Below are 115343 nucleotides of genomic sequence, written 5' to 3' on the forward strand. Positions count from 1 at the left end.
AAAGAAGACCTGAGTGAACAGGCTATCGATGCGTTCCTCGACGCTTTCCTGAAGGAAGCCATGGAAGCCAACGGTCTGGGCTATGTCGGTGGCGATGACTTCGGTCTGGTCTGCCTGATCAAGCGTGGCTCGGTTTCCGAAGAGCAGCGCGCTGCCGTTGAAGCCTGGCTCAAGGGCCGCAGCGAACTGACCTCGGTCGAAGTCAGCCCGCTGCTGGACGTCTGGTACCCGGAAAAGCCGCTGAATCCGGTAGCCTGATGCCGTTCGGGCATTGGCTCCAGGCATAAAAAAACGGACACGCTGGCGTGTCCGTTTTTTTATGCCTGTCGAAACATGAACCTGGTTCGATCTCTTGGGGGGGCTCCAAGGTCATGAGTCTGGCTTGAAAGCCCATTCGCGGACAGCTTCCGCTCCAAGGCTTGTTGGCACCACAACCATCCCCTGCAGGAGCCGGGCTTGCCCGCGAACCGCCAACGGCGGCCATTCTCCCCGCCAACCCGCCTCAGTCGTAGATCGCCTTCTTCTTCCAGTCCGCCTCGACTTCCTTGAGCCCCTGGGTCAACTCGTTCACATCGTCCTCGGCCGGCTGGGACGTCTCCAGCACCAGCGCATTGGCCCGGGCCAGCAGTTTTTCCATCAGTTGCAGCTGTTCGGCATACATCGCCGGTTCCTGCTGCTTGCGCAGGTACTGCGCGCCCCGCTCGAAGGCCAGGCGTGCCTGCCCTGGTTGTTCCTGTTGCAAGGCCTGCTGCCCGAGGTTGTTGAAGAACTCGATGTGCAGCAGCACCAGGATATGGCGAACCTCGCGAATCCATTGCTTGGCCTCGTTGGCGGGCAGGAAGCCTTCCTGTGCGGCGCGGGTGATCTGGCTGTGCATGGCTTCGAGCAGGAAGCGTACGTCCTTGGCCTTGGCTTCGGTCTGGATCGGCGCGGTTGGATTGTTGATCGGGATCGATTCGCCCTGGGCAACCAGGCCGTTGAGTTCGGCGATGCGGGTCTTGAGGCGCTCGTTGCCCTTTTCCATGTTCAGCAGGCGCTGGGTGACGTTGAGTTCCAGGCGCGTCAGCAGCAGCTTGAGCCCGGGACTCATGAACTGGCCGGGGAAGGTTTCGGTGAGTTCGCCGCAACGACGCAGGCGATCGCCGAGTTCGACCTTGAGACGAGCCTTTTCCAGCTTGCTGTTCTCGGCCATATGGTTGAGGAAGCCGATGCCGATCAGGAGAAAGATCCCGGCTGCGACCAGCAGGGTGATCATGAGTGGTGTCACCGTTAAGACCTCTTCAAGGTGTAGTGCAGAATCAGTGTAGTGGCTTGGCGTTATCGCTGATAGCGTCGAATGACGTGCTGCACGGCGCCAGAGTGCTTCTCCAGAGATATGTGCACATTGCCACTATTTAGGCTGGCGGACTATAGCGTCTTGTCGAGCGCCAGAATACAGGCGTCAAACCCAGGACGCGAGAACGCTTCCAAAAGGGCTGCAAAGCGGGGCGAAGTCATTGATTTAAATAAATTTATCTTTGGGGGTTGACGACCCTGCGAACCATCCATAGAATGCGCGCCACTTGCAGCGTAAAGCACACAGCGAAACGCGGCAGGGAGTGAATGTTGTAGCGTGTCCCCTTCGTCTAGTGGCCTAGGACACCGCCCTTTCACGGCGGTAACAGGGGTTCGAGTCCCCTAGGGGACGCCAATGCGGGAATAGCTCAGTTGGTAGAGCACGACCTTGCCAAGGTCGGGGTCGCGAGTTCGAGTCTCGTTTCCCGCTCCAATTTTAAACGGTCTTGCCTTCGGGCAGGGTCGAGTGAAACCAGGGTCAGGTCTTCGGATGTGATTCTGTGCACCGTAACACACACCATGTGTTCCGGGTAGCGTGTCCCCTTCGTCTAGTGGCCTAGGACACCGCCCTTTCACGGCGGTAACAGGGGTTCGAGTCCCCTAGGGGACGCCATTTGCGGGAATAGCTCAGTTGGTAGAGCACGACCTTGCCAAGGTCGGGGTCGCGAGTTCGAGTCTCGTTTCCCGCTCCAAATTAAATGAAAACGCCGCTCAGCAATGAGCGGCGTTTTTGTTCGTGCGCGTTATTCAGGTCTTCGGCGACGAGTGTCTCGCCTGATGGTGGTCCGAACGGATCGCGATGCCGTCGTCTCCTCGTGTGTCAGTCCCTCCCTTGCCGTTGCGAGCAACTGCTCCTGCAGGCGAAACAGGAAGCCTGTTTCGAACGCGTGTCGGTTGTCACCGGCGGCGCAGTCCTGCCGTGCCTGGGAGAATTGCTCCCAAATCTAGTAGTCGGACCCTGCCTACACAATAGATGTATGTGTCTTGTTAATTCGTAGGCCTTTTCTTTTTGCCAGGTTCGGGAGTGGCTCGTACCCGTTCATCAGGCTGCTGTTGGATGAATGGACGGGGTACAGTGTGCTTGTTACCTTATTCAAAGGTGATACCTATGAATATATGAGAAGACGACATGGCGACCTCGATCAAGATCGATGAGGACTTGAAGCTCCGCATCCAGCAACTGGCGGGAGCCCGACAACGCTCGGCGCACTGGATCATGCGTGAAGCTATCTCTCAGTATGTGGAGCGAGAGGAGGCACGGGAAAGTTTCAAGCAGGAAGCGTTGGCCTCATGGAGGGCCTACCAGGAAACGGGACAGCATTTGACCGGGACCGAGACCCGCGACTGGCTTAAAACCTGGGGGACCGAGGAAGAATCGGAGCTTCCCAAGTGCCACGATTGATTGTGGCGGCGGTTGCCTCTGAAGGATTGGAGCATTGCCGTTGTTTTCTGCTGGATAAGGATCGTCAGGTCTCACGCAGGGCGGCTCAAGTCATTGAGCAGCAATTGATGCGTCTGGAGACGGATCCACTCATAGGTAGACCCTTCGTTGAATTACCTGAGTTGCGCGAGCTGGTCATTGCTTTTGGTGATGGCGGCTATGTTGCACTCTACCGCTTTGTTCCTGCGGAAGAAGCGGTGTATGTCCTGGCCTTCCGGCATCAGCGGGAAGCGGGTTACTGACAGGCACTGGTTGGCTGACATGAGTCGTGTTCACCGACCAGGTCTAGAGTCGCCGGGTCGGTGCTGCAAGGTTGTGTTCCGGACTGCATGAAGAAAGGACCCGCTGTAGCCGCGGGCCCTGAATGCCATCAGAGCTTTGGCAACTGTCCGATGCGTCCCATCATCTCGGTGACGATCTGCAGGTCCAGTTGGAACTGCTCCACCGTCTTGAACTCGTTGTCGGTGTGCCCGGTGTACTTGACCTCCGGCCGGGCCAGGCCGAACTGCACACCATTGGGCAGTTCATGGACCGAAGTCGCACCGGCGGAGGTGCCGAACGTGTGCGGCATGCCGAGGTTCTCGCTGGCGACCGCAAGCAGCGCCTTGACCCACTCACCCTCGGGGTTGCGGTACATCGGTTCGGCGATCTTGTAGTCGAAGGTCACTGCCACATGGGTCTTGCTGCTCCAGGCCTCGAGCTTTTCGGCGATTTCGGACTTGAGCACCTGCGGGCTCCTGCCCTTCGGTACCCGCAGGTTGACCGCCAGCTTGAGAACCTTTTCATCCAGCCCGACATAGGTCAGCGAGGTGGTCAGCGGGCCCATGAAGTCATCGGCAAAACCGACGCCCAGCTTGTTGCCCAGGTAGTCCAGCCCCCAGTTGTCGGCGGCGTAGCGGGCGGCATCGGTGATGTGGTTGTGCTTGAGCGCGACCTTGCCGTCCAGGCTGTGGATGAAGTCCAGCATCCGCGCCACCGGGTTGACGCCCGATTCGGGTTCGGAGGAGTGGGCGGAAACGCCGGTGACGGTCAGCGTGACATCCTTGCCGGCAACCTTGGCAGTCACCTCGAAGTTGTCGCCATGCTGCCTGACGTAATCGGCGCCGGCCTTCTGCAGGCTGGCAGCCAGTTCGGCGGGCCGGTCGGTGACCAGGGTGGCGACCGATGCCGAAGGGATCTGGTTGGTCGCCAGGCCACCGGTCAGCGCGGTGATCTCGGCGCCCTGGCCTTCTGCCGTACGCCGGGCAAAGCGGGCCATAACTGTGCCGTAGCCTTTTTCGGCGATCACCACCGGGTAGCCGCCATCCAGCGCCAGGTTGTAGTCGGGCGTCGGGTTGCGTTCGAAGTAGTAGGGGATGGCGTCACCGCTGGTTTCCTCGGTGGTATCGATCAGCAGCTTGAAGTTTCTTGCCAGCGGCAGCTTCTCTTCCTTGATGATCTTCATCGCGTAGAGCGCCACCACGATACCGTTCTTGTCATCCTCGGTGCCGCGGCCATACATGCGGTCGCCGATCAGGGTGACCTTGAAGGGATCAAGGCGGGTGCCGTCCTTCAGGACCCAATTCTCCGGGGTCACCGGCACTACGTCGGCATGGGCGTGAATACCTACGACTTCCTTGCCGCTGCCGTCGAGGGAGATTTCGTAGACGCGGTTGTCGATGTTGCGAAAGTTCAGGTTGAAGGACTGTGCCAGGCTCTTGATCCTGTCGGCGATCCGGATGAACTCCGGGTTGTCGTGCTGCTCCACGCCGTCGACGCGAAAGGTCGGGATCTCGACCAGTTCGCGCAGGGTTTCGGTGGCGGCCTTGCCATACTTCACCCGTGCATACAGGCCGAGCAGGCGGTGGATCTCGTTCTGCTGTTCGGGGGGCAGGCTCTTGTTGCCCAGGAACGCGCTGATGGCCGGGCCCAGGTTGGCGCTCTTCGCCAGCTCGCTCTTGCCCAGGCTGCCGAGGAACTGCCGGAAATCCGTGACCGAAGTGTCGCTGAAGGACTTGAGAATAGCCTCGTTCTGTTTTGCGCTGAGGTTGGCCGAGGCGGGGATGGCGAGCGCCGAGAGACCGGCCAGCAGCGTGGCGCAGGCCAGTCGTTTGAGTGCGAAGTTCATTGCAGGAGGCATTCCTTTGCAAGCGGATTGTGGGAAATATCTGATCGATCAGACAAAAACCTGTTCAAGCTAACACCTTGAGCGCGTGATAAGGGAGCCCTTGTCCGTCGATTTTTCGCACAACTGTCGTGCAAATCTGCTTGCAGCACGCCTTCCATGTCGGCGCGGTCGGGCTTACAGGGACAGTACCAGCCGCCCGGCAAAGAGGATCAGCACGACGCCCATGCTGCGCTCGAACCAGTGACCCATTCTCAGGAAGGCCTGGCGTACCCGCTCGCTGGAAAACAGCAGGCTGACCAGGATGAACCACAGCGCGTTGACGGCGCACATCCAGAGCCCATAGAGCGCCTGGATCTGCAGCGGTGTCGAGGTGCTGACCACCGTGGTGAAGATCGCCAGGAAGAACAGCGTCGCCTTGGGGTTGGTGGCGTTGGTCAGGAAACCGGTTGAAAAGGCCTTGAACAGGCCCTGGCGCGGCGCTCCATCCGCCGCCTGTGCGGCGATGTCCGCCCGTGCCGCCTGCGGTTTGCTCCTGAGCAGGTTGAGGCCCAGGTAGAGGATGTAGCTGGCCCCGATGACCTTGGCGACATGCAGCAGCCAGGGTGCGCTGTTCATCAATGCGCCGACGCCCAGCAGCGTGTACAGCACATGCACCGAGATGCCGGCGCCAATGCCGATGGCCGTCAGCAGTCCGACCAGCCGACCGAAGCGTACGCTCTGGCGGATGGTCACGGCGAAGTCCGGGCCGGGGGCGACCACGGCGAGAAAATGGATGGTCGCCAGGGCGATGAATTCAGGGAGGTACTGGGAGTGCATGACGGTTTCCACGGGGCAGTCGTTGAGGGGCGGGGCGCTGATCAGCCTTGTCGGTGGCCAGTATAAAAATGGCCTGGACATGTGATAATCCACTCAAATCTCAATGGACCTGTGCGTCATGAGCATGAATCCACCCCTGGCACTGCTGGGCGAAATGGCGATTTTCGTCAAGGTGGTCGAAACCGGCAGTTTCTCCGAGGCGGCCCGTCAGCTCGGCTCGTCACCTTCGGCCGTCAGCCGCTCGATCGCCCGCCTGGAAAAGGCCCTGGCAACCCGACTGCTGCAGCGCACCACGCGCAAGCTGCGCCTCAGTGAAAGCGGCGAGGAGACTTTCAAGCGATGCCGGGAGATGGTCAATGCGGCCCGCTCGGTCATGGAGATCAGCGGTCAGTACACCGACGAGGCGCAAGGCCTGGTGCGCGTCAGCGTGCCGAAGGCGGTGGGGCGCTTCGTGGTGCACCCGCACATGCCGGCGTTTCTGCGACGTTATCCACAGGTCGACGTGCAGATGATTCTTGAAGACCGTCCCGTCGACCTGATCGAGGACAATGTCGACCTGATCCTGCGCATCACCGATCACCCACCGGTGGGGCTGGTGGGGCGCCAGTTGATGCCCATCGAGCACCTGCTGTGCGCGACCCCGCACTACCTGGCCGAGCACGGGACGCCGCGGCATCCCCATGACCTGCTGGAGCACAGTTGCATCTATCTGGGGGATACGCCCAACGATTCGCGCTGGAAATTCAGGCGGGGTGGCAAGACGGTGACGGTTGGCGTGCGCGGGCGCTATGCGGCCAATCATACGGGGGTGCGGCTGGACGCGGTGCGGCAGCATATCGGCATTGGCAGCCTGCCGTATTTCACGGCCAAACATGCCCTGGAGCGGGGCGAGATCGTGCAGGTATTGCCGCAGTGGACTTTCCTCGCGTCCTACCATGGCGGGCTGTGGCTGCTGTATCCGCCGACGCCCTACCTGTCGCCGAAGTTGCGGGTGTTCATCGATTATCTGGTGGAGTGCCTGGCGCGGGAGCCGACCCTTAAATCCGCCCAGGCCTCGGTATCACCTTGACCCGGGAGGCGCAACGGGCCTTGCAGGAGCCGGGCTTGCCCGCGAAGCTTTTAGTGTCCTCAAGGACCTCTTCGCGGGCAAGCCCGGCTCCTACAGGGCGGCGTCAAGCCACGGGGCGCAATTGACCCTCGGAGAGGGGAGGCGGGAAATCAGTGCTTGCTGTCCTGATCCGACAGCGCCAGCAACTGCTTTTCCTGGTTCCAGTCGAACGGCTCGTCGTTCTGTTCGGCTTCGTAGCGGCGCTCTTCCAGGGCCTGGTACAGGTCCAGTTCCTCGTCGGGCATGTAGTGCAGGCAATCGCCGCCGAAGAACCACAGCAGGTCGCGCGGGACCAGATGGGCGATCTGCGGGTAGCGCTGGATCACCTGGCACAGCAGGTCCTGGCCCAGGTACTGGCTTTCGATCGGATCGACCGGCAGTTGCGCGCGCAGTTCATCGAAGCGCTCCAGGAACAACGCGTGGCTTTCCTCGGGCACCTGTTCGGCTTCGCCGACGGCGACCAGGATGCTGCGCAGGTGGTCGAGCAGGACCAGATGATCGGCAAGTACGTTGGACATGGCAGGGGCCTCAAGAATAAAACAGGCGCGGGAGTATAAAGCTCCGCACGCCTGTTGTCCCGTCGAGCGCGGTGGGGCGACAAACGGGGCGTCGCCGGTCGCCCCGGCGTCAGCGCACCTTGCCCGCGCTCGGGCTCAGTTCCTCCTTGCTGAAGTCGTCCACGTCGATCACCCTGCGCCGTGCCGCTTCGGCCTCGCGCAGGCTCTGCGCCTCGCGCGGCTGCAGCACGCCGGCCTCCAGGCCGGCATCGATCGCCGATTCCCCGGGGGCCGGCGCGAGCTGGCCGCTCCTGAGTGCCGTGTGCAGTTTCTTCTGCGCTTCATGGCTGGCGGCCAACAGGTCGTGGGCTTGCTGCAGGGCACCCACCGGATCGTCCGCCGCTTGCGGGCGATAGCAGCCGGCGAGGATCGCTTCCAGGGCCGGATCGCCCTTGGCTCGGCCCAGCACCGCGGCGACTTCGGCATCGAGGGCGTCCGACGGCCCGGTATGCCGACGGCCGAACGGGAACACGATGACCCGCAACAGGCAACCGAGCAGCCGGCTGGGGAAGTTGCGCAGCAGTTCGTCCAGGGCCCGTTCGGCGTGGCCGAGGCTTTCTTCCAGGGCCCAGCTCAGCAGCGGGTCGAGCGCTTGCGGCGAGTCCAGGTCGTGATAACGCTTGAGCGCCGCCGAGCCGAGATACAGGTGGCTGAGCACATCGCCCAGGCGGGCTGACAACCGCTCGCGGCGTTTCAGCTCGCCACCGAGCAGCATCATGCTCAGGTCGGCCAGCAGGGCGAAGGCCGCCGCCTGGCGATTCAGGGCCCGGAAATATTTCTGGCTCAGGCGGTTGCCCGGTGCCGCTTCGAAGTGTCCGAGCCCGAGGTTCAGCAGCAGGCTGCTGCCGGCATTGCCCACGGCAAAGCCGATATGCCGCAGCAACAAGCCGTCGAACTCCTTCAGTGCCTGGTCGTGGTCCTCGCGGGCGGCCAGGGCCATTTCCTTGAGCACGAACGGATGGCAGCGAATCGCCCCCTGGCCGAAGATCATCAGGTTGCGCGAGAGGATATTCGCGCCTTCCACGGTGATGAAGATCGGCGCACCTTGCCAACTGCGGCCCAGGTAGTTGTTGGGGCCCATGATGATGCCCTTGCCGCCGTGGACATCCATCGCGTGGCCGATGCACTCGCGGCCGCGTTCGGTCAGGTGGTACTTGAGGATCGCCGACAGCACCGAGGGCTTCTCGCCCAGGTCCACGGCATTGGCGGTGAGCATCCGCGCACTGTCCATCAGCCAGGCATTGCCGCCGATTCGTGCCAGGGCCTCCTGGATGCCTTCGAAAGCGGCCAGCGGCACGTTGAACTGCTCGCGCACCTGCGCGTACTGGCCGGTGACCAGGCTGGTGAACTTGGCCGCGCCGGTGCCGACCGCCGGCAGCGAGATCGAGCGGCCCACCGACAGGCAGTTCATCAGCATCATCCAGCCCTTGCCGAGCATGTCCCGGCCCCCGATGAGGTAGTCCAGGGGGATGAACACGTCCTTGCCGGCGTTCGGGCCATTCATGAAGGCGGCGCCCAGCGGCAGGTGACGACGGCCGATCTCGACGCCGGGGGTATCGGTGGGGATCAGCGCGAGGCTGATCCCCAGGTCCTCCTGCTCACCGAGCAGATGGTCCGGGTCGTGAGCCTTGAACGCCAGGCCGAGCAGGGTGGCGACGGGGCCGAGGGTGATGTAGCGCTTTTCCCAGTTCAGGCGCAGGCCGAGGACCTCCTCACCGTTCCAGTCGCCCTTGCAGACCACGCCGGTATCCGGCATCGCCCCGGCATCGGAGCCCGCCAGTGGCCCGGTCAGGGCGAAGCAGGGGATGTCGTCGCCGCGGGCCAGGCGTGGCAGATAATGGTCGCGTTGCGCTTCGGTACCGTAATGCAGCAGCAGTTCCGCCGGCCCCAGGGAGTTGGGGACCATGACGGTGGAGGCCAGGTCGCCGCTGCGGGTCGCCAGCTTCATCGCCACCTGGGAGTGGGCGTAGGCAGAGAAGCCCTTGCCGCCGTACTCCTTGGGAATGATCAGGGCAAAGAAGCCGTGCTCCTTGATATGCGCCCAGGCTTGCGGCGGCAGATCCATGTCCTGGCCGATCTGCCAGTCGCTGACCATGGCGCAGAGTTCTTCGGTCGGGCCGTCGATGAAGGCCTGCTCTTCCTCGGTCAGTTGCGCCTTGGGATAGGCCAGCAGCTTGTTCCAGTCCGGGCGACCGCTGAACAGTTCGCCATCCCACCACACGGTGCCGGCATCGATGGCATCGCGTTCGGTCGCGGACATCGGCGGCAGGACCTTGCGGAACCAGGCGAACAGCGGAGCCGTGAACAACCGGCGGCGCAGGTCGGGCAGCAACAGGGGGGCGGCGACCGTCGCGAGGATCAACCAGAGCACCAGCATCAGGCCGCCGGGGGCATGACCGAGGGTTCCCATCGCCAGGAGATACAGCGCCACTGCGCCAAGGGCGGGCAGCGCGGCGATGCGCCGGTGTGCCAGGTAGGCGACGCCGAGCAGCAGAACCAGTATCCACAACAGCAGCATATTCAATCCTCCATGAGACAGGGCAAAAACACTTCAGAGCTTAGTCGGCATCCGGCAAGCCGGATGCCGGGGCTGTGTATCCAGATCGGTGGGAGCGGGCCGCCGGACGGATGCCGCCGCGCACTGCCCGCAAGAAAGGCACGGTGGGTCTGTGACTTGGCCGAATCGTCGTGCCCGGCGCGCAAGGCCCGGGGCTAGACTCGAGACTGGCCACGGGGACTGCGCTCATGCACGAGTATCTGAATCCAGGACGCTTCATCGATAGTGACCACCCGGCGGTGATGGAGTTCGCCGAGAGTCGTCGCGGCGCCAGCCGCGATCCGAGGGAACAGGCCATCAGTCTGTACTACGCTGTGCGTGATGAGGTTCGCTACAACATCTACGCCTTCAGCCGCAACCCGCAGACCTTGTGCGGCAGCCATGCCCTGGCGCTGGGGCAGAGCTACTGCGTGCCCAAGGCGACCCTGCTCGCCGCCTGCGCCCGGTACTGCGGGATACCGGCCCGGATCGGCCTGGCGGACGTACGCAATCACCTGTCGACGCCCCGGGTGCTGGAGTTGCTCAAGAGCGAAGTGTTCGCCATGCACGGCTATACCGAGCTCCATCTGGACGGACGCTGGGTCAAGGCCACGCCGGCTTTCGACAAGGGGTTGTGCGAAGCCTTCGGGGTGATACCGCTGGAATTCGACGGGCATAGCGACAGTGTGTTCCATCCCTACACCCATGACGGCCAGCGGCACATGGAATACCTGCGCGACCACGGGCAGTTCGCCGATGTGCCACAGGCATTGTTCTTCGGTCATCTGGCCGAGTGTTATCCCCACCTGTTCCTCGCCGACGCGCTGCCCTTGCGAGGTGACATGCGCGGCGATTTGAGTCGTGGCTGATCGGGCGTAGACTGCGTCGGCATTTATCCTGTGAGAGGCCGTCATGCTGAAGATCTGGGGTCGGAAGAATTCGTCGAATGTCAGGAAAGTACTGTGGATTGCCGAGGAGCTGGGACTTTCCTACGAGTCCATCGATGCCGGTGGTGCCTTTGGTGTCGTGAACACGCCGCAATACCGTGAGAAGAATCCCAATGGCCTGGTGCCGATGATCGAGGATGGCGACTTCGTCCTGTGGGAATCCAACGCCATCGTCCGCTACCTGGCGGCCAGGCACGCCGCCAACCCGGTCTGGTCACCGGCGGACTTGCAGGTGCGGGCCCGTGCCGAGCAGTGGATGGACTGGGCCACCTCGTCCTTCGTCGCGCCGTTTCGCGTGGTGTTCTGGGGCGTCATGCGCACGCCGGCCGAGCAGCAGGACTGGACCGCGATCAACGCCGGCTTGCAAGCCTGTGGCGAGCTTCTGGCCATGGCCGACCGGGCTCTGGCGCAGCAGCCCTACCTGTCCGGCCAGGAGATCGGCCTGGGCGACATTCCCCTGGGCAGCTTCATCTACGCCTGGTTCGAGATGCCCATCGAACGACCGGAGTTGCCCCATTTGAGTGCCTGGTACGAGCGCCTCAAGCAACGTCCGGCCTACCAGCGTGCGGTCATGACCGCTTTGACTTAATAGCTACTATTAACGCGGGTTGCTGTACTTGTGCGGCGTAGCCAAGCACCATAGTCCTGGCGCGCCGCTATTGTTCACGACCCGGCGTGCCCTTATATGGGGCTATGGAAGGCCGGCCATGCGGTTGGTTTTCGCGCAGTTTCCCGACTTTTTCCTTCCTTCTTGGTGCATCGTCCACTATGAGTTCCGCTCTGTCCATCCGGCAGCTAACCAAAACCTACGGCAACGGTTTCCAGGCCCTGAGTGGTATCGATCTGGACGTCGCCGAAGGTGACTTCTTCGCCTTGCTCGGCCCCAACGGTGCCGGCAAATCCACCACCATCGGCATTCTCTCGACCCTGGTGAACAAGACCAGCGGCACGGTGAATGTCTTCGGCCACGACCTGGACCGGCAACCCGCCGCACTCAAGCGCAGCATTGGCGTGGTGCCGCAGGAGTTCAACTTCAACCAGTTCGAGAAGACCTTCGACATCGTCGTGACCCAGGCCGGCTACTACGGCATCCCGGCCAAGGTCGCCAAGGAGCGCGCCGAGCAGTACCTGACCCAGTTGGGCCTGTGGGACAAGCGCGACGTGCCGTCCCGTTCGCTGTCCGGCGGCATGAAGCGCCGGCTGATGATCGCCCGGGCACTGGTGCACGAGCCGCGCCTGCTGATCCTCGACGAGCCGACCGCCGGGGTCGACATCGAGTTGCGTCGTTCGATGTGGACCTTTCTCACCGAGCTGAACGAGAAGGGCATCACCATCATCCTCACCACCCATTACCTGGAAGAGGCCGAACAGCTGTGCCGCAACATCGGCATCATCGATCACGGCACCATCGTCCAGAACACCAGCATGCGCCAGTTGCTCAGCCAGTTGCATGTCGAGACCTTCCTGCTCGACCTCAAGCATGCACAAACCGTTGCACCTAGCCTGATCGGCTACCCGAGCAAGCTGCTCGACAGCCATACCCTGGAAGTGCAGGTGGACAAATCCGTGGGCATCACCGAACTGTTCGGCCAACTGGCCACGCAGCAGATCGAGGTCCTCAGCCTGCGTAACAAAACCAATCGCCTTGAGGAACTGTTTGTGTCACTGGTAGAAAAGAATCTGTCGAAGGTGGCGGTATGAGTTCGGAGCTGCAGGCCAACCTGGTCGCCCTCAACACCATCGTCTACCGGGAAGTGCGGCGCTTCATGCGGATCTGGCCGCAGACCCTGCTGCCGCCGGCCATCACCATGGTCCTGTACTTCGTGATCTTCGGGAACCTGATCGGCCGGCAGATCGGCGACATGGGTGGCTTTACCTACATGGAGTACATCGTGCCGGGGCTGATCATGATGTCGGTGATCACCAACTCCTACGGGAACGTGGTCTCGAGCTTCTTCGGCAGCAAGTTCCAGCGTTCGATCGAGGAACTGATGGTGTCGCCGGTTTCGCCGCACACCATCCTCATCGGCTACACCCTGGGCGGTGTGCTGCGCGGTCTGATGGTGGGGATCATCGTGACCCTGCTGTCGCTGTTCTTCACCCACCTGCAGGTCCATCACCTGGGCGTGACCCTGCTGGTGGTGGTGCTGACGGCGACGATCTTCTCGCTGCTGGGGTTCATCAACGCGGTGTTCGCGCGCAACTTCGACGACATCTCGATCATCCCGACCTTCGTGCTGACGCCACTGACCTACCTGGGCGGGGTGTTCTACTCCATCAGCCTGCTGCCGCCGTTCTGGCAGACCGTATCGCTGGCCAACCCGGTGCTGCATATGGTCAACGCCTTCCGCTATGGCATTTTGGGGGTATCGGACATCCGTATCAGCGTGGCCATCGCCTTCATGCTGCTGGCGACCGTGGTGCTGTATTTCGGTTGCGCGCGGCTGCTGGTCAGCGGGCGCGGCATGCGCCAGTAGGCCCAAGCGACCCTGGCATGCCTGGCGGGCCGATTTCTTTGGTACAGCGCAACCTTGTAGGAGCGTGGCTTGCCCGCGAAGCTCTTGGCGTTCTCAAGGAACTCTTCGCGGGCAAGCCACGCTCCTACAGGGGGCGGTATTCATTTGGGGCGGCGCTGTTCCCGGCGCCGCTGCCACTGCCGGGCCACCCACCAGCGCCAATAACCCATGGTCAGGCAGTAACCGAGGGCCGCCATCACCAATCCCAACAGCACCGAACCCAGCAGAAAGGGTTGCCACAGCGTCGACAGCTGGTCGCTGATCCACGCCCAGGTCAGTTCGTCCGGCAGGCTGCGTGGCGGCAGGTTCATCACCCAGCTTCCCAGCTTGTAGGTGCAATAGAAGATCGGCGGCATGGTCAGCGGGTTGGTCAGCCACACCAGGCTGACGGCGATCGGCAGGTTGCCGCGCAGAAAAATCGCCAGGCACGCCGCCAGCAGCATCTGCAACGGGATGGGTATCAGTGCGGCGAACAGGCCGACCGCCATGGCCCGTGACACCGAGTGGCGATTGAGGTGCCAGAGGTTCGGATCGTGGAGCAGCCGGCCGAAAAATCGTAAGTGCTTGTGTTCGCGGATGCTCTGCGGGTCGGGCATGTAGCGTTTGAATAGGCGACGCGGCATAGGGCTTCTCGGTCGGTTCAAGCGGGCAGTATGCCCGGATTCTACTGACGACCCATTCAGACATTGTGACAATTGATAAAGCAGCTGCCGGCCAATCGGGCTATTCCGAGAACTGAACGGGTTCATGGAGTGAGAGATGCGCACAGGGATGTTGGCGCTGGCGGCGGGCCTGTTGAGCCTGCGTTTTCTGCCGCAGTTGCCGCCGCTCGGGTGGCTGCCGGTGTTGTCGCTGCTCGGCCTGATGCTGTTGCCGTTTCGCAGCTATCCGGTCGCGCTGGTGCTGTTCGGTTTCAGTTGGGCCTGCCTGCAGGCTCACCTGGCCTTGAGTGACCGCCTGGCAGCGGAGCTGGACGGCCAGACACTGTGGCTGGAAGGGCAGGTGGTGGGACTGCCGGAAAACGATGGAGCGGTGCAACGCTTCGTGCTGGAAGACGCGAGCTCCCGGCGCACGCTGCTGCCGCGGCGCATGCGCCTGGCCTGGTACGGCGGGCCCGCGGTCGGCAGTGGCGAGCGCTGGCGGCTGGCGGTCAAGCTCAAGTCGCCGAGCGGGCTGCTCAATCCCCATGGCTTCGACCGTGAGGCCTGGTTGCTGGCCCAGCGGATCGGCGCCACCGGTACCATCAAGGACGGCCAGCGACTGGCCGCATCGCCAGGGTCCTGGCGCGACGGGATTCGTCAGCGCCTGCTGGCGGTCGATGCCTGGGGCCAGTCGGCGACCCTGGTGGCGCTGGTGCTGGGCGATGGTTCGGGTTTGTCGCCTGACACCTGGCGCGTCCTGCAGGACACCGGCACCGTGCACCTGCTGGTGATTTCCGGGCAGCATATCGGGCTGTTCGCCGCACTGGTCTATGCCCTGGTGGCGGGGCTGGCGCGTTATGGCCTGTGGCCGCGGCACCTGCCCTGGCTACCCTGGGCCTGCGGCCTGGCCTTTGCCGCGGCGCTGGGCTACGGATTGCTGGCCGGCTTTGGCGTCCCGGTGCGCCGGGCCTGCGCGATGATCGGCATGGTGCTGCTCTGGCGCCTGCGCTACCGCCATCTGGGGGTGTCGTGGCCGTTGCTGGTGGCGCTGAACCTGGTCCTGCTGGTCGAGCCCCTGGCCAGCCTGCGGCCGGGTTTCTGGCTGTCGTTCGCCGCAGTGGCGGTGCTGGTCTTCTGTTTCGCCGGCCGGCTGGGGGCCTGGAGCCTCTGGCAAACCTGGACCCGCGCGCAATGGACCATCGCCCTCGGCCTGCTGCCGTGGCTGCTGGCGCTCGGCCTGCCCATCAGCCTCAGCGGCCCGTGGGTCAACCTGGTCGCGGTGCCCTGGATCAGCCTTGCGGTACTGCCGCTGGCCTTGCTCGGGACCCTGACCTTGACGCTGCCCTGGATCGGTGAGGCGCTGTTGTGGCTGGCCGGCGGCCTGCTGGAAATCCTGTTCCAGGGGTTGGCCCAGGTGGCGACACGGGTACCGGCCTGGCTACCCGGAACCCTTGCACCCTGGGCCTGGGGCCTGGGCAGCCTGGGTGTTCTGCTGTTGTTGCTGCCCGCGGGCGTGCCGCTACGGCCGCTGGGCTGGCCGCTGGTGGCCATGGTGTTGTGCTCGCCGCCGTCCAGGGTGCCGCAAGGGCAGGCCGAAATCTGGCAACTGGACGTCGGGCAAGGCCTGGCGATCCTGGTCCGTACCCGCCATCACAACCTGCTGTATGACGCGGGGCCGCGCTTCGGCGCGTTCGACCTGGGCCAGCGGGTGGTCCTGCCAACGCTGCGCAAGCTGGGGGTACGCGAGCTTGACCTGATGCTGATCAGTCACGCCGATGCCGACCATGCCGGTGGTGCCCTGGCGGTCCGCAACGGTATGCCGGTGAACCAGGTGATCAGTGGTGATGCCCCGGGATTGCCGGCACCCCTGCATGCCGGTACCTGCCCCAGTGGCGAGCGCTGGCAATGGGACGGAGTGAGTTTCGGGCTCTGGCAATGGGCCGCGGCGCAGGACAGCAACCAGCGTTCCTGCGTGCTGCAGATCGAGGCCCGGGGGGAGCGGCTGCTGCTGACCGGAGACATCGACACCCACGCCGAGCAGGCCTTGCTGGACAGTCCGCTGGCGGTCGCCACCGACTGGCTGCAGGCCCCTCATCATGGCAGCCGCAGTTCCTCGTCGATGAACTTTCTCCAGCGACTGGCGCCGAGGGCCGTGCTGATTTCCCGGGGTCGTGGAAACAGCTTCGGCCATCCGCATCCGCAGGTGATGGCTCGTTACCGGGCATTGGGGATGGCCGTACATGACAGTGCCGAGCAGGGTGCGGTGCGCCTGGTGCTGGGGGCTTTTGGCGATGCGCAGTCGCAGCGCGAGGACAAGAGATTCTGGCGTTGATCCGATAGAGGGCTGAGCACTCCAGTCCCCTTGTGGGGGGCCGGTGCAGCGTGATTCAAATAGCCCAGGGTTATTAAACCGCTCCCTGATGCGACATCACGTTCTTCGGCCCGGCCGACCCCTATGTTAGAGTGGCGCACTTTTTCGAGGGGGCTGTCACTGTGTGGGAATTGGTCAAATCCGGCGGCTGGATGATGTTGCCGATCATTCTGAGTTCCATCGCCGCCGTGGGTATCGTCGCCGAGCGCCTGTGGACCCTGCGCGCCAGCCGGGTGACCCCGGAGCATCTGCTGGGGCAGGTCTGGGTGTGGATCCGTGACAAGCAGCTGGACAAGGAAAAACTCAAGCAACTGCGCGCCGACTCGCCCCTGGGTGAAATCCTCGCCGCGGGCCTGGCGAACTCCAAGCACGGTCGCGAGATCATGAAGGAGTGCATCGAAGAGGCCGCCGCCCGGGTGATCCATGAACTGGAGCGCTACATCAACGCCCTCGGCACCATCGCCGCCATGTCGCCGCTGCTCGGCCTGCTCGGTACGGTGCTGGGCATGATCGATATCTTCAGCTCGTTCATGGGCTCGGGCATGACCACCAATGCGGCCGTCCTCGCCGGCGGTATCTCCAAGGCGCTGATCACCACCGCATCAGGCCTGATCGTCGGTATTCCCGCGGTGTTCTTCCACCGCTTCCTGCAACGCCGCATCGATGAGCTGGTGGTGGGCATGGAGCAGCAGGCGATCAAGCTGGTCGAAGTGGTCCAGGGCGACCGCGATGTGGAAATGCCCGGGGGCAAAGCGTGAAGTTCCGCCGCAAGCCCCGGGAAACCATCGATATCAACCTCGCCTCGCTGATCGACGTGGTGTTCGTCCTGCTGCTGTTTTTCGTGGTCACCACCACCTTCACCCGCGAAACCCAACTGCGGGTCGACCTGCCGCAGGCGGTCAGCGGTTCGCCGGCGGAGGATCAACTGGTCAAGCAACTGGACATCGCCATCAGCGCTGATGGCGTATTCTCGGTGAACAACCAGATACTGCCGAAGAATGACCTGTCGACCCTGATGGAAGCGTTGCAGAAGGAGTCCAACGGTGACACCAACATGCCGCTGTCGATCAGTGCCGACGGCAAGACCCAGCACCAGGCCGTGATCACCGCGATGGACGCCGCCGGCAAGCTCGGCTTCAGTCACTTGCGCATGACCACCGTCGAGGCGGCGCCGGCGCCCTGATGGCTCTCTCGGACCGTTTGTTGCGCGCCTGGTACGAGGGCCATCCGGCCCTGACCCTGCTGCGCCCGCTGGAGTGGCTGTATCGTCGCGTGGTCGATGGCAGGCGCGCCCGCTTCGTTGCCGGCGCAGGCGACATCTACCAACCTGCGGTGCCGTTGATCGTGGTCGGCAACATCACGGTCGGCGGTACGGGCAAGACCCCGATGATTCTCTGGCTGGTCGAGCATTGCCGGCGTCGCGGCCTGCGCGTGGGCGTGGTCAGCCGTGGTTACGGCGCCAGGCCGCCGAGCCTGCCATGGCGGGTACGTGCCGAGCAGTCCGCGGCGGTAGCCGGCGACGAGCCGCTGCTGATCGTCCGGCGCAACGATGTGCCGCTGATGATCGATCCGGATCGCAGCCGCGCGGTGCAGGCCCTGCTGGCCGAGGAACAGCTCGACCTGATCCTCTCCGACGACGGCCTGCAGCATTACCGCCTGGCCCGCGACCTGGAACTGGTGCTGATCGACGCCGCCCGTGGCCTGGGCAATCGCCGCTGTCTGCCCGCCGGCCCCCTGCGCGAGCCGCTGGAGCGCCTGCAGAGTGTCGACGCGCTGATGTACAACGGCGCCGACGCCGATCGCGGCGACGGTTTCGCCTTCCGCCTGCAGCCGACCGCTCTGGTCAATCTGCTGAGCGGCGAACGCCAGCCGCTCGACCACTTTCCCGTCGGCCAGGCGTTGCACGCGGTGGCCGGCATCGGTAATCCGCAACGTTTCTTCAATACCCTCGAAACGCTACACTGGCAGCCTGTGCCCCACGCCTTTGCCGATCATGCCGAATACAGCGCGCAGGCCCTGAGTTTCACGCCGTCGCTGCCGTTGGTCATGACCGAAAAGGACGCGGTGAAATGCCGGGCGTTCGCGGCCGCCGACTGGTGGTACCTGGCGGTCGACGCGGTGCCTTCCGAAGCGTTCGTGGCCTGGTTCGACACGCAATTGCTGCGCCTGCTGCCCGATCGTCTTTTGCCCTAAACCCCTTTTTATCCAGGGAACTCCTCATGGACACCAAACTGCTCGATATCCTCGCTTGCCCGATCTGCAAGGGGCCGCTCAAGCTCAGCGCCGACAAGACCGAGCTGATCAGCAAGGGCGCCGGCCTGGCGTTCCCGATTCGCGACGGCATCCCGGTGATGCTCGAGAGCGAGGCGCGCACCCTGAGCGCCGATGAGCGTCTGGACAAATGAGCACTCCGTTCATCGTCGTGATTCCGGCGCGGTATTCCTCCACGCGCCTGCCGGCCAAGCCTCTGCAACTGATCGCCGGCAAGCCGATGATCCGGCACACCTGGGAACAGGCGCGCAAAAGCAGCGCCCAGCGGGTGGTGGTGGCCACCGACGACCCACGGATCGTCGAAGCCTGCCAGGCCTTCGGCGCCGAAGTGCTGTTGACCCGCGAAGACCATGAGTCCGGCACCGATCGCCTGGCCGAAGTCGCCAGCCTGCTGGGGCTGGAACCGGAGGCGATCGTGGTCAACGTCCAGGGTGACGAGCCGTTGATCCCGCCGGTGGTGATCGACCAGGTCGCGGCCAACCTGGCGGCGCACACCGAAGCGCGCATGGCCACCCTGGCCGAGCCGATCGAAGAGGTCGAGGCGCTGTTCAACCCGAACGTAGTCAAGGTGGTCAGCGACATCAACGGCCTGGCCCTGACCTTCAGCCGGGCCACCTTGCCCTGGGCCCGCGACGATTTTGCCGAGAATCGTGAACACCTGCCGCAAGGCGTGCCGTTCCGTCGGCATATCGGCATTTATGCCTACCGTGCCGGCTTCCTGCATGACTTCGTCGGCTGGGGCCCGTGCTGGCTGGAAACCACCGAGCGCCTGGAGCAGTTGCGGGCCCTGTGGCACGGCGTGCGAATCCATGTGGCCGACGCCCTGGAGGCACCGCCCACCGGCGTCGATACACCACAAGACCTCGAACGCGTTCGTCGTTTGCTGGAGGCCTGATGCGGGTCCTGTTTGTCTGCCTGGGCAACATCTGTCGTTCGCCCACGGCCGAAGGCGTCTTGCGCCACAAGTTGCGCGCGGCCGGTCTCGCCGAACTGATCGAGGTCGATTCCGCCGGTACCGGCCACTGGCATGTCGGCAAGGCGCCGGACAGCCGCAGCCAGCGGGCGGCGCGGCTGCGCGGCTACGACCTGTCGGCGCAGCGCGCCCGCCAGGTGAGCAGCGCGGATTTCAACCGCTTCGACCTGATCCTCGCCATGGACCAGAGCAACCTGCGCCACCTCAAGCAGCTGCAGCCGGCCCAGGGCAAGGCCGAGCTGGACCTGTTCCTGCGTCGTTACGACGGTGCGGTGGACGAGGTCCCGGATCCGTACTACGACGAGGAACACGGCTTCGAACAGGTACTGGACCTGATCGAGCAGGCCAGCGATCGCCTGGTCGACGAACTCCGGGGGCGTCTATGAGCCTGCAACCGCAAGCCGGTGTTTCCCTCAAGCCCTACAACAGCTTTGGCGTCGATGTCCGTGCCCAGTGGTTCGCCGAGGCCCACGGTGATGACGACGTGCGCGAGGCCCTGGCTTTCGCGGCGCAGCGGCAATTGCCCCTGCTGGTGATCGGCGGTGGCAGCAACCTGCTGCTGACCGGCGATATCCAGGCGCTGGTGTTGCGCATGGGCAGTCGCGGCATTCGCCTGCTCAGCGATGACGGCCAGCGTGTGATCGTCGAGGCCGAGGCCGGCGAACCCTGGCATCCGTTCGTGCTGGCTACCCTGGCCCAAGGCTGGTATGGCCTGGAGAACCTCAGCCTGATCCCCGGCACCGTCGGCGCCGCGCCGATGCAGAACATCGGCGCCTATGGCGTCGAGATCAAGGATGTGTTCGCTGGCCTCACCGCCCTCGACCGGCAGACCGGCGAATTGCGCGAGTTTTCCCTGCAAGAGTGCCAGTTCGGCTACCGCGACAGTCTGTTCAAGCACGCCGAGGGGCGCTGGCTGATCCTGCGGGTGCGCTTTGCCCTGAGCCGGGTCGAGCAGTTGCACCTGGGCTACGGTCCGGTGGCCGAGCGCCTGAAAGAGCAGGGTGTCAGTCAGCCGGGGGCGCTTGATGTCAGTCGGGCGATCTGCAGCATTCGCAGCGAGAAACTGCCGGACCCGGCGGTACTCGGCAATGCCGGGAGCTTCTTCAAGAACCCGCTGGTCTCGGCCGCTCACGCCGCCGAGCTGAAGCAGGCTCACCCCGCGCTGGTCGGTTATCCACAGGCCGACGGGCAGGTGAAACTGGCGGCCGGCTGGTTGATCGAGGCGGCCGGCTGGAAGGGCTTCCGCGATGGCGACGCCGGTGTGCATCGCCTTCAGTCGCTGGTGCTGGTCAATCACGGCGCGGCGACGGGGGAGCAACTGCTGGCCCTGGCCCGGCGGATCCAGGCCGATATCGCCGAGCGTTTTGCGGTTGAGCTGGAAATGGAACCGAACCTCTACTGAATGAGGCTATGCTGATCGTTGGTCAGCCGGAGCGCTTTCTCTCAAAGCCCTGTGCAGTCGGACTGCATGGGGCTTTTTTGCATGGAATGGCTTTCCCCGGGCTGGTCAAAACGGTAAAAAAGCCTCAACGAACGGCCCGGTGAAGCACCCGCTTCACAAGAGAGCCGATTAGCCTGAGTCGATCTGCTGCCGTCCGTGCGGCCCCTTGCAGATGGCTCGACCCCATGACCTTCAACGATGCGGGCGTGCCCATGATTACCCTGAAACTCAATGGTCAAGACCATCCCCTGGACGTCACCGAGGATATGCCGCTGCTCTGGGCTATTCGCGACGTGGCGGGTTATACCGGGACCAAATTCGGCTGCGGCATGGGCCTGTGTGGTGCCTGTACCGTGCATATCGACGGCCTGGCGGCCCGTTCCTGCGTCACGCCGATCGGCTCGGTGGTGGGCCGCGACGTGCGCACCATCGACAACCTGCACAGCGATCCGGTCGGCCAGGCGGTACAACAGGCCTGGCTCGACGGTGGCGTGGCGCAGTGCGGGTTCTGCCAGGGCGGACAGATCATGTCGGCCACTGCCCTGCTCAAGGTGAACCCCAAGCCCAGCGACGAGCAGATCGAGGAAGCCATGCTTGGCAATATCTGCCGCTGCGGCACCTACAACCGTATCAAGACGGCCATCCAGGCCGCGTCCGCCCATTTGCAGGAGGCCAAGGCATGAGCCGGTCCCTGAACGATTTCGCCCTGAGCAACCTCAGCCGGCGCGGCTTTCTCAAGGGGTCGGCGCCACTGGCGCGCTGGTGCTGGCGGCCACCTGGGGCCTGCCCGATGCCTTTGCCGAAGGCGAGAAGAAGTACGGCGCCGACGGCATGCCCAATGGCTGGGTCGACGATCCCAAGGTTTATGTCAGCATCGGCGCCGATGGCAGTGTGACGGTGGTCTGCAACCGTTCGGAGATGGGCCAGGGCGTGCGTACCAGCCTGAGCATGGTGGTGGCTGACGAACTGGAGGCCGACTGGGCGCAGGTCAAGGTCCGCCAGGCGCCGGGAGACGAAGTGCGTTTCGGCAACCAGGACACCGATGGCTCGCGCAGCATGCGTCACTGGTACGAACCCATGCGCCGCTGTGGTGCTGCCGCACGGACCATGCTGGAACAGGCTGCCGCGCAGCAATGGAACGTGCCGGTCGGCGAGTGCCGGGCGCAGTTGCACAAGGTTATCCACAGCCCGAGCGGGCGCGAGCTGGGCTATGGAGCCCTGGCCGCCGCTGCCGGCGCCCTGGCGGTGCCGCCGCGGGACAGCCTGCGGCTCAAGCAGCCCGCGGAGTTCCGCTATATCGGCAAGGAATCGACGCGGGCCATCGACGGTGCGGATATCGTCAACGGCCGTGCCCTTTACGGGGCCGATATCCATTTCGAGAAGATGGTCTATGCCACCGTGGCGCGTCCGCGGGTGTATGGCGGCAAGCTCAAGTCGTTCGATGCGGCGGCGGCGCTGAAGGTGCCGGGGGTGCTCAAGGTGCTGGAGATCGAATCTCGCCCGTTGCCGTCCGAATTCCAGCCGCTGGGTGGCGTGGCGGTGATCGCCAGCAACACCTGGGCCGCGATCAAGGGGCGCGAGGCGCTGAACATCGTCTGGGACGATGGCGACAATGCCCGCTACGATTCGGTTGCCTATCGCCAGGAACTGGAAGCCGCGTCACGCCAGCCGGGCAAGGTGGTGCGCAATACCGGCAATGTCGATGAGGCGCTCAAGGGGGCCGCGAGCCAGTTCGAGGCCGGCTACTACCTGCCGCACCTGGCGCAGGCGCCGATGGAGCCGATGGTCGCCATCGCCCGTTTCAACGACGGGCAATGCGAGGCCTGGGCGCCGACCCAGGCCCCCCAGGTCACCCGCGAGCGGATTGCCGAGCGGCTGGGCATCGGTTTCGACCAGGTCACCGTCCATGTCAGCCTGCTCGGTGGTGGCTTCGGGCGCAAGTCCAAGCCGGACTACGTCATCGAGGCGGCGATCCTGGCCAAGGCGATGCCGGGTACGGCGGTGCGGGTGCAATGGACCCGCGAGGACGACATCCACCACTCCTATTTCCACACCGTGTCGGCGGAATACCTGCAGGCCAGCCTGAACCAGGACGGTACGCCATCCGGCTGGCTGCACCGCACCGTGGCCCCGAGCATCACCGCGCTGTTCGCGCCGAACATGAACAACGAGGCGGCGTTCGAACTGGGCATGGGTTTCACCAACATGGCCTATGACATTCCCAACGTGCGCCTGGAGAACCCCGAGGCGAAAGTCCACACCCGGGTCGGCTGGTACCGCTCGGTGTCGAACATTCCCCATGGTTTCGCCATCCAGAGCTTCGTCGACGAGCTGGCGCACAAGGCCGGCCAGGATCCGCTGGCCTATCAGCTCAAGCTGCTGGGACCCGACCGGCAGATCGATCCGCGCAGCCTGAGCGAACAGTGGAACTACGGTGAGTCGCCGGAGCGTTACCCGATCGATACCGGACGCCTGCGCACCGTGCTGGAAACCGCGGCCAAGGCGGCCGGCTGGGGGCGCAAGCTGCCCAAGGGACGTGGCCTGGGCCTGGCGGTGCACTACAGCTTCGTCACCTATGTGGCGGCGGTGATCGAGGTCGAGGTCAAGGACGATGGCACGCTGATCGTGCACAAGGCCGATATCGCCGTGGACTGCGGACCGCAGATCAACCCGGAACGGATCCGCTCGCAGTTCGAGGGCGCTTGCGTGATGGGCCTGGGCAACGCGGTGCTGGGCGAGATCAGCTTCAAGGAGGGCCAGGTCCAGCAGGACAACTTCCATATGTACGAAGTGGCGCGCATGTCCCTGGCCCCCGGGAAGTGGCGGTGCACCTGGTCACGCCGCCGGGCCAGGTGCCACTGGGGGGTGTCGGTGAACCTGGGGTGCCGCCGATCGCGCCGGCGCTGTGCAATGCGATCTTCGCTGCCACCGGTCAGCGTATCCGCAACCTGCCGGTGCGTTATCAGCTGCAAGGCTGGAACAAGGCGCAGGCCTGATGGACAGCGTCGATCTGAATGTCCTGCGCAGCGTCCTGCAGTGGCGCCGCGCCGGGCACCGGGTAATGCTGTACAGCGTGGTCCGGACCTGGGGCAGCGCGCCGCGCCAGCCCGGGGCGATGCTGGCCTTGCGCGGGGATGGTGTGGTGATCGGCTCGGTGTCGGGTGGTTGCATCGAGGATGACCTGATCGCCCGCCTGCACGATGGGCGCCTGCCCGCAGACGGGCCCCCGGTACAACTGGTGACCTATGGTGTCAGTCGCGAGGAGGCGGCGCGCTTCGGCCTGCCGTGTGGTGGCACCCTGCGTCTGACCGAGGAACGGGTCGGCGATGTCGCCTGGGTCGAGCAACTGCTGCGGCGTTGCGAGGCTCACGAGATCGTCGCGCGTGAACTGGATCTGGTCAGCGGCACGGTGACTCTGCATGAGGCCGGCCGGCAGGATCTGCTGAGCTTCGATGAGCGCACGCTGCGGGCCATCTACGGGCCGCGCTGGCGCCTGCTGCTGATCGGCGCCGGGCAGTTGTCGCGCTATGTGGCGCAGATGGCGCGGATGCTGGATTTCGAGGTACTGGTCTGCGATCCGCGCGAGGAGTTCGTTCACGGCTGGGAGGAACCGCACGGCCGTTTCGTACCGGGCATGCCCGATGAGGCGGTGCTGAATATCCAGGCCGACGAGCGCACGGCGATCGTCGCGCTGACCCATGACCCGCGGCTGGACGACATGGCCTTGCTGACGGCGCTCAATTCCAGGGCCTTCTACGTCGGTGCGCTGGGCTCGCGGGTCAACAACCGCAAGCGGCGGGACAATCTGGCGCTGCTGGGGCTGGGCAGCGAGGCGATCGCGCGGTTGCATGGGCCGATCGGCTTGCCTATCGGCAGTCACACGCCGGCGGAGATCGCCTTGTCGCTGTTGGCCGAGATCGTCGCGATCAAGAACGGCGTGGAGTCACGGCAGAAGAAAGCGGAGCTGGCATCGGGTGAATGAGTCGATTGCCGCGATCATCCTGGCGGCGGGGCAGGGCAGTCGGTTCCGGCAGGTGGCCGGGGCCGATCAGGACAAGTTGCTGGCCGCTTGCGAGGGGCGTGACGGGGTGGTGCGTCCGGTACTGGAACAGGTGCTGCGCAGCCTGCCTGACAGCCTGGGCGCGCGGGTGCTGGTGACCACGGCGGATCGGCCTGAAGTGATTCGCCTGGGCCAGGCCCACGGCTGCCGGGTGCTGTTGCCCGGGTCCACGGGCATGGGTGACAGCATTGCCACCGGGGTCGCCGCCAGTGCCGATGCCGACGGCTGGCTGATGGTGCTGGGGGATATGCCATTTATCCTGCCGGAGACCTTTGAACGGGTACTGGCGAGGATGGCAAGGGAGCGGATCTGCGTACCGACGCTGGCTGGCGGGTATGGGCATCCCGTGGGGTTCGGCCGCGATTTCGGGGGGCGTTACGGGCGTTGTCCGGTGATCGTGGAGCGAAGGCGCTGTTTGCCAGGGGGCCGGTCGAGCCGGTGCCGGTGGAGGACCGCGGGATCGTCTGGGATGTCGATTTGCCTGCGGCTCTGGTTTTCGAAGCGCACCACCCATGACCCATGAAAAAGCCCCGCCTGCATCACTGCAGGCGGGGCTTTTCATTGGCCATCGAATCAGGCGTGAGGCTTGTGCTCTTCGACTGTTTCCAGGGCTTTTGGCGCGTGCTCGATCACTTCTTCGGCAGGCTGCGAGTTTTCCTCGGTAGCCGCTTCGTTGTGAACGACAGGGGCCGCAGGGGCCTGTTCCGCCTCGACAACCACCGGCGCCGGTTCGGCAGCAACGGCAGCTTCCTCGGCAGGAGCCGCCGCGGCAGCAGCCAGTTCGGCAGCCTTGCGTGCTTCTTCCTCGCGCTTGCGACGGCGTACTTCACGTGGGTCGTTCGGTGCGCGGCCATTGCTGGTCAGGACCACCGCAGGAGCTTCCACCGCAACCGGAGCCGCTTCTTCAGCGACCACTGGTGTGGCTTCGACAACCGGAGCGGGCTCAGGCTGAGCGACGACCGCAGGTTCCACGGCAGCAGGCTCGGCAACCACCGGCGCTTCGACGGCGGCAGGTTCGGCAGCCCACTGGAAGGTGGCCTGGATTTCCTGAGCAGGTTCGGCAGCCTTCTCGACGACCGCTGCTTCAACTGCCGGTGCTTCAGCCGGGGCAGCCTCGACAGTCGGGGCTTCGGCGGCTGGAGCCTCGACCGCCGGCTCAGGCGCGACGAACACCGGCAGCTCGGCGGCAGCGGTTTCGACCGGTGCTTCAGCTACCGGCGCAGCTTCGCGAACCTCGGCGACTTCCACTTCCGGTGCGGCGATCACCTCAACCGGGGTGGTCGCTTCAACGGCAGGCGCTTCAGCGGTCGGGGTTTCCAGGGTGGCGGCGGTGGCACGTTCAGCCTGCTGGTGCGCTTCGGCTTCGGCGTTGGCGCTGATCGCGCTGCTGGCAACGGCGGCGGTCACGGCCAGGCCGGCAGCCAGTTCGGCGCCGCTGGCTTCGGCCTGCTGGCCTTCGCCGGCTTCTTCCGAGCCTTCGATCACGTTGCCGTTGGCATCGCGCTGACGTTCACGACGGTTGCTGCGACGACGCTGGCCACGGGAGCGACGACGTGGACGCTCGCCACCTTCGGCGTTGTCCTGGCCATCTTCCAGTTGCTCTTCGCCTTGCAGGACTTCTTCCTCGCTGGCCGCGGCAGCCTGTTCGGCGCGTGGCTGACGCTCTTCACGCGGTGGGCGTGGCTGGCGTTCCTCACGTGGCGCACGGGCTGGACGTTCCTCGGCGACTACCGCGGCAGCGGCAGTAGCGGCTACGGCACCGACGGCCGGGGTGGCATCCAGCGGCTCGCGCAGTTCGCGTACACGTTCTTCGCGCTCACCGCGTGGCTTGCGCTCTTCACGTGGGGCACGCGGCGCGCGTTCCTCGCGGGGTGGGCGCGGTGCACGTTCTTCGCGGGCGGCTGGCGCGTCGTCACGGGTTTCACGCAGTTCGCGCGGGGCGCGCTCCTCGCGTGGCGCACGTTCCTCACGTGGGGCGCGCTCTTCACGCGGCTCGCGTGGTGCCCGTTCTTCACGAGGTGCACGTTCTTCGCGCGGTTTGCGGTCTTCGTCGCGGCGGCCGTTGCGGTTGCGGCTCTGCTGACGGCCGTTGCGGCGCTCTTCGTTGCGCGCCGGGCGTTCGGCGACAGGCTTCTCGACCACCACCGGTGCGGCCGGTTCTTCCTTGCCGGCGAACAGGCTGACCAGCGACTTCACCAGGCCCTTGAACAGGCTTGGTTCAGGGGCTGGAGCCGGAGCAGGAGCGGCGGCAACCGGGGCGGCCACTTCGGTCGGCACCGGTGCATTGGCGCGGGCCGGGGCGGTCTTGACCGCAGCTTCCTGGCGAACCAGGGTGCGGGTCGCGGCCGCCGGCTGGGCTTCTTCCGCTTCGGCGGCGGCGGCAGCGATCTCGTAGCTGGACTGGTTGTTGGTGGCGTCCGGGTTGTCGTCACGCAGACGTTGCACTTCGAAGTGCGGCGTCTCCAGGTGATCGTTCGGCAGGATCACGATGCGGGCGCGGGTGCGCAGTTCGATCTTGGTGATCGAGTTGCGTTTTTCGTTGAGCAGGAATGCGGCAACCGGGATCGGCACCTGGGCGCGGACTTCGGCGGTGCGGTCCTTCAGGGCCTCTTCCTCGATCAGGCGCAGGATTGCCAGGGACAGCGACTCGACGTCACGGATGATGCCGGTGCCGCTGCAGCGTGGGCAAACGATGCCGCTGCTCTCGCCCAGGGATGGGCGCAGACGTTGACGGGACATTTCCAGCAGGCCGAAGCGCGAGATGCGGCCGACCTGAACGCGGGCACGGTCGGCTTCCAGGCATTCGCGGACCTTTTCTTCCACGGCGCGCTGGTTCTTGGCCGGGGTCATGTCGATGAAGTCGATCACGATCAGGCCGCCGATGTCGCGCAGACGCAGTTGGCGGGCGATTTCTTCAGCGGCTTCCAGGTTGGTCTGCAGCGCAGTCTCTTCGATGTCGCTGCCTTTGGTGGCGCGCGCCGAGTTGATGTCGATGGACACCAGGGCCTCGGTCGGGTCGATCACGATGGAACCGCCGGACGGCAGCTCGACGACGCGCTGGAAGGCGGTCTCGATCTGGCTTTCGATCTGGAAGCGGTTGAACAGCGGTACGCTGTCTTCGTACAGCTTGATCTTGCTGGCGTACTGCGGCATCACCTGGCGGATGAAGGTCAGGGCTTCGTCCTGGGCTTCGACGCTGTCGATCAGCACTTCGCCGATGTCCTGGCGCAGGTAGTCGCGGATCGCGCGGATGATTACGTTGCTTTCCTGGTAGATCAGGAAAGGTGCGGAACGATCCTGGGAGGCTTCCTTGATCGCGGTCCACAGTTGCAGCAGGTAGTCGAGGTCCCACTGCATTTCTTCGCTGCTGCGGCCCAGGCCGGCAGTGCGGACGATCAGGCCCATGTCGGCCGGGGCGACCAGGCCGTTCAGCGCCTCGCGCAGTTCGTTGCGTTCTTCGCCTTCGATGCGGCGGGAGATGCCGCCGGCACGCGGGTTGTTCGGCATCAGCACCAGGTAGCGACCGGCGAGGCTGATGAAGGTGGTCAGGGCGGCGCCCTTGTTGCCACGTTCTTCCTTCTCGACCTGGACGATGACTTCCTGGCCTTCGCTCAGGACTTCCTTGATGTTGACGCGGCCTTCGGGTGCCTTCTTGAAGTACTCGCGGGAGATTTCCTTGAGGGGCAGGAAGCCGTGGCGCTCGGAGCCGAAGTCGACGAAAGCGGCCTCGAGGCTGGGCTCGATACGGGTGATCCGGCCTTTGTAGATGTTGGCCTTCTTCTGTTCGCGCGCACCGGACTCGATATCCAGGTCGTAGAGGCGTTGGCCGTCTACCAGCGCAACACGCAACTCTTCGGGTTGAGTTGCGTTAATCAGCATTCTTTTCATGTAGTACCGTCGGTTTCCGGGCTGCCGGAAACGGCGTTCGGCACACACGACTTCTCACGGTCGGTGTCAGGTGCGTCATGGAGTGGCGGGCCATTCCAGTGTCTAGCGAGATTTCGACCTACTAGTACTAGTGGCGAAGTCGCGACCGACGCTTCCTGCTTGCTGTGGTGGCATAAGCCCCGCTTTAAGCAAAACTGAGTCAGGAGGAGGAATCAACCGCGGGTGTGGACGATATGAAGCGTCTTGAACAAGCCTAATGCTACACAGTCCGACGGTTGTGCATCTCCACCCTACACGTATCCCTGATAATTCGGGTGCTGCCGCGCGCAGAATCCGCAGCGGGTTGCATTTACCGTGAACGCCTAAGGGCAGTTCACGCATCATGGCTAATTAGGCGTTGTTTCCGACGCCTTCGCTGTCGGTGGGTCCTGCGACTGACTGCACTTTGTGAACTGTCCGTGAATATCGGCTCGGGAGACGAGTGGTTACTCAGTTTCCCGGCTCGCTTCAGGCCTCATGTCACCTGCGCTTGTTACAATCGCGAACCTGCCAAATGTAGCGAAAGCCCCGTAGGACGGCCTCGCGTCCTGATGAATTGCGTGGGTCAGGGTCGGCTGTTTGCCGTTGTTCCGCTGCCCGGCCGCTTTTGGCGGCGTTCGCGACTATAGCAGCAATGATTAAGTGCTTCAATTCCATAAAAAATTGTTATCATCCGCGACATGACGACGACTACCCCCCCGACCTCTGGCGTTCAACTGCTCGAGGTTTCGCCGGAATTTGCCGGCCAACGCATCGACAATTTTCTCCTGGCCCGGCTCAAAGGCGTACCCAAGACCTTGATTTACCGCATCTTGCGCAAAGGCGAAGTGCGAGTGAACAAGGGGCGGATCAAGCCCGAGTACAAGCTGCAGGCAGGCGATATCGTTCGTGTGCCTCCCGTGCGCGTTCCCGAGCGCGACGAACCCGTGCCTGTCGCCCAGGGGCTGCTGCAGCGCCTGGAGGACTCGATCGTGTACGAGGACAAGGCGCTCATCGTGATCAACAAACCGGCGGGTATCGCCGTGCATGGTGGCAGCGGCCTGAGTTTCGGGGTGATCGAAGCCTTTCGTCAGTTGCGTCCCGAAGCCAAGGAGCTGGAGCTGGTGCACCGCCTGGATCGCGACACCTCCGGGCTGCTGATGATCGCCAAGAAGCGCAGCATGCTGCGCCATCTGCACGAGGCGTTGCGCGGCGATGGCGTCGACAAGCGCTACATGGCGCTGGTGCGTGGTCACTGGGCAACCTCGGTCAAGCAGGTGCGGGCGCCGTTGCTCAAGAGCAACCTGCGCTCCGGCGAGCGCATGGTGGAGGTCAACGACGAGGGCAAGGATGCGCTGACAGTGTTCAAGGTGCTGCGTCGTTTCAACGACTTCGCCACCCTGGTCGAAGCCAAGCCGGTGACCGGTCGCACCCACCAGATTCGGGTGCACACCCTGCATGCCGGCCACTGCATCGCCGGCGACAGCAAGTACGGGGATGACGACTTCACCCGGGAAATCCGTGAACTGGGCGGCAAACGCCTGTTTCTGCATGCCTACATGCTGACAGTGCCGCTGCCTGATGGCGGCGAGCTGAAGCTGCAGGCGCCGGTGGATGAAATGTGGGCCAGGACCGTGGAGCGCTTGAGTGCGGGCTGATTACAAACTGCTGATTTTCGACTGGGACGGCACCTTGGCCGATTCCATTGGTCGGATCGTCGAGGCGATGGGCGCGGCGGCAGGGCGCTCCGGTTTTCCACTGCGGGACGAGCGGGCGGTCAAGGGCATTATCGGTCTGGGCCTTCCAGAGGCGATTCGCACCCTTTATCCAGAAATCTCTGACGAAGAGCTGGTAGTTTTTCGTCAACACTACGCCGATAGCTACATCGCCCTGGAAGCGGTACCTTCGCCACTGTTCCCGGGCGTGGTCGAGTCCATGGCGGCGTTCCGCGAGGCCGGCTACCAATTGGCGGTGGCCACTGGCAAGGCTCGTCGCGGGTTGGACCGGGTGTTGAAGGCCCATGGTTGGCTGGATTATTTCGATATCACCCGGGCCGCCGACGAAACCGCGAGCAAGCCGCATCCGCTGATGCTTGAGGAGATTCTCGCCCATTGCGGCGTGCCGGCGTCCCAGGCGCTGATGGTCGGTGACTCGGCCTTCGACCTGCAGATGGCCCGCAATGCCGGAATGGACAGCGTGGCGGTGGGTTACGGGGCCTTGTCCCTGGATGAGTTGCAGGTGTTCGAACCGCGCCTGGCGATCGACAGTTTTCCTGAGTTGCATGCCTGGTTGAATGGCCAGGCCAATTGAGTCTACTGGGGTGAGCACATATGGCTGATGAATGGAATGCACCGTCCAAGGCGAATGCCGACGGCGAAGATAAAAGCTGGAAGCTGCTGGAGCGCACGCTTCAGGCCGGCATCACCGAGCAGCGTCGGGCCCGGCGTTGGGGGATCTTCTTCAAGCTGCTGGCCTTTGTCTACGTGGGAACCGTGTTGGTGATGCTCTCGCCCCTGGTCGATGTGGAAAAGAGCGCCAGTCGTGGCGCTCACTACACCGCGTTGATCGAGGTGCGCGGCATGATCGCGGACAAGGAGTCGGCCAGCGCCGACAATATCGTCGGCAGCCTGCGTACGGCCTTCGAGGATCCCAAGGTCAAGGGCATCATCCTGCGTATCAACAGCCCGGGCGGCAGTCCGGTGCAGTCGGGCTATGTCTATGACGAGATCCGTCGCCTGCGTGGCCTGCATCAGAATACCAAGGTCTATGCGGTGATCTCCGATCTCGGTGCGTCGGGCGCCTATTACATTGCCAGTGCGGCCGACGAAATCTATGCCGACAAGGCCAGCCTGGTCGGTTCCATCGGTGTGACGGCGGCGGGCTACGGATTCGTCGGTACCATGGAGAAGCTCGGCGTGGAGCGTCGCGCCTACTCCTCGGGTGAGCACAAGTCGTTCCTCGATCCGTTCCAGCCACAGAAGGCGGATGAGACCCGCTTCTGGCAGGGCGTGCTGGACACCACCCACAACCAGTTCATTGCCAGCGTGAAGAAGGGCCGGGGTGACCGCCTCAAGGACAAGGAGCATCCGGAGCTGTTCTCCGGGCTGGTCTGGTCCGGCGAGCAGGCGTTGTCGCTGGGGCTGATCGACGGCCTGGGCAGTGCCAGTTCGGTGGCACGGGACGTGATCGGCGAGAAGAAGCTGGTGGACTTCACTGTTCAGGAGTCGCCGCTCGACCGCTTCTCGAAAAAGCTCGGGGCGAGCGTGGCTGAACACCTGGCCATGTGGATGGGTTTCCAGGGGCCGACCCTGCGCTGACAGCCTCTGCGTACGCCCACCGCCATCCTGCGGTGGGCGTGTCCCGGGGTCAGGGAATCTCGACGCCCTCGGCCAGCAACATGTCCACCAGGCGGATCAGCGGCAGGCCGATCAAGCTGGTGGCATCCGTCCCTTCGGTGCTCTGGAACAGGCTCACGCCCAGGCCTTCGGCCTTGAAGCTGCCAGCGCAGTCGTAGGGCTGTTCGGCGCGCAGGTAGCGTTCGATGCGCTGTTCGTCGAGCTGGCGCATGTGCACGGTAAAGGCCACGCAATCGACCTGGCAGCGGCCGCTCTGGCTGTTGAGCAGCGCCAGGCCGGTGAGGAAGCTCACGCGGGCACCGCTGGCGGCCAGCAACTGTTCCCGGGCCGTTTCGAAACGGTGGGGCTTGCCGAGGATGCGCCCGTCGAGCACCGCGACCTGGTCCGAGCCGATGATCAGGTGCCGCGGGTGGCTGGCGGACAGGGCTCGCGCCTTCTGTTCGGCCAGGCGCCGTACCAGCGCTTCGGCAGGCTCGCCCGGCTGGTGGCTTTCGTCGATATCGGGCGAGCTGCACGTGAAGGGCAGGCGCAGGCGGTCGAGCAATTCCCGGCGGTAGACCGAGCTTGAGGCGAGTAACAACGGCAGCATGCGCTTCTCCTGAAGGTGGTCGGCGATTCTATCCACAGGCGAAGCCGACGGACAGGGCTGAATTTCCTTTGACATGGGCGGGTGCATCCCTATAATGCTGCGCCTATGTTGAATGACCCGATTCCACCTCACGTTGACCCGCGCAAATTGGCTGATCGCGGCACCACCCTCCAGGGTGAGCTGCTGCTGGCCGATTTGGAGAGACTCTGCGACCCGCTTTCCGACACAGTCGGTACGGTGCAGGCCAAATTCGTTTTTGAACGAGATGAACGTAAGTCTGTGGTTATCCACAGCTTTATTGACACCGAAGTCAAGATGGTTTGCCAGCGTTGTCTTGAGCTGGTCACCCTGCCGATTCACAGTGAATGCAGTTATGCTGTGGTGAAGGAGGGTGCGAATACCCAGTCGTTGCCGAAAGGTTATGACGTGCTGGAACTGGGCGAAGATCCTTTGGATCTGCAGGCATTGATCGAGGAAGAGCTTCTGCTCGCCTTGCCCATTGTGCCTGCTCATCATCCGGAAGAATGCCAGCAGCCGGCGGGGCTCGACGAGCCCGAACCAGCCGAGGACGAGGTAACGCGGTCCAACCCGTTCAGTGTATTGGCGCAGTTAAAGCGTGACCCAAACGTTTAGGAGTTAATCAATTATGGCTGTTCAGCAGAACAAAAAATCCCGCTCTGCCCGTGACATGCGTCGTTCGCACGATGCCCTCGAGGCCAACGCTCTGTCCGTGGAAAAGACCACCGGTGAAGTTCACCTGCGTCACCACGTTTCGCCAGAAGGCGTATACCGTGGTCGTAAAGTGATCGACAAGGGCGCTGACGAGTAAATCTTGTCCGCTCAGATCATCGCGATCGACGCAATGGGCGGGGACTTCGGTCCCCGCAACATTGTCCAGGCCAGTGTTGCCTGCCTTTCTACTACACCCTCGCTGCACCTGACCCTCGTCGGTCAACCCTCCCTCCTGGAAGAATTGATTGCTGGCTATCCGGCCGTTGATCGTGCGCGCCTGAATATCGTCCCGGCGAGCGAAGTCGTCACCATGGATGACCGTCCGTCCCAGGCCTTGCGGGGCAAGCCGGACTCGTCGATGCGGGTGGCCTTGCAATTGCTGCACGATGACCGCGTCCAGGCGGTGGTCAGTGCTGGCAATACCGGGGCGCTGATGGCCCTGTCGCGCCATGTGCTCAAGACCCTGCCGGGCATCGATCGGCCGGCGATGGTCGCGGCGATTCCGACCCAACGGGGCTACTGCCAGTTGCTCGACCTGGGGGCGAATGTCGATTGCACCGCCGAAAACCTGTTCCAGTTCGCCGTGATGGGCTCGGTGGCCGCCGAGGCCCTGGGCGTGGTGCGCCCGCGGGTGGCACTGTTGAACGTCGGTACCGAGGACATCAAGGGCAACCAGCAGGTCAAGCTGGCGGCGGGGCTGCTGCAGCAGGCGTGCGGCTTGAACTACGTCGGTTTCATCGAGGGTGACGGCTTGTATCGTGGCGAGGCCGACGTGGTAGTCTGCGACGGTTTTGTCGGCAACATCCTGCTCAAGTCCAGCGAAGGGCTGGCGACCATGATCGCCGCACGAGTCGAGGCGCTGTTCCGGCGCAACCTGGCGTCGCGGCTGGTCGGTGCCCTGGCCTTGCCGTTGCTCAGCCGGCTGCGGGCCGATCTGGCGCCGGCGCGGCACAACGGTGCGAGCTTCCTCGGTCTGCAGGGGATCGTGGTCAAGAGCCATGGCTCGGCCGGCGTGCAGGGTTTGCAGAGCGCAATCCAGCGGGCGCTGATCGAGATCCAGGAAAACCTTCCCGAACGCCTGCATGGGCGTCTGGAGGACCTGTTGCTTTAGGCGTTTTGCCCGGCAGGCGCTTACAATGTGACCGCCCGGTTCAATGGGCCATCCAACTGACAGTTTATTGCGTTTCCGTTCGTTGTATTCCGACGGAACGCCAACTCTCCGACGATAAGATCATTAGGGGCTCGTTTCATGTCTACCTCCCTCGCATTCGTCTTTCCAGGGCAGGGCTCGCAGTCCCTCGGCATGCTGGCCGAGCTGGGCGCACAGTACCCGCTGATCCTGGAAACCTTCGCCGAGGCCTCCCAGGCTCTGGGCTATGACCTCTGGGCACTGACCCAGCAAGGTCCGGAAGAACTGCTGAACCAGACCGACAAGACCCAGCCGGCAATCCTCACCGCCTCGGTCGCCCTGTGGCGCCTGTGGCTGGCCGAAGGTGGTCGGCGTCCGGCCTACGTTGCCGGTCACAGCCTGGGTGAATACAGCGCACTGGTTGCCGCCGGCAGCCTGAGCCTGGCCGAGGCCGTTCGCCTGGTCGAGCGTCGTGGCCAACTGATGCAAGAGGCCGTACCGGCCGGCCAGGGTGCCATGGCGGCGATCCTCGGCCTGGAAGATGCCGATGTCGTGGCGGCCTGTGCCGACTCCGCCCAGGGCGAAGTGGTCAGCGCGGTCAACTTCAACTCGCCGGGTCAGGTGGTGATCGCCGGTGCCAAGGCCGCCGTCGAGCGCGCCATGGAGGCCTGCAAGGCCAAGGGCGCCAAGCGCGCCCTGCCGCTGCCGGTGAGCGTGCCGTCGCACTGCGAACTGATGCGTCCGGCTGCCGAGCGTTTCGCCGAATCCGTTGCCGCCATCGACTGGCAGGCACCACAGATCCCGCTGGTGCAGAACGTCAGCGCCAGCGTTGCCGCCGATCTGGACAGCCTCAAGCGCGACCTGCTGGAACAGCTCTACAAGCCGGTACGCTGGGTGGAGTGCGTGCAGTACCTGGCGGCCCAGGGCGCGACCGAACTGGTCGAGTGCGGTCCTGGCAAGGTCCTGGCCGGCCTGAACAAGCGTTGCGCCGACGGCGTCAACACGTCCAACCTGAATACCCCGGATGCCTTCGCCGCCACGCGCGCGGCGCAGGCCTGAATTAGGAGAAGCCTGCATGAGTCTGCAAGGTAAAGTTGCACTGGTCACCGGCGCCAGCCGTGGTATCGGCCAAGCCATCGCCCTCGAGCTGGGTCGCCTGGGCGCCGTGGTGATCGGCACCGCGACGTCCGCCTCGGGTGCCGAGCGCATTGCCGCGACCCTCAAGGAGCACGGCATCCAGGGCACCGGCCTGGAACTCAACGTCACCAGCGACGAGTCGGTCGCTGCCGTCCTGGCGAGCATCACCGAGCAGTTCGGTGCGCCGGCCGTACTGGTCAACAACGCCGGCATCACCCGCGACAACCTGATGATGCGCATGAAGGACGATGAGTGGTACGACGTGGTCGATACCAACCTCAACAGTCTGTACCGCCTGTCCAAGGGCGTTCTGCGCGGCATGACCAAGGCGCGTTGGGGCCGAATCATCAATATCGGCTCGGTAGTGGGTGCCATGGGCAACGCAGGCCAAGTAAACTATGCGGCAGCCAAGGCAGGCCTCGAAGGTTTCAGCCGCGCACTCGCGCGTGAGGTCGGCTCGCGGTCGATTACGGTAAACTCGGTGGCGCCAGGCTTCATCGACACCGACATGACCCGCGAACTGCCGGAAGCACAGCGCGAAGCCCTGTTGACGCAGATTCCGCTGGGCCGTCTGGGCCAGGCTCAGGAGATCGCGCAAGTGGTCGCTTTCCTGGCTTCGGAGGGTGCGGCATACGTGACCGGAGCTACAATTCCGGTGAACGGCGGGATGTACATGTAATTCAAATGTGACGGATTGCTTCAAAAAAATGTCATACCAGCTGTCTAAAATCCGTTATAAAGCTGCAACTTATTGACGGGCAGGGGGACACGGCGGGGTGAAGGCGCAAGCTTTCGGTTGAAAAGCTGAAAAGCCTTTCTATACACTTACCCACCGGCCAGCTGCCTGAATTTTTCCATTAGGAGTGAAAACAAGGTATGAGCACCATCGAAGAACGCGTCAAGAAAATCGTTGCCGAGCAACTGGGTGTGAAGGAAGAAGAAGTCAAGAACGAATCTTCCTTCGTTGAAGACCTGGGTGCCGACTCCCTTGACACCGTTGAGCTGGTGATGGCTCTGGAAGAGGAATTCGAGACCGAAATCCCTGACGAAGAAGCTGAAAAAATCACCACCGTACAAGCTGCTATCGATTACATCAACGCCAACCAGGCGTAATAGTTTGTAATCTTTGCCTGCTGTCATGGAAAAACCGCACTGCCATCATGGCGTGCGGTTTTTTCTTTAGGTGAGGCAAACTGGTCAACAGGAAAAAGGAGAGTGCTGTGTCGCGTAGACGCGTCGTAGTCACCGGTATGGGGATGTTGTCGCCATTGGGTACGGATGTTCCGAGTACCTGGCAGGGCATTCTGGCTGGCCGTAGTGGCATTGGTCTGATCGAACACACAGACCTTTCTGCCTATACCACCCGTTTTGGTGGCTCGGTAAAAGGCTTCAATGTCGAAGAATACTTGTCGGCCAAAGAAGCCCGCAAACTCGACTTGTTCATTCAATACGGCCTGGCAGCCGGTTTTCAGGCGATCCGCGACGCGGGCCTGGAAGTCACCGACGCCAACCGTGAACGTATCGGCGTGGCCATGGGCTCGGGTATTGGCGGTCTGACCAATATCGAGGAAACCAGCCGCACCCTGCATGATTCCGGGCCGCGGCGCATTTCGCCGTTCTTCGTGCCTGGCTCGATCATCAACATGATTTCCGGCTTCCTGTCCATCCACCTGGGTGCGCAGGGACCGAACTACGCCATCTCCACCGCCTGCACCACCGGTACCCACTGTATCGGCATGGCGGCGCGCAACATCGCCTACGGCGAAGCCGACGTGATGATCGCCGGCGGTGCGGAAATGGCCGCTTGCGGCCTCGGCATGGGCGGCTTCGGCGCTTCGCGCGCGCTGTCGACCCGCAACGACGAGCCGACTCGCGCCAGCCGTCCTTGGGACAAGGGCCGTGATGGCTTCGTACTGTCCGACGGTGCCGGTGCCCTGGTGCTCGAAGAGCTGGAGCATGCCAAGGCACGTGGTGCGACGATCTACGCCGAACTGATCGGCTTCGGCATGAGCGGCGACGCCTACCACATGACCTCGCCACCCGCCGATGGCGCCGGCGCGGCACGTTGCATCGCCAACGCCCTGCGTGATGCCGGGATCACCCCGGACCAGGTGCAGTACATCAACGCCCACGGTACGTCGACCCCGGCCGGTGACATCGCCGAAGTCGAGGCGATCAAGACCGTGTTCGGCGAGCATGCCCACAAGCTGGCGGTCAGCTCGACCAAGTCGATGACCGGTCACCTGCTGGGTGCCGCCGGTGCGATCGAGGCGATCTTCAGCGTCCTGGCCATCGCCGACCAGGTGGCGCCGCCGACCATCAACCTCGACGAGCCGGACGAAGGCTGTGACCTCGACTTCGTGCCTCACGAAGCACGGCGCATGCCGATCGACGTGGTGCTGTCCAACTCCTTCGGGTTCGGTGGCACCAACGGTTCGCTGGTGTTCCGTAGGTTCGCCGAGTGATGCAGAGCTGGGTCGACGGTCAGCCGGCTGATTCGTTGCCGCTCAAGGACCGCGGCCTGGCCTATGGCGATGGTCTGTTCGAGACCATCGCCGTCAGGGGCGGGCGCCCGCTGCTGCTCGAACGGCACCTGCAGCGCCTGGCCGACGGCTGCCGCCGACTGGGTTTCGCCGCCAATCAGGCAGTGATTCGCAGCGAACTGCTGGTCTACAGCGCCGCACTGGGCGAGGGTGTGCTCAAGCTGATCCTCACCCGCGGCGACAGCCTGCGTGGTTATGCCGCGGCGGCCGATGCGCAGCCGCGGCGCATCCTGCAAGGCAGCCCGCTGCCGACTTATCCACCGGCCCTGCAGAACCTGGGGATCCGTCTCTTTCCCTGCACCACCCGTTTGTCCGAGCAGCCGTTGCTGGCCGGTCTCAAGCACCTCAACCGGCTGGAACAGGTCATTGCCCGTAGCGAATGGCAGGATGGCGAGCATGCCGAAGGGCTGATGCTCGATGCTGCCGGGCGGGTGATCGAGGGCGTGTTCAGCAACCTGTTCCTGGTCAGCGATGACGTGCTGCGCACAGCCGATCTGAGCCGTTGCGGCGTGGCCGGGGTGATGCGTGCCGAATTGCTGGACCAGGCCCGGGACCTGGGTATCCCTGTGGATATTTCGGACATCAGCATGGAGCAACTCCGGCAAGCTGATGAGGTCTTTCTCTGTAACAGCGTTTACGGCGTCTGGCCGGTTCGCGCCTTGGCCGATCTGAGCTGGTCGGTAGGGCCGCTCACCCGTAAACTGCAAGGCATTGCCCGCGCGCTATTGGAAGTTTGAATTGAGACGTAAATTCTTGTTGCTGCTGCAGACGGGTCTGGTGCTGGCGGGATTGCTGCTGGGCGTATCGGCCTGGAAGATCCACTCCGCGCTGGAGCAGACTCTCGACCTGAAGCAGGAGCAACTGCTCGACGTGCCGACCGGTGCGACCCCAACCGGTACCTTCAACCGCATGGAGGCCGAGGGTACCCTGCACGATGCCTTCTGGCTGCGCCTGTACTGGCGCTTCAACATGGCCGGGGTGCAGTTGCACAGCGGCGAATATCGCCTCACTCCAGGCATGGATGTCCGCACCCTGCTGGGCCTCTGGCAGCGTGGCGAAGTGGTGCAGTACAGCCTGACCCTGGTCGAAGGCTGGAACTTCCACCAGGTACGCAGTGCGCTGGCCAAGCAGGAAAAACTCCAGCAGACCCTGGCTGGCCTCAGCGACAGCGAGGTCATGGCCAAACTTGGACATAAGGATGTGTTCCCGGAGGGGCGTTTCTTCCCGGACACCTATCGTTTCGTACGCGGGATGACCGATGCCGAGCTGCTGGAAAAGGCCTACGATCGCCTGCAGAGTGTCCTGGCCCAGGAATGGGAAAAGCGTTCGACCGATGCGCCTTACACCGAACCCTACCAGGCGCTGATCATGGCGTCGCTGGTGGAGAAGGAGACCGGCGTACCCCAGGAACGCGGGCAGATCGCCGGTGTCTTCGTCCGCCGGCTGCAGCTCGGCATGCTGCTGCAGACCGATCCGACGGTGATCTACGGTCTGGGTGAGCGCTATACCGGCAAATTGACCCGTGCCCATCTGCGCGAGGCCAACCCCTACAACACCTACCTCAACGTCGGCCTGCCGCCGACGCCGATCGCCATGGTTGGTCGCGAGGCGATCCATGCCGCATTGAACCCGGTGGAGGGCAAGAGCCTGTACTTCGTCGCCCGCGGTGATGGCAGTCACGTCTTCTCCGATGACCTGGACGCCCATAACAACGCGGTGCGCGAGTTCCAGCTCAAGCGCCGGGCTGACTATCGCTCCAGTCCGGCGCCGTCTCCGGCTGCGGGGGCTACGGTGAATCCGGCGCCGGGCGCTGAAGCCAAGCCTGCTGCACCGGCCCAGGATGCCGCCGAACCTGAGGCAAAACCGGCCACTGCTCCGGCAGAAGTGCCGCCTGCTGGTGATACCGAGGCAAAAGGCGGCCAGTAACCCGGCTCAGTCTCCGGGGGCCGGCCGGTTCTGCTGGCCGCGGGCGCCCCTCGGCAATCGGCAACTCAACGGTTCGTGGCATCAGCCCAGCTATTCGTCGATCATATCGGCCGCTTGCTGCGTCGTCTGGCTGGTCCGGGTGGCCAGCTTGCGAACTTCATCGGCGACCACCTCGATATCCCACAGCCCGTCATGGGCATGCCGACCAGGCCCCGCTGTCGATCGCTGACGCTCCCGACAGGGTTTGCCAGGCCAACGGGCCGGCAGCGATTTCCTCTGCACTCAGCAGGCAGTTGTCGAGCTCGCGCTGCAGCCGGTGGGTATCGAGATCCTGGCCGATGAAGACCAACTCCTGTCGGCAGTCGCCGACAACGCTGTCCCACTTGGTCATGATGCTCTGCATCCGATAGTCGTCCCGGGGCCATTGCGAAGGCTCGATGAAATTCCACCAGCGGCCGACATAGTCCCACTGGAATTGCCTGCCGCTTTGAACCAGCAATCCGGTTTCCAGGTATCGGCTGGCGAGCCAGAAGTAACCCTTGCAGCGCAATAGTTGCCCGTTGCTCCAGGGGCGGGAGAGAAAGTCGAGCAGGCGTTGGGGGTGAAAAGGGGCACGCTCGCGGTACACCCAGGAGGTCACGCCATAGGTTTGCGACTCGGAGGACGGGGTGTCCGTGTCCTCCATCTTCCTCATCCAGCCCGGTGATGTGGCAAGGCTGGGCAAGTCAAACAGCCGGGTACCGAGAATGCTGGATAACTCGACGTTACCGTGAGCGATCGGCACGATCCGGGCGCTCGGATTAAGACCGGTGAGGATGGCATGCACGGCCTGGTAACCCGGTTCATCGAGCAGGTCCAGCTTGTTGACGAGAATGACGTTGGCGTACTCCACCTGTTCGATCAGAAGATCCGCCAGATGGCGCTTGGGCGCCTGTTCATTCGCGTCGTTGCGGGCAATGCTGTCGGGTGACTCGAGCAACGCCTGGAAACGGCTGCCATCGACCACCGTCACCAGGGTATCCAGCCGTGCCAGTTCACTGAGGCTGAAGCCCTTGTCGTCAAGAAAGGCGAATGTTTCCGCGACCGGCATCGGCTCAGAGATACCCGTGGATTCGATGAGCAGGTAATCGAAGCGCTGCTGACGCGCCAGGCCGCTGATCTGCTCCAGCAGGTCGGCGCGCAGCGTGCAGCAGATGCAGCCGTTGCTCATCTCGATCAACTCATCGCTACCCCGGTGCAGCGACACTTCGCGCTGCACCTCTTCGGCATCGATGTTGACTTCGCTCATATCATTGACGATAACCGCCACTTTCAGGCCTTCGCGGTTGCGCAGGACATGGTTGAGCACGGTGGTTTTGCCGGCGCCGAGGAAACCCGAAAACACCGTTACCGGAAGTCGGCCCGCCTGGGCGCCGTCAATCATGCGCTCACCGCTTGCGGGTGGGGAGCCTTGTCCAGGTAGCTTTCGAAAAGATCGACCACCACGAAACCATCGTCCGCGGCATCTCCCCACAGGTCTTTCACGCGAAACTCGACGTGATAGGTCGGCTGATGCACTGCATTCAAATCGCCATGGCCAATCGAGTCCGGGAACGGCCACATTTGCGAAGTCCGGTGCAGGACCACGCCTTCCTTGCCACGCACGTAGGCTGGCATGCGGATATGCCCCGCCACGTGCTCGTCCCGGACCACCACCCGGTCGCCTGCTTCGAAGGGTGGCCGACCGGTGATCGCCGGGCGTCCCTTGGCCTGGGCGGGGTTCGCCAGCTTGAAGTGAGACCCCAGGGCCTGATCAAGCTCCGCCTGGGTGATGACACCTGTTTCGACCAACAGCGTGGCGGTAGCGATGACATAGCGTTCGTAGTACTGGGTGCCGACATGCTGGCGGACATCCAGGCGTTCGACGGCATGACGTACCTCGTCCACGCTGAATTTTTTCAAGTGATCGACGCCGATGAACATCAGGCTGTAGGCCAGGTGCTCCCAGTCCTGCTTGAACACGGGCTTGTAGCTCAGACTGTTGATTGCATGGGGGACTTTGCCAAAGCCCTGGAAGCCGCCGAGATCGTGGAAACCATCCATCGTGAATACCTCTGAAAAGTGAAGGAAACAAAGCGTCCCGGCTACGCCACGCGCGGCAGCGCCACGCCGATCAGGACATCCTTGGTGACCAGTTTTCGAAGTGCCTCTTCATCCATGGACTCGCTGCCCCGAGGCCGGACCGGCAACACCAGGTAGCGACTTTCAGCCGTGGTATCCCAGACCTTGACGGTGACCTCGTCCGGCAGGTCCGTACCCAGTTCCCGCAGGACGGTGCGTCCTTCTCGAACCAGGCGGGCACGGAATTCGAAGCCCTTGTACCACTCCGGTGGCAAGCCGAGGACGGGCCAATTGGTGCAGGAGCACAGGCTGCACACGATCACGTTTTTCAGCGTGGGCGTGTCCTGCAGGGCAACGATGTATTCGCCCTGAGGGCCGGTGTAGCCGAACTGGGCGCATGCGGCGGTGCCGTCCCTGAGCAGCCATTCACGAAATTGCGGGTCCACCCAGGCCTTGGCCACGACCCGGGCGCCATTTTCCGGGCTCCATTGGTGTGCCATCAGTTGGGTCATGTGTTCGATGTAACCGTCGGGGATCAGGTCCTTTTGCTTGAGCACTTGCAATAACGCATGGGCCCGCTCGCCCGGGGTCGAGGTGGTGCGTTCAGGTGAGTTCATCAATGGATTCCTCATCGTTGAGCTTCGAAGCAAACGCTTCACGGCTTTTATCGGTTTTTTGCGCTGCACGGGACGCGCCGGCTAACTGTTTTTCCAGTCGACCGACGCTTCGAACGCAGCGGCGGCCTGGTAAATCGTGCCTTCGGCATAGTGCTTGCCGACCAGCATGAGCCCGACCGGCAAACCCTCCACCCGGCCACAGGGAATTGACATGGCCGGGTGGCCGGTGATGTCCTGGGCCGAGGCATTGCCGATCATTTCCAGCGCCCGAGCCACGTATTCGGTGATCGAGCAACCCGGCTCCGGGTGTGGCTGGGCGAGGATCGGCACGGTAGGCATCACCAGCAGGTCGTAGCGGGCCAATGCCGCGTCATAGCCGGCACAGGCCAGGCGCCGGAGGTTTTGCGCCTTGGCGTAGAAGCGGCCGTTGTAGTGCTGAACGCCGTATTGCCCGACGAACATGCACAGCTTCAGGGATGCGGACAGATCATCCGCCTCATCGCGCCAGCCGACCTGCTTGTCCAGCAAGGGCAGGTCATACAGCCCCTTCCAGTTAAAACCGGCGCCGTTGCCATGCATCATCTGCATGGTCAGGCCCTCGCAGCCGATGGGGTGCCACAGCGAACCGGCGATCGTGTGCTCGGGAACGGAGACTTCCTCGACCTGTGCGCCGAGCCGCGCAAACTGCGCGATTGCACTGCGTACCGATGAGGCCACCCGTGGATCCAGGTTGGGCAGTTCAAAGCCTTCCTTCAGGATGCCGATCCTGAGTCCGTCCACGCCCCGCTCCAAATAATCGCTGTAGCGGTCGACCCGCGGCGCGGCCTGGCGAGGATCGAGCCCGTCCGCTCCCGCCATCACCTCCAGCATCAACGCGTTGTCGCGCACATTGGCGGTGATGGGGCCGGCATGGTCGATCGTCGACTCGATGGCCATGATTCCGGTGTAGGGCACCAGCCCATGGGTCGGCTTCATGCCGTAGGTGCCGCAGAACGCCGAAGGAATCCGGATGGACCCACCCTGATCACCGCCCACCGCCAGGTCGACTTCGCCCGCGGCCACCAGGACCGCGCTGCCGGAAGAGGAACCACCGGAAGAAAAACCCTGGCGGTGGGGGTTGTGCACCGGCGCTGGATCAGAGGTGTGGCTGCCGCCGGACAGGCAGTAGTGTTCGCATGTCGCCTTGCCGAGGATGGTTGCCCCGGCATCGAGCAATCGGCTGACGACAGTGGCGTCGAAGGAAGGGACGAAGCCTTCCAGTGGCTTGGCACCATTCATCATGGGCACGCCGGCCAAGGAGATATTGTCCTTGAGGGCTACGGTCTTGCCCGCCAGCTTGCCCTCGCGGGCGCCGTTGACTTCGGTACGGAAATACCAGGCGTTGAACGGGTTGTGCTCAGCCGATGGACGATAGCCTGAACTGCGTTCGTAGCGTATCGGCGGGATGAAGTCGGGCAATTCGTCAATCAGGTCATAGGCGTCGAAGCTGGACTGCATGAGGGCCAGGTATTCACTGGCCTGCTCGCGGTCGAGCTGCATGTGCAGGCTGCTCGCGAGGTCCAATAGCTGCTCAAGGGTGGGGCGAACGATTGCCATGATGGGACTGTCCTTATCGTAAGTGGCCGAATGGCACTGCCTACTCGTCAGATGGGTGGGGCTGGTGCTCAAGATAGTCCGTATTCCCAGCCCCGGGCTTGGTTGAAAAAGACATCGACTTGGTCGAGCCGGACGCCTGCGCGCCAGAACGGCAGGGGGCCGTGGTCGTTGTCCGGTGGGCGCCTGGGTCAAAACACGTGCGCGTAACGCAGGTTCATGCGCCAGTCTTCCCTGGCACCGTTGTCCACCGAGAGATCCTTGCCCAATTGCAGTTGGAGCTGGTCCGTGGGAGTGACGAACTGGGTGGCCGTCAGACGGAAGTTGGTGGTGCCCAACTCGTTATCCTGATTGACGTGCCCGACGCTCGTCTCACCGCCCCAGGTGCGCCCCAAGCCGATACCCAATGCGGTGGTGGCGTCTGGCATGTAACGCCCCATGATCTGTGCTGCGTAGGAAACGTCCTGCTTCAAGCGCACGGCATTCGCCCCATAGTCGGTGTTGTCGCCATACCAGGTGGCGCCGCCGACCAGGTCCACCGCCCATTTCTCCGTGAAGTGCTTGACGTAGGCACTCTGAAGCTCGAATTTCCAGCGGTTTTCGCCGATGTTGAGCGCGTCGTCCTTGTCATAGGTGCCCGTAGGGACATACAGGTAGGGGGCGATACTGAGGGTGTCGCGGGCCTCGTTGAGCCGCCACTTGACCGGCGCGGTCAGGATCAGGTCGCCAACGCCGTGGGTGCTGCCCAGCGCCGAGGCGTCACCTGCGCTGGAGACGTGTCCGAAAGGCAAAAGGAACTGCGGGTCGATGGTGACGGTGTCACTGAGTGCGTAGACATGCAGTAGACGCAGGATGCCGATGTCCGAACTCAACCTGAAATCAGAGCTGGCCTTGTGCCCGTTGGTGTAGGCCGAGTCCGTGGTGGCGTGCTGGTAATAAATTGCGCCAATGGTCGCGCCGACCGGGTATTGCTCGTAATCGCCAGGGGCCACTTCACCGGCATTCACCTGGAGCGCGGGTAACAGGGTGGAAAGTGTCAGCAGTCGGATCTTGTTCATCATTTATTCCTCGCACAGGGAGGCCGTGCCACCCGAGGAGAGTGGCAAGGAGGCTGAAATGGGGGGATGTAAACGCTGATGGACTTCAGGTGGCTGGCGGCAGCGCGTCGCGCAACATGCCGGTCTGCGAGTGACAGTTGATGTACTCGAATACCTGGCTCCTGGCGTCCGACACGGACACCTCGTGGTACAGCCGCAATTTTTTCAAACCCGCGGCCACGCGAAAGAACGTGACGAAAATACGCAGATGGGTAGGGTGCGATTCTGCCCAGCGCTCGAGTTTCTCGACCGAGCGCCAGTGACCGATGTTGTAGCTCAGGTCGAGAAAGTTGCCGTCCATATCGATGTTGCGCACGAACCGGTTGCTGTAGCAGCCCAGGGGCCGCCGTTATCACGCAGGAAATCCATGCCGTCCTGCAGGGTCGGCAGAATTTCGTCGAGGTACAGCGAGCGCTCGTCTGCCTCGGCATCCGCCCAGTCCTGGCCGGAGCGGATCAGGGTGAGGTTGTCATGCCCCAGGACCACGACCCGACCACCTTTGGCGGGGTCCCCCGCGACCACTTGCAGCTCACTCGTGGGCTGCATCCAGTCTGTCTGGGAGAGCGGGAAGCGGTCGCGCATCGAGCCCCAGTAACCGTGTTCTTCGATCTCGCCACTGATCGCATCCATGACCGCGCCGACACCGGGCAGGTGGTCCTGGAAGGCATACAAGGTCTCGAACTGCTCGGCGCGCGGGGCGGTGATTTCGCGGAAGTAACCAAGGCCTTCACCCAGGCGCTGCGGCGAATTCCACCAGTCATTCACCGAGGGTGAACGCAACCAGCGACAGTGGGCGGCAGGGTCTTTCCAGTATCCGACCACAATCAGGTTATCAAAGCCGCTGCTATCGGTGTGGTGGGTCAAGTCATGGGTCTGGGGGCCATCGACCAGGCTGAAACTGCCGACGATGTGACGCATCGCCTGCAACGCGGCCTCGCGCTGGGCGTCGCCGCGATATTGCACGCCGAGGTAGGCCATCACCACCTGTTCCAACTGCTCGCCAGCGCGTGCAACCCACATGGGAAAGGGTGGCTGGTACTCGTCGGGTACCCGGCGAGACAGGGTGCGTGGGCATTTGAGATGTTTGTCGATTGCAGATTCCATCTTGCGCTCCTCGTTATTTTCGTTCAGGCCTGCGGGGTTTCAGCGCTTGAGCGGCTGGTCGCGCTTGGCGATCTGCCGCCGGTGCAGCAGCTTCATGGCCCCCCATTCAATCAACCAGTAGGCCGACTCTTCAGGCGCGAGGTCGCGCATCTGCAGAAGCCAGGAGCAATCAGCCAGTCGTTGTGAACCGTGTCGATGCATGGCGTGCCTCGTCAGAAGGGTATGAGCTGCTGTGAGGTGGAAATTAGGCTGGACGGCGAGGGGACGCTTTGTTTGACGAGACAACCGTTTGGTTGGAAAAGACAAGGCTGAAAATGACCTTCCCATGGTCCGCATTGGTGCATCTGGCCCGACTGTGTGACCTGCCGTGCTTCCCGATGGGGAGGGCGGTGCAGGCAGCGGCACCGCAGCCAGGCGAAGCTCGCGATGGAAGTTGCACGGCAGCGCACTGAGGGAGTTCCGCAACTGCCTGGCCTGTTAATTGCTATCGGTGGCTGAAGATTGGCTGCAAGTCAAAACTTCCCGCGCGCCTATTGCATCGTTGTCGAGGTCAGTGTCATGAACCCGAGCGCTCAGTATTCGACCCTTGCCGTATCAGCATCCCGTCGCTTTGATTACTGGAAGGAGGTGGTGTGTCGCCATTGTCTGGCGGCAGATAGCAAACCCCTGTCCCAGAGCAGTTTTGATGGCCAGCTCGCAGTCAATGCCATCGGCGATCTGGACATCTTTTCGCTGTCTTCGCCGCTGCATTACTGGGAACGTTCCGAACGGCACCTGCGCAGCGGTCCGGCCGAGGATTTATGGTTGGGCTTCTCCCGCAATGGTCATGGACAAATCGAGCAGGGCGGAAGAAAAGCCAGCCTGGCCACCGGAAGTTTGTTTCTTTACGACGCAACCCAGGCGTTTCGATTCAGTTTGGGTGGTACCGAAAACCACCTGGTCCGTGTTCCTCGGGCCTTGTTGACCGAGCGTTTGCCACGGGTGGCCGATTACACCGCGATGGTCCTCGACGACCGGCGTCCCGGCGTCATTCCATTGCGTGAAATGTTGCGTCAGGTGGTGAGCGCACCGAGGTCGTTGGAGGATGAGCGCATCTCGAATCGTTATACAGGCGCATTGATTGACTTGCTGGTGATCAGCCTGGAACTTCAGGACCTGAAGACCACCCACCAGGAATTGGACCTCTACGGCCGCATCATGCAATACATCCGGCGGCACCTGACCGAGCCGGACCTGTCGATCGACGTCATCGCGCAAGCCCACAATGTATCCACCCGCACCGTTACGCGGGCGTTCGCGCGTCACCAGAAGTCCCCGGTCGCAGAAATCTGGAAAGAGCGCCTGAACGCGAGCCGTGAAGCGATCGAGCGCGGACAGGTGCGTACGGTGTCGCAAGCGGCGCTGGAGTTCGGGTTCTCTGATTTCTCCCATTTCAGCCATGCGTTTCGCAAGGCCTTTGGCGTGGCGCCCAATACGCTTTTGCAGCGCAACTGAGAGGATTCGCCCGAGGCCGCCCTTAGGGCCCGGGTAGCGCTCGACCGGCCAGGATCGAGCGCGGGTACACGGTATGGTCGCCGCTTTTACATCCTGAAGTACGAGCCATCGCCGGAGCCACGACGCAGGTGCGTTGTGTCGTCGCGACTTCTGCGTTAGCATGCCGGCCTTTCTTCCACCACGCAGCCAAGGAGACCATCATGCAAAACACCGCATCTTCCCTGGCAGAGCGCGCCCAAGCTTGAATTCCCCCGTGCCCGGCATCAGTGCCGCGCATGTCGAATGGCCTTCGGCCCCGGCTCTGCCCTAGCCAATTCATCTGTTGATTTCGTTTTACTGAACCGTCCGGTTCGGGACCGTATTGCGCCTGCGCGCTCGCCGCGCCAGGCCGTCGGCGTCCTGCCGGATGGATGGGACTATTCATGGGCAATTGCATGCAAACCCTGTCCGAGACCGTCACGCTGCTGGCCTCGGACGACACCTGGATCGAGGGCACCGCGATCCAGCAACTTCACACCACCGCTGCGCTGCCGGGCATGGCCCGGGTGGCCGGCATGCCGGACCTGCACCCCGGTCGCGGCTATCCGGTGGGCGCGGCTTTCTTCTCCGTTGGCCGCCTCTATCCGGCCCTGATCGGCGGTGATATCGGCTGCGGCATGGCGCTGTGGCGAACGGACCTTGCCGTTGGCAAATTGAGCGCCGACAAGCTGGACAAGCGACTGGGCAACCTGGATCGCCCGCTGGACGAGGACTGGCGCGAGCGGGTGGCGGCGCTGGGGCTGCCGGCCAATGGTTTCGACGCCGCGCTGGGCACCATCGGCGGCGGTAATCACTTCGCCGAGCTGCAGCGGGTGGAGCAGATTTACGACACCGAACGCACCGCCGCGCTGGCGCTGGACCCCAAGCGCCTGCTGCTGTTGGTGCACAGCGGTTCGCGCGGCCTGGGCCAGGCAATTCTGCGCGAGCAAGTGGACCGGCACGGCCACGCCGGTCTGCTGGAGGGCAGTGCCGATTTCCTCGCCTACCTGGCCCGCCACAACGAGGGCCTGCGCTTTGCCGAGGCCAACCGGCGGCTGATTGCGCAGCGCATGTTGGAGCGCTTGCGCGCCAATGGCGAGCCACTGCTGGACGTCAACCACAACCTGGTGTCGCCGGCCCGCATCGGCGGCCTCGACGGTTGGTTGCACCGCAAGGGCGCGACGCCGGCGGATGCCGGCCTGGTGGCGATTCCCGGTTCGCGTGGGGATTTCACCTACCTGGTGGAGCCGCTGCCCAGCGAGCTGAGCCTGTTGTCGCTGGCGCACGGCGCCGGCCGCAAGTGGATGCGCAGCGAGTGCAAGGACCGGTTGTCGCGGCGTTTCAGCCCGGCGCAACTGATGCGCACCCGCCTGGGGGGACATGTGATCTGCGAGGATCGGCAGTTGATCTACGAGGAGGCGCCGGAGGCCTACAAGCCAGTGGACAGCATCGTCGACACGCTGGTCCGGGCCGGCCTGGTGCGACCGCTGGCACGGTTGGCTCCGGTGTTGACCTATAAAACCCGCGGGGAGTGCTGCTGATGATTCTGCTGCAATTTTCCGCTGCCCAGGGACCGGAGGAATGCTGCCTGGCGGTGACCAGGGCGCTGGGGCGCTTGCAGGTGGAAGCCGAGGCGCAAGACGTACGGTTGCAACTGCTGGAGCAGGAGGCAGGCCCGCGAGCGGGTACGTTGCGTTCGGTGCTGCTGAGTCTGGAAGGCTCGGACGCCGAAGCGCTGGCAGCGCAATGGACGGGTACGTTGCAGTGGCGGGCGACCAGCCCCTACCGGCCGCGCCATCCGCGCAAGAACTGGTTCATCGGTGTGGCGCGCTGCCCGGAGCCGGCCTTGGGGCTCGAAGGGGAAATCCGTTTCGAGACCCTGCGTGCTTCCGGTCCCGGCGGCCAGCATGTCAATCGCACCGAGTCGGCGGTGCGGGCTACCCACCTGGCCAGCGGTATTAGCGTCAAGGTGCAGTCCGAGCGCAGCCAGCACGCCAACAAGCGGTTGGCGCTGGGCCTGATCGCGCTGAAGCTGGAGGCGTTGGCGCAGCGCGACGCGGCCGATGCACGGGCCGCGCGGCGTTTGCTGCACCACCAGTTGGAGCGTGGCAACGCCGGACGGGTGTTCGTTGGCGAGCGGTTCGAGCCGCTGGGTTGAAGCCGCGAGGGGGGGGCGGCGGGCTTGCCGGCCCCTTCGCTGGCAAGCCAGGCTACTATAGGGGCGTGGGCTGCGGCAGGATTATCAATGTGCCTGTTGGGCGGTCTTGTGGTGTTGCCAGGCTCGTATCACCGTCTCCTGTAGCTGTTCGAGGCTGCCGTCATTGACGATCAGCACATCCTCGGGCAGGCGCGCCACGCCCAGTTCGGAGGAGTGGGCATTGACCCGCTGCAGGTTGGGGCGGGCGATGTGCCAGATGACGCCATGGTGTTCGCGCAGGTACCGGGCTTCGTTCTCGAAGCGGATGTCCTTGATGATGATCGTCGAGGCGCTCGCCGGCAGGGGAGGACGGCGCTTGAGCGGGGTCAGCGGCAGCTGGCCGCGTTTGGCCGCATAGTCGGGGTCGAAGGCCAGGGCGTGCCGTTCGATCAGGGCAACGGCATCCCGTGGCGAAATGTCCCAGCTCGGATCGACTTGTGCGTAATGCTGTGGGTCCCAGATCTGCCCATCGGAAAAATCGAAGAAGGCCTGGGCCGCCAGGCGGAAGGGGGCGTCGGTCGCGGACAGGTCCGCGGTGCCCGACCAGGTGCTGTCGTCCCGCGGTGGATTGATCTCGCGATCCGCCCGCTGCAACCAGTGGTCTGGGTTATGATTGCGCATCCACTCCGTGCCGACCTGCTGGAAGAACTCGCGCGGGGAACGGTTCCACAGGTCAATCCTGCGCTCTTTTACTGTATCGTCCCAGGTTTGTTCATCGCTCAGGCCGAAGAGGGCCTGGCAGCCGACCTTGAGCGGATCGGCCAGGGCGAAGGCGGCAGTTTCCGCCTGTGCGAGCAGCATTGACGCTACCGTGTCCTTGCCGGATCTGGCGAGTGCGGCGAGCCCGATGATGGTTCTCAAACTGTTGCTCCTGAAGCCTTGCCAGGGCGACCGGCGCGGACGGCCTCCCTGTTCACCTGTTGTCGAAAGGATACCCATACTGCTGTGTTTAGATTTTTTATCAAGATAAAACAACAGGCTGGCGCACCACGGGGCGTGATTGCGACGGGGTTGCAGCATGGCTGAAGCCTATCCCTGGCAGGACACCCTCTGGCAGCAACTGGCCGGCCGTACCCAGCATGCCCATGCCTATCTGCTGCATGGCCCGGCCGGGATCGGCAAGCGCGCGCTGGCCGAGCGGCTGATGGCGCTGCTGCTGTGCAAGAGCCCGGCGGGCCTGGAGGCTTGCGGGCAGTGCAAGTCGTGCCTGCTGCTGGCGGCCGGCAGCCACCCGGACAACTACATCCTCGAGCCCGAGGAAGCGGACAAGGCGATCAAGGTCGACCAGGTGCGTGACCTGGTGGCGTTCGTCGCCCAGACCGCGCAACTGGGGGGACGCAAGGTGGTACTGATCGAGCCGGTGGAGTCGATGAACATCAATGCCGCCAACGCCCTGCTCAAGAGCCTGGAAGAACCGTCCGGCGATACCGTGCTGCTGCTGGTCAGCCACCAGTCCAGTCGGCTGCTGCCTACCGTGCGCAGCCGCTGCGTGCAGCAGGCCTGCCCGCTGCCGGGCGAGGCGATGAGCCTGCAATGGCTGGCCACGGCCTTGCCCGACTGCAGCGAAGAGGAGCGGATGGAACTGCTGACCCTGGCGGCGGGCTCGCCACTGGCGGCCGCGAACCTGCAGGCCCAGGGCGTACGCGAGCAACGGGCGCAGGTGGTCGACGGGGTGAAGAAACTGCTCAAGCAGCAGATGTCGGCGACTCAGCTGGCCGAAGGCTGGAACGCCATTTCGCTGTTGCTGCTGTTCGACTGGTTCTGCGACTGGTCGAACCTGATCCTGCGTTATCAACTGACCCAGGACGAGGAGGGCCTCGGCCTGCCGGACATGCGCAAGGTGGTGCAGTACCTGGCCCAGAAGGCGTCGAGGGAAAAGGTCCTGAATATCCAGGACTGGATCCTCGCCCAGCGCCAGAAAGTTCTGAGCAAGGCCAATCTCAACCGGGTACTGCTGCTTGAGGCCCTGCTGGTGCAGTGGGCCGCTTTGCCTGCTCAAAACTGAGGTAGAATCGACTTATCCGCATTTCGGGAGTCCGCATGAACGAACCTATTGGTCCTGGCCCGCGCAACGGCATCCTGTCATTGACCATCAAGGACAAGTCGGTGCTGTACGCGGCCTACATGCCCTTTATCAAGAACGGCGGCCTGTTCATCCCCACCAACAAGAGCTACAAGTTGGGCGACGAGGTGTTCATGCTGCTCAACCTCATGGACGAGCCGGAGAAGATTCCGGTCGCCGGCAAGGTCACCTGGATCACTCCCAAGGGCGCCCAGGGCAATCGCGCCGCCGGTATCGGCGTGCAGTTCAATGACGGCGACAACACCGCCCGCAGCAAGATCGAAACCCATCTGGCCGGTGCCCTGAAGTCCGACCGTCCCACTCATACGATGTAGTTGCCACCTTTCCCATGCTTGTAGATTCCCATTGCCACCTCGACCGCCTGGACCTGACCGCGCACCAGGGCTCTCTGGACGCCGCCCTGGAGGCGGCGCGCCAGCGCGGTGTCGGTCATTTCCTGTGCATCGGCGTCAGCGCCGACAACGCCGCCGAGGTGAAGGCCCTGGCCGAACGTTATGCCGATGTCGACTGTTCGGTCGGGGTGCACCCGCTGGACGTCAAGCCCGACGCGACCCCGGCCCTCGACTGGCTGCTGCGCGAGCTCGATCATCCGCGGGTGGTTGCGATTGGCGAAACCGGCCTGGACTATCACTATGAGCCGGAGGCGGCCGAGGTCCAGCAGGCATCTTTCCGCCTGCACCTGGAGGCGGCACGCAAGACCGGCAAGCCGGTGATCGTGCATACCCGCGGTGCCCGTGCCGATACCCTGCAACTGTTGCGTGAAGCGCAACTGCCCCAGGCGGGCGTGCTGCATTGTTTCACCGAGGACTGGGATATGGCCAAGGCCGCGCTGGACCTGGGTTTCTATATCTCGCTGTCGGGCATCGTCACCTTCCGCAATGCCGATGCGCTGCGCGATGTGGCACGGCAGGTGCCGGCCGACCGTCTGCTGGTGGAAACCGACTCGCCGTACCTGGCACCGATTCCCCATCGCGGCAAACCGAACCTGCCGCAGTACGTGCGGGAAGTGGCGGAATACCTGGCGATGTTGCGGGGCGTGCCTTACGAGCGTTTGGCCGAGCAGACCACCGGGAACTTCAAGCGACTGTTTCCGCTGGCGCATGTGGCCTGAGGGTTCGCCGGCTCGAATCGCAGGCAAAAAAAACCCGGGTTCTGGGGGTGAATCCGGGTCAAGACCATTAGGAGTAAAACAAAGGCGCGCGGTCCATTGGCACCTTTATCGACGTGACACTTGGGGGATATGCCCGTCGACATTTGAAGTATTGGTCAGTATCGCGGTACGTCCAGTCAGGCCTGCTCATTTTTTAAACAGATTTGGAATACATCCGCTTCCCTTGAGTTCTCACATGTTCAGCCGGGGCGCGGGCCTTGTCGTAGAGCGACGCAGCGTGACCCGAACGAAGACTTTTTGACTGGCGAAGGCTGATTCGTCGACAGTGAAAACGAAAAGCCGCTGATGATTCGTGCAATTTGGCGCGGCTCAGGCATAATACTTCGCTTCGATTTTGCCCCTACAGACCTTTTTCTTATGCACAAAGAACCCCGTAAGGTCCGTGAGTTTCGTCGCCGCGAGCAGGAAATTCTCGATACCGCGCTAAAGCTGTTCCTCGAACAGGGTGAAGACAGTGTCACCGTCGAGATGATCGCGGATGCCGTCGGTATCGGCAAAGGCACCATTTACAAGCACTTCAAGTCCAAGGCGGAGATCTACCTGCGCCTGATGCTCGACTACGAGCGCGACCTGAACGAGCTGCTGCACTCGGCCGACGTCGACAAGGACAAGGAAGCACTCTCCCGTGCCTACTTCGAATTCCGCATGCGCGACCCTCAGCGCTACCGGCTGTTCGACCGCCTGGAAGAGAAGGTGGTCAAGGGCCACCAGGTCCCGGAGATGGTCGAGGAACTGCACAAGATCCGCGCCTCCAACTTCGAACGCCTGACCCTGCTGATCAAGGGCCGTATCAGCGAAGGCAAGCTCGAGGACGTTCCTCCGTACTTCCACTACTGTGCCGCCTGGGCGCTGGTGCACGGCGCGGTCGCGCTGTACCACTCGCCGTTCTGGAGCAACGTGCTGGAAGACCAGGAAGGCTTCTTCCAGTTCCTGATGGATATCGGCGTGCGCATGGGCAACAAGCGCAAGCGCGACACCGATCATTCGGTAGCCTGAGCTCTATACTTGTCACTGGAAGGGACTTCCGAGAAACAACTTGCCAAAACCTGATTTTGGAGTCAGGTTTTGGCGGGTGCGGTGTCTTGATGTCACGCTGCACCTGTAGGAGTCGGCTTGCTGGCGATAGCGACCTGTCAGTCACGGATTTGCCGTCTGACATCCTGCCATCGCCAGCCAGCCGGCTCCTGCGGGGTCCGAGTCTGCAAGTTTCCAAGTCCTCCGTCGGAGTGTCCCATGATCGTTGACCGTCAAGGCAGGCGTTTTCGCAATCTGCGTATCAGCCTGACCTCCGCCTGCAACTACGCCTGTACCTACTGCGTGCCCAATGGCAAGCGGCTGGTGGCGGCCCAGGACGAGTTGTCGGCCGAAGCGATGGCGCGTGGGGTTGCCTACCTGATCGAGGCGGCGGGCATCGAGCGGCTGCGCATCACCGGTGGCGAACCGCTGGTCAGTCCAAAGCTGGAGGCCTTCATGGGCGCGGTGGGCAAGCTGGGGCTGGACGACATCAGCCTGACCACCAACGGCCAACTGCTGGCGCGCAAGCTGCCGCTGCTGCTGGAGGCGGGGATCCGGCGGATCAACGTTTCCCTCGATACCCTGGATGCGGATGCCTTTCGCGGTATCGCCCGGGGCGGCGACCTGGCCAGCGTGCTCGATGGCATGGAGCAGGCGCGGGCGGCCGGGTTGAAAATCAAGGTCAACATGGTGCCGTTGCGCGGGCAGAACCTGGACCAGGTGATGCCGCTGCTCGACTACTGCCTGGCGCGCGGTTACGAGCTGCGCTTCATCGAGCTGATGCGCATGGGGCATCTGGCCAGTGACCACAACGCCTTTCTTCAGCAGTTCGTCAGCCTCCAGCAGTTGCTGGAGTTGATCGGCGAACGCTACGCCTATTTGCAGGCCAATGCGCCGGTGGATGCCACCGCGGTGCGCTACGAGATTCCCGGTCGCGGTCATTTCGGGGTGATCGCCAACGAAAGCGTGCCGTTCTGCCGCACCTGTTCGCGCTTGCGGCTGTCTTCCACGGGGTGGCTGCATGGCTGCCTGTCATCGAGCAACCGGCATTATGTCGGCGACCTGCTGGACAAGCCGCGCCATGAGGCCCTGCCGGCGTTGCAGCGCCTGCTGGTCCGGGCGTTGGGCGACAAGCAGTCGGTGGCGTTTTCCGGTGGCGCGACGGTGATGAAGATCATTGGTGGGTGATCGGCCGGGCTTCCTGTGGGCCCCGTTCGCGGATGAATCCGGCCCCCAGGGGGCACTGCGGTGATCACCAATCTTGTAGATGCCTCACAAACCCGTGGGCACCGGATTGATCCGCGAACAAGGCCGCCGCTGTCCTGCAAATCCCGACTCCCCATCAATCTGGCGCGGAAGCTGCATCCTGGGGCTGTTCGCCGGTTTTCCGTCACCGGCCTCTGGAGGATTAGGATGCGTAGCCTGGTTATGCTGCTGGCGCTGTTGGCGCTGGGCGGCTGCATGAAAGTCAGCGATCTGGGAGAAGGGGCTCGTTATCAGATGAGCGACGCAGGGCTGCTCGATCATAGCGATACGCGCCGCATCCACTCGTTCCGCATTCAGCCGGACTCCTTTATCTACATCGCCCAGGGCGCGTTCGCCCCGCCCGGCAGCGCCTACCCACGGCCCAACGTGGTGGCCGAAGAAGCCTTCAACGGCTTCGTCGAATACTTCCCGATGGTCCGCCGCGCCCGCGCCCCGGTCGGCCTCGACCAGGCCATGGCCGAGGCCCGTTCGGCCGGTGCCCACTACCTGCTGTACACCCGTTTCGCCAAGGCCGACGACCGGATCGGCAACTATGACGAATGGGCCGACCAGGAAGCTGTCGACCGCCTTGGCGTTGACACCGGGGTGATCCAGATCATGCTGATCGAGACCAGTACCCAGTACCTGATCGACACCGCACGGATCAGGAGCCGTGGCGGTTTACTGACGTTCCATGACAACAAACCGCAAGACCTGATCGCCAAACCGCTGGCAGAATATGCCCGTAGCCTGCTGGGCTTGAGCGATCAGTAAGTCATTTTGGAGCGGACATGAGTGAATCAGGCAAGGCCAACGACCTGTTGGCGCAGATCCCCGGGACGGAAAAGGGGCTGCCGCCGGTTCACCTGTGGAACCCGGATTTCTGCGGCGATATCGACATGCGCATCGCCCGCGACGGCACCTGGTACTACCTGGGCACGCCGATCGGGCGCAAGCCGATGGTCAAGCTGTTCTCCACCATCCTGCGCCGCGAGGGTGACGACTATTTCCTGGTCACCCCGGTGGAGAAGGTGGGCATCAAGGTCGACGATGCGCCGTTTGTCGCGGTGACCCTTGAGGTGCAAGGGCAGGGTGAGGCGCAGCAACTGCGTTTCACCACTCAGGTCGACGAGCAGGTGACGGCCGGTGCCGAACATCCGATCCGGGTGCTGATCGATCCCCACAGCGAAGAGCCGGCACCCTACCTCCTTGTGCGCAGCAACCTCGAGGCGCTGATTCACCGCAATGTGTTCTACCAGTTGGTCGACCTGGCGGTGACGCGGCAGATCGATGGCCAATCCTGGTTGGGCGTGTGGAGCGGCGGCGAATTCTTCCCCATTGGCCTTGAGCCCTGAGGCCTCCCGGAACCGGGTTTTTGTGCGCTTTCTTGCTGTCGCCCTCTTGTAGGAGCAGGGCTTGCCCGCGAAAGCGGCCTTGAGATCGCCAGGAGCTTCGCGGGCAAGCCCTGCTCCTACAGACCCCGGTGGCCCGTGGGCCAGTCCGTTCCCGCAGGCTGCGCAGGCCTCCTGAACCCGTTCGTCAGACCACCATTCATCTTCCGGCAAGATAAATTTCTTGCAGCCAGACCGCTGTTTCGGTTATCAAATTGTACATGATTAGACATGTACGATTTGACAAGAAAAAACGGGTGGTCGATGAGCTCATCCGGCGCATCGAAAGCGGTCTTCTCGAAGACGGCTTTCTGTTGCCGGGCGAGCATCAGTTGGCCGAAGAATTCTCGGTGAGCCGTGGCACGCTGCGCGAAGCCCTGGCCGAGCTCAAGCGACGCAACTACATCGCCACCCAGAGCGGCGTCGGTTCGATCGTCACCTACGACGGCATGACCCTCGACCAGGGGGCCGGCTGGGCCCAGGCCCTGGCCGATACCGGCGCGCGTATCGACACCGAGATCCTGCGCTTTGAGGCCGTGCGTCGGCCGGACCTGCTCAGCCGCTACGGCACCGAGCAGTTCATCGCCCTCGACCGGCGTCGGCGCGACCCCGAAGGGGTCGTGGTGTCCCTCGAATATTCGCTGATGCCGGCCAGCGGCGGCCTGGAACGCCTGCCCGAAACCGGCCTGATCGACGACTCCCTGACCATCACCCTGGCCGCCCATGGCTTCATCGGCCAGCACGGCGACCAGTGGATCGGCGCCGAACCCCTCGGCGAAGTGGAAGCCGAACGCCTGGGCCGCCCGGTCGGTACGGTCTTCCTCAAGGCCCTGCGCACCACCTACGACCGCCAGGGACGTTTCATGGAGCAGGTCGAAAGCCTGCTCGACCCCCAGCATTTCCGCCTGCACCTGGCTTTTGGAAACCCGACATGACCCCGACCAGCCGCGCCCTTGGCGCTTTCTACGGGCTGGCTCTGGGCGATGCCCTCGGCATGCCGACCCAGTCCCTGAGCCGCGCGCAGATCCAGGCGCGTTTCGGCAGCATCCGCACCCTGGTGGAGGCCGGCCCGGATCAGCCGATCGCGCCGAACATGCCCGCCGGCTCCATCACCGACGACACCGAACAGGCGATCCTGGTCGGTCAGTTGCTGATCGATGGCCAGGGCCATATCGAGCCCGCCGTGCTCGCCGAACGGCTGATCGCCTGGGAGGCGGTGATGAAGGCCAAGGGTTCCCAGGACCTGCTGGGTCCCTCGACCAAGCGGGCGATCGAAATGATCCTCGCCGGCCACAGCCCCGAAGAAGCCGGCCGTTACGGCACCACCAACGGTGCGGCGATGCGCATCACGCCGGTGGGGATCGCCGCCGACATCGCCCGGCCCCAGCACTTTATCGACGCGGTGGTGCAGGCCTGCCAGGTGACCCATAACACCACCCTGGGCATCGCCAGTGCCGCGGCGGTGGCCGCGGTGATCTCCAGCGGGATCAATGGCAAGGGCCTGGTGCATGCGCTGGAGGCCGGCACCGAGATGGCCTTTGTCGCCGAGCGGCACGGGCACTGGGTCGCCGGTGGCCGCATCGGCCCGCGCCTGCGCTGGGCCCGGCAGCTGGTCGCCGATTGCGCCGACTCGGCACTGGCCGACCTGCTCTACGACGTGGTCGGTACCTCCGTGGCCAGCCAGGAGTCGGTGGTGGTCGCCTTTGCCCTGGCCCAGCGCGTGGCCCGCGGCCAACTGAGTGCCTTTGACGCCATCTGCCTGGCCGCCAGTATCGGCGGCGACACCGATACCATCGCCGGCATCCTCGGTGCCATGCTCGGCGCCTGTGACGGCCTGGAGTGCTGGCCGGCCGAACTGATCGCGCAAATCATCGAAGTCAACGGTCTGGAACTGGTCCCGCTGGTCCAGGGCCTGATCGCCTTGCGTACCGCCTGACGCAACAACCCGCAATGGATTGCAGACCGCCGGGGCTGAAGGGGCGCACGTTCCCCCACGCCTCGTGCATTGCCCACAACCACAACAATGGCATCAGGAGCAGAACAACATGACCTCATCAAACGCCGGTCAAAGTGCCGGGCAGTTGGAAACCCGCGGCATCGAGCCGGCTCCCGAGGCCGAGTGCAATGGCCATCCCCTGCAACTGTTCTGGGTCTGGTTCGCCGCCAACATCAGCATCCTCGGCTTGCCGCTGGGCGCCACCCTGGTGGCCTTCCGTGGCTTGGCGATCTGGCAGGCGATCATCGTCGCAATCATCGGTGCGGCGGGTTCCTTCGCCGTGGTCGGGGTCATCTCGATTGCCGGCCGTCGCGGCCGTGCACCCAGCCTGACCCTGTCACGGGCGATCTTCGGGGTACGCGGCAACATCGGTCCGACCCTCGTCTCGCTGATGTCGCGCCTGGGCTGGGAAACGGTCAACACCACCACGGCGGCCTTCGTGCTGCTGTCGCTGTGCTCGATCCTGTTCCACTCGCCGGTCGAGGCCAAGAGCGCGCCGCTGCTGACGCTGTTGTTCATCGCCATCTTCGTGCTGCTCACGCTGTGCGTCTCGGGTCTGGGCCATGCGACCCTGCTGGTGATCCAGAAATGGGCGACCTACGTGTTCGGCGCCCTGAACATCCTGGTCGGCGGTTTCCTCTGCGCCACCATCGACTGGAACGCGGTGTTCAATGCCACGCCGGCCCCGCTGAGCGCGATGATCATCGGCATCGGTACCATGGCCGCCGGCACCGGAATCGGCTGGGCCAACGCCGGCGCGGACATGTCGCGCTACCAGCACAGGAGCGTCAAGGCCGGCCGCCTGGTGGCTTCGGCGGCCTTCGGTGCAGGTATCCCGCTGGTGTTGCTGATCACCCTCGGCGGGCTGCTGTCGGTGGGCAACCATGACCTGGCCCAGGCCAACGACCCGATCATCGCGATCCGCGACATGCTGCCGACCTGGATGGCGGTACCGTACCTGATCACCGCCTTTGGCGGCCTGCTGCTGTCGAACAACCTGTCGGTGTATTCGGCGGGCCTGACCACCCTGACCCTTGGCCTCAAGGTCAAGCGCGTGCATGCGGTGATCGTCGATATCGTGGCGATCTTCGCCGGCTCCATCTACTTCATGCTGATCGCCGACAGCTTCTACGGTCCGTTCATCACCTTCATCTCGCTGCTGGCGGTACCGATCACCGCCTGGGTCGGGATCTTCGTGGTCGATCTGCTGCACCGCCAGTACTACAGTGCCAGGGACCTGATGAACGTCGGGCCGGGCAGCGCCTACTGGTATCGCGGCGGCGTCGAGTGGCGTGCCTGCGGTTCCTGGGCCGTGGCCATCGTGCTCGGCTTCAGTTTCACCACCATCGGCACCACGGCGCAAAACGTCTGGTTCCGCGGTTTCCTGTCCGACTCCTGGCTGGGCCACAATGGTTTGGGCTGGGTCGTCACCTTCCTGGTTGCAGGCGGTCTCTACGGCCTGCTGGGCGGCGCGGCGGACCGTCGTGCCGCCTTCGTGGAAAATGCCAATGGCTGAGGATGGCTGCCTGTGAGACGCAACCCCCGATTGCTGCATACCGGCCAGGTCATCGTCGACCTGGTCATGGCTGTCGACCAACTGCCCGGCAGCGGTGGCGATGCCCTGGCCCATTCGGCCACCTTCGAGACCGGTGGCGGTTTCAACGTCATGGCCGCGGCGCAGCGCAACGGCCTGCCGGTGGTCTACCTCGGTCGCCATGGTACCGGCCGTTTCGGCGACCTGGCCCGTCAGGCGATGACCGCCGAAGGCATCCGCATGGCGCTGGAGCCTGATGCCCGGCGCGATACCGGGCTGTGCGTGGCCGTGACCGATGCCAGCGCCGAGCGGACCTTCATCTCTCATATCGGGGCCGAGGGCGGCTTGTCGGCCGAGGACCTGGCCCGGACACAGGTCAGCGGCGACGACTACGTCTATGTCAGCGGCTACAGCCTGCTGCAGCCGAACAAGGTCCAGTCGCTGCTGGACTGGCTGCTGGCATTACCGCGCGAGGTGGTCGTGGTGTTCGATCCGGGGCCGTTGGTGGGCTCGCCGGAGGTTGCGCCGATGGCTGCCTTGCTGCCGCGCATCGATATCTGGACCAGCAACGCCGATGAGGCCCGGCGTTTCACCGGGACCGCGCAGATCGGCAGGGCGCTGGAAGGGTTGGGCCGGTTGCTGTCGGAACAGGCGCTGCTGCTGGTGCGTGATGGTCCGCAGGGTTGCTGGATCAGCCGGGCAGGGCAGGTCGAGCAGGTGCCGGGCTTCAAGGTGCAGGCCGTGGACAGCAACGGTGCCGGCGATGCCCATGCCGGGGTGTTCATCGCGGCGCTGGCCAACGGCCTTACGGCCAGCGAGGCGGCTCGACGGGCCAATGCCGCAGCCGCCATTGCGGTCACCCGCTGGGGGCCGGCGACGGCGCCGGGGACAGGGGAAGTCGATGCGTTGCTGGTGGCGCAAGGAGATATTGCCGGGCAGCCGAGCCGCTGATACCAGCACAACGTGACAGCGTGCTGACATGCAGACGTCGGTCTGGCCGGCTGTCGATGAAGTAGCGCGCCCTCACGGGGTTTGCACCTTCGTATTGCCAGAGCAGTTCGTGGGTTTCTCCCGCTCGGTGTTCATACAGGGTCACGGTCTGTGTGTAGGCTTCCACCCCGCTTGCCTGGGAGCGTGCGCCGACACATAGAGAGGGCAGGGAATGCTTGTCGCTGTTCATCGCTGTCTCCTTTTCCGTCTGGTGAGCCACGTCCTTTGCCGATTCCGGACGGGCACCCCGGATTTAGCGCTGAACAGGGCGGTTTGCCTAGCTGTCAGAAATGACAGGTGCCTGGTCTTTTCAGCGCTTCACCGGGCGGCGAAAGGGACGCTGTTCGCGGCGGGTCGATCCATGAAAAATTGACGGAGATCCATACTGTGGGTGTTTTCCGGGCGGGTTGAACAGGAAACACTGGAAACCGGCGCGGCTGCTGTTCTACCCTACTGCGTTAGCTTCCCTTTCCCGACACCAGGATTCCGGTTTCTGCCCCGGGCCACCTGTGTGCACAAAGGGCAGCGTTCTTCCCGACTCTTGTGACGACGCCTGTGAAACTCATCATCATTGCTGTTTACGTACTGTCCATCGCGTATGTACACCTGCGCGGCCAAGTCCGGCACAAGCTGGGCCGCCAGTTGAGCGACCACTCCAGCTTCCTGGCCCCGATCAACTGCTTCCTCTACCTGTTCTCGAAGATTCCGAGCCGCCCCTACCTGGAGGTCAAGGACTTCCCGGAATTGAAGCCTCTGCAGGACAACTGGCAGGAAATCCGCGAAGAGGCCCTGGCGCTGCTGCGCGCGGGTGAAATCAAGAAGTCCGAGCGTCCCGATGACGTGGGTTTCAACTCTTTCTTCAAGACCGGCTGGAAACGCTTCTACCTGAAATGGTACGGCGACAACCACCCGTCGGCCCTGGAGTTGTGCCCGCGCACCACCGAACTGCTCAACAGCATCGGCACGGTCAAGGCGGCGATGTTCGCCGAACTGCCACCCGGCTCGCGGCTGGTTCGCCATCGTGATCCCTACGCCGGCTCCCTGCGTTATCACCTGGGGCTCGAAACTCCGAACGATCCGGGCTGCTACATCAACGTCGACGGCCAGAACTACCACTGGCGCGACGGCGAGCCGGTGATGTTCGACGAGACCTTCATCCACTACGCGGAAAACACCACCGACAAGGACCGGGTGATCCTCTTCTGTGACGTCGAGCGGCCGATGCAGTACCGCTGGGCGGCGGCATTCAACCGCTGGTTCAGTCGCAACGTGATGGCTGCCGCCGCGGCGCCGAACGGCGACGGCGACAAGACCGGCGGGATCAACAAGGCCTTTACCAAGCTCTACGGCATCCGCCAGCGCGGCAAGGCGCTGAAGAAGACCAACCGCACGCGCTACTACCTGGAGAAGTGGGCGATCTTCGGTGGTCTGCTGGCGTTGTTCCTGCTGATCTAGTACCGCGATCCAGGGTGATGAAAAAGGCCGGGCTCCTCACAGAGTCCGGCCTTTTCTGTAGCTCTACAGTGAATCGATCAGATGCCATCCTGCGGATGCAGGGTGCGCTTGGCCAGGTCTTCGGCGCTCTTTTCCTGCCAGACCTTCCAGTACTCGACGCGTTTCTCTTCAACGCTGCCCTTGTTGTTCTCGAACCAGGACAGCGACTTCGGCGAGTTGCCGACCAGTTCGGTGTCCTTGATCAGGTTGTCGACTTCCTTGCTGCCCTTGGCGAACTCGGCCTTGCTGTCGGAACTGACCGGCCACAGCGAGAAGCGGGCTTTCCAGGCGCCCATGCGCGGTGTCACCACGCTGTAGTAGGTCTTGCCCGCAGCCAGGTCGGCTTCGAGGAAGTCGGCGGCTTCGGAAACCACCATGAACGTGTGCTTGCCCGGGGTGGTCGGGTAGTTGATCTTGCTGCCGTTGGCCATGATGCCGATGAATTTGGTCTGGCCGCCGGTCACGTCATACAGCGACGCATCGATGATCTTGCCGACGAAGGAGGAGCGCATGAAGACGACCTGCGCGGAGTTTGGTTCGGCGTTCGGGATGGTTTGCGTCGGGGCCACCTGCATCGGGTTGCCGGCACAGCCGCCCAGCAGGGCGGCAGCGGCCAGAAGGCAGGCGTGGATAATGCGCATCGATTGCTCCTTGGTCTTGTATTCCAGTGGTTCCCTACTCAGGTGCGCCGCGGCAAGGCAATGCTCGCCGCTCCGGGCATCTCTCAGGCCCGCCCTTTAAAGCATGAAGGCAATTGGCTATCAAGCATTTTCGGTTTTGCCGGAGCGGCCGTCAGCGCTCCTGTACCCCGCGAAATGCCGCACTCAAGGCCCGCAGTGTTTCCTGCGAGCGGGCATCCGTCGGGCGTGCATGCAGGATGATCTCCGTCATCGGCAGGGGCGGCAGCCCCCATTGTTCGCCGACTTCGATTGCGCCGGCCGGTGCCACCCGCTTGGCCAGGGCGGCGACGCCGAGGCCGGCGCTGACCGCCGCACCCACCGCCATCACGCCGCCACCGACGAAGACTTCGGTCCAGGCGATCGCCGCCTCGTCCAGCACCCGCACCGCCAGTTGCCGCACGCCACAGGGCGAAGCCATAGTCGCCAGGCGCAGGACACTGCCCGGGGTGTGCTGCCAGGTGGGGGAGGCGAACCAGCCGAAGCGCTCGACCACCAGCACCTCACCGTCATGCCGCTCGCCTTCGCTGCGCACGATGGCTGCATCCAGTTCGCCGCGGTCGAAGGCCGCACTCAAGTCCCGCGACGAGCCGATGCGCACCTCGATGATCAACAGCGGGTCGTATTGCGCCAGGCGGCTGAGCAACAGTGGCAGGTCCGGGCCGGCCACATGGTCGCTGATGCCGATGATCAGCCGGCGGTTCTCAGGCGCCTCCATGTCGCCCAGGGCTCGCTCATGGGCCAGCAGCAGGTGGCGGGCGGCCTGGATGAACTGCTCGCCGCGGGGCGTCAGTTGCACGTGGCGTGGGGTGCGCTCCAGCAGGCGATAACCCAGGCGTTCTTCCAGGCGCTTGAGCTTCAGGCTGATGGCCGCCTGGGAGGTGTCCAGCGCCTGGGCCGCCCGGGTGAAGCTGGCGAAGTCGGCGATCAGCACAAAGGCCTGGACGGTATCGAGATCGAGAGGTCTGCCGATGTCTGCCATATCCATCTCTTATCACACATATATTGGAGGATATCTTGTTGTAATTATCGACCTTGCGCAAGCTGGCTCCGGGTTATCCACATCCGGTCATTGCCGAAGGAGCGCAGTCATGTTTGCCAAACAATATTCACACCGCTTGCCCGCCAACTACGACATGGAGCTGATCCGCCGCCGCGCCAGGGAACTGGGGCCGCGCTGGGACGGCACCCCAGGCATGCTGTTCAAGGCGTTCATTGCCCGCGAGCGGGGTGTGTTCGCCGCCACGGACAATCTCTACGCGTCGGTCTACCTGTGGGCTGACCCGCAGGGCGCCGCCCATTTCCTGATGGACGAGCGTTTCCAGGTGGTCATCGATTCGTTCGGGCGGCCGCAGGTCGAGTCCTGGCTGCCCTTGGAATTCAGCTTCGGCCCGGCGCGCGAGGCGAAGGCGCTGTACCGGGAGGAGTGGGCGATCGAGCCGCAGACCGATCGTATCGGCTTGCTGGCGGCCGAGAGAGAGCGGAGCCAGGCGATCCTGAGCCGGGAGGATACCCTGGCGTCCTTCCTGGCATTGGATGCGGCCAACTGGCGGCTGCTGCGTATCACGCTGTCGTCGGCCGCCCCGGATCGCAGCCGGGGAGGGCAGGTCTACGAAGTGCTCTACCTGGCGCAGTCCGATCTTGAGAGCCTGCGCCATGGGCGCTCATGAGCAGGGCCCGGAGCACCTTCGGCCCATGGCGATGTTGCTGGCCCATCTGCAGGGACTGGCAGTAGGCGCCTTGCTGATCCTGGGGCTGACGCTGCTGGCCTGTCTGCTGTTGCCGGCGAATTTTCGCTGAAGTGTTTCAAGTGGCGACACAATCCGAATAGCATGGGCGACTTCATCGATTCTGGAAGCGCCCATGTCCCTCGAAATACGCGAAGCCCGGCCCAGTGATGCGCCGCAGATCCTGACCTTTATCACCGAGCTGGCCGAATACGAACGGGCCCGCCACGAGGTGATCGCCAGTGTCGTGGACATCGAGCGCAGCCTGTTCGGCGAAGGCGCCACGGCCCACGGCCTGATCTGCCTGCGCGATGGCGAGCCGGTCGGTTTCGCGGTGTTCTTCTTCAGCTACTCGACCTGGCTGGGCCGCAATGGCCTGTACCTGGAGGACCTGTATGTCTCGCCCCAGCAGCGCGGCGCGGGGGCGGGCAAGAAGTTGCTGCGGCACCTGGCGAAGATCGCCTGTGCCAATGACTGCGGGCGCCTGGAATGGAGCGTGCTGGACTGGAACGAGCCGGCGATCCGCTTCTACGAGTCCATCGGTGCGCAACCGCAGAGCGAGTGGGTGCGCTACCGGATGGATGGCGAAGTGCTGAAGAATTTCGCCTATTCAGAGGACTAGGCCAGCCCAGGGGCCTTGTTCGCGGTTGAATCCCCACAGGGTGGGTGGTGTGCACAAGGTGTGCGTCCGGGCGCTCACTGTGTGAGCAGGATTTATCCGCGAAAGCGCCAGTCCAGGCGCTGCTGACCTACTGGAACCACTGCCACAGCAGCAGGGTTCCGATCAGACCAACCACCGAGACGATCGTCTGCAGCACCGACCAGACCCAGATCGTCTGCTTGAGCTGCAGGCCGAAGTACTCGCGCACCATCCAGAACCCGGCATCGTTCACGTGGCAGAAGAACACCGAGCCGGCGCCGATGGCCAGGGCCACCAGTGAGCTTTGGGTCGTCGCCAGGCCCGCCATCAGCGGCGCGAGGATGCCGGCGGTGGTGGTGGTCGCCACGGTGGCCGAGCCCGTCGCCTGGCGCAGGGCCACGGCGATCAGCCAGGCCAGCAGCACATAAGAGAGGTGTGCGCCGCTGGCGACCTTGCTGATGGTGTCGCTGATGCCGGCTTCGAGCAGCGTCTGCTTCAGGCCGCCACCGGCCCCGATGGTCAGCAGCAATACGGCAATCGGCGCCAGGCTCTTGCGCAGCACTCCACCGACCTGGTCACGGGCCATGCCGATCGACCAGCCCAGGCAGATCACCGCCGCGATTACTGCAATGCCCAGGGCGATCAGCGGTTCACCGAGAAACTTCAGGGTGATCGCCAGGCTGCCTTGCGGTGCCATGGCGACCTTGGCCAGCGTGCTGCCGAGCATCAGCAGCACCGGCAGCAGGATGATCAGCAGGGAGATGGCAAAGCCCGGTTTGCGCCGGGTTTCGATCTTGGCGGTGAACAGCGCGCCGAGTTCGGCCGGTTCCTGTACATCCAGGCGTTTCGACAGCCAGATGCCATATAGGGGGCCGGCAAGAATCACCGCCGGTACGGCGATGCACAGGCCCAGCAGCATGGTCATGCCCAGGTCGGCATGCAGTGCGCTGACGGCGATCAGCGGCCCGGGGTGCGGAGGCATCAACGCATGCAGTGTGGTCATGCCGGCCAGGGCCGGGATCGCCACCTTGAGCAATGGCTGGCCGGACTGCCGGGCGATGACGAAGATCACCGGCACCATCAGCACCAACCCGACTTCAAAGAACAGCGGCAGGCCGATGACCATCGCCACCAGCGCCATGACCCAGGGCAGAGCCTTGCCTTTCGCATGACGCAGCAGGGTCGAGGCGATCCGGTCGGCGGCGCCGGATTCGGCCATCAGCGCGCCGAGCATCGCGCCCAGGGCAATGATGATCCCGGCTTCGCCGAGCAGACTGCCGGCACCCTTGCTGAAGGCCTTGGCGACTTCTTCCGGCGGCAACGCCGCACCGAGCCCGGCAACGAAGGTACCGATCAGGATCGACAGGAAAGGCGGCAGTCTGGTCAGGCTGATCAGCACGATGATGCTGGCTATAGCGGCCAGGCAGCAGAGGATCAGGCGGGTGTCGTGGGCGAGCCACGCGGCATGTGAAAGATCCAACGGAAACCCCTTATTGTAATATCTTGTTACGTGTTTCCAGGGAATATACCTGAAGGATTCATATAGATGACTATCTGAGTTGGTTTTTTTGTCCATTGCGCCTGAATGGACGATGAGTGGCCTGGCCGCTGCCCGCTTCACAGGCAAGCCTTGCTCCTACAGGTTGTGGCAGGGCGTGGTCATGAAGTTCGATACGGACCTTGTAGGAGCCTGGCTTGCCAGCGAAGAGGCCCTCAAGCACGCCAACGGCTTCGCAGGCAAGCCTTGCTCCTACAGGGTTGTGGTGTGTGCAGGTCAGTTCATCAGCACGGGCGGCAGCGTGCCCAGCAGCGACACCGCGAGAATCGCGCCAAGGCCCAACAGCCATTCGAGAGTGACGCTGCGCCGCAGCATCGTGAAGCGCCCACGACGGCTCATCACCAGGTTGAACAGGGCCAACCCGAGCATCAGCAGGACCACCAGCACCTTGGCCAGCAGGATTAACGCAAAGCCCTGCAACAACGGTGTCGGCCAGAGGGCCCCGGTGAGCACGCGGACGTTGACCAGGCCGGTGACGACGATCACCGCGACCATCAGATAACCCAGATTGCTGAAGCGTCGCAGGATCCGCTCGAGGTCATGCCCGGCCGGGCGGCTCAGCACCAGGGCCAGCAACATCAGGCCGCCGATCCAGGCGCCGACCCCGCTCAGGTGCAGCAGTTGATTGAACATCAGCAACTGCCCACCCAGCCCGTCGAGCATGGCGCCATGACCCACCGGTGCCAGGGTCGCCAGTTGCAGGAAGGCCAGCAGCAGGCTGATCGTGGGCGGTGCGTTGGCGCCAAGGGCGATCAACAGCAGCAGGCTCAAGCCCAGGTGCCAGGTCCAGACCTGGCCGAAGAACGTGCTACCCAGCACCAGTAGCAGGGTGGGCAGGCGGATGGCGTCCGCCCCGTCATCGGTCATGCCGACGGTGGTCAGCATCAACCAGGCCGTCGCACTGAGCAAGGCCAGCCCGGCCATCCAGCGGCGCGCCCTGAGCAGGCGTGAATCGAGCGCGGTGTCGGGCGTCAAACCGATCAGCAGGGGCCTGAACAGAGAGGCCCCGAACAGCGACAGGACCATGGTGAAATGCACGAAACGACACAGGACCATGGCATCCGGCATGAACTCAGTTGCTCACCTTGAAGCCGTAGCTGCCTTCACTCTTGTGGGTATCGACCGAGACCGCATGCCAGTTGACCTGGTAGTCGCCCGCCTTCAGGGCGGCCGCCGGGGTCACGATCAGCACCTTTTTGTCGGCCGGATCGGTGGCGATGCCTTTCAGCGCGACCTTGCCATCGCCATTGCTCAACTCGACCTTCGTCAACGCCGCCTCGACGCCTTCGCTGAATACCAGGCGCAATTCGCTCGGGGCGCTGACGGTGCTGTCGGCTGCCGGGGTTTCGCTTTTCAGGTGGGCATGGGCGAACGCGGAATCGGTCGCGGCGAAACCGCCGAGCAGGACAACGGTGCCGAGGAATTTTTTCAGGCGGGAAGATGACATCGATCAGTACCTTGATGATGGGAACAGGTGAGGATGCCGCGCAATGGCATGGAGGCCACAATAGCCGCTATGGACGCGTTTGGCACCTGCAAGACAAAAAGGGAGCCGGGATGACCGACTCCTTTTTGTGTGGCAGGTGTCCGATGCTGTGGCGTCGGCCCTCTGAAAATTCTCCCGGGATTGTGCGTCAGGTCTGAGAAACGATCGTGCGTGGAAGGAACTCGCGCTCGGTATCCAGAATGCGATTACAGTGGCGCCGTCGTGCCGGGTTCTCACCGGCTTCTATTCTTACAATAATGACCAGTGCTCGTGCGGCGTGTGCCCGCAGCGGGGCAGAACGGGAGAAATGTCCATATGGCGATCCGGCTCAGCGTTGTCTGCCATGCCCGAACCGAGGCTCAGCGTCTGGGGCGTTTCCCGCTGGACGAGCCGGTCGAGCCCAAGGGACTGGCCAAGGCGGCCGAACTGGCCAGCCGCTTGAAAAAGCCGGTACGCATACTCAGTGCCCCGGAAACCCGCGCCTGGCAGACCGCCGAGGCCCTGGGCAACGAGATCGAGATCGTGCCGGAGCTGGGGGACTACGATTTTGGCGAGTGGCAGGGCCTGAGCCTCAGCGACCTGCAGGAGAACGCCCCCGAGGCACTGGCAGCTTGGGTCAGCCATCCGGAGATGGCCCCGCCGGCGGGCGAGTCGGTGATCGCACTGTGCGCCCGGGTGGCGGCCTGGCTCGACAGTTTCCAGGAGGACGGGCACTTCGTTGTCGTCACCCACCCCTTCGTGATTCGCGCGGCGATTCTCCATGCGTTGCAGGCCGGGCCGGCCTCGTTCAACGCCATTGATATCGAGCCGTTGTCGGTGGTCGACCTGCGTCGCAACGGGCGCTGGCGCTTGCGCTTCTAGGACCGGGTGGTCAGACGGGCCACCAGCGGCCGGCATACATGACTTGGCAGACATCCCGATGAACGAGGCGCAGCCGTCTTCTGTAGAAATGTCCGGATAGCCCCGACTTTCATCCATGGCTTGCACGCTATCGGTAGGCGGTGTGCAAGTTCAAGAGTGGCTGGGGTTGTCATTATCCTCGACGCTGTAGCATGATCGACCCTATGAAGATCGTCTCGCTGCATCTGACTACCACGACCACCGCGACCGCCCAGGGCGGGTGCGAGGTTGCTGTGTGAGTGATTGAAACGCAGTGAACCAGGGCCCCGCCAGCAATGGACGGGGCCTTTTGGTTTCCGGCCCCTGCTGGCATCACCAGGAAGGAGAAACACCATGCAGGTTCACAGTCCCCAGCGCTCGGCGCTGTTGATCATCGATATGCAGGTCGGCCTGTTTCATGGCCCGGACAAGCCATGGGAGGGCGAGCAGGTGCTGGCACGCATCACCACGTTGATCGGGCAGGCGCGCCGGGCCCGGGCACCGATATTCGCTCTGCGGCACACTGGCCCGCAGGGCTCGCCGATCGCGGCAGGGAGTGTGGCGTGGCAAGTCCTGTCGGAGCTGGAGCTGGACCCGGCGTCGGATCATCTGCTCGACAAGACCCGGCCCAGCGGTTTCTTCGAAACCGGTCTGGCCGAGCAACTGGACGATGCCGGGGTGAAGCGGCTGGTCATCGTCGGGATGAAGACCCAGTACTGCGTCGACAGCACCTGCCGGCTGGCCCGGGACCTGGGCTTCGAGGCGGTGCTGGTGGGTGACGCCCATACCTGCATGGACACGCCCGGCTTGTCGGCTCGCGCCATCGTCGAGCATCACAATGCGACCCTGAACGGGGCGTTCGTGCAGGTGATGAAGGCGGCGGATGTGAGTTTCTAGAGAGGGGCGTGCTGCTGCCATCGCCAGCAAGCCGGTTCCCACAACGCATCGCGTCCTGCGCGGACTTTGCGTCTGGCGCAACTCGCTGTGGGCGCCGGCTCTGCTGGCACTGGCACTGGCAGTGCTTCTGGCTACACGATCTTCAAGGTTTCCTGACCGGCGTCGGCAAGGTCACCAGCGATACATAGTAGTTCCAGAACTTCTTCTGGTCGACGGCGAACACCACCCTGGCCTTCTGCGTACCGACCGGTGCACCTTTGCTGTAGCCCAGCGCCCGGCCGTAGTCCGGACCGAAGTGGGTGTCGACGTCGATCCACATCTCGCGTGACTCGGTGACGATGCCTGGCTCGGTCAGGAACAACGCCGGCAGGCTGTCCCAGGTGAAACTGTGGTAGCCCGGGTCCTTGGCGAACTCCGGTCCGAACACGCTCTGGTACAGTTCCGGTACCGCACCCTTGGCGGCGATCACCCGTTGGTAGACCGAAGCGTCGAAGATGACCTTCTCGCAGACATCGTTGGGGAAGATCACGTGTTCGATCGGCGAGCGCAGGACGATCCGCGCCGCTTCCGGGTCGAACCACCAGTTGAACTCGGCGGCCGGCGTAGTGTTGCCGGGAACCTCGATGGCCCCGCCCATGTACACGATGCGCTTGATCAGCGGCACGATATCCGGGGCCTGGCGGATCGCCAGGGCCAGGTTGGTCAGCGGGCCGATGGCCAGCAGCGTCACTTCGTGGGGGTTCTTGCGCACGCTGTCGATGATGAACTGCGGGGCGGTTTCGCTGCGCAGTCGGGTATGGGTCGCCATGCCGTCCGGCGGGGCCACCAGTTGCGCCGCCGAGGTCGGCCGCGGGTTCTTGAACGCCCCGGGCCAGCCGGAGCCGAACAACGCCTGCTCCTGTGGGTAAGTGGCGAAATCATGCAGCAGCGGGTAGGCCGCGCCGGAGTAGACGCCGATCTCCTTTTCCACGCCCATGCGTTCGACGGCCTTCAGCGCGTCGACCTGTGCCTGGTCGACCCAGGCATTGCCGCTGACCAGGGTCATGCCGAGCAGGTCGATTTTCTTCTGCGCATGCAGCTGCGCGAGCATGATGAAGGCCTGGCCGTCGTCGTTGAGCACGTTGAAATCGGTGTCGAGAATGACCTTGTCCGCCGCGTGCAGCGAACCGGTCGACAAGCCGACGGCCAGCGCCAGCGCGCAGCCCTTGAGAAAGCGTTGCATGGTGATTTGCCCCAATGAGTTATTGTTGTATTGCGGTGGCCCAGCATGCCTGGCGATGCGGGGAAACGCCATCGGCAGGTAAGTGTCTACTTAACCAGGGGCACTGTCAGGCCGTTGAGTCAGGGGGCGGTTGCCGGCCGGGTCGCGGGCAAGTCCGCTCCTGCAGGTGAGAGCAGGACCCCGCGCACCACCAGGTCGCTGATGAACGCCAGCCACTCTTGTTGTGTTCGCTTCTGCGCCAGCGGTTCGCCGAGGAACGAGCTCAGGGTGTACTGGTTGGAGTTATAGAAATAACAAAGCGAGGCGATCATCAGGTACACATGCTTGATGTCCAGGTCCTGGCGAAAAAGCCCCTGGGCCTGGCCGGCCTCGATGATCGGGCGCAGCACGCCCACCGCCTCTCCCGACATTCGCCGCAGTTCCCCGGACTGCCGGGCGTGCTTGCCCTGGTGCAGGTTCTCAATGCTCAGGATGGCGACGAATTCGGGATGGCGGACGTAGTAGTTCCAGATGAACGCGACCAGTTCACGCAAGGCTTGCTCGGGCTTGCCGAGCTCCAGGCGCAGTTTGCCTTCGGCCTTGTTGAACTGCTCGTAGATGTGTTCCAGCACGCAGAGGAACAGGCGTTCCTTGCTGCCGAAATAGTAGTAGAGCATGCGGTCGTTGGATTCGGCTTCCTGGGAAATGCTCTCGACCCTTCCGCCGGAATAGCCGTCGCGGGCGAACACCTTCACCGCGGCCTTGAGGATACGGGCGCGGGTCTGGTCGGCTTGCTGGGCGCGGATGCCGGTTTTCCTGGTCACCGTCTGGCGGTCCTTCGGCTGGAGGGCAGGAAGGCGAATATACCACGGCCCCCCGAAGGCGCTGTACACCGTGCTCTCGGCCCGCACACCCCCAGCCGTCCGTTGCCCGCGGATCTACGAGCCGAGCCTGATCATCGTCGCCAGGGCGGCAAGCTGACCCACCTGGCGTTACTTCGAGCGCAGCCCGGAGGGCGGAGCAGGTGCCCTGAGGTCAGAAAGCCACTACCGCTGAAAACCTGTCATTTCTGACAGTATCCAAATCCTTGAGCATGGCGTTAAATCTGTCCAGGCCCCAGTGGCCGGGCGAGTCAAGCCGAAGTGTCCGTGGACTGTCGTCTCGATCGACTGCCGAATCTTATTCCTTTCCCTGGCAGACAGGGTTTGATAGCGAACGAGAGGAGTGCAAGGACATGACAGTCTCCGATATCAAGACGCTTGCGGCCCAGGGGCGGCAGGCGTTTCGTAAGACCCTGGCGGAGCGTCGCACAACGCCTAAAGATCCAGTGCTGCCTGTTCCCGTCGGAGTTATCGATCCTGCGGATGGCACCATCGGCAGGCCGTATAACTATGCGGCATTGAAAGTGAGTATTCAGAGATGGACCAATACTCCAAATCCTGGTGAAGACAATGAGGTGTTTCTATTCTGGGCGCCGGGACGCAACCCATCCGATGGTGTGTATCAACAGGTTGATAGTAGGCTCATCGATGGCAACAATTTGCCAGGTTTTCCTTTGGAAATGAATATCCCGCTTGAAGTTTGGGGGGATACCGAAGGTGCTTTTTCGATCAAGTATGATATTCGTTTAGCCAACGGCATTACGGATCACAGTGGTGTGTTCCCGGCGATCCGCGATACTAAAGCTCCTTACGCCGATTATCCGAGCGGGCCTGAACCACTGAAGTTGATATTGCCGGACACACTCGAAGATGCTGATCTGGATGCGGCGGAGACGACAGGTGTGGAAGCGGAGATTCCCGATTATTCCGACTATCAGCCGAAAGACAAAATAGCCTACTGGTGGGTTACCGAAGTCCCTTCATTCGATCCGAATGATCCAGGCGCTCCGCTTCCCGTTAATATTATTGATGTGCCTGCCGATCGAAAGATTTACTTTCCTGTCGATTATATTCGTGACAAAGGCGATGGCGGTTGCTTTGTCGCTTATTCACTGATCGATAAGGCGGGAAACCGCAGTCCATTGTCTCATCCGACAGAGGTGGGTGTGGCGATTGGGGTGATGCCCAGCAACTTTCAAAATCCGAGCGTCCCTCAGTCCCAACCCAAGGGCTTTGTCAATCAGGACGATGCGCTTGATGGTATCTATGTCGTTATCGAGCAGTTCACCCCCCATAAACCGACCGACAATATCGAGGTGACCTGGGGTCAGAGCAAGTTGACAGCGGAGCCCATCGGTTCATCACCGACATGGCCAAAGCGGATCAAGGTACCCGAGGATGTCCTGATCAAGGAGTACGATTGGAGTAACGGAGGGCGGATACCGACCCCCATCGGCTACCGGTTTCTGCGCGGTACGGTGCCACGTGGACCTTTCACCAGTTCGGTGGATGTGTACTTTTCCGTCCCGGGACCGGGCCCCGATAATCCGATCGATTGGCCCGACCCGGTCAATGCCGATATGACGCCTGGAGAAGTCTTTGGCAAGAGCACACCCGGTCAGCCCAATGTGCTGGTGCGTGCGGATGACGGGGAAGATGCGACGTTCGAGTTCACCTTTTATGACGATACAACGGCCGATGTTGGAAAGGTCATAGAGTTCTATTGGGGCGCTTACCATGTCGAGGAAGCCGATATCCCGCTCAAGGGCAATGAAGGCGGCGAAGACGAAACGGTGACTATACCCTGGAAGTATATCTATGATGAGGGCAACGATCCCAAGGTGCTTGTCCATTATCGGATCAGGGACAAGACATCCGGCAACTGGCAGCGTTCGCCTTATACGGAGGTCAATGTCAATGCCGTGGTCTATCGGCCCGATGCTCCGGAGTTCGAGGGCGTCAACGATTTTGGTTTCCTCGCCTGCCCTGCATTGTACGATCCACCCTATACACCCGGTGGCCCGAATGACCCCGATGATCCGTCTGTGCGCCTGAGAATACCGGATCTGAGCAAGGATCTTGGACCCGGCGATACACTCACATTGAAGTGGGTGGCTTATCAGCATTCGGACCCCACTGACGGCGAAATCGCTGCAGAATACGAGCTACCCGTCACTTTGGGACCGGACTGGCCCGTTACGGGATTTGTTTGGCGTATTGGCTATGACGCTTATGTCAAGCCTATCTATATACCGACGACCAGTCCGGGTGGAAGAGCAAGGGCAACTTACTCCTTTGTGGATAAGACAGGGGAGCTTGTTACTTCGGAATTTGCCGATGTTAAAGTCGGCATGTACGAATCCGATGAGCCCTGCCCAATACCGCCCAGGCAGCCGACGCCCTAGTTGTTTAAATGGCCAGAGTGGATAACCGCTCTGGCTGTTTTTTTTGTATAGGGCTGGCATTTTTAATCGGAAATTTTCCTAACTTTATCAGGAAAATTCCTACATATCAGTAGCTAATGAATCTATAGGCTTTTTCCTCCTTTTGGGTGTGACGATGGTTTAAAAATCAATGAATTTTCAATTTTCAGATGGCGTTATGCCGGTCGGTTCTGTGTTCAACCTCAATCCACTGGTGCGTGCGATCAGTTCGCCGGCCCGTCGTTCTCTATGGCGTCGTTCTTCATGGAGCAAGGCCGCCGCATTGACGTTCATACCGTTGCTGGTGTTCTGCAACGTCGCTCAGGCGCGGGATCTGATCAACGAGAATCTGACCATCGACCACACGACCGCCCCGGACAGCTATCGCCTGGTGGGCACTTCGGTACTCACCGCGACTGGCGCTTCGACCCTCGGCATCAGTGCGGATGTGGGGACCAGCCTTGACCTTGGCGGTACTCAGGTCAGCGGGGGGGCGGCGACCGGCGTTGCCCTGATAGGGGGCGCCACCGCCAGGATCGCCGCCGGCAGCACGGTGACCAGTGATAGAACCGCGCTGATTGTCGGGGAGACGGGGGGAGCGGTTCCACGGCCATCGTCAGTGACAGTGTCCTGGCGGGCGGTACCGCTGGCGCATTGGTGAGTGGGCTCAGCAGCCTGGTGTTGAACAACAGCGTGGTGTCCGGCGCCACCAGCGATGGCGTGCAGGTTTTCGGCGGCACCCTGCAGGCAACCGGCGGTTCGATCACCGGCGGGCGCAACGGACTTCTCCTCGGCGATACCGCAGGCAGCTCCAACGGTTCCCAGGTGACGCTCGATGGCACCCATGTCGAAGGCCTCAGCGGGGCGGCGATCCTGGTCAACAACCCCGGAGGCAACAACGAGTCGACGATCAACGTCCGCAATGGCGCGACGCTGGTGGGCAGTAACGGCCTCCTGCTGCAAGTGATCGACGGTGCCAAGGCGAATCTCGATGTCAGCAACAGCGCTCTGGTCGGTGATGTGGTGGCCGAGGCAGGCAGCACCGCCAATGTCACCCTGCAGAACGCTGCGACCCTGACCGGACGCCTGCAAAACGTCGACACCCTGACGCTCAACAGCCAGGGCAAGTGGATCATGGTCGAGGACGGCGAGCTGAAGAACCTGGCCATGAGCGGCGGCTCGGTGCAGTTCGGCCAGCCGGGCAGCTTCTACACCCTGTCGGTGGAGAACCTCAGCGGCAATGGCAACTTCATCATGCACACCGATTTCGCCACGGGCCGTACCGACTTCCTGGATATCACCGGCACCGCCACCGGCAGCCATACCCTGGAGGTGGCCAGCAGCGGAGCCGACCCGTTGTCCGACAAGCAGATCCATGTGGTGCGTGCCGCCGCCGGCGATGCGTCGTTCTCGCTGCTCAATGGCCGGGTCGACCTCGGGACCTTTTCCTACGACCTGATCAAGGTCGGTGCCAACGATTGGTACCTGGATGCCTCGAGCAAGGTCATCAGCCCCGGCACCGACTCGATCCTCTCGCTGTTCGACGCCTCGCGCACCGCCTGGTATGGCGAGTTGAGCACCCTGCGCAGCCGCATGGGCGAGGTGCGCATGAACAACGGCCAGACCGGTGGCTGGATGCGTGCCTATGGCAACCGTTTCGACGTCTCCGCCGACTCGGGCATGGCCTACAAGCAGACCCAGCATGGCCTGAGCTTCGGTGTCGACACGCCGTTGCCCGCCCTGGGCGATGGCCAGTGGGTGATCGGCCTGCTGGGCGGCTACAGCCGTTCCGACCTGCAGATCAAGCATGGCACCACCGGCGAGGTCGACAGCTACTACATCGGCTCCTATGCCACCTGGCTCGATGCCGACAGCGGCTACTACTTCGACGGTGTGCTCAAGCTCAACCGTTTCCAGAACGCGTCCAGCGTCAGCCTCAGCGATGGCGCCAAGGCCAAGGGCAACTACGCCACCACCGGCGTGGGCACCACCCTGGAGTTCGGCCGGCATATCAAGCTCGACGATGGCTATTTCGTCGAGCCCTATGCCCAGGTCGCGGCCCTGGCGGTACAGGGCAAGTCCTACGCGCTGGACAATGGCATGACGGCCCATGGCGACCATAGTCGTTCGCTGCTGGGCACCCTGGGTTCCACGTTCGGGCGCGATATCGACCTGGGCGACGGGCAGGTCGTGCAGCCCTACCTCAAGGCCGCGGTGGTCAACGAGTTCGTCAAGCGCAACGACGTGCGGGTCAACAACACCACCTTCAACAACGACCTCTCCGCCTCGCGCCTGGCCCTGGGTGGCGGTGCGACGATGAAGGTCAGCGACAAGGTGCAGATGCATGCCGACCTGGACTACAGCCATGGCAATCAGGTCAAGCAGCCGTGGGGCGTGAATCTGGGCGTCGAGTACAAGTGGTAAGGCAGTGCCGGGTCGGCCTGGTGCAAACCACGGCGGGCAAACGACGATCCGCACCTGAGTAGTCGTGCGGCAGGGCGTTCAACAGCTTCACAGGTCAAGGCGCAGGCGGTCAGGTTCACTATACCCGGCTGCCTGTCCGGGGCGAGGAGAGCGATAATGTCGAAGTCCAAGCGTTCGAAAAACCATTCCCCCCTCCAGCAGGTCCAGGAACCGAAGGCTCCGCGGGCTCCGGACACGCTGCCGGACATTCCGGGTGGCGAGGAAAACCTGCTACCGATTTCGGCGCTGACCCGGCCTTTGACGATTATCGTCCCCATGTGGGGTAACTCCGTGCCGACCCCGCAAACCCCGGAGTCGGTCCGACTCAGATGGGACAGTTCGGAATTTGGCTTCCGGCAATGGACGGCTCCGGTCCCGGAGACGGATCTGGTCTTCGAGGCGCCGGTGGAGGGCTTTGGCGAAGGTCAGCATGAAGTCATGTATGAGCTGACCCTGGCCAACGGCGAGAAGTTCGACTCGCAGAAGCTCACGCTGACCATCGATAAAACCAAGCCGCTATTGAACCAGACCGACGAAAAACCGATTTTCCCCGACGAGATCCGCCTCAATGGCGTGACCGCCGCCTACCTGGCGCGTCCGGAAAACCACGATGAGGTCAAGGCGATCATCCCCCCTTACGATGGGCTTGCGGGTGGGCCCAGACCGGGCGATGTCATCACCTGGTACCTGAATGAAAGAACCGGAACGGGCGAGCCGGATCAACTGAGGGTCGATCAGTTGACCGTGCCTGATCCGGTCCCTGCCGTACTGGAAGCGGTGTATCCGGGACGGGCGTTTCGCGATTTCGGTGACCGCGAAGGTTATGCGCGCTATCGGGTCGAGGACCGCGCGGGCAATCGCAGTGAGTTGTCGGCGCGGGTCGATCTGGATATCAAGGCGGCGCCAATACCCCGTGACCTGAGCTACCCCCGAGTGAAGGAAGCCACGGGCAGTCCCCAGGCCAGTCAACTGAACCCCAACCCCGCCGACGTCGTGCTGAATGGCGCCATCGTGATCATCCCGCAAAATGCGCTGATCTCGGAGGATGAAACCGCGGCGGTGCTGTTTGGCGAACCGGGTTCCTTCGGTTTCTATCAGGCGGACACGCCGACCACCGTCGGCGGTCGCGAATACCGTATTCCAAGGGAATACATCGCGCGTAATCTGAAAAAGACCATTCCCGTCTCCTTTGCCGTCAGCGTGCCCAGCCGTCCCGATCCGCTGCCCTCCGCCGTCCATCAACTGAGCATTTCCAGCCTGACCGACCTGCCGATGATCCAGTGCGACAAGGTCACGAACGACCGGCTGCCGCTTTCGAGCATTGTCGACGGGGGCGTGGCGACCTTTACCCTGGGCAGTTGGAAGTACATGTCGACCTCACAGTTCCTGCGGGTGAGGGTCATAGGGCTGCTCGCCAGCGGCGGGCAGGAAACCATCACGGTACTGGAGGCCGCTTCAGTCCCTGCGTCCGGGACGGTGCCGGCGGGCACCATCTCGAAAGCTACACTGCAGCGTTTCAAGATGGGTGAAATGCTCGAGATCCGCCCGTACGTCAGCTTCGACAACAAGGCGACCTGGTATGACTTTCCCTATCCGACTCCGACGCTGACCGCCTGACACGCCCGATACCTGTTTCTAGCGGTAGGTGATGGTGAAATTCAGCGCTCCCCTGGCATTGCCGGGCTCCACCCGAGCCTCGGTCTGGTAGAAGCGGGCCATGAAGTCCAGCACCGTCGTGCCGGGCCTGATCGGCGTCATGGGCACCTCGGTGCCCAGGGCCACCGGGGTCACGCCATCGCCGCGCAGGACCTGGATGCCGAACCCCGAGGCGCTGGAGTCGCTGGTCAGGCTGAAAATCCCGCGGTCTTCGTCGATCGGTTGCGAGCCGCGAACGCCATCGAGCCTGATGGTCGCCATGGCGACGTTCTCGTCTTCGGGGTCGGCCTCGCAACCGGTGAGCGTGATGGAGAACGACACCGCCGGGGTGCCAAAGCCCGGGCCGGTGAAGTCGGCCGCGTCCCACTCACCCAGCCGTACCGGGTCGGCGCTCACCGGGTTGCCGGTGGTGCCGCACTGAGCCTGGATCACCGTGCCCTGGGCGGCGAAACTGAAGCCTTTGCCCACTCCGCTGAACTGGCCACTGAACAGTTCGCCGCCATCCAGCGAATGGGGACCGGCGGGAATCGGGCCGGTCTTGATCAGGGTGACCCAGGCCCGCAGGCTCTGCAGGGAAAAGGCGAAGTGGCCGGTGGGTTGGTCCTGATAGGCGTCGAACGGCGCCACCGGACGGCCGTCCACCGGGATGAAGGTGTTCAGGCCGCTGCCGTCGAAGGGGAATCCCAATTTGATAAAGGCCCCGACGCCCGGAATATTGGTATTGAATACCTTGCCGTTCAGATCCTCGCCATTGACCGGCGGCAAGTCGCCCGGGAACAGCGCGACACTGGGCCGTGCCTGGAAATTCAGCACCACGCCGTGGGTTTCGATCCGGCACCCCAACTGCGAGCTGCCGCCGCTGCTGAAGGTGTGCCGGGCAAAGGTGCCGATGACACTGCCCTGCGGTGCATTCAGGGGAACGTAGAGGGTACCCAGTTGCGCCTGGAAGGCCAGAGGCCCGCTACCGATCTCCCAGTAGCAGCTGTCGTTGCCGGCGAAGGCCGCCCCGGCCTGGCCGCCGGCCGCTAGCAGCAGGGCGGCCAGCAGTTTTCGTATCGATCGGTTCATGTCGTTTCCTGCGTTGAAGGGGCGGTGGGTTCCGAGGTCTGGCACGTCAGTGTCTGCACGTAGTAGCCCTGGGTCTGTTCCAGCTGTTGCGGGTCGAGCCACAGTGGGCAGCCCTGGCCGTTATCCTCGCCCCAGCGTACTTCCAGGCGCTGAGCCTGGGGGTCGATGGAGAGCAGCACCTGGCCGGCCTGGCCGACCGTGCCGAGTGGATTGCCGTGGGCATCGCTGACCTGGGCGCCGAACGGCAGCGGCTTGCCCTGGGCGGTCAGGGCGGTGATCAACAGGCGGTTGACCGTGCGCGCCGCGAACCGGGTCTTGACCACCGCGCCCCGGCGCGGCACCACCTGGGCCGTGCCGTTGTCGATCTCGACCTCCGGGCCCAACTGGTCGGTCTGCAGACTCAGGGTGTTGGCGCGATAGGGGCGCAGATAAGGCACCAGGGCAAAGCCACGATCATTGGTGATCACCCCGGCGGCGTTCTGCACGCCGATGCCGGCGATATCCGGCACCTCGACCAGGGCCGCGGTCTCACCCAGATAGGGCCCCATTTCCAGGCCGTCGGCATGCAGCAACAGCGCGCCGCTGGCATTGAGCGAGGCGTTGCGGTAATTGCTGCCCTGGGTCAGGCCGGCACCGATGTTGCCCGAGGCGCCCTGATAGCCCAGCGACAGCGCGGTGCTGTATCGGTCATGGGCATCGCGGCTGACGCTGGTGCGGTAACTGATCCGGTTGTCGTCGGCCTGACCGCTCAGGCTGCTGCGTTGGCTGGAGCGGCCGGCGCTGTTCTGCAGGTCGAACGAGAGCATGCTCGACGAGCCGAAATCCAGTGGCAGCGACACGCTCAGACCGAACTGGCGTTGCTCGCCCACCCGGGTATTGGGCCTTTCGCTCAGCGATTGTTGTGCGAAGACGCTATAGGAAACGCCACGATGGTGGGTGTTGAAGCCGAATTGAAACTGGCGCTGGGTGTAGTGGGTCTGCCAGTAATCCTGGTGCGACACGGTCAGGTTGAGGGAACTCTGCCGGCCGACCTTCTGGTAGACACTGGCCTCCAGGCGGCTGCGCCGGCTGCCGATGAAGCGGGTATCGCGTTCGCGTTCGCGCACGGCCTCCTCGAAGTCGCGGTAGCCGGCGGTGGAATAGCGATAGCCGGCGAAGCGCAGGTTGGTGCCGGTCTGGAACGATTTGCCGTATTTCATCGCATAGCTCAACCCCTGCACCTTGCCTGTCGCCGGGGCGTCGATGGTCGCGCTGGAGTGGGTCAGGTCCAGCGCCAGGGCGCCGAACGAGCCCAGGTCACGGGCCACGCCCAGGTTGCCGGCGCGATAGAAATCGCTGCCCATCAGGCCGCCGTAGAGGGTCGAGCTCCAGCCGGTGCCGACGGCCAGGGTGCCTTGCCAGAGTGGCGCGTCCGAGTCGAAGCCGATGGCGTTGTGGCGCCCGATGGCTGTGCTGTAGCGCCAGACCCCTTCGCGCAGCAGATTGGACAAGGTGGAATAGGACTGGGTGAAACGCTGGACCTGGCCGTCGGCCTCGGTCAGCACGATCTCCAGTTCGCCACTGCTGGCCACGGTGCTGAGGTCATCGATTTCATAGGGGCCGGGGCTGACGAAGGTGGAGTAGATCGGGTAGCCGTTCTGCAGGATCTCGAGCTTGGCGCGGCTCTGGGCGGTGCCGCGAATGATCGGCGCGTAGCTTTGCAGGGTGTCCGGCAGCATATCCTGGTCGGAGGCGATGATGGCCCCGCGAAACGCCAGGCTCTTGAAAATATCGCCACTGGTGAAGGTGTCGCCCAGGGTCAGGTTCGCATTCAGGCCGGGCAGGTCGCGCTGGGCATAGCTGTAGGCGCTGTTCCATTCCCGCCGCCCCTGGTCGTCCAGGCGCAGCGAACGATTGCCGCGCAGACGCCAGGCGCCGAGGTTCACGCCGCCGTTGAGGTAGAGGTCGTCGCTGTGGCTGGAGCCCCCCAGGCGGTGCCGGCTCTGCTGGGTCGAGAGCTGATAGTTGACGAAGGCGGCATTGATACCGGTCTCCCAGTGCTCCGGCGCGATATAGCCGATGACGTCGCGGCGCATGGCGATCTGTGGAACGGAGATTTCCAGGCGCAACTGGCTGCCCTCGAAGTGGCTGTCGGCGCCGGGAATGACCCGGGCCAGCTCGACGCAGCCGCCTGGTGCAGGCGCGGTTTCGGCCAGGCTGTCGAGTTTTACGCCCAGTGTGCCGAGCAACTCGGCGGACAGGCAGGGCAGCAGGCGGTTGCCCTTGGGGTCCAGGCTGAAGTCCAGTTCCCGGCTGCCGGCGGGGCGCTGGTTGATCAGCAACTCGACCCGGTAGCGTCCCGGTCCCAGGTCGTTCTGCTGGCCCAGCGCCTTGAGTGCCTGGCTGCCGGCCTCGTGGGCATATCCCGGGTGCTGGTGCAGAAAACCGGATTGGAACTCGATGGGCGGTTCCGCCAGCGCGCATTGGCTGGCCAACCACAGGGCACTACCGCCGGTCACGGGCAGCAGGTAACGCAGACGCCGGCGCCAGACTGGCCGCCGATCTCGGAAGAATGGAGTCATGATGGCTTTCACGCAGGGCAGGAGGGCATGCCTCAGGGGGTCGATTGCACGGGCGCATGCAAGGGCGCGCTGACGGCCCCGTAGTCATTGATGGCGTTGAAGCTGACGCGCAGGCCGGATGCCGGTCTCACCGTATCCAGGGCGAAGTGCTGTTGCTTGAGCGGCTCGACCATGGCCGGATTGTTCAGGGTTTCCACTTGGCCGTTGCCGCTCAACTCGATGCGGTTGAACGACACGTGAAAGGGCGTCGGGTTATGCACCAGCAGGTGCGGTTTGCCATTGATGGGTCGGACCGACCACTGCAGGTCCTTGAGGCGGCTACCGGGTTTTTCCTTGAGCTGCACGGGCCGGTAGAACAGCTTGATCCGGGTGCGAAGGGCGATGTTCAGCACATTGCCTTGCACGCCGCTGGCCTGGGGGATTTCCTGGACGTTGAAGTAGAACAGCGACTCGCGATCGGTCGGCAGGTTGTTGGGCAGGCCATTGATCTGAACCTGCTGCTCCTTGCCGGGGTTGAGCCGGAACAACGGTGGCGACGGCATGAAGGGCACGGCGGTGGTGGTGTCGTCTGCGGCGGTGTTGACCCAGGTCTGCACCGCGTAGGGGCTTTGGCTGGGGTTGTTGATAATCAGCGAGACGTTGCGTTTGTCGCTGTCGAACACCACGCGCGTGGCGTTCAGGCTCAGGGCGGCCTGGCTGGACGGGATGTGCGAGGCCAGCAGCAACAGGGCCGTGCCGGCGCCGGCGGCAAGACGCCAGGACGCCACCTGGGGAATGAAACCGAGCATGGATCAGTACCTCTGGAACAGGCGCGAGGTTCGCGCCTGAAATACAGCGTGGAGTGCCCTGGCTTGATCGAGGTTCAGGCGCGGCTGGCCGTCGCCGCCAGGGAACGCGGTAATGGCCGGTCAGTTGACGGCGACGACGAACAGCACGTCGGCCGAGGCGCTGCCGGGCAGCACGCTGCTGCCGGCCGGGGCGGTACGGCGGTAGTAGGCGTTGAACAGCATGTCGGTCGGGCCGCTGGCGTTCAGGTCGTATTCGGCGGAGGTGCCGCCGGGGGCGACCGAGCTGCCGGTCTTGTCGCGGATCACGATGGCCACACCCTTGGCCACGCTCGGATCCTGATCGGAGCCCACGGAGAAGTAGTTGCCGCTGGGGTCGGCGGTGCCGTTGAAGGTCACTTCCGCCGCGGTACCGCCACAGGCGGAGGCGTCCCCGACGCGCAGGGCGAAGGACTTGCCACGGTATTCCTGGCCGGGGGCGGTGAAGCGGCCGGCGTCGACGCTGCCCATCTTGACCTGGTTGCTGATGGAGCCGTCCTCGGGGTTGACCACTTCGATCGGGCAGGTGCTGCTGGTGATCTTGCCTTCGAAATTGATGGTGCCGGTGTTGGCGAAAGCCTGGGTGCCCGCCAGGCTGGCGGCCAGGCCGAGGGAGAGGGCGATCAAGGGTGTTTTCATCGATGCTGATCCTGTTGCTGCGCAGTGCCCGGCGTTTTTGGGGGTAAGGCGAGACTCCCGGGGTGCACTGCGATACTGAGAGGCCGGTGTTGTAGGGAAGTGTCTCGGGGCGGGAGTCTAGGGAGGGGGGGGGGCGGGGGATATGAGAGAGTTCTCAATGTGGGGGAGAGGGAAGTCTATAGCGGGGCGTGGGGGAGCGTGTCAGGCATAACATGGGTGGCTGTTGTGCCTGACATTGGACCTTTGGGGACTGTCAGATTTTTTGTGTGCGGGCGGTTACCGCCCGTCACCTGACGGACATGAAATTACCAGGTCGGCCTGGTGAAACGATCCCCGTAAAGGATCGCAAATTGATTCATTGCACCTTTCCAATCATTCGCAGCTCGCCCCCAGTCTGCGGTGATGTTTCGCAGCACCAGCCAGATCAGCTTGGTCGCCGCGTCGTCGTTCGGGAAGTGCCCGCGCGTTTTGATGATCTTACGCAACTGGGCATTGATGCTTTCGATGGCATTGGTGGTGTAGATCACCTTGCGTATGGCCTGTGGAAACACGAAGAACGGTATCACGCGATCCCACGCCCGCCGCCACGAAGCAACTACCGTCGGATACTGCTTGCCCCAAGGGCCCGTCTCGAAGTCGTTCAAGGCTTGCTCTGCCGCGACTGCGTTCAGAGCCTGATAGATCGGTTTCAGTGCCTTAGCCAAGCCCTTGCGCTTGTCCCATGAGGCGAAGTCCAGGCTGTTGCGGATCAGGTGAACGAGGCAGGTTTGCAAGGTGGCCTCAGGGTAAACAGCCGCCAGTGCTTCTGGCATGCCTTTGAGCCCATCAGTGACCGCAATCAGTACATCCTCGACGCCTCGGTTGCGCAGATCGTTGAACACCTTCAACCAGAACTTGGCGCCTTCGGTGTTCTCGATCCAGATGCCCAGGATATCCCGAGTGCCGTCGGGTAAAACGCCCAGTGCGAGGTAGATCGCCTTGTTGCGTACCATGCCTTCATCGCGGATCTTGACACGTAAGGCATCGAAGAAAATCACCGGATACATCGGTTCCAGAGGCCGCTGCTGCCACGCAACCACTTCCTCCATCACGGCGTCAGTCACTGAGCTGATGAAGTCGTGGGAAACGTCCGTGCCGTATTGTTCGCGAAGGAAGGCGCTGATCTCCCGCACCGTCATGCCACGCGCGTACATCGCAATGATCTTGTCATCGAAACCGGTAAAACGACGCTCATGCTTGGGAATCAGGATCGGAGAGAAACTGCCGTCGCGATCACGCGGGATGTCCAATTTAAGCGGGCCGTCGTCGGTCAGAACCGTCTTGCCGCTGGTGCCGTTGCGCTGATTCCCGGTGCCCTCGGGGCGCTCTGCGCCCGGCGGGTAGCCCAGGTGCTGGCCGAGCTCCGCACCCAGTGCGCGCTCGACCAACGCCTTTTTGAAGGCCATCGAGATGTCTTGAATCGCCTCGGCTGTCATTGGGCCTTTGACGAACTGCTCGACCAGCTCCTTGGGAATGGATGGTAGGTCTTTTTTGGCCTTGCTGGCCGGGGTCTTTTTGCTTGGCATGTCATGCACCTTAAACGCATGTGATGCCCGAACACAAAATTACTGACAGTCCCGACCTTTGTCTTGTTTTTCGGAAAAACTATGTCTCTACCCTGATTCTTTTACCGTATCTATTTTTTACATACTCAACCGCATTTTTTATCCCCTGTTGATTCGGATCAGATTTTGCTTTCTTTATTCTACGAAGTACATGTTGCAACTCCTTAAATGACGAGTCTTCTATTGATGTTTGTCCTGTTTTGGCGCCGTTGGTTGTTGCGTTTATAGCGTTGTTTGACGTTTCTCCTCCTGAAAAAAAGGAAGGAGATTCCAGCGGATTAGCATTGGAACCCGGGTCAATAGCAGAAGGCGCTGCTCTGGGGGAGGGGGGGGACTTGATTGGCTTGGGTGGAGGAACGGGGCGCGTCTTAGCCAGCGCCACAGGAGCTTGGGATGGACCAGGGACGGCGTTGTCTGCTGCTGAGATACCAATACTGGCTACACTTCCTCGTCCCACCTCGGCAGACCCCTTTGCCGCCGCTTGCCCTGCGGTTTTCCCCAACCTGCTTGCCACGCCTTGGCCAATGCCGGTAACAAACGCGGCAATGCCCAGCCCCATGGCGATATGGCTATAGGTTTCGTTCTCAGTGGCCACAGCCGCAAACTCGAAGCTCGTGGCAGCGAGGCCAAGCCCTACGCCCGTTAGTGTGATCGCCGCCGCAACCGGTGTGGCGGCTCCCAGGGTGGCAACCGCAAATACCGACGCGGCCACTGTGATGACCGCACCTATGATCGCCCAGGTCCAGTTCTTTTTCCGCCTAACTGGCAGCCATAATTCCGGGGTCACGTCTTCGTCCGGTTTGCGCGTGCGACCCATGGATGCGACGTGGCCAGTGGGGTCGGTCATCAGGATCGGGTTGCCCAGGCAGTAGCAGTAGGGATTCAGCCCGCCTTCGCCGAACGGGCTCAAATTGTCGCGGCTATGAAAGCGCATCAGTTGCGGATTATAGGCCCGGTATCCGCGCCCCAGCAGGTACCAGCCGCTGGCGGTCTCGCGCAGCTCGCCATTGAACGCCTTGAGGCTGAGCAGCAGTTCGTCGCTGCTGTGTTCGCCATAGGCGCTGTACACTGCCGTGCGCAACTGGCCGCCCTGGCCTTCGCCGAGTATGCTGCCATTGCTGTCACTGAGCAGCAGCAGGGTCTGGTCTGGATCGTCCGGTTGTTGCTGGCCCAGATTCTCAAGAAAGTGGGTTTGCCGGTCACCCTGCACCAGATGGCTCAGTTGCTCGCCCTGGTAGAAACGCAGGATTTCTTCCTGATTAGCCTGCCGGGACGCCAGCAGTTGGTCGTGGCCGTCATAGCGGTACTGGCTCACGGGCTGCTGATTGGCGGCGCGTACCTCGAGCAGGCGGCTCTGGCTGTCGTAATGCAGCCGTTGCCCCTTCAGATCGTTGAGCAGGTTGCCATTGGCGTCGTACTCGAAGTCCTGCCGTTGCACCGACTGGCCATCGAGGCTACGGCTGATACTGCTGAGTTGGAAGGGGTCGCCGCTGGTGTAGTGGTATTCGCACGTCTCGTTCGAACCATCGGCGAACTCGCTGAGCCGCAGGGTAATGTTGTCCAGCGAGTCGAATACATAGACCTGCTCGCGGATGGCGCGACCGTTCTCGTCCTTGGGCAAGGTCAGGCCGGAGCAACTGTGCACTTCCAGCCGACCGCGCCGGTCGTAGACAAAGGTTTCCTCAAGTAGGCTGGTTAGATTGCCCTGGCCGTCATCGAGTTGCAGGTGGCGGCTTTTGAGTTGCCCGTCGATATCCCAGTGCTGATCGATCCGGCGCGTGGTGTGCTTGTCCAACTGCTGGGTGCGCAGGATCTCGCGGTTCTGCTCGTCATAGCCCAGGGTCGTCACCAGCTTGCTGCCGGCAGTGGTATCGGTGGTAGTGCTGCTCTCGAGCCGACCCAGGCGGTCGTAGTGGAAGCTGACCTGCAAGCTACCCTGGACGATAAGTTTCAGGCGCCCGTCGTCGTAATAATGGTATTCGCTGACGAACTCGCGGGTGCCGTCGCGGTCGGTGCGGCGGATCAGTGAGCCATTGAGCGAGCTGACATGTTCGGTTTCCCAGGTTTTGCCCTGGGGGGCGGTCCAGCTTTCGTAACGCAACTGGTTATCCGGGGTGTAGCGGTAGGTCCATTTGCCTTGCGGGTTCTGCGCTGTGGTCAGCAGGGCGCTGAGGGGGTCGTGGGTGTAGGTGGCCAATTCCTCCGGGGACTCGCGCTGTTCGGGTTCGTCGCTCAGTTGCAGGTTGTATTCATAGGTGATCGACTCGCCCGCGGCGGTGATGCGTTCATAAGGCTGCAGCCGTTCGCCCTCGTAGTGCAAGTGTTCCCGGTAGGGCCCGACCTGGGTCTGGGTCAGGCGGGCCAGGCCATCGAAATGCTGGGTGCCGATTTCGGTTTCCTGGCTTCCCTGCCACACGCTGAGCCGGGTCGGCAGATCCGCCGCGCTCTGCGGCGCGTAGGTGCGTTGGACCTTGGTGTTGTCCGGCAGGGTGGTGTTGAGCATGCGCATCCAAGGGTCGTAGCTGAAGCGGGTGACTCGTTTCTTTTCATCGGTCTGCCGGGTGCAGTTGCCCTGTCCGTCATAGCGGAAACTGCGGCTGGAAAGCGTTCCACCCTGGGCATCCTGGCCGTGCACCTCCACCGGTTTGTCGAACAGGTTCAACCAGGTTTCGCTCCTGCCGCTGATTAACGGCCGGGCTCCGGCGCTCTGCTGCCAGGTGGTCTGGATCGGCCCATGGGGCCATTTCAGCGGGTCGCCGATGGGGTTGAAGTCGGTGTGTTGCTCCACTCCGGCTGAGTCGATAATTACGGCTTGCCGGCCCCAGTTGTCATATTCGTAGCGGGTGACATAGGTCTTTGCGCTACCTTCGAAATAGTCCAGTACTGTCTCCTCGACCAGGTTGCCCAAACCGTCGAAGCGTGCGCCGTAGACCTTCTCGGTCCGCCCCGGGTTGTCCTCGTGGACTTTGTCCCTCTCTTCAAAAAACGCCCGGCCCAGGCCGTCGAACACGGTTCTGGTTGTGATTTCGCGGGAGCTGACGATGGTCTGGCTGCCGAACTTGCCCAGCCCGCCGGACAGGCTGTACGAGTACCGGCGCGACGCCTCGAAGGCCGTGCCCGGTGCGGTGGTTTCTCGGGTGAGCCGGCCGAGGTTGTCGTACTCGTAGCGGATCCGGGTTTCATTCGCCTGTTCCAGCAGCAGCCAGCCGGTGAGCAGCGCATGTTGCTGCAGCGTGGTGCTGCTGGCCTTGTCGAAATTGGTGGTCAGGGTTTGCGTGATCTGCCTGGTCGGCTCGCTCCCGCCGTCGCTCACCACTTCATAGTCGAAGCGGGTAAGGGTGGTCATGCTGTTGAGGGTCACCGCCCGTTGTCGCAATTGGCCGTGCAGAAAGTGATCGGTGGGCGCATCGTGGTATTCCACGCGGGTTTGTTGCAGGGTTTCTTCCCGTTCCTGGACCGTACCCGGATTGAACACCTGTACCAGGGTCTCGCTTTCCAGCACCGCGACGGCCGGTTGCGGGCTGCCGTCCAGCGGTTGCTGGTCGATATAGCGGTATAGGGTTCTGAGGGTGGGCGCGGCGTCGTAGTCGGCGGACACCGCCGGGCTGAGGGTGCTGCTGCGCAGTTTGCGGACGAACCCGTAAGGATCTTTCGGGCAGTCGGCCTCGTCGCCGTCGGCGCGGAAGTAGGTGCTGGTCCTGACTTGGCCGTTGGCCTGGACATATTGCAGTTCATTGCCTGAGCTGTCGTAGGTGAAGCTTTCGGTTTCCTCGCGATGGCGCGTGACATCGTTCTTCAGGCGCCAGCGGGTGATGACTTTCATAGGCAACTGGTAGGTCGTCGGCTGGGCCACGATCGAGCCGCCGACCAGGTTGTAGTCGGTCTGGGTCTCCTGGATCGTCTCATCCTGCTCGATGCGTTCCAGGATGAGCGAATGAAACCGGTTGAACTGGCGCAGGGTGCTGCGCACGGGCCTTCCACCCAGATAGTGGGTCTGTATGGTTTCATAGATGTAGTCGGCCATTTGATAGATCAGCGGATCGTGGTAAGTGCCGCTCCAACTGATGGGCAGGGTATTGCCCAGGAAGTTCTTCCCGTCCGGTGAATAGCTGTAGTGCACTTCCAGTTTGTCGGGGTTCTGTGGATCGCCGTCCGGATACTGCTCGTGCCGGGTGACTCTGGGCAGTTTGCGCGTGGCGCTGTTGGGGAATGCGTGGTCTTCGCTGTAGGTGATGCTCTCGCTGCCACCCAGCGGGTTCTGTACGGCGACGATGACCAGGTATTCATGGCGGTAGTCGTAGTCAAAGCGCCAGGTGGCGGTTTGTCCCGTGCTATCGGCGGGCAGGGTGATGCTGCGCACGTGGTTCCCGGTGCCGATATCGAAACCCAGCACGTAGCGGGCCAGGGGTGCCCCACTGGGACCGCTGCCGGGGTGCAGGTCCAGCGTGAGGGTGCCGGTATCGCGCCGAATCTCGAGAATTGGCGCGCCGTGCTCGTCGCGGATCGACTCGAGTCTGGGGTGCTGGCTGTTGAACAGTGCATAGCTCAGCGTCAGCTTGTGCCCCAGCGGCGAGTGGATCTCCACCGGTACGGCGATGATTTCGTTGCGGCCATGTTCCTCCAGTATTTCTACCAGACCGTCCTTGTGCACCACCTTGTAGCGACGTTTGCCCAGCTCGGAGGGTGGGTAGTTGTAGAAGCGGAAGCTGTCGAGTTTCTTGGCCTGCATCAGCAGTTCGTCGTTGGCACCGTTGCCCGTGACGATATGCAACTCGCCGGTGTAGAGAGACAGCACTCGGCTCGTCGGTGCGAACTCCGACAACTGCAGGGTCCAGCCGGTGCCGTAGCCACGGTCTTCGCGATTGAGCGCGCTGAAGGCCAGGGACAGCGGAAAGGCCGGACCGCGCAATTGGTTCGATTGCAGTTCGGAAAGGTCGAGCGACACCCGGTATTGCCCGGTACGCGGGTCGACACCGTTCTGTATCGCTTGCATGAAATTCAGTGTCGACGAATGGAGAGAAGTGGAGCTGCTCATGGAAGTAAGCCTCTGTATTGATCGCGGACCAACACTCTTGATATCGCCGACGAGTACACTTCAGCCCGTTTTTAAGCCGTATGGAAGTTTCGTTGAGAACATGGGAACGATAATTGGCGAATCTTCGTTATCCACGGTAACAGATCGCTTGGCGGGACAAACCTAGCAGTTCTGCTAGTAGGCACCGGGCTGGGCCAGGCGTAGAAGTCACTTATTCAAGTGGGGTTCCCTATCATAACGGAGCTACGGTCATGGTGGCGTCGACTTATACAAAAGCTGAATTATTGGCTTGGTTGAAAGATGAAAAACGCATGCTCGGTTGGGATGCGATTATCGCGTTACAGCGCGATGCCACCAATACCCTGCTGCTGCAGCAATACATCGAGCACTTCGACCATGGCGCTTCCTACTGGTCGGGGATTGGCGGTTTCATCCCCACCAGCGGCAATAATGTCATGGAGGCCATCAGCAACTTCACCCTGGATGTGCCGCGTTTGTTCTTTGAAGACACCGGGCTCGACAACTCCCGGGCCAATCTCGAGATGGCGATTGTCGAAGGCAGTCAGTTGACGCTGCTTCGAGTCATCAACCACTGGGCGGTGGCCCGGATTTCCGAGTATTCCCCCAGCGAAGGCCCGCGCCTGTACCTGGACCTGCTGCTGGCCGATGTGCCGGGGCAGATCGACGGTGACCGGCGCATCCGTCTGGACCTTAAGCAAAGCAGCGATTTTCGCCTGACCTTCGCCAAGACCCAGCTGGAGCAGCTCGAGGGTGGCCGATTTTTCAAGCTGCTGTTCGAGCAACTGCCCGATGATCAACGTATCTGGGTCATGGGGGAGATCAAGGAGGGCACCAGCCCGATGATGCAGCCGGAATCCTTTGGTCTTCGTACACAACAGGGTGGGGCAGCGGGCGAGGGGGCGATCCTGGCCTTCGTGCGCATGAAGGGCCGGCACGAAGGTGGCTTTCCGGGTGCGAGCAGCGGTTTTCGCTACCTGATTCCGAAGGACGCAGGCAAGGACTATTCCGCCACGGTATTGCTCAGCCGGGGGCGGGTGATCATGGCGCAGTTGCTCAAATCGTTCGGTGAATTGATGGGAGATGATGATTTTTCCTACGTCTTCGATCAGGACAATGAGCTGATTTTGGCCACCTCGACCGGAGGAAAGTTCGATATTCCGAATCAGCGATTTACAGAACGTTTCGAATTAGGTTTTCCTTCCGGGATAGCCTGGATAAATATTATTTTTGGGTTCGACAGTTTTTCGATACCCTTGGCTAATGCGTTGGTGTTGGAAGTCAAAGGGCAGGAAGTGACGGCCCGGCTGCGTGCTCGTGGTCAGATACCTATCAAGTTTTACCGTGTGGAAGACAGTGATCCACCGATGTATGTCGAATATTTTTCCGGGGATTTCTCTCAGCACTACAACCTGTCCATTCTTGCGAATTATGAGTTGGTAGACAGCAGTGGTGGCGGAGAGATCAGGCTGAAGTCATTCAAGTATGAGGCCTTTACCGATGAGTCAGGTTCGCCCAGCGAATGGGCACCCTCTTCAAAGGTCAGTCGTGGAGGCTTGGAACCAGAGGAGCTGGCGTATTTCATACAGTATGTAGAAAGTCAGAGTGCCGCGATCACGGCTGCAGCCACGAAAAGAATTATAGACGGTCCCGAGTTTGAAAATGCAATCAAGGAAGCATTCGAGCGCCATTTTCCCTCAACGCTTTCGGTAAGAGAGTTCGTCGAAGAAAACATTGAACTGCATTTTGGCAATGCCATTGTCGGCAACGAGGTTCATTCTCCTGGCGATGTCGGTTTCTTCGGCCGGGTCAGCCCGCAACAAACCCATTTTGAAATCACCACGCCAGAGCCGCTGCTGGCGGCGGGGGCTTCCCATGCATTCCAGACCCAACCGGCCGTCAGCGGCCTGCGCTGGACGGTGCAGGACCTGCGCCGTAGCACACGCAACTCGGGCAGCATCGACCCTTCCACCGGCCTGTACCAGGCCCCGCAAGCCGGGCAGATCGATGGCCGCTTCACCCGGGTGCGGGTCACCGCGACCGACCCGGCGACGAACTTTCGCAGCGCGGCCCTGGTGACGGTGGTGGCCAACCCCCTGACGATCAATCCGCTGATCAGCGTTTGCGATCCCAATGAACGGGTCGACCTGGGTCTGGGGGTTCTGGGGCAGGGCCGCGTCGAGGTAACGGTCAGGCGTCCGGGGCCTGGCAGCGGCACGATCGAGCAGCAAGATGGCCAGTACACCTATGTCGCTGGGGATCGAGTGCAAAGGGAAACCTATGTACTGGACGAAGTCGTGGCGACCTGCGAGGGGCAATCACGATCGGCCTGCATGCTGGTCAAGCAGCAGAATCCGGCCCTCACCGTATCGCCAGTGACCGATGCAGGCCAACTGTCGGCGGGGCAGATACAACTCAAGACCGAGTTCAATGGCCTGGATATCACCAAGGATGTGGAATGGCTCATCGCGTTCGACGGGCCAGGGCAGATGGATGCGGATGCCCCAGGCCTCTATCACGCGCAGCCGAGCGCCGATGCGCGGTTCGTCTGCATCATCGCGCAATACGACATGGCGGGCTTCGGCACTTTCAAAGGCCACGTCATCCTGCCGTTACCACTGATCGAGTTTCCCAGTGAGTTGCAGATGCTGAGTGAGCCATGACGCCAGCCCTCCAGGGTTGCACGGTGACGCTAGCCGACCGCCCGTCTCTTGCAACCTAGCAGTTCTGCTAGTAGGCAGCCTGTTACGACCAGCGTACAAAAGACTCATCCGCGACACGTCGAAGTCTCTGTGTCGGCGACCCGAGCAATGACGGGAGTCAAACCGGAGACGCCATTCCATGAGTACCAAGATCACCCCACCTGTCCCTCTCGTTCCGCTGCTGAGCCGTGACAATGCCCTGGATCTCGACAGCCTGGGCAGCGATGATCTGATGACCTACATCCAGTACCCCGGCATAGCCAAAGGCCATCTGATCGCTCCGCAATGGCGGGGCCGTGCCAGGAACGGCCAGGCGATCGATGAAACGGCCAATCAGGATGTGGACGATCGCCTGGAGTACGACGATAACGGCGACCCCTGGATGCCGATCCCCATCGTCAACAGCAAGGTCGTGGCGCTGGACCAGGGCGAGGTGTTCTATTCCTATCGCTACTCCGAGGATGGCGGCAACACCTTTACCGATGAGTCGTTGCGGCTGTTTTTTTATGTCGGCAAACGGCCCTGGATGTCCCGCCTCCTGCTGCCGGTCGCTCACCTGAAAGAGTCCCATGATCGCTGCGTGGACGTGAACAGCGACCCGGTACTCGATGGCGCCACCCTCACGACGGTGCCCTACCAGGCCATGGCGGAGGGCGATGAGCTGGCGTTCGTGTGGGCAGGCTACCGGCCCGGCTCCCCCGCTCCGATTGTGGAAACGTACTACAAAACCGTCAGTGCCGAGGAAGTGGGGCATCCACTGGAGTGGCACCTGCCCTATGCCCGGTTGCAGATCATCAAGAACGGTTATGCGTTGATGAGCTACAGCGTGACCTATGCCGATCCGGTGGATCCGGCTGCGCCACAAACATACTCCGCCGAACAGCGGATCGCCGGTGTGCCTCCCAGCGAGCCGCTGCTCCCCCTGTTGTCGGTGGTTGGTCATGCCGGCGGGCAGATCGACCCTTCGCTTTACCCATTCGGCGTACCGCTGCGCATCCCACCTTATGCCGACCCGCAGGTCGGCGACACGGTGGTGGTGTATGCCGATGGGGAGAACTCCTCGATCCAGCTTTCGATGCAGTTGGATATTACCAACGTCGAGAGCGCCATCCTTGAACTGCGCCTGGATGCCCGCTGGTTGCAGGCACATTATGGCGAAGAGGTCAGCTTGAGCTACCAGTACGCAAGGGCCGGCGCTTCACTCAGCTCTGAAGCCCTGGTCCTGAGGGTACGCAGGCAACTACGGTTGTTGGCGCCGGTCGTCGAGAAAGCCGTGCCCTACGATGACGATGGCACCGGCATACCCAAGGGTTGGATCACCGCGTCCGATGCTCAATTGGGGGTAGTTATCCGGATACCGGAAGAGGGTGAGGTCGTCCCCGCTGACGAGCGCTGGGTGGTATGGAGCGGTCATGACGGAGACCATCGGGTGGATAACCCCGTTGGTGGGTCCGATTGGCGGTACAAGATCGTTTCCGAAGTCATTCCGGCGGATCTGGGCAAGTGGGTGAAGATCCGTTATGCGGTCATACCCGTCGGTGAACGCGACACTCATTGGTCGCCGGACTTCGAACTGTATATCAAGGATTTCGAGGGTGGCTGGCCGTCGCTTCAGGCCGAAAGCCCGAAAGTCAGCGATGGGCAAAATGGTATCAGGCTGAGCCAGGTGGGCCAGTTCATGGTCTTCAAGGTGTCCTACTGGCGGTTCATGGACGAAGGGCAATTGCTCAAGGCGCAAATCTCGGGGATTCGTGACAGCGATGGTGAAACTGTTTCCCGAACGATGCGAGATGAGAGCGAACCGGTGACCGAGGACGAGTTCTACGACGGCCAGGTTCTGGTAAAGGTTTCTGGTGACTTTATCCAGCAATTGAGAATCGGTGAGCAGTTTGATGTCACCTTCGAAGTCAGCTTCGATAAAGGTAATTCCTACAAGTCTTTTGGTGTAAAAGCATTCAAGTTGCTGGAGTGATGCTCCGTACTTTCAAGGTGTTTGCCGGTTTTTAACGAGCAGGGCTTTTCTGTGAATTGACGGTGCTTGGGATAAGTGTCTGCTGTTTTTGAACGGTATCAGGGGTCATGATCATGACAACTACGACATATACAAAAGCTGAACTGCTGGCTTGGCTGGAAGATGAGAAACGCATGCTCGGTTGGGACGCGATTATCGCCTTGCAGCGCGATGCCACCAATACCCTGCTGCTGCAGCAATATATCGAGAGATTCGACCAGAACTCCTACTTGTCGGGAATTGGCGGACTCGTACCCACCAGTGGCAATAATTTCATGGAGGCCATCAGCAACTTCACCTTGGATGTGCCGCGTTTGTTCTATGAGGATACGGATCTCAACGATTCCCGGGCCAACCTTGAGATGGCGATTGTCGAAGGCAGTCAGCTGTCGTTGCTTTGGGACATCAACCACTGGACGGTGACCCGGATCCAGGAGTACTCCCCCAGCCAAGGCCCCCGCCTGTACCTGAAGCTGCTGCTGGTCGATGTGCCGGGACAGATCGACGGTGACCGGCGCATCCGCCTGGACCTGAAGAAAAGCAGCGACTTTCGCCTGACTTTCGCCGAGAACCCACTGGAACAGAGCGAGGGAGGAAAGTTTTTCAAGGAGCTGTTCGAGCGACTGGACGATGATCAGCGGGTATGGGTCATAGGGGAGATCAAGGAGGGAGCGAACCCGCTGATGCAGCCACAATCCTTTGGCCTTCGTACCCAGCGAGGTGGGGCGCAGGGAGAGGGAGCGATCCTGGCCTTCGTGCGTATGCGGGGCCGTCACGAGGGTGGTTTCCCGGGTCCGAACAGCGGCTTTCGCTACCTGATTCCGAAAGATGCGGACAAGGACTATTCCGCCACGGTATTGCTCAACCGCGGACGGGTGATCATGGCGCAGTTGCTCAAGTCGTTTGGAGAATTGACGGGTGATAGTAATTTTACCTATGTCTACGATCAGGACAATGAGTTGATTTCGGCGACATCGACTGGAGGAAAACTTGATGTTCCGGGTCAACGAATGACAGAGCGTTTTGAGTATGATTTTTTTAATAAGAAAGCCTGGGCGGAGGTTGAATTTGGCTTCGATGATTTTTCCATACCATTAGCCAATGCTTTGGTGTTGGAAGTAAAAGAACAGGAAGTGACAGTCCGGCTGCGTGCTCGCGGTCTGATGCCTGTCAAGTACTATGATATAGGGCTGGGTGAGCCAAAACTTTTGCCTGGGGATCTGGAAGGGTATGAGTTAATCAGGTATTACAATATATCCGTCCTGGCGAATTATGAATTGGTAGATAGTCCTGATGGTGGAGAAATCAGGCTGAAGGCATTTAATTACGGTGCCGATCTTGATGAGCCGGGTCCGTCAAGCGAATGGCTACCCCCTTCTGCGGAAGGTCGTGGATTTTTGACACCGGAGGAGTGGGTTATTTTCCTGCTCTATATAATGGGGATGGTGGTTAGAGTAACGGCTGAGGCCCTGGCGAGAATTATCATGAGTCCCCAGTTCCAAGATGTTATTGGAGCTGCCTTCAGGCGCAATCTTCCTTCAAAGCTTTCGGTGAGGGAGTTCGTCGAAGAAAACATTGAACTGCATTTTGGCAATGCCATTGTCGGCAACGAGGTTCATTCTCCCGGCGATGTCGGTTTCTTCGGCCGGATCAGCCCGCAACAAACCCATTTTGCAATCACCACGCCAGAACCGCTGTTGGCGGCGGGGGCCTCGCACAGGTTCCAGACCCAACCGGTCATGAGCGGCTTGCAATGGACGGTGCAGGACCTGCGCCGCAGCACGCGCAACCCCGGCAGCATCGACCCTGCCACTGGCGTGTACCAGGCCCCGCAAGCCGGGCAGATCGAGGGCCGTTTCACCCGGGTACGGGTCACCGCGACCGATCCCACGACGAGCTTCTACAGCTCGGCACTGGTAACGGTGGTGGCCAATCCACTGACGATCAACCCGCTGATCACCGTTTGCAGTATCAATGAGAAAGTCGAGCTGGGCGTGGGGGTACTGGGGCAGGGTAGCGTCGAGGTGACGGTCAAGAGTCCGGGGCCCGGCAGCGGCACGATCGAGCTGCAAGGTGGCATCTACACCTATGTTGCCGGGGCAGGAGTGGGGACGGATACCTATGTGTTGGACGAAGTCGTGGCGACCTGCGACGGGCAATCACAGTCGGTCTATATGCTGGTCAAGCGGCAAAATCCACTGATCACCCTATCGCCGGATCCCGATGCAGGCCAACTTCCGCCTGGGCAGATACAACTCAAGGCCAAGGTTGCTGAAGATGTAACGGGCGTTGTGGAGTGGCTTATTGCATTCGAGGGTCCAGGTCATATGGATGCGGATATCCCGGGCCTCTATCACTCGGACCCGAATGCCGATGCGCGGTTCGTCTGCATCATCGCGCAATACGAGATACCGGGCTTCGGCACTTTCAAAGGCCACATCATCCTGCCGTTGCCGCTGATCGAGTTTCCCAATGCATTGCAGCAGTTGAGTCATCCGTAACGCGGTTCGACTTTTAAACGAACAGCTCTATTTCATCCACGCTGATCCGTTATCAGCAGGAGGTTGAACATGGCCGGTTTTTCGCTGGAGGAACTGTTGGGCTGGATGCAAGGTACCAGCCGCATCAATGACTGGGACCATTTGCTCGCTTTATCGGGGCGTGCCCTCAATACCGCATTGCGCGATCAGCACGCGACCCGCTTGAGCCTGGGTAACGCCTTGCGCGGCATCAGCGGTTCTTTTGAAATACCCGATACGCCGGGGGTGATGGTCCAGTACCACCTCAACGACTGTGCCCTGGATTACCCCGTACTGTCTTTTGCCCAGGCTTCGTACGTATCCAATAACCTGAGCGTCAGCCTGCAACTCAGCGGCGGCCAGAAAATCATCACCCACGACGGTGCTGTCCGTTCGCTGGGTACCTACAGCCTGCTCGATGGCCCACGGTTGGAGTGCGTCGTGCCGATCACCTTCCGCGCCGCCAGAGCCGGGCAGGAGGCACAGGTGGTGTGCGACCTGGCGCAGGAGGGGGCCGTTTTCCAATTCATGGACGCTGACACGCAGAATGAGCGGGATGCCGGCGGGCACTTTTTCAAGCAGCAACTGCAAGCGCTGAGCGAGCGCAGCAGCTATCCGCTGGTGGGTTTTGCCGACCAGGGCAACCCGTTCATGCACCTCGAACGGGTCGAGATCGGTAGCCAGTCGCCCGAGCCCGGTTCCGAAGAGGGGGCCCTGCTGCTGTATTCAACCATGGCCCATGGGCAAGCCGGCCACAAGCCGAGCAATGACTCGGGCTACAAATACCTGATCCCCAACGACCCCGGCCAGGACTACGAGTTCGCCGCCCAGTTTTCCGCCAGCCTGGTCAGCCGTGCCGGCTTCGCCGTGGCGCTGCTGGACACCTTCGGTGCCGACAATTTTGAATTCGTCCACCAGCGGGGCCGCGCCCGTCGCGCCCGGGCAACCGGCATCCGGGCCAAGGCCGGCGCGTTCAGCGTGCCCCCGGTGAACCAGTACAAGGATGACCGCTACGAGTACCGCAGCGAGGCCTTCGAACTCTCGGCGACGCAGGGCGCCGCGCCGCTGTCGGCCGATTTCGAGGAGACCCGGGTGGTGCAGCACTGGCAGACCCGTGGCAGGGTGAAGGTGGAATATCGGCTACAGAGCGACACTTCCTCCTGGACCACCTATACCGTTGAGTTTTCCTGGCGCCTGGAGCAGGTGTTCCAGTTGGTGAACGACGAATTTGGCGCGGGAGTGGAAGGCGAAGTGTTCGTGCCCCAGTCCCGCGAGCCAGACGTCGTGCCGATCGATTTGCCAGACAACGTGTCGGCGGATATGCGCCAGCGCATCGTGGCTTTTGTCGGCCATATCGTGAAGACGGCGCTGCTTGAACGCTACTCCGAGAAGCTGACGGCCGAGGTGGCACCGGATTTTCTCGAGCACACCGACGTGGCCGATATCCTGCCGCTGCAACCTTCGATGATCGCGATGCCACGAGATTATGTTGCGTTCGGCCCATTTGCCTCACCTTCGGGCTCGTTGCGGATCGTACCGGCCAACCCCTCCGTGCTGGCGGGCGGGCGCCTGGCGTTCTCCGTCGAACCACAGCGGTCGGTGGTGTACTCCCTGGATAACCTCGACGCCACCAACGCGGGGACGATCGATGCGCAGGGAAACTACCGCGCACCCCCACGCCATACCCTGGGAGCCCGGCCTTCGGTCCAGGTATTGCTGCGCGCCGAAGACCCCCAGAGCCGTGAGAGCTGCGTCACGATCATTACCGTGCTGCGCCAGGCGCTGGGGGTGCTCACCGATATCCAGGTGTGCAACCCGGGCGAGCAGGTCGAGTTGGCCGCGTACTCGCAGGGGGACGGGCCCTTGGAGTGGCAGATCGAGAACCCGGTCGAAGGTGAAAGCGGCACGCTTGATCTCGACGAGACTTCGCGGCACTGCACCTATACGGCGGCCGGGCCGGTGGCGGGGAAAACCTATGTGCTCGATGAAGTGAGCGTGACCGACCCGGCCAGCGGCGAGACGGCCTCCAGCCATGTGGTGGTGCTGCAGCGCACCTCGCTCCTGCACATCAGCGCCGATTTCGCTGGCTCGACGCCGGGCAGCGTGCAGTTGCAAGCCTCGCTCAATGGCGTGCCCGTCGAGCTCGGCGTGGAGTGGGGCATCGGCTTCGCCGGCCCCGGCACCATCGACTCACAGGGGCTGTACCGGGCGGACGCCGAGAGCACGGCGCACTTTGCCTTGATTACCGCGGTTTTCAATGCCCCGGTCATTGGCACGCTGGAAGGCTATTTCATCCTGCCACTGCCCCTGGCGAACGCGGCAAAGGTCCTTGGCCGCCTGCGTCGCTAACCAAGCGGCTGGCGGTTTTCATCAGGATGTGACGCATAAACTTGAGAGAGTACGCAATCATGGCCCGGTTAAACGAACTGCTGTCAATGATGCAAGGAAAGTTGATCACACGCGGGTGGGATGCGATTTTTTCCTGCAACCGCGTGCGGCTTAACCATTTACTGGAACAGCAATATATCACCCGTTACGAACAGTTCTGTTTCCTGCCGTATATCAGTGGTCAAACCCGCACGGGTGAACAGAACGACGAAGTTATCCAGGTGCAGTCCCTGCGGTTGGGGCCGCCCCGCCTGTCGTTCGAAAGCGCCACATCCAGGGACTCCACGGCCACGGTCACCATGGCCATCACCTCGGGCGAGATTCATACCTGGCATCGCGAGGCGGGTGCAGCGCTGCAATTGCGTTCCCGGTTCGATGTCACGCAGCAGCAGGGCTTTAGCGTGACCATGAGTGTCGACCTCAAGGTGGTGGTGGCCGAGGTCGACCACCAGGGCCGTATCACCATGGACCTGCGTGGGGCCACGCGATTTTCCTGCGACTTGCTGGGGGCGCCGGAGGCGGAGGCCCTGGGCGCGTTCTTCGAGCAGCGGTTCAATGAACTGGATCCCGGCCAGACGAGTTTCCAGTTGGGGCGCATCAACCTCAAAGGCTATCGCAAGCTGACGCCGGAACGCTTCCATCTGCGCACCCAGGCGGAGCCGGGGGCGCGAATCAAGGGCGCTCCCAATGAAGGCGATGGTGTGGTGCTGGCGCTGATCGAGGTACGGGGCGGCAAGGGGGGGGGCAGGAACTGGGCGAGGATTTTCCCATTCTGATCCCCAGCGATCTGGACAGCGGTCAACCCAGGTACACCGCCTCGCTGGTGGTGTCGCGGGAGGTGCTGTCCTATGCGGTGGGCGATGACCTGGAGGTGCCGGAAAGCCTGTTGTTCCCCGAGCAGAACTACTTCAAGGTGCTGTCGACCCACACGCCGCACGATTGGCTGGCGGTGGGCCAGATCAGCCCGACCACCGCCAGTGTGGTCGTGCAGCCCGCGTTCGCGGCCATCAAGGCCGGCCAGCAGCAGCGTTTCCAGTTGCTCGACTGGCAGGGCCAGCCGCTCACCGGGGTGACCTGGAGCGCGGTCAGCCTGCGCAGCCACTCCCTGGAGGGGCATGGTCGGATCGATGGCAGCGGTCTCTACACCGCCGTGTCACCGCAAAGGATCGGTTATCACAATCTGGAGGTGGTGGTGACGGCCTCCGTGGGCAACTACCACGCGTCGGCCCTGTTGCGAGTGGATTTCGAGTCCCTGGAAGTGGCTCCGGCGCTGCAGGTGCAGGATGTGGCGCAGCAGGCCGCTATCGACTTGAGCGTGGCGGCCAACGATGGCAAGACCGTCACCTGCAGCCTGCTTGCCCCCTTGCATGGCAGCCTGCAGAAAACTGATCAGGGGGCGCATTGGCGGTTCACCGCTAATGCTGAAGCCAGGGGCAAGTCGCTGTCCCTGCAGCGGGTGCTCTGCGAGACCGATGCGCCTGTCCAGTCGGTTGAGTCGCTGCTGGTCTTGAACAATGCGCAGTCCTTCCTGCACGTCGAGCCGGCCTTCATCCCGCACCTGGCGGGAGGCGCCAATGTGCAATTGCGCAGCGACGAGAGCGTGCTGCCCGATGTGCCCAGGCGCTGGAGGATTCTCAGCGGTGTCGGCAGTATCGACCAGCAGGGCCGCTACACGGCACCGGCGGGCGGCGTCAGCGAGGCCACGGTGCTGGCCTGTGAGGTGGTGCGAAATGGCGTGGTGCTGTTCCGGGACATCGCCCTGCTCGACAGGACGCAGGCGGAGCCGGAGCCGACCTGGAAGGAATTATCCCTGTTCAAGATCGAAATACCCGCCGGAGAGTTTGACGAGAGCCAGGGGCGGATGTTGCGCAACGGTTATCAACAGTTGCGCGTTCGCGTGACCACCAAAACCCAGGGCGTCCTTGTAGAAGGCGAGCTCAAGTATTTCAAACTGAGCTTGGCCGAGCGGGCGAGTATGCGCCTGGCCACCAATGTCGGGCGGAATTTCCTGGAGATTATCCCGCCCGACCAGGAGGGTATCGAGGATGTCCCTTCGGGGCTCGAATGGCAGGTGCGCAAGACGCCCAGCGAATATTTTGCTATCGCCGATCCTCGGAACCCGGCCCAGTCGAAGATCGCGGATGAGCCGCCTGTTACGTCAGGAGAGGACGATTCGTTGACCGAGCAGTACTTCTATCTGCTCAGCGTGGCGGCGAAGAACGAGAGCACCGCCCTCAGTGCCGGATTTCAGCAGGACCATGTCGATACCTGGCATTGGTCCGGAGAATCAGGGGGGGCGGTGTGGGAACAAAAATCACTGTGGTCGCAGTGGATCCCGGAGAGTTCGAGTACCGCTTTACCCGTGAGGACCGGCTATGGGGCGTGGGGGGTGGTGGCACTGTGGAAGACATGATGGACTTTGAACTCAACAGCGGTGATTTCTGGTTGTTGAAGTGCCTCGGGCAGGAGTTCATCACCCTGGAGTTCCTGCCACACCCGGGCGCTGCGAACGAGATCAATCAGTCGATGATACGTTGGGAAAGCGAACGGTCTCAGGAAACCATGTTCAGTTATACCCTAAGTTACTTCGAAAGCCTGATGCCACCCGATGAATATGTTGGGAAAGCTGGATTTGACGATGCTTTGCGTAAAATCCCTGTAATGGAGAATCGGCCCTTGAGGCTGGATATCGAAAGGCCCAGTTCTTATGAGGCATGGACTCTTGGTATCGTGCTGGGTCGGGCCGACAATGTTGGGTTTATTATGCCGAAAACTTTTCCTCGTCCGTTTCTGGATCGAGATTTGATCGTTGCCCTGCGGGACAGAAATGGTAATTTGCACCGGCGCCGGATATATTTTAAAGCTCGCGATGGAGTGGGTGCCCGCAATATGCTTGATCAGTCGAGATATGCTTGAGTAGTCGAGATTTGCAATCTAGTGGTGTCAATATCATTGAGTGCAAGAGGATTATAATCATGAATATGGCCAAGGCGGTTTCACTGGGATTCCTGCTTTGCTCGATCAGCTCGGCAGCAAGTTATATTCTGGCGCAGGGCGCCCGGAGTAGTGAGCCGGAGGGCACGATAGTCCTGTCTGAAAAGCACGATGGCAGTGGCGCCAATTGTTCGATTGCATTCAGGTCTGGGACTTACGAAATGTCGAGTCCGGCCTTAGATTGCAAACGGAATAAAATGAATTTTTTTCGATTGATTGGTGTTCCTTCGGCGGCACGTATTTTGTTTACTTATGATAATGAATGCTATACGAGTGGTGATTGGTTTTTTCTGGTTCGTACTTATATTGAGTCGGTCACTACTAAGATTATCTCGATTCCTGATGAAGTTGCCCTGGCCAAACCTGGCCAAATTATTTCCAAAGGAGTGCTAATGGTTAATGGTGCTAAAGCAAATCCTGATGTAGCCAATCAGTTGGGTTGTATTCGCATCGAAAAAAGCGATTTGGTAAAACCATAAGCTACGGAGCACAAGGTCATGAGCGATGCCACTTCAGTTCATTCCAATGCCTTTAACTTCATGAGTTACTGGCAGGGCGGGGTTGATCCACGAACCAACCAATACACCCTGTCCATTGACTTCCCGGAGTTCAAGACCAACTACCTCAATGGTCCGCTGGTGCCCCTGGCACTGAGCTTCAACCCGATGAATCTGCTCGACAGCGGTTACGGGTTGGGCTGGAACCTGCAGTTGTCGCAGTTCACCCCCCATGACCAGATGCTGTCGTTGAGCACCGGCGAGCGCTTCAAGGTCACCGGGCAGGATGGCAACGAACAGATCATGAAGGAGCGCAAGCTGACGACCTTTCGTCTCTATACCCATGATGGGACGGACTACGACTATCGCCTGGTGCACAAGTCCGGCCTGATCGAGCGGCTCAAGGTGCATGGCAGCGGCAATGATCGTATTGCCCTGCCGGTGCAGATCCTGTCGCCCGAAGGCCATAAGGTCACGCTCGGTTACCGGAGTTTCGAGCAGCGCCACTGGATGCTCGAGTGGATCGACGATATCCAGGGGCGCCTGGTGCAGGTGCGCCGCGATACCGGCAGCCTGACCCTGGACCTGCATCCCGGCAAGGGCCCCGGCAATGGTGCGCTGGCCAGCTATGTGGTGAGCCTGGATTCCAGCGCCAGCAAGTTGGCCAGGGTCATTACCTTGCCGGCTGATGCCGGGAGCAATATCAGTTGGCGCCTGGATTATCAAAAGATCGGCGATTACTTCTGCCTGTCGCAGATCCAGACGCCCATGGGAGGGCGCGAAGTCGTGGACTACGATGCCGTCGGCCATGAGTTTCCCTCCGGCAGCGGCCGCCAGCCGGTGCCCCGCGTGTCTCGTCATCGGGTTTTCCCTGGCGGCGGGCAGCCCGATATCGATACCCGCTACAGCTATGACGACAGCAGCAGCTATCCCGCCTCGAACAATTTCCTCGGACGAAACCTGTCGTTGACCTGGACCGACGACGGCCTGGACAACCTCTACAAGGCCACCGATCGCAGCTATGAGTACGGCAGCACCGAGCACCTGATGTCGGAAAAGGGCGAGAAGCTGCGCAGCATCAAGCGCACCTTCAACCGCTTTCACCTGCTCACCCGGGAAACTACCCGGCGCCATGACAAGGAGCAGGAGGTCGAGACCACCTACCACCTGGTCGATGGCCCCTTCGACAGCCAGCCGGCCTATTTCCAGTTGCCCTTCGAGACGATCAACCGTTGGTGGGTGGTCGACACCAATCGCCCGCGGAGCGAGAAGTCGAGCACCACCTACGACAGTTTCGGCAACCCGCTGGTGGAGACCCAGGCCAACGGCATCGTCGAAACCAATACCTACTACCTGGCCGCGGGAGAGGACGGCTGCCCCGCGGACCCCGATGGTTTTGTCCGTAACCTCAAACGCAAGACCACGACCCCGGCGCCGGGCCATGTTGCCGAAGCCCCGACCCTGCGTACCGACTATCGCTACACGGCCCAGCCACCTCTGACCGGCAGCGCCCGTCCGGACTGGCTGGCGCTCGAACGGGAAACCCGGGTGTGGCAGGGCACCACCGACAGCGAGTTGCAACGTACCGACTACAGCTACTACAACGCGCCCGACGACCCGGTGAGCCATGGCCGCATCCAGCGCCAGGGCGTCGTCATGAACGGCAAGACCACCTACACCGACTATGTCTACAGCGCGCTGGCCAGCGCCCGCCTGGGTGAGACCGTGCTGCAGACGCTGCAGACCCTGAGCACCGACTTCGATACGGTGAACAAGCTCATCACCCTGGAAAGTTCGTTGCTCAATGGCGAGTCGCTGCTGGAGCGCGATGACAACGATGTGGAGATCCGCCGCACCTACGATGCCCTGAACCGGGTCACCAGCGAGACCGTGGCGCCGGACGACCCTGTCTACAAGGCTACGCGGCGCTACGAATACTCCCTGTCGTCCAACCTGCAGCAGCGCGCCGAGCAACGGCTGTTCGACGTCAAGGGGGTCAAGACGGTGACCACCCTCGATGGGCTGAACCGACCGATCCGCGAGGACCGCGCCGATGCCGACAGTGCCACGCCAACGGCGATGCGCCAGACCTACGAGGCCAGCTACGACGAGTTCGGCAACCTGATCCGGCAGGTGGAGTTCGACTGGTGGGACGTGGACTGGGCAATGTTCAAGAGCGTACCGCTGGTCAGCCAGTTCCAGTTCGATGACTGGAACCAGCAGTGCTGCGTGATCCGCCCCGACGGGGTCGAGGAACACACCGAGACCGACCCCATCGGCGACGGCGTGACCGGGCCCACGGAGCGTAGCTGGCAACAGGACGCTGCCACGCCGGCCAAGCGCAGCGGCGTCACCGTCACCCAGTTCAACCTGTTCGAAAAGCCGGTGCTGGTCGAGCGTATCGATCTGGCGGACAAGCCGATCAGCCGGCAGAAGAACAGCTATGACGGTCTGGGCCGTTCGGTGAAGGAAGAGGTCGGGTTACGCAGCCCGTTGCGGATCACCGAATACAGCTACGACGCCTTCGACCGGCTGGTGCAGAACAGATTGCCACTGGGGGCTGTGGTGGTCCGTGAGTATGCCGAACACAGCGCCGAGGACTGGCCCACCCTGATCAGCGTCGACAAGAAGACCTTGGGCACGCAAGCCTTCGATGGCCTGGGACGGATGACCGAGTCGGTCACTGGTGGCCGCCTGCAGACGCTCAAATATGAACCGCAGCAGAACCAGCCCAAGCTGGTGACCACGCCCGGTGGGCAGGATATCGGTTACGAGTACCGCCCCTCCCTCTGTGAGGAACCGCGGCAGCGCCGCCTGCCCGGAGTCACCAGCGACTACGAGTACGACCCGCAGAACGCCCGCCTGTTGAGCTGCAGCGAAACGGGCCAGACCCTGAGCCGCACCTACTTCAGCCACGGCGAACTGAAAAGCGAGACCCGCCAGGACGAGGGCGGGCCCGAGCGGGTGATGCACTACCTCTACAGCCTGCGCGGGCGCCTGCTGGAATACACCGATGTGCTGGGCCAGACCCAGGAATACCGTTACGACCTGCAAGGCCGTCTGGAACAGACCTCCCTGGGCAGCACCCTGTCGCGCTTCCATTACGATGAGCTGGGCAATGTCCGCCTGATCGAGACCGAGGATGAGAGTGCCCCCGGTCAGAAGCGGCGGGTGAGCATCGCCCTGGAATACGACGAGTTCAACCGCGAGATCGAGCGACATTTCGACCTCGATGGGGTCCGGCAGACGCTGACCCAGCGCTACGACGATGTCGATGCCCTGCTGACTCGCACCCTGGCCGAAGGCAGCGAGACCCTGCGCGCCGAGCGCTACACCTATGACCTGCGCCGCCGGCTGGAGACTTATACCTGCACGGGCAGCCAGCCGCCTGAGGACCCTTATGGCAATGCCATTGCCAGCCAGACCTTCATCCTCGATGGGCTGGACAATATCACCCTGGTGATCACCGACACGGCCGATGGCAAGAGCAATGTGGCCGAGTACCTGTTCAAGAATCCCCAGGACCCGGTCCAGTTGACCGAGGTGATCAACGCTGGCGATGCCGGCTACCCGCCATCGATTCAGCTGACCTACGACCCCAATGGCAACCTCACCACCGACGAAGCCGGGCGAATCCTGGAATACGATGCGCTCAATCGCCTGCTCAGCGTCAGCGCTTCAGACGGTGGCACGCCGCGGCGTTACAACTATGACCCGCTGGATAGCCTCTCGCACCAGCAGGAGGGCAGTGAGAGCCAGCAACGGTTCTATCGCGATGGCGAACTGGCCAATACCCTGGGGCCGCAGCAGAACCGTACCTTCATGCGTGGTGGTGACAGCCTGCTGGCCGAGCGGCAGGGCAGCGGCACGCTGTTGCTGGCCGGCGATGCGGCCAACAGCGTGCTTAGTGAAGTCGACCCGCAGGGGGAGCGACGGGATATGGCTTATAGCGCCTATGGTGAGCGTAGCGGTGGGTACGCGGAGGGATGTGCGCTGGGATTCAATGGGGAACTGCGGGAAGAGGACAATGGGTGTTATCTGCTGGGAAACGGCTACCGGGCGTATAGCCCGGGATTGATGCGGTTTCATAGTCCGGATAATTTGAGCCCGTTTGATGAGGGGGGGATGAATACGTATGCGTATTGTGAAGGGGATTCGATCAATAGGGTGGATCCGACGGGGAATCTTTCGTTTAAAATATTGGCCAAAATTATTAGCTTCTTCATTAATCGTAATTTGACAGCGCAGGCAGCTAGGCTTAACGCAACTAAGGGGGGGGCTGGTACACGGCTAGGAGCTGGAAGTTTCTTTAGCTCTGAAAGTATGCTTCGCCCCACACCCATCTCTGCACCACAAAAAGCTGTTGAGGCTGGAAATTTCGTTAAAAGTAATTCGTCAGCTACCCTTAAAGCATCAAATCAGTCGCAACTATTTCCTATCAATTTTTCTCAGAGTAATAAACTACCGTCGGTGCCTAAGAATGCGAGACTTCATACTGAGTGGTCAAGCCCCCCTACATCAAAAAACCACTTCTATGAGTCGATTCCTTCCAAGCCTAACTCTGCTCAGTTTTCGTCAGTGCAGGAAAACGCGACGAGATTTAAAACATCCGAGGTCAATGATGTTGTTAGGAAAAGTAAATATTTAAATCTTGAAGAGCAAATGATGAGTCAAAAGGGGGTTGTTAAACATGGAAAGTTTGTTCCTGATCCGAATGTCAGAGGTGGTGCGCGTCAGAATGCTAGAGCTTATTTTTCTTCGGATACGCGAGGTAGTGCGCCTAAGGATAGAAATCGGCGTCTGGGTCCGTAACTTCCTATAATTCTGACGATATTTCTTGTGTCGGTGAGGAAAGTAAGCGTGTAGGTCTATTGTTTTATAAAATTTCATGCCGGATGCTGTCCGGTGTGGAGGTCTTGAGAGCTTTCCTACTTAATATGATTTGTTGTTTGATTTCTGTACATAATATCTAAAACTTTCTCCACTGTTGCAGCCTTGCGCTACCTGAGGAAAAAGCCCTATAGTCCATTGGTCGCTCATATTGGCGACACGGGTTTGGCGACTCGTTAAATAGACGAGCGATGTTTTCATTTAAAAACGAGGCCTTACCCATGACCCAATACGTACCCCTCACCGCCATCGATTGCCTGATCCCCAGCCTGTTGATCGACGCCGACAGCCCGACCGATGTCCTCCACGCCAACGCTGCCGCGCGCTTTCGAACGGCAACGCAGATGCTCGAATCCCTGGCCCGCATCGAGTTGCACAATGCCAATGATATCGACTTCCAGCGCTTGCTCCAGCTTCCGGCCATGGTGCTGCGCGATGGCTGCGACCTGATGGATGTACTGGGCGGGCGCCTACCGGCCTGAATCGCCCTCGCGCCCCTGAGCACCTGCCAGGGGCGCGGCGCAAACCTGATACTTCTGCCAGTACCCAGCGCCGCTGGCCAGGCGGCCCCTGCTCCAGGGATATCGAACCCTCTGGAGCCCGCGCCATGGCAATCTCTCGCACCTTGCTGAGCCAGTACCGTTACGATTCGCTCGACCGACGGGTGGCATACAGGCCGGTCCAGGCAGAACGTGTTACTGGTGAATGCCGTAGGTGGACCATTGAGGTTTTTCAGGCTGGCTGAAACGGCTCGAATGGATCGGGATTTTGTATGTCCCATTGACATATCCCTTTGCCGATCTACACTGGGATATACATTAGGCATATCCCTTCAGGTGCGTTATGGAGCAAGGTTCTGTTTTTCAAAGCAACCGCAGTCAGGCGGTACGTTTGCCGAAGGCTGCTGCGCTGCCCGATGACGTAAAGCGTGTTGATGTAATCTCTATCGGCAGATCGCGGATCATCACGCCGGCGGGTGAGTCCTGGGATAGCTGGTTTGACGGCGACGGCGTAACCGCTGATTTCATGACGGATCGTGAGCAGCCGGCCGATCAGGAGCGCGAGTCTTTCTGATGCTCAAGTTCATGCTCGATACCCATATCTGCATCTTTACCGTGAAGAACAAACCTCAGCACGTGCGCGAGTTGTTCAATGCGCACCACGGGCAAATGTGCATCAGTGCCGTCACCCTGATGGAGCTGATATACGGCGCGGAAAAGTCCTCGAATCCAGGGCGGAATCTGGCGGATATCGAGGGCTTTGCAGCGCGCCTGGAGGTACTGAAGTACGATCAGGACGCAGCCGCTCACACGGGGCAGCTTCGTGCGGAACTGGCGAGAGCGGGTACGCCCATTGGTCCCTATGACCAGATGATTGCCGGCCATGCCCGCTCGCAGGGGCTGATTCTGGTCACGAACAATCTGCGCGAATTTGATCGGGTGCCGGGCCTGCGGGTGGAAGACTGGGTCTAGAAAAGCTCGGGCGATTGTTTGATTGGATATCAGGGCGATGCCACCGGGCGAAAGCCTGATACTTCTGCCAGTAGCCAGCGCTGCTGGCCAGGTGGACACTGTCTCCAGGGATTTCGAACCCTCTGGAGCCCGCGCCATGCCAACCTCCCTTGTCCTGCTGAGCCAATACGCCTACGACCCGCTCGACCGATTGACGGCGTGCAGCCCGGCCCACCTCGAGCCGCATCGACGCTTCTATTGCAAAAACCGCCTCGCCACCGAGATCCAGGGCGCGATTGCCCATTCGATCTTCCAGTCGGATGACTGGCGACTGGCCCAGCAGCGGCGACAAGGCGCTGACCGCGAGACCGGCCTGCTGGCGACGGATCAATCAGGTTCGGTACTTCAGGCTCTGGACGGGGTGCAACACCAAGTCATGGCATACACTCCCTATGGCCATCGGACACCTACCAGCGGCTTGTTGAGCTTGTTGGGCTTCAATGGCGAACAGCCGGACCCGGTGACTGGGCATTATCTGTTGGGCAATGGCTATCGGGCGTTCAATCCGGTGTTGATGCGCTTCAATAGCCCGGACAGCCTGAGTCCGTTCGATAAGGGGGGGATCAATGCCTATGCGTATTGTGGTTTGAACCCTGTGGGCAACATTGACCCAACAGGGCATTTTTATTGGAGGCTTGCTGCCTCTGTACTGGGTGGGGTTCTGACTGTCGGTTCGGTTATTGGTGGCCTCGCTCTGGGGGACAAGGCTGGTCAGGCGTTGGCTATAGCCGGTTCGATAACGGGGTTCGCCGTGACGGGATCTATATTTCTTAACCCGGGTGGAGCGAGAACTGTGCCCGGCGCGAGCATGACTCGAAGAGCCGGGAGTATTGTGCAGAGGGGAGGGACTCAACCTCATGTCGGGGGACAACACCAACTGCTCCGAGACTCTCCATTCTGGAAGGGAGGAGTAGTTTTTCCTATTATCAACGGCCAACGGCGCTACCCCGTTCTTCGTCGATAGCATCATCAACTTCTTCGTCGCCAATACCATCGGCACCAGCACCGCATTTGCTCTCCTCTGCAGATCTGCCACCTGAGTATATTTGGACAACAAAGCTAGCTCCTATACAGCGGTCAGATAAGTTGGCACGGAAGTTCGGGATGGTGCTGAGCTCAACGCCTCCCGAACCGCCTCCGCCAACTTATGAACAGGCAATACAACTAAGGCGGGGAACATAGATGGGTTGTCGTTCGGCGATGGATCTGAACAGAGCCCCGATTCACCGAGGTGTCGGGCCGCCGCGAATAGGCCAGTGAGGCTGATAGGAGCTTCGCAGGCAAGCCCCGCTTCTACAGGGCGTGGCGGCTTCGAGGGAGTGCCTGCGCAGGCCGGATGCCCTGGCGCATAAACCTGATACTTCTGCCAGTATCCATCGCCGCCCCCCAGGTGGACACTGTCTCCAGGGATATCAAGGCCTCTGGAGCCCACGCCATGCCAATCTCTCGCACCTTGCTCAGTCAGTACCGCTACGACCCGCTCGACCGGCTGTTGGCGTGCAACACAGCCAACCTTGGGCCACAACAGCGCTTCTACTGCAAAAGCCGCCTGGCCAGTGAGATTCAGGGGGCGATTGCGTATTCGTTTTTCCGGACGGATGACTGGCTGCTGGCTCAACGGCGGCGCAAAGGGGAGCACCACGACACCGGCCTGCTGGCGACGGATCAACCCGGTTCGGTGCTGCAGTTCCTGGGTGGGGCGCAAGCCGAGGCCATGGTGTACAGCCCTTATGGCCAGCGCACGCCTGGCGGTGGCCTGTCGAGCCTGCTGGGCTTCAACGGCGAGCGGGCCGAGCCGGTGACCGGGCATTATCTGTTGGGCAATGGCTATCGGGCGTTCAATCCGGTGTTGATGCGCTTCAACAGTCCGGACAGTCTGAGTCCGTTTGATAAGGGTGGGGTGAATGCGTATGCCTACTGTGTGGGCGAACCCATTAACAACGTTGACCCGACAGGGCATATCAAATTCCGTAAAATGTTTGAGATTATCGGGCAGTATCCCAAGAAAAGAATAACCTACTCTATTCAGGGTGTTGAGGTTAAGCTTTACAAGGATTATGCCCCAGATTTTTTCAATGATCCTACACCCGTTTACAAAGGGATTGACGAGACTTTGTATGATCGCGTCAGTGAGGGTGTTTCAAAAATGCTGCCTCGGGATAGGGAATTGATTTCCTTGAATGCTGAAGTTGTAAAGGCAGAGAGGGCGCTCGCTGAAAGAATTAGTTTTGAGGGTAATGCTATTGGCCGTATTAATGGTTATCCTCAATGGGTCCGGTCGATAGAAAATCAGAGGCTTGAGTATAAGAAGGAATATAATTTGTTCCAGGCTGAGTTGAAAGAGTATCTGATTGAGCCTGTCTCCAGATTTGAATATCTAAAAGAACATGTTGGTAAAGTACGCAGCGGCAAGAAAAAATGGGAGACATTTGAGGATTAGCCCAACAGAGGGTAAAGGTTTCGAGAGTTTTCTGATCGAGGTCTCAGCTGTCGTACAGGTTGCCACTTCTCGATGGGACGCGACTGGGGGATGCCTGCCGGCGGGAACCTGATAGTTCTGCCAGTAGTCAGCATCGCTGGTTGGGCGGACACTGCCTGAAGGAATAGCAACCCCTTTGGAGCCAGGCCATGGCAATCTTGCGCACCTTGCTGAGCCAGTACCGCTACGACCCGCTCGACCGGTTGGTGGCCTGCAGCCCGGTCAACCTTGACCCACAACAGCGTTTCTATTGCAAAAGCCGCCTGGCCACTGAGATACAGGGGGCGATTACCCATTCGTTCTTCCAATCGGATGATTGGCGGATGGCCCAGCAGCGGCGACAAGGGGCAGACCGCGAGGCTACTCTGCTGGCAACGGATCAACAAGGTTCGGTGTTACAGGCTGTGGACGGCGTGCAGCGTCAGGCCATGGCGTACAGCCCCTATGGCCATCGGACACCCGGCAGCGTCTTGTTGAGCTTGTTGAGCTTCAATGGCGAACAGCCGGACCCGGTGACTGGGCATTATCTGTTGGGCAATGGCTATCGGGCGTTCAATCCGGTGTTGATGCGGTTCAATAGTCCGGATAGTTTGAGTCCCTTTGGTGCTGGAGAGCTGAATGTATACGCCTACTGTAAGGGAGATTCAATTAATAAAATAGATCCTACGGGGAGAATTTCATTTAAGTTGCTTTCTGGAATTGTTGTCAGATTGTCTGAGGGGATGAAAAGAACACCGAGTTTCAAAAGGGTGCAAGGTGTGGCTGGAGCGACTATGGATAATCCAAGGCATCTCAAGGAGTTACCTGATATTGTGTATCGTGAATTTGTTGGGTATCTGGGTGGCGATGAAAATGTAGCCTTGGCTTTAACGGAAAAAGGAGTCAAAGAAAAGGTATATAGGAATGTCAAGCCAGTGCGTCTGGTTAATGCTGCTCGTGACTCAGTGAATCATATAGATAACGTTAGGGAGATATCGCTAGGAAAGCGTGGGCATCTGCCAGTGCAAGTTATTGGTGATGAAAATTTTAGGTCTGATGTTTATAGGCTGCCAGCGAATGATAACTCTCCAGGGAGGGATTATTTGTGGGAAGTATATGATAATGCTCGTCTTACTAGGCGGGTGAGATCCATAAGGGAAGAGGCGCGTATAAGTAAGGAAATAAGGTTGGCGCGTAATCGAGAGGCGTATGGTGAGGACTATCCATCAGATAGTAGTTATGATAGTGATTGATATCAGTCGATTGCTCGCAATTTAGGTCCAGGTACCGCGAGGTATCAGATATCCCACGTTATCGTTGACGTCCATCGCGAGCAATCGAGCGTCGACCGGCTGCTCCTACAAGGGCGTGATGGTTTCGAGATAGCGTCAGCCCAACCCCGCCCGCCGCATATAGTCCACCAGCTCGCTATCATGCCGCAGCCCCAGCTTTTCCATGGCGCTGCGCTTCTGCCGGCTGATGGTCTTTTCGCTGCGATTGAGCCGTTCGGCGATCTGTCGGCCGTTGCAGGACTGGCCGAACAGGCGCAGCACTTCCAGC

At 62.1% G+C, this 115343-nt stretch carries 97 protein-coding genes, 4 tRNA genes and 3 pseudogenes (2 of these 104 running past the window's edge); 74 read left to right on the plus strand and 30 right to left on the minus strand.

Annotated elements, in window-relative coordinates; genetic code table 11:
* Positions 1 to 258: the 3' portion of a YggL family protein gene (locus ACM62G_RS20310; protein WP_017901935.1), read on the plus strand. It extends 87 nt beyond the left edge of the window; 258 of the gene's 345 nt are visible here — the last part of the coding sequence; the start codon falls outside the window, past its left edge; its stop codon occupies positions 256 to 258.
* Positions 259 to 502: 244 nt separating this feature from the next.
* On the opposite strand, the gene ACM62G_RS20315 is transcribed toward ACM62G_RS20310, so the two are convergent.
* Positions 503 to 1267: a hypothetical protein gene (locus ACM62G_RS20315; protein ID WP_081006129.1), complete on the minus strand. Its 765-nt coding sequence runs from the start codon at positions 1265 to 1267 to the stop codon at positions 503 to 505.
* A gap of 347 nt (positions 1268 to 1614) precedes the next feature.
* On the opposite strand from ACM62G_RS20315, the gene ACM62G_RS20320 reads away from it, so the two are divergent.
* The 6 genes from ACM62G_RS20320 to ACM62G_RS20345 all read left to right on the plus strand — a co-directional run bounded on the left by ACM62G_RS20320 (position 1615) and on the right by ACM62G_RS20345 (position 3018).
* Positions 1615 to 1690 (plus strand) — tRNA-Glu (locus ACM62G_RS20320).
* 2 nt (positions 1691 to 1692) lie between these two features.
* Positions 1693 to 1768 (plus strand) — tRNA-Gly (locus tag ACM62G_RS20325).
* Between the two features lie 104 nt (positions 1769 to 1872).
* Positions 1873 to 1948, plus strand: a tRNA-Glu gene (locus ACM62G_RS20330).
* 3 nt (positions 1949 to 1951) lie between these two features.
* Positions 1952 to 2027 (plus strand) — tRNA-Gly (locus tag ACM62G_RS20335).
* Between the two features lie 437 nt (positions 2028 to 2464).
* Entirely contained in the window at positions 2465 to 2737 is a 273-nt protein-coding gene (locus ACM62G_RS20340) for a CopG family ribbon-helix-helix protein (RefSeq protein ID WP_054061411.1), read from the plus strand.
* Positions 2738 to 2763: 26 nt separating this feature from the next.
* On the plus strand, positions 2764 to 3018 hold the full coding sequence (locus ACM62G_RS20345; RefSeq protein WP_419737542.1) for a type II toxin-antitoxin system RelE/ParE family toxin: 255 nt from the start codon (positions 2764 to 2766) through the stop codon (positions 3016 to 3018).
* Between the two features lie 128 nt (positions 3019 to 3146).
* Here the strand turns inward: ACM62G_RS20345 and ACM62G_RS20350 are convergent, their stop codons facing one another.
* Positions 3147 to 4883 carry a dipeptidase gene (locus ACM62G_RS20350; RefSeq protein ID WP_419735409.1) on the minus strand — a complete coding sequence of 579 codons (1737 nt, stop codon included), beginning with the start codon at positions 4881 to 4883 and terminating at the stop codon, positions 3147 to 3149.
* A gap of 174 nt (positions 4884 to 5057) precedes the next feature.
* A complete protein-coding gene (locus ACM62G_RS20355; protein WP_419735410.1) occupies positions 5058 to 5699 on the minus strand; it encodes a LysE family translocator in 642 nt (213 codons plus the stop codon).
* Between the two features lie 118 nt (positions 5700 to 5817).
* Here ACM62G_RS20355 and ACM62G_RS20360 point away from each other — a divergent pair, with 118 nt between their 5' ends.
* Complete coding sequence (locus ACM62G_RS20360; protein ID WP_054063015.1) at positions 5818 to 6768, plus strand: LysR family transcriptional regulator; 951 nt, start codon at positions 5818 to 5820, stop codon at positions 6766 to 6768.
* Between the two features lie 149 nt (positions 6769 to 6917).
* Here the strand turns inward: ACM62G_RS20360 and ACM62G_RS20365 are convergent, their stop codons facing one another.
* Positions 6918 to 7325, minus strand: coding sequence for a PA2817 family protein (locus ACM62G_RS20365; RefSeq protein ID WP_017905788.1), 408 nt, complete (start codon positions 7323 to 7325; stop codon positions 6918 to 6920).
* 109 nt (positions 7326 to 7434) lie between these two features.
* Positions 7435 to 9882: an acyl-CoA dehydrogenase gene (locus ACM62G_RS20370; protein WP_419735411.1), complete on the minus strand. Its 2448-nt coding sequence runs from the start codon at positions 9880 to 9882 to the stop codon at positions 7435 to 7437.
* A gap of 227 nt (positions 9883 to 10109) precedes the next feature.
* On the opposite strand from ACM62G_RS20370, the gene ACM62G_RS20375 reads away from it, so the two are divergent.
* The 4 genes from ACM62G_RS20375 (at position 10110) to ACM62G_RS20390 (ending at position 13324) form a co-directional block, all read left to right on the plus strand.
* On the plus strand, positions 10110 to 10769 hold the full coding sequence (locus ACM62G_RS20375) for a transglutaminase-like domain-containing protein (RefSeq protein WP_419735412.1): 660 nt from the start codon (positions 10110 to 10112) through the stop codon (positions 10767 to 10769).
* 43 nt (positions 10770 to 10812) lie between these two features.
* A complete protein-coding gene (locus tag ACM62G_RS20380; RefSeq protein ID WP_054061438.1) occupies positions 10813 to 11436 on the plus strand; it encodes a glutathione S-transferase family protein in 624 nt (207 codons plus the stop codon).
* Positions 11437 to 11615: 179 nt separating this feature from the next.
* On the plus strand, positions 11616 to 12548 hold the full coding sequence (locus tag ACM62G_RS20385; RefSeq protein ID WP_054061437.1) for an ABC transporter ATP-binding protein: 933 nt from the start codon (positions 11616 to 11618) through the stop codon (positions 12546 to 12548).
* Positions 12545 to 13324, plus strand: coding sequence for an ABC transporter permease (locus ACM62G_RS20390; protein WP_419735413.1), 780 nt, complete (start codon positions 12545 to 12547; stop codon positions 13322 to 13324). Before ACM62G_RS20385 ends, ACM62G_RS20390 begins: the two co-directional genes overlap by 4 nt.
* Positions 13325 to 13464: 140 nt before the next feature.
* Here ACM62G_RS20390 and ACM62G_RS20395 read toward each other — a convergent pair whose 3' ends face one another.
* Complete coding sequence (locus tag ACM62G_RS20395) at positions 13465 to 13986, minus strand: DUF2062 domain-containing protein (protein WP_054061435.1); 522 nt, start codon at positions 13984 to 13986, stop codon at positions 13465 to 13467.
* Between the two features lie 136 nt (positions 13987 to 14122).
* On the opposite strand from ACM62G_RS20395, the gene ACM62G_RS20400 reads away from it, so the two are divergent.
* The 12 genes and pseudogenes from ACM62G_RS20400 to ACM62G_RS20455 all read left to right on the plus strand — a co-directional run bounded on the left by ACM62G_RS20400 (position 14123) and on the right by ACM62G_RS20455 (position 25636).
* The gene (locus tag ACM62G_RS20400) at positions 14123 to 16336 is read left to right on the plus strand and encodes a DNA internalization-related competence protein ComEC/Rec2 (RefSeq protein WP_419735414.1); all 2214 of its coding nucleotides are present in this window, start codon (positions 14123 to 14125) and stop codon (positions 16334 to 16336) included.
* 161 nt (positions 16337 to 16497) lie between these two features.
* Positions 16498 to 17133, plus strand: a complete 636-nt coding sequence (locus ACM62G_RS20405; protein WP_054061405.1) for a MotA/TolQ/ExbB proton channel family protein — start codon at positions 16498 to 16500, stop codon at positions 17131 to 17133.
* Positions 17130 to 17558, plus strand: a complete 429-nt coding sequence (locus tag ACM62G_RS20410) for an ExbD/TolR family protein (protein WP_054061406.1) — start codon at positions 17130 to 17132, stop codon at positions 17556 to 17558. The genes ACM62G_RS20405 and ACM62G_RS20410 overlap by 4 nt, the downstream gene beginning before the upstream one ends.
* A complete protein-coding gene (gene lpxK, locus ACM62G_RS20415; RefSeq protein ID WP_273825748.1) occupies positions 17558 to 18568 on the plus strand; it encodes a tetraacyldisaccharide 4'-kinase in 1011 nt (336 codons plus the stop codon). The genes ACM62G_RS20410 and lpxK overlap by 1 nt, the downstream gene beginning before the upstream one ends.
* A gap of 26 nt (positions 18569 to 18594) precedes the next feature.
* Positions 18595 to 18780 (plus strand): Trm112 family protein, encoded by a 186-nt coding sequence (locus ACM62G_RS20420; protein ID WP_017905777.1) that lies wholly within the window; start codon positions 18595 to 18597, stop codon positions 18778 to 18780.
* Positions 18777 to 19541: a 3-deoxy-manno-octulosonate cytidylyltransferase gene (gene kdsB / locus ACM62G_RS20425; RefSeq protein WP_419735415.1), complete on the plus strand. Its 765-nt coding sequence runs from the start codon at positions 18777 to 18779 to the stop codon at positions 19539 to 19541. Before ACM62G_RS20420 ends, kdsB begins: the two co-directional genes overlap by 4 nt.
* Positions 19541 to 20005 carry a low molecular weight protein-tyrosine-phosphatase gene (locus tag ACM62G_RS20430; RefSeq protein WP_419735416.1) on the plus strand — a complete coding sequence of 155 codons (465 nt, stop codon included), beginning with the start codon at positions 19541 to 19543 and terminating at the stop codon, positions 20003 to 20005. Before kdsB ends, ACM62G_RS20430 begins: the two co-directional genes overlap by 1 nt.
* Positions 20002 to 21021, plus strand: coding sequence for a UDP-N-acetylmuramate dehydrogenase (gene murB / locus ACM62G_RS20435; protein ID WP_419735417.1), 1020 nt, complete (start codon positions 20002 to 20004; stop codon positions 21019 to 21021). Before ACM62G_RS20430 ends, murB begins: the two co-directional genes overlap by 4 nt.
* Positions 21022 to 21272: 251 nt before the next feature.
* Complete coding sequence (locus tag ACM62G_RS20440) at positions 21273 to 21743, plus strand: (2Fe-2S)-binding protein (RefSeq protein ID WP_054061193.1); 471 nt, start codon at positions 21273 to 21275, stop codon at positions 21741 to 21743.
* Positions 21740 to 24056, plus strand: a pseudogene (locus ACM62G_RS20445) (molybdopterin cofactor-binding domain-containing protein). Before ACM62G_RS20440 ends, ACM62G_RS20445 begins: the two are co-directional and overlap by 4 nt.
* The gene (locus ACM62G_RS20450) at positions 24056 to 25042 is read left to right on the plus strand and encodes an XdhC family protein (protein WP_419735418.1); all 987 of its coding nucleotides are present in this window, start codon (positions 24056 to 24058) and stop codon (positions 25040 to 25042) included. The pseudogene ACM62G_RS20445 and the gene ACM62G_RS20450 overlap by 1 nt, the downstream one beginning before the upstream one ends.
* Positions 25035 to 25636, plus strand: a pseudogene (locus tag ACM62G_RS20455) (nucleotidyltransferase family protein). Before ACM62G_RS20450 ends, ACM62G_RS20455 begins: the two are co-directional and overlap by 8 nt.
* Before the next feature lie 57 nt (positions 25637 to 25693).
* Here the strand turns inward: ACM62G_RS20455 and rne are convergent.
* Positions 25694 to 29008, minus strand: coding sequence for a ribonuclease E (gene rne, locus ACM62G_RS20460; protein ID WP_419735419.1), 3315 nt, complete (start codon positions 29006 to 29008; stop codon positions 25694 to 25696).
* Positions 29009 to 29727: 719 nt separating this feature from the next.
* Here rne and rluC point away from each other — a divergent pair.
* Genes rluC through sppA form a run of 3 tightly spaced genes read left to right on the plus strand, consistent with a single transcriptional unit; the run spans position 29728 to position 32343 of the window.
* The gene (rluC, locus tag ACM62G_RS20465; RefSeq protein ID WP_054061148.1) at positions 29728 to 30684 is read left to right on the plus strand and encodes a 23S rRNA pseudouridine(955/2504/2580) synthase RluC; all 957 of its coding nucleotides are present in this window, start codon (positions 29728 to 29730) and stop codon (positions 30682 to 30684) included.
* A complete protein-coding gene (locus ACM62G_RS20470) occupies positions 30674 to 31336 on the plus strand; it encodes an HAD-IA family hydrolase (RefSeq protein ID WP_054063006.1) in 663 nt (220 codons plus the stop codon). Before rluC ends, ACM62G_RS20470 begins: the two co-directional genes overlap by 11 nt.
* 20 nt (positions 31337 to 31356) lie before the next feature.
* Positions 31357 to 32343 carry a signal peptide peptidase SppA gene (gene sppA / locus ACM62G_RS20475; RefSeq protein WP_054061150.1) on the plus strand — a complete coding sequence of 329 codons (987 nt, stop codon included), beginning with the start codon at positions 31357 to 31359 and terminating at the stop codon, positions 32341 to 32343.
* 49 nt (positions 32344 to 32392) lie between these two features.
* On the opposite strand, the gene ACM62G_RS20480 is transcribed toward sppA, so the two are convergent.
* Entirely contained in the window at positions 32393 to 32971 is a 579-nt protein-coding gene (locus ACM62G_RS20480; RefSeq protein WP_054061151.1) for a Maf family protein, read from the minus strand.
* A 105-nt stretch (positions 32972 to 33076) separates the two neighbouring features.
* Here ACM62G_RS20480 and ACM62G_RS20485 point away from each other — a divergent pair, with 105 nt between their 5' ends.
* The 9 genes from ACM62G_RS20485 (at position 33077) to mltG (ending at position 40438) form a co-directional block, all read left to right on the plus strand.
* Positions 33077 to 33604 carry a YceD family protein gene (locus tag ACM62G_RS20485; protein WP_017905764.1) on the plus strand — a complete coding sequence of 176 codons (528 nt, stop codon included), beginning with the start codon at positions 33077 to 33079 and terminating at the stop codon, positions 33602 to 33604.
* A gap of 13 nt (positions 33605 to 33617) precedes the next feature.
* Entirely contained in the window at positions 33618 to 33800 is a 183-nt protein-coding gene (gene rpmF / locus ACM62G_RS20490; RefSeq protein ID WP_009406838.1) for a 50S ribosomal protein L32, read from the plus strand.
* Between the two features lie 3 nt (positions 33801 to 33803).
* A complete protein-coding gene (gene plsX / locus ACM62G_RS20495) occupies positions 33804 to 34814 on the plus strand; it encodes a phosphate acyltransferase PlsX (protein WP_419735420.1) in 1011 nt (336 codons plus the stop codon).
* 138 nt (positions 34815 to 34952) lie between these two features.
* Complete coding sequence (gene fabD, locus ACM62G_RS20500; RefSeq protein WP_419735421.1) at positions 34953 to 35891, plus strand: ACP S-malonyltransferase; 939 nt, start codon at positions 34953 to 34955, stop codon at positions 35889 to 35891.
* A gap of 16 nt (positions 35892 to 35907) precedes the next feature.
* Positions 35908 to 36648, plus strand: coding sequence for a 3-oxoacyl-ACP reductase FabG (fabG, locus tag ACM62G_RS20505; protein ID WP_010447167.1), 741 nt, complete (start codon positions 35908 to 35910; stop codon positions 36646 to 36648).
* Between the two features lie 197 nt (positions 36649 to 36845).
* Positions 36846 to 37082 carry an acyl carrier protein gene (acpP, locus tag ACM62G_RS20510; protein WP_017905760.1) on the plus strand — a complete coding sequence of 79 codons (237 nt, stop codon included), beginning with the start codon at positions 36846 to 36848 and terminating at the stop codon, positions 37080 to 37082.
* A 107-nt stretch (positions 37083 to 37189) separates the two neighbouring features.
* Positions 37190 to 38434, plus strand: a complete 1245-nt coding sequence (gene fabF / locus ACM62G_RS20515; RefSeq protein ID WP_054061154.1) for a beta-ketoacyl-ACP synthase II — start codon at positions 37190 to 37192, stop codon at positions 38432 to 38434.
* Positions 38434 to 39249 carry an aminodeoxychorismate lyase gene (pabC, locus tag ACM62G_RS20520; RefSeq protein WP_416770021.1) on the plus strand — a complete coding sequence of 272 codons (816 nt, stop codon included), beginning with the start codon at positions 38434 to 38436 and terminating at the stop codon, positions 39247 to 39249. Before fabF ends, pabC begins: the two co-directional genes overlap by 1 nt.
* Before the next feature lies 1 nt (position 39250).
* Positions 39251 to 40438 (plus strand): endolytic transglycosylase MltG, encoded by a 1188-nt coding sequence (gene mltG / locus ACM62G_RS20525; protein ID WP_054063002.1) that lies wholly within the window; start codon positions 39251 to 39253, stop codon positions 40436 to 40438.
* Between the two features lie 190 nt (positions 40439 to 40628).
* Here the strand turns inward: mltG and ACM62G_RS20530 are convergent, their stop codons facing one another.
* The 7 genes and pseudogenes from ACM62G_RS20530 to ACM62G_RS20560 all read right to left on the minus strand — a co-directional run bounded on the left by ACM62G_RS20530 (position 40629) and on the right by ACM62G_RS20560 (position 47150).
* On the minus strand, positions 40629 to 41861 hold the full coding sequence (locus ACM62G_RS20530) for a GTP-binding protein (RefSeq protein ID WP_419735422.1): 1233 nt from the start codon (positions 41859 to 41861) through the stop codon (positions 40629 to 40631).
* Positions 41858 to 42520 carry a nitrile hydratase subunit beta gene (nthB, locus tag ACM62G_RS20535; protein ID WP_054063000.1) on the minus strand — a complete coding sequence of 221 codons (663 nt, stop codon included), beginning with the start codon at positions 42518 to 42520 and terminating at the stop codon, positions 41858 to 41860. The genes ACM62G_RS20530 and nthB overlap by 4 nt, the downstream gene beginning before the upstream one ends.
* A 41-nt stretch (positions 42521 to 42561) precedes the next feature.
* Positions 42562 to 43155: a nitrile hydratase subunit alpha gene (nthA, locus tag ACM62G_RS20540; RefSeq protein ID WP_054062999.1), complete on the minus strand. Its 594-nt coding sequence runs from the start codon at positions 43153 to 43155 to the stop codon at positions 42562 to 42564.
* Positions 43156 to 43236: 81 nt separating this feature from the next.
* Positions 43237 to 44751: an amidase gene (locus ACM62G_RS20545; protein WP_054062998.1), complete on the minus strand. Its 1515-nt coding sequence runs from the start codon at positions 44749 to 44751 to the stop codon at positions 43237 to 43239.
* Positions 44752 to 44939: 188 nt separating this feature from the next.
* Complete coding sequence (locus ACM62G_RS20550; RefSeq protein WP_273825759.1) at positions 44940 to 45806, minus strand: transporter; 867 nt, start codon at positions 45804 to 45806, stop codon at positions 44940 to 44942.
* Positions 45807 to 45891: 85 nt separating this feature from the next.
* Positions 45892 to 46949 (minus strand): annotated as a pseudogene (locus tag ACM62G_RS20555) (phenylacetaldoxime dehydratase family protein).
* 39 nt (positions 46950 to 46988) lie between these two features.
* Positions 46989 to 47150 (minus strand): hypothetical protein, encoded by a 162-nt coding sequence (locus ACM62G_RS20560; protein WP_193394203.1) that lies wholly within the window; start codon positions 47148 to 47150, stop codon positions 46989 to 46991.
* Between the two features lie 357 nt (positions 47151 to 47507).
* On the opposite strand from ACM62G_RS20560, the gene ACM62G_RS20565 reads away from it, so the two are divergent.
* From ACM62G_RS20565 to prfH, 3 genes are all read left to right on the plus strand, one after another.
* Positions 47508 to 48443, plus strand: coding sequence for a helix-turn-helix domain-containing protein (locus tag ACM62G_RS20565; RefSeq protein WP_273825760.1), 936 nt, complete (start codon positions 47508 to 47510; stop codon positions 48441 to 48443).
* A 422-nt stretch (positions 48444 to 48865) separates the two neighbouring features.
* Entirely contained in the window at positions 48866 to 50002 is a 1137-nt protein-coding gene (locus ACM62G_RS20570) for an RNA ligase RtcB family protein (RefSeq protein ID WP_419735423.1), read from the plus strand.
* Complete coding sequence (prfH, locus tag ACM62G_RS20575) at positions 50002 to 50619, plus strand: peptide chain release factor H (protein ID WP_273825762.1); 618 nt, start codon at positions 50002 to 50004, stop codon at positions 50617 to 50619. Before ACM62G_RS20570 ends, prfH begins: the two co-directional genes overlap by 1 nt.
* 84 nt (positions 50620 to 50703) lie before the next feature.
* On the opposite strand, the gene ACM62G_RS20580 is transcribed toward prfH, so the two are convergent.
* Positions 50704 to 51459, minus strand: coding sequence for a deoxynucleotide monophosphate kinase (locus ACM62G_RS20580; protein WP_273825763.1), 756 nt, complete (start codon positions 51457 to 51459; stop codon positions 50704 to 50706).
* 217 nt (positions 51460 to 51676) lie between these two features.
* Here ACM62G_RS20580 and ACM62G_RS20585 point away from each other — a divergent pair, with 217 nt between their 5' ends.
* The 12 genes from ACM62G_RS20585 (at position 51677) to lpxO (ending at position 63537) form a co-directional block, all read left to right on the plus strand.
* Positions 51677 to 52663 (plus strand): DNA polymerase III subunit delta', encoded by a 987-nt coding sequence (locus ACM62G_RS20585; protein ID WP_273825764.1) that lies wholly within the window; start codon positions 51677 to 51679, stop codon positions 52661 to 52663.
* Between the two features lie 35 nt (positions 52664 to 52698).
* Complete coding sequence (locus tag ACM62G_RS20590; RefSeq protein ID WP_017905754.1) at positions 52699 to 53055, plus strand: PilZ domain-containing protein; 357 nt, start codon at positions 52699 to 52701, stop codon at positions 53053 to 53055.
* Between the two features lie 14 nt (positions 53056 to 53069).
* Positions 53070 to 53852 (plus strand): TatD family hydrolase, encoded by a 783-nt coding sequence (locus ACM62G_RS20595; protein WP_419735424.1) that lies wholly within the window; start codon positions 53070 to 53072, stop codon positions 53850 to 53852.
* Positions 53853 to 54269: 417 nt separating this feature from the next.
* On the plus strand, positions 54270 to 54908 hold the full coding sequence (locus ACM62G_RS20600) for a TetR/AcrR family transcriptional regulator (protein ID WP_010447155.1): 639 nt from the start codon (positions 54270 to 54272) through the stop codon (positions 54906 to 54908).
* 237 nt (positions 54909 to 55145) lie between these two features.
* A complete protein-coding gene (locus ACM62G_RS20605; protein WP_054056832.1) occupies positions 55146 to 56114 on the plus strand; it encodes a GTP 3',8-cyclase MoaA in 969 nt (322 codons plus the stop codon).
* 225 nt (positions 56115 to 56339) lie between these two features.
* Positions 56340 to 56945, plus strand: a complete 606-nt coding sequence (locus ACM62G_RS20610) for a DUF4823 domain-containing protein (RefSeq protein ID WP_054056833.1) — start codon at positions 56340 to 56342, stop codon at positions 56943 to 56945.
* A gap of 17 nt (positions 56946 to 56962) precedes the next feature.
* The gene (locus ACM62G_RS20615) at positions 56963 to 57526 is read left to right on the plus strand and encodes a DUF1285 domain-containing protein (protein ID WP_054062989.1); all 564 of its coding nucleotides are present in this window, start codon (positions 56963 to 56965) and stop codon (positions 57524 to 57526) included.
* Positions 57527 to 57783: 257 nt separating this feature from the next.
* A complete protein-coding gene (locus ACM62G_RS20620) occupies positions 57784 to 58497 on the plus strand; it encodes a GntR family transcriptional regulator (protein WP_419735425.1) in 714 nt (237 codons plus the stop codon).
* Positions 58494 to 59498, plus strand: coding sequence for an ADP-ribosylglycohydrolase family protein (locus ACM62G_RS20625; protein WP_419735426.1), 1005 nt, complete (start codon positions 58494 to 58496; stop codon positions 59496 to 59498). The genes ACM62G_RS20620 and ACM62G_RS20625 overlap by 4 nt, the downstream gene beginning before the upstream one ends.
* A 109-nt stretch (positions 59499 to 59607) precedes the next feature.
* Positions 59608 to 61074: a purine-cytosine permease family protein gene (locus ACM62G_RS20630; RefSeq protein WP_273825767.1), complete on the plus strand. Its 1467-nt coding sequence runs from the start codon at positions 59608 to 59610 to the stop codon at positions 61072 to 61074.
* Positions 61075 to 61086: 12 nt separating this feature from the next.
* Positions 61087 to 62043 (plus strand): PfkB family carbohydrate kinase, encoded by a 957-nt coding sequence (locus ACM62G_RS20635; protein WP_273825768.1) that lies wholly within the window; start codon positions 61087 to 61089, stop codon positions 62041 to 62043.
* Positions 62044 to 62637: 594 nt separating this feature from the next.
* Positions 62638 to 63537 (plus strand): lipid A hydroxylase LpxO, encoded by a 900-nt coding sequence (lpxO, locus tag ACM62G_RS20640; RefSeq protein WP_054061103.1) that lies wholly within the window; start codon positions 62638 to 62640, stop codon positions 63535 to 63537.
* A 77-nt stretch (positions 63538 to 63614) separates the two neighbouring features.
* Here lpxO and ACM62G_RS20645 read toward each other — a convergent pair whose 3' ends face one another.
* Together ACM62G_RS20645 and ACM62G_RS20650 are read right to left on the minus strand one after the other, a co-directional pair.
* Positions 63615 to 64217 (minus strand): hypothetical protein, encoded by a 603-nt coding sequence (locus ACM62G_RS20645; RefSeq protein WP_273825770.1) that lies wholly within the window; start codon positions 64215 to 64217, stop codon positions 63615 to 63617.
* A 151-nt stretch (positions 64218 to 64368) separates the two neighbouring features.
* Entirely contained in the window at positions 64369 to 65235 is an 867-nt protein-coding gene (locus ACM62G_RS20650; protein WP_273825771.1) for a LysR family transcriptional regulator, read from the minus strand.
* 109 nt (positions 65236 to 65344) lie between these two features.
* Here ACM62G_RS20650 and ACM62G_RS20655 point away from each other — a divergent pair, with 109 nt between their 5' ends.
* Together ACM62G_RS20655 and ACM62G_RS20660 are read left to right on the plus strand one after the other, a co-directional pair.
* Positions 65345 to 65923: a DUF4865 family protein gene (locus tag ACM62G_RS20655; protein WP_273825772.1), complete on the plus strand. Its 579-nt coding sequence runs from the start codon at positions 65345 to 65347 to the stop codon at positions 65921 to 65923.
* A gap of 193 nt (positions 65924 to 66116) precedes the next feature.
* Positions 66117 to 66602: a GNAT family N-acetyltransferase gene (locus tag ACM62G_RS20660; protein WP_273825773.1), complete on the plus strand. Its 486-nt coding sequence runs from the start codon at positions 66117 to 66119 to the stop codon at positions 66600 to 66602.
* Between the two features lie 127 nt (positions 66603 to 66729).
* On the opposite strand, the gene ACM62G_RS20665 is transcribed toward ACM62G_RS20660, so the two are convergent.
* The 3 genes from ACM62G_RS20665 to copC all read right to left on the minus strand — a co-directional run bounded on the left by ACM62G_RS20665 (position 66730) and on the right by copC (position 69625).
* Positions 66730 to 68100 (minus strand): gluconate:H+ symporter, encoded by a 1371-nt coding sequence (locus ACM62G_RS20665; RefSeq protein WP_419735427.1) that lies wholly within the window; start codon positions 68098 to 68100, stop codon positions 66730 to 66732.
* A 294-nt stretch (positions 68101 to 68394) separates the two neighbouring features.
* Positions 68395 to 69246 (minus strand): copper homeostasis membrane protein CopD, encoded by an 852-nt coding sequence (gene copD / locus ACM62G_RS20670; protein WP_419735428.1) that lies wholly within the window; start codon positions 69244 to 69246, stop codon positions 68395 to 68397.
* A gap of 4 nt (positions 69247 to 69250) precedes the next feature.
* Entirely contained in the window at positions 69251 to 69625 is a 375-nt protein-coding gene (gene copC / locus ACM62G_RS20675) for a copper homeostasis periplasmic binding protein CopC (protein WP_419735429.1), read from the minus strand.
* A gap of 354 nt (positions 69626 to 69979) precedes the next feature.
* On the opposite strand from copC, the gene ACM62G_RS20680 reads away from it, so the two are divergent.
* Both ACM62G_RS20680 and ACM62G_RS20685 read left to right on the plus strand, forming a co-directional pair.
* A complete protein-coding gene (locus tag ACM62G_RS20680; protein ID WP_419735430.1) occupies positions 69980 to 70525 on the plus strand; it encodes a histidine phosphatase family protein in 546 nt (181 codons plus the stop codon).
* 372 nt (positions 70526 to 70897) lie between these two features.
* Positions 70898 to 71440, plus strand: a complete 543-nt coding sequence (locus tag ACM62G_RS20685) for a cysteine hydrolase family protein (RefSeq protein ID WP_416769998.1) — start codon at positions 70898 to 70900, stop codon at positions 71438 to 71440.
* Positions 71441 to 71582: 142 nt separating this feature from the next.
* Here ACM62G_RS20685 and ACM62G_RS20690 read toward each other — a convergent pair whose 3' ends face one another.
* Both ACM62G_RS20690 and ACM62G_RS20695 read right to left on the minus strand, forming a co-directional pair.
* Entirely contained in the window at positions 71583 to 72662 is a 1080-nt protein-coding gene (locus ACM62G_RS20690) for a nucleoside hydrolase (protein ID WP_419735431.1), read from the minus strand.
* A gap of 119 nt (positions 72663 to 72781) precedes the next feature.
* Positions 72782 to 73465, minus strand: coding sequence for a TetR/AcrR family transcriptional regulator (locus tag ACM62G_RS20695; RefSeq protein ID WP_273825778.1), 684 nt, complete (start codon positions 73463 to 73465; stop codon positions 72782 to 72784).
* Positions 73466 to 73875: 410 nt separating this feature from the next.
* Between ACM62G_RS20695 and ACM62G_RS20700 the strand changes: the two genes are divergently transcribed.
* The 4 genes from ACM62G_RS20700 (at position 73876) to ACM62G_RS20715 (ending at position 80025) form a co-directional block, all read left to right on the plus strand.
* Positions 73876 to 75927 carry a hypothetical protein gene (locus tag ACM62G_RS20700; RefSeq protein WP_273825779.1) on the plus strand — a complete coding sequence of 684 codons (2052 nt, stop codon included), beginning with the start codon at positions 73876 to 73878 and terminating at the stop codon, positions 75925 to 75927.
* Positions 75928 to 76123: 196 nt separating this feature from the next.
* Positions 76124 to 76606 (plus strand): hypothetical protein, encoded by a 483-nt coding sequence (locus ACM62G_RS20705; RefSeq protein WP_419735432.1) that lies wholly within the window; start codon positions 76124 to 76126, stop codon positions 76604 to 76606.
* Positions 76603 to 78369: an autotransporter outer membrane beta-barrel domain-containing protein gene (locus tag ACM62G_RS20710; RefSeq protein WP_419735433.1), complete on the plus strand. Its 1767-nt coding sequence runs from the start codon at positions 76603 to 76605 to the stop codon at positions 78367 to 78369. Before ACM62G_RS20705 ends, ACM62G_RS20710 begins: the two co-directional genes overlap by 4 nt.
* A 156-nt stretch (positions 78370 to 78525) precedes the next feature.
* Complete coding sequence (locus ACM62G_RS20715; protein ID WP_419735434.1) at positions 78526 to 80025, plus strand: hypothetical protein; 1500 nt, start codon at positions 78526 to 78528, stop codon at positions 80023 to 80025.
* 18 nt (positions 80026 to 80043) lie between these two features.
* Here ACM62G_RS20715 and ACM62G_RS20720 read toward each other — a convergent pair whose 3' ends face one another.
* From ACM62G_RS20720 to ACM62G_RS20745, 6 genes are all read right to left on the minus strand, one after another.
* Complete coding sequence (locus ACM62G_RS20720) at positions 80044 to 81132, minus strand: fimbrial protein (protein WP_419735435.1); 1089 nt, start codon at positions 81130 to 81132, stop codon at positions 80044 to 80046.
* Entirely contained in the window at positions 81129 to 83693 is a 2565-nt protein-coding gene (locus tag ACM62G_RS20725; RefSeq protein ID WP_419735436.1) for a fimbria/pilus outer membrane usher protein, read from the minus strand. Before ACM62G_RS20725 ends, ACM62G_RS20720 begins: the two co-directional genes overlap by 4 nt.
* A gap of 32 nt (positions 83694 to 83725) precedes the next feature.
* Positions 83726 to 84481, minus strand: coding sequence for a molecular chaperone (locus ACM62G_RS20730; protein ID WP_273825784.1), 756 nt, complete (start codon positions 84479 to 84481; stop codon positions 83726 to 83728).
* 120 nt (positions 84482 to 84601) lie between these two features.
* Positions 84602 to 85156 carry a fimbrial protein gene (locus ACM62G_RS20735; RefSeq protein WP_054059252.1) on the minus strand — a complete coding sequence of 185 codons (555 nt, stop codon included), beginning with the start codon at positions 85154 to 85156 and terminating at the stop codon, positions 84602 to 84604.
* Between the two features lie 305 nt (positions 85157 to 85461).
* Entirely contained in the window at positions 85462 to 86721 is a 1260-nt protein-coding gene (locus ACM62G_RS20740) for an IS256 family transposase (protein WP_419735437.1), read from the minus strand.
* Between the two features lie 79 nt (positions 86722 to 86800).
* Complete coding sequence (locus tag ACM62G_RS20745) at positions 86801 to 91795, minus strand: RHS repeat-associated core domain-containing protein (protein ID WP_419735438.1); 4995 nt, start codon at positions 91793 to 91795, stop codon at positions 86801 to 86803.
* 251 nt (positions 91796 to 92046) lie between these two features.
* Between ACM62G_RS20745 and ACM62G_RS20750 the strand changes: the two genes are divergently transcribed.
* The 15 genes from ACM62G_RS20750 (at position 92047) to ACM62G_RS20820 (ending at position 115036) form a co-directional block, all read left to right on the plus strand.
* On the plus strand, positions 92047 to 94476 hold the full coding sequence (locus ACM62G_RS20750; protein WP_419735439.1) for a hypothetical protein: 2430 nt from the start codon (positions 92047 to 92049) through the stop codon (positions 94474 to 94476).
* Positions 94477 to 94654: 178 nt separating this feature from the next.
* Positions 94655 to 96487, plus strand: coding sequence for a hypothetical protein (locus ACM62G_RS20755; protein ID WP_273826317.1), 1833 nt, complete (start codon positions 94655 to 94657; stop codon positions 96485 to 96487).
* A gap of 107 nt (positions 96488 to 96594) precedes the next feature.
* Entirely contained in the window at positions 96595 to 99027 is a 2433-nt protein-coding gene (locus tag ACM62G_RS20760) for a hypothetical protein (protein WP_273826318.1), read from the plus strand.
* 69 nt (positions 99028 to 99096) lie between these two features.
* On the plus strand, positions 99097 to 101394 hold the full coding sequence (locus ACM62G_RS20765; RefSeq protein ID WP_419735440.1) for a hypothetical protein: 2298 nt from the start codon (positions 99097 to 99099) through the stop codon (positions 101392 to 101394).
* A gap of 59 nt (positions 101395 to 101453) precedes the next feature.
* A complete protein-coding gene (locus ACM62G_RS20770) occupies positions 101454 to 102209 on the plus strand; it encodes a hypothetical protein (protein ID WP_419735441.1) in 756 nt (251 codons plus the stop codon).
* 62 nt (positions 102210 to 102271) lie between these two features.
* Positions 102272 to 103846: a hypothetical protein gene (locus ACM62G_RS20775; RefSeq protein WP_419735442.1), complete on the plus strand. Its 1575-nt coding sequence runs from the start codon at positions 102272 to 102274 to the stop codon at positions 103844 to 103846.
* Entirely contained in the window at positions 103846 to 104349 is a 504-nt protein-coding gene (locus ACM62G_RS20780; RefSeq protein WP_419735443.1) for a hypothetical protein, read from the plus strand. The genes ACM62G_RS20775 and ACM62G_RS20780 overlap by 1 nt, the downstream gene beginning before the upstream one ends.
* Before the next feature lie 59 nt (positions 104350 to 104408).
* The gene (locus tag ACM62G_RS20785) at positions 104409 to 104906 is read left to right on the plus strand and encodes a hypothetical protein (RefSeq protein ID WP_419735444.1); all 498 of its coding nucleotides are present in this window, start codon (positions 104409 to 104411) and stop codon (positions 104904 to 104906) included.
* Between the two features lie 18 nt (positions 104907 to 104924).
* The gene (locus tag ACM62G_RS20790) at positions 104925 to 109736 is read left to right on the plus strand and encodes an RHS repeat domain-containing protein (protein ID WP_419735445.1); all 4812 of its coding nucleotides are present in this window, start codon (positions 104925 to 104927) and stop codon (positions 109734 to 109736) included.
* A gap of 299 nt (positions 109737 to 110035) precedes the next feature.
* A complete protein-coding gene (locus ACM62G_RS20795) occupies positions 110036 to 110296 on the plus strand; it encodes a short-chain dehydrogenase (protein ID WP_419735446.1) in 261 nt (86 codons plus the stop codon).
* Between the two features lie 361 nt (positions 110297 to 110657).
* Complete coding sequence (vapB, locus tag ACM62G_RS20800; protein ID WP_054059261.1) at positions 110658 to 110888, plus strand: type II toxin-antitoxin system VapB family antitoxin; 231 nt, start codon at positions 110658 to 110660, stop codon at positions 110886 to 110888.
* Positions 110888 to 111286: a type II toxin-antitoxin system tRNA(fMet)-specific endonuclease VapC gene (gene vapC / locus ACM62G_RS20805; RefSeq protein WP_054059262.1), complete on the plus strand. Its 399-nt coding sequence runs from the start codon at positions 110888 to 110890 to the stop codon at positions 111284 to 111286. Before vapB ends, vapC begins: the two co-directional genes overlap by 1 nt.
* 136 nt (positions 111287 to 111422) lie before the next feature.
* On the plus strand, positions 111423 to 112289 hold the full coding sequence (locus ACM62G_RS20810) for an RHS repeat-associated core domain-containing protein (RefSeq protein ID WP_419735447.1): 867 nt from the start codon (positions 111423 to 111425) through the stop codon (positions 112287 to 112289).
* A 471-nt stretch (positions 112290 to 112760) separates the two neighbouring features.
* A complete protein-coding gene (locus ACM62G_RS20815; protein WP_419735448.1) occupies positions 112761 to 113765 on the plus strand; it encodes an RHS repeat-associated core domain-containing protein in 1005 nt (334 codons plus the stop codon).
* A gap of 188 nt (positions 113766 to 113953) precedes the next feature.
* Complete coding sequence (locus tag ACM62G_RS20820; RefSeq protein WP_419735449.1) at positions 113954 to 115036, plus strand: RHS repeat-associated core domain-containing protein; 1083 nt, start codon at positions 113954 to 113956, stop codon at positions 115034 to 115036.
* Positions 115037 to 115171: 135 nt separating this feature from the next.
* Here the strand turns inward: ACM62G_RS20820 and ACM62G_RS20825 are convergent, their stop codons facing one another.
* Positions 115172 to 115343, minus strand: partial view of a response regulator gene (locus tag ACM62G_RS20825; RefSeq protein ID WP_419735450.1) — the end only. 467 nt of this gene lie beyond the right edge of the window; the window shows 172 of its 639 coding nt (coding positions 468-639); the start codon falls outside the window, past its right edge; its stop codon occupies positions 115172 to 115174.

It is taken from the genome of Pseudomonas sp. COR18 (assembly GCF_048568395.1).
Lineage (GTDB): Bacteria > Pseudomonadota > Gammaproteobacteria > Pseudomonadales > Pseudomonadaceae > Aquipseudomonas > Aquipseudomonas fuscovaginae_B.

Bases quoted from the DNA above. Each gene is read 5' to 3' on its own strand.
- ACM62G_RS20340 (WP_054061411.1), top strand. From the start codon at position 2,465: ATGGCGACCTCGATCAAGATCGATGAGGACTTGAAGCTCCGCATCCAG.
- ACM62G_RS20350 (WP_419735409.1), bottom strand. From the start codon at position 4,883: ATGAACTTCGCACTCAAACGACTGGCCTGCGCCACGCTGCTGGCCGGT.
- ACM62G_RS20355 (WP_419735410.1), bottom strand. From the start codon at position 5,699: ATGCACTCCCAGTACCTCCCTGAATTCATCGCCCTGGCGACCATCCAT.
- ACM62G_RS20360 (WP_054063015.1), top strand. From the start codon at position 5,818: ATGAGCATGAATCCACCCCTGGCACTGCTGGGCGAAATGGCGATTTTC.
- ACM62G_RS20365 (WP_017905788.1), bottom strand. From the start codon at position 7,325: ATGTCCAACGTACTTGCCGATCATCTGGTCCTGCTCGACCACCTGCGC.
- ACM62G_RS20370 (WP_419735411.1), bottom strand. From the start codon at position 9,882: ATGCTGCTGTTGTGGATACTGGTTCTGCTGCTCGGCGTCGCCTACCTG.
- ACM62G_RS20375 (WP_419735412.1), top strand. From the start codon at position 10,110: ATGCACGAGTATCTGAATCCAGGACGCTTCATCGATAGTGACCACCCG.
- ACM62G_RS20380 (WP_054061438.1), top strand. From the start codon at position 10,813: ATGCTGAAGATCTGGGGTCGGAAGAATTCGTCGAATGTCAGGAAAGTA.
- ACM62G_RS20385 (WP_054061437.1), top strand. From the start codon at position 11,616: ATGAGTTCCGCTCTGTCCATCCGGCAGCTAACCAAAACCTACGGCAAC.
- ACM62G_RS20390 (WP_419735413.1), top strand. From the start codon at position 12,545: ATGAGTTCGGAGCTGCAGGCCAACCTGGTCGCCCTCAACACCATCGTC.
- ACM62G_RS20395 (WP_054061435.1), bottom strand. From the start codon at position 13,986: ATGCCGCGTCGCCTATTCAAACGCTACATGCCCGACCCGCAGAGCATC.
- ACM62G_RS20400 (WP_419735414.1), top strand. From the start codon at position 14,123: ATGCGCACAGGGATGTTGGCGCTGGCGGCGGGCCTGTTGAGCCTGCGT.
- lpxK (WP_273825748.1), top strand. From the start codon at position 17,558: ATGGCTCTCTCGGACCGTTTGTTGCGCGCCTGGTACGAGGGCCATCCG.
- ACM62G_RS20420 (WP_017905777.1), top strand. From the start codon at position 18,595: ATGGACACCAAACTGCTCGATATCCTCGCTTGCCCGATCTGCAAGGGG.
- kdsB (WP_419735415.1), top strand. From the start codon at position 18,777: ATGAGCACTCCGTTCATCGTCGTGATTCCGGCGCGGTATTCCTCCACG.
- ACM62G_RS20430 (WP_419735416.1), top strand. From the start codon at position 19,541: ATGCGGGTCCTGTTTGTCTGCCTGGGCAACATCTGTCGTTCGCCCACG.
- murB (WP_419735417.1), top strand. From the start codon at position 20,002: ATGAGCCTGCAACCGCAAGCCGGTGTTTCCCTCAAGCCCTACAACAGC.
- ACM62G_RS20440 (WP_054061193.1), top strand. From the start codon at position 21,273: ATGATTACCCTGAAACTCAATGGTCAAGACCATCCCCTGGACGTCACC.
- ACM62G_RS20450 (WP_419735418.1), top strand. From the start codon at position 24,056: ATGGACAGCGTCGATCTGAATGTCCTGCGCAGCGTCCTGCAGTGGCGC.
- rne (WP_419735419.1), bottom strand. From the start codon at position 29,008: ATGAAAAGAATGCTGATTAACGCAACTCAACCCGAAGAGTTGCGTGTT.
- rluC (WP_054061148.1), top strand. From the start codon at position 29,728: ATGACGACGACTACCCCCCCGACCTCTGGCGTTCAACTGCTCGAGGTT.
- sppA (WP_054061150.1), top strand. From the start codon at position 31,357: ATGGCTGATGAATGGAATGCACCGTCCAAGGCGAATGCCGACGGCGAA.
- ACM62G_RS20480 (WP_054061151.1), bottom strand. From the start codon at position 32,971: ATGCTGCCGTTGTTACTCGCCTCAAGCTCGGTCTACCGCCGGGAATTG.
- ACM62G_RS20485 (WP_017905764.1), top strand. From the start codon at position 33,077: ATGTTGAATGACCCGATTCCACCTCACGTTGACCCGCGCAAATTGGCT.
- rpmF (WP_009406838.1), top strand. From the start codon at position 33,618: ATGGCTGTTCAGCAGAACAAAAAATCCCGCTCTGCCCGTGACATGCGT.
- fabD (WP_419735421.1), top strand. From the start codon at position 34,953: ATGTCTACCTCCCTCGCATTCGTCTTTCCAGGGCAGGGCTCGCAGTCC.
- fabG (WP_010447167.1), top strand. From the start codon at position 35,908: ATGAGTCTGCAAGGTAAAGTTGCACTGGTCACCGGCGCCAGCCGTGGT.
- acpP (WP_017905760.1), top strand. From the start codon at position 36,846: ATGAGCACCATCGAAGAACGCGTCAAGAAAATCGTTGCCGAGCAACTG.
- pabC (WP_416770021.1), top strand. From the start codon at position 38,434: ATGCAGAGCTGGGTCGACGGTCAGCCGGCTGATTCGTTGCCGCTCAAG.
- ACM62G_RS20530 (WP_419735422.1), bottom strand. From the start codon at position 41,861: ATGATTGACGGCGCCCAGGCGGGCCGACTTCCGGTAACGGTGTTTTCG.
- nthB (WP_054063000.1), bottom strand. From the start codon at position 42,520: ATGGATGGTTTCCACGATCTCGGCGGCTTCCAGGGCTTTGGCAAAGTC.
- nthA (WP_054062999.1), bottom strand. From the start codon at position 43,155: ATGAACTCACCTGAACGCACCACCTCGACCCCGGGCGAGCGGGCCCAT.
- ACM62G_RS20545 (WP_054062998.1), bottom strand. From the start codon at position 44,751: ATGGCAATCGTTCGCCCCACCCTTGAGCAGCTATTGGACCTCGCGAGC.
- ACM62G_RS20550 (WP_273825759.1), bottom strand. From the start codon at position 45,806: ATGAACAAGATCCGACTGCTGACACTTTCCACCCTGTTACCCGCGCTC.
- ACM62G_RS20560 (WP_193394203.1), bottom strand. From the start codon at position 47,150: ATGCATCGACACGGTTCACAACGACTGGCTGATTGCTCCTGGCTTCTG.
- ACM62G_RS20565 (WP_273825760.1), top strand. From the start codon at position 47,508: ATGAACCCGAGCGCTCAGTATTCGACCCTTGCCGTATCAGCATCCCGT.
- ACM62G_RS20570 (WP_419735423.1), top strand. From the start codon at position 48,866: ATGGGCAATTGCATGCAAACCCTGTCCGAGACCGTCACGCTGCTGGCC.
- prfH (WP_273825762.1), top strand. From the start codon at position 50,002: ATGATTCTGCTGCAATTTTCCGCTGCCCAGGGACCGGAGGAATGCTGC.
- ACM62G_RS20580 (WP_273825763.1), bottom strand. From the start codon at position 51,459: ATGCTGCTCGCACAGGCGGAAACTGCCGCCTTCGCCCTGGCCGATCCG.
- ACM62G_RS20585 (WP_273825764.1), top strand. From the start codon at position 51,677: ATGGCTGAAGCCTATCCCTGGCAGGACACCCTCTGGCAGCAACTGGCC.
- ACM62G_RS20590 (WP_017905754.1), top strand. From the start codon at position 52,699: ATGAACGAACCTATTGGTCCTGGCCCGCGCAACGGCATCCTGTCATTG.
- ACM62G_RS20595 (WP_419735424.1), top strand. From the start codon at position 53,070: ATGCTTGTAGATTCCCATTGCCACCTCGACCGCCTGGACCTGACCGCG.
- ACM62G_RS20600 (WP_010447155.1), top strand. From the start codon at position 54,270: ATGCACAAAGAACCCCGTAAGGTCCGTGAGTTTCGTCGCCGCGAGCAG.
- ACM62G_RS20605 (WP_054056832.1), top strand. From the start codon at position 55,146: ATGATCGTTGACCGTCAAGGCAGGCGTTTTCGCAATCTGCGTATCAGC.
- ACM62G_RS20610 (WP_054056833.1), top strand. From the start codon at position 56,340: ATGCGTAGCCTGGTTATGCTGCTGGCGCTGTTGGCGCTGGGCGGCTGC.
- ACM62G_RS20615 (WP_054062989.1), top strand. From the start codon at position 56,963: ATGAGTGAATCAGGCAAGGCCAACGACCTGTTGGCGCAGATCCCCGGG.
- ACM62G_RS20620 (WP_419735425.1), top strand. From the start codon at position 57,784: ATGATTAGACATGTACGATTTGACAAGAAAAAACGGGTGGTCGATGAG.
- ACM62G_RS20625 (WP_419735426.1), top strand. From the start codon at position 58,494: ATGACCCCGACCAGCCGCGCCCTTGGCGCTTTCTACGGGCTGGCTCTG.
- ACM62G_RS20630 (WP_273825767.1), top strand. From the start codon at position 59,608: ATGACCTCATCAAACGCCGGTCAAAGTGCCGGGCAGTTGGAAACCCGC.
- ACM62G_RS20645 (WP_273825770.1), bottom strand. From the start codon at position 64,217: ATGCGCATTATCCACGCCTGCCTTCTGGCCGCTGCCGCCCTGCTGGGC.
- ACM62G_RS20650 (WP_273825771.1), bottom strand. From the start codon at position 65,235: ATGGCAGACATCGGCAGACCTCTCGATCTCGATACCGTCCAGGCCTTT.
- ACM62G_RS20655 (WP_273825772.1), top strand. From the start codon at position 65,345: ATGTTTGCCAAACAATATTCACACCGCTTGCCCGCCAACTACGACATG.
- ACM62G_RS20660 (WP_273825773.1), top strand. From the start codon at position 66,117: ATGTCCCTCGAAATACGCGAAGCCCGGCCCAGTGATGCGCCGCAGATC.
- copD (WP_419735428.1), bottom strand. From the start codon at position 69,246: ATGCCGGATGCCATGGTCCTGTGTCGTTTCGTGCATTTCACCATGGTC.
- copC (WP_419735429.1), bottom strand. From the start codon at position 69,625: ATGTCATCTTCCCGCCTGAAAAAATTCCTCGGCACCGTTGTCCTGCTC.
- ACM62G_RS20680 (WP_419735430.1), top strand. From the start codon at position 69,980: ATGGCGATCCGGCTCAGCGTTGTCTGCCATGCCCGAACCGAGGCTCAG.
- ACM62G_RS20685 (WP_416769998.1), top strand. From the start codon at position 70,898: ATGCAGGTTCACAGTCCCCAGCGCTCGGCGCTGTTGATCATCGATATG.
- ACM62G_RS20690 (WP_419735431.1), bottom strand. From the start codon at position 72,662: ATGCAACGCTTTCTCAAGGGCTGCGCGCTGGCGCTGGCCGTCGGCTTG.
- ACM62G_RS20700 (WP_273825779.1), top strand. From the start codon at position 73,876: ATGACAGTCTCCGATATCAAGACGCTTGCGGCCCAGGGGCGGCAGGCG.
- ACM62G_RS20705 (WP_419735432.1), top strand. From the start codon at position 76,124: ATGCCGGTCGGTTCTGTGTTCAACCTCAATCCACTGGTGCGTGCGATC.
- ACM62G_RS20715 (WP_419735434.1), top strand. From the start codon at position 78,526: ATGTCGAAGTCCAAGCGTTCGAAAAACCATTCCCCCCTCCAGCAGGTC.
- ACM62G_RS20720 (WP_419735435.1), bottom strand. From the start codon at position 81,132: ATGAACCGATCGATACGAAAACTGCTGGCCGCCCTGCTGCTAGCGGCC.
- ACM62G_RS20725 (WP_419735436.1), bottom strand. From the start codon at position 83,693: ATGACTCCATTCTTCCGAGATCGGCGGCCAGTCTGGCGCCGGCGTCTG.
- ACM62G_RS20730 (WP_273825784.1), bottom strand. From the start codon at position 84,481: ATGCTCGGTTTCATTCCCCAGGTGGCGTCCTGGCGTCTTGCCGCCGGC.
- ACM62G_RS20735 (WP_054059252.1), bottom strand. From the start codon at position 85,156: ATGAAAACACCCTTGATCGCCCTCTCCCTCGGCCTGGCCGCCAGCCTG.
- ACM62G_RS20740 (WP_419735437.1), bottom strand. From the start codon at position 86,721: ATGCCAAGCAAAAAGACCCCGGCCAGCAAGGCCAAAAAAGACCTACCA.
- ACM62G_RS20745 (WP_419735438.1), bottom strand. From the start codon at position 91,795: ATGAGCAGCTCCACTTCTCTCCATTCGTCGACACTGAATTTCATGCAA.
- ACM62G_RS20750 (WP_419735439.1), top strand. From the start codon at position 92,047: ATGGTGGCGTCGACTTATACAAAAGCTGAATTATTGGCTTGGTTGAAA.
- ACM62G_RS20755 (WP_273826317.1), top strand. From the start codon at position 94,655: ATGAGTACCAAGATCACCCCACCTGTCCCTCTCGTTCCGCTGCTGAGC.
- ACM62G_RS20760 (WP_273826318.1), top strand. From the start codon at position 96,595: ATGATCATGACAACTACGACATATACAAAAGCTGAACTGCTGGCTTGG.
- ACM62G_RS20765 (WP_419735440.1), top strand. From the start codon at position 99,097: ATGGCCGGTTTTTCGCTGGAGGAACTGTTGGGCTGGATGCAAGGTACC.
- ACM62G_RS20770 (WP_419735441.1), top strand. From the start codon at position 101,454: ATGGCCCGGTTAAACGAACTGCTGTCAATGATGCAAGGAAAGTTGATC.
- ACM62G_RS20780 (WP_419735443.1), top strand. From the start codon at position 103,846: ATGGACTTTGAACTCAACAGCGGTGATTTCTGGTTGTTGAAGTGCCTC.
- ACM62G_RS20785 (WP_419735444.1), top strand. From the start codon at position 104,409: ATGAATATGGCCAAGGCGGTTTCACTGGGATTCCTGCTTTGCTCGATC.
- ACM62G_RS20790 (WP_419735445.1), top strand. From the start codon at position 104,925: ATGAGCGATGCCACTTCAGTTCATTCCAATGCCTTTAACTTCATGAGT.
- ACM62G_RS20795 (WP_419735446.1), top strand. From the start codon at position 110,036: ATGACCCAATACGTACCCCTCACCGCCATCGATTGCCTGATCCCCAGC.
- vapB (WP_054059261.1), top strand. From the start codon at position 110,658: ATGGAGCAAGGTTCTGTTTTTCAAAGCAACCGCAGTCAGGCGGTACGT.
- vapC (WP_054059262.1), top strand. From the start codon at position 110,888: ATGCTCAAGTTCATGCTCGATACCCATATCTGCATCTTTACCGTGAAG.
- ACM62G_RS20810 (WP_419735447.1), top strand. From the start codon at position 111,423: ATGCCAACCTCCCTTGTCCTGCTGAGCCAATACGCCTACGACCCGCTC.
- ACM62G_RS20815 (WP_419735448.1), top strand. From the start codon at position 112,761: ATGCCAATCTCTCGCACCTTGCTCAGTCAGTACCGCTACGACCCGCTC.
- ACM62G_RS20820 (WP_419735449.1), top strand. From the start codon at position 113,954: ATGGCAATCTTGCGCACCTTGCTGAGCCAGTACCGCTACGACCCGCTC.